The organism is Litoribacillus peritrichatus (genome assembly GCF_039537985.1).
In the GTDB taxonomy this organism is placed as follows: domain Bacteria; phylum Pseudomonadota; class Gammaproteobacteria; order Pseudomonadales; family Litoribrevibacteraceae; genus Litoribacillus; species Litoribacillus peritrichatus.
This window is the reverse complement of record NZ_BAABBN010000002.1, coordinates 57,672-155,410: the sequence shown is the minus strand read 5'-3', so window position 1 is coordinate 155,410 and position 97,739 is coordinate 57,672. Positions and strand designations below refer to the sequence as shown.

At 46.0% G+C, this 97,739-nt stretch carries 93 protein-coding genes and 1 tRNA gene; 42 read left to right on the top strand and 52 right to left on the bottom strand.

Going from position 1 to position 97,739, the window contains the following annotated elements; translation table 11 throughout:
- Nucleotides 1-459 precede the first annotated feature (459 nt).
- The 3 genes from ABD744_RS00765 to ABD744_RS00755 all read left to right on the top strand — a co-directional run bounded on the left by ABD744_RS00765 (nucleotide 460) and on the right by ABD744_RS00755 (nucleotide 5,100).
- Nucleotides 460-3,228 (top strand): response regulator, encoded by a 2,769-nt coding sequence (locus ABD744_RS00765; protein WP_344794437.1) that lies wholly within the window; start codon nucleotides 460-462, stop codon nucleotides 3,226-3,228.
- 137 nt (nucleotides 3,229-3,365) lie between these two features.
- Nucleotides 3,366-4,505, top strand: a complete 1,140-nt coding sequence (locus ABD744_RS00760) for a DnaT-like ssDNA-binding domain-containing protein (RefSeq protein WP_344794435.1) — start codon at nucleotides 3,366-3,368, stop codon at nucleotides 4,503-4,505.
- 40 nt (nucleotides 4,506-4,545) lie between these two features.
- Nucleotides 4,546-5,100: a replication protein P gene (locus ABD744_RS00755; protein ID WP_344794433.1), complete on the top strand. Its 555-nt coding sequence runs from the start codon at nucleotides 4,546-4,548 to the stop codon at nucleotides 5,098-5,100.
- A 15-nt stretch (nucleotides 5,101-5,115) separates the two neighbouring features.
- On the opposite strand, the gene ABD744_RS00750 is transcribed toward ABD744_RS00755, so the two are convergent.
- The 3 genes from ABD744_RS00750 to pomA all read right to left on the bottom strand — a co-directional run bounded on the left by ABD744_RS00750 (nucleotide 5,116) and on the right by pomA (nucleotide 7,563).
- A complete protein-coding gene (locus ABD744_RS00750) occupies nucleotides 5,116-5,748 on the bottom strand; it encodes a PilZ domain-containing protein (RefSeq protein ID WP_344794431.1) in 633 nt (210 codons plus the stop codon).
- Nucleotides 5,749-5,810: 62 nt separating this feature from the next.
- Entirely contained in the window at nucleotides 5,811-6,782 is a 972-nt protein-coding gene (locus ABD744_RS00745; protein WP_344794429.1) for a MotB family protein, read from the bottom strand.
- Between the two features lie 25 nt (nucleotides 6,783-6,807).
- Nucleotides 6,808-7,563 carry a flagellar motor protein PomA gene (gene pomA / locus ABD744_RS00740; protein WP_344794427.1) on the bottom strand — a complete coding sequence of 252 codons (756 nt, stop codon included), beginning with the start codon at nucleotides 7,561-7,563 and terminating at the stop codon, nucleotides 6,808-6,810.
- Nucleotides 7,564-7,799: 236 nt separating this feature from the next.
- Here pomA and ABD744_RS00735 point away from each other — a divergent pair, with 236 nt between their 5' ends.
- From ABD744_RS00735 to dxs, 3 genes are all read left to right on the top strand, one after another.
- On the top strand, nucleotides 7,800-8,036 hold the full coding sequence (locus tag ABD744_RS00735; protein ID WP_344794425.1) for an exodeoxyribonuclease VII small subunit: 237 nt from the start codon (nucleotides 7,800-7,802) through the stop codon (nucleotides 8,034-8,036).
- A gap of 22 nt (nucleotides 8,037-8,058) precedes the next feature.
- Nucleotides 8,059-8,922 carry a polyprenyl synthetase family protein gene (locus ABD744_RS00730; RefSeq protein WP_344794423.1) on the top strand — a complete coding sequence of 288 codons (864 nt, stop codon included), beginning with the start codon at nucleotides 8,059-8,061 and terminating at the stop codon, nucleotides 8,920-8,922.
- 82 nt (nucleotides 8,923-9,004) lie between these two features.
- Nucleotides 9,005-10,930, top strand: a complete 1,926-nt coding sequence (dxs, locus tag ABD744_RS00725) for a 1-deoxy-D-xylulose-5-phosphate synthase (RefSeq protein WP_344794421.1) — start codon at nucleotides 9,005-9,007, stop codon at nucleotides 10,928-10,930.
- Between the two features lie 90 nt (nucleotides 10,931-11,020).
- Here the strand turns inward: dxs and ABD744_RS00720 are convergent, their stop codons facing one another.
- The 11 genes from ABD744_RS00720 to ABD744_RS00670 all read right to left on the bottom strand — a co-directional run bounded on the left by ABD744_RS00720 (nucleotide 11,021) and on the right by ABD744_RS00670 (nucleotide 22,960).
- On the bottom strand, nucleotides 11,021-11,686 hold the full coding sequence (locus ABD744_RS00720; RefSeq protein ID WP_344794419.1) for a retropepsin-like aspartic protease family protein: 666 nt from the start codon (nucleotides 11,684-11,686) through the stop codon (nucleotides 11,021-11,023).
- 4 nt (nucleotides 11,687-11,690) lie between these two features.
- On the bottom strand, nucleotides 11,691-12,191 hold the full coding sequence (locus ABD744_RS00715; RefSeq protein WP_344794417.1) for a phosphatidylglycerophosphatase A family protein: 501 nt from the start codon (nucleotides 12,189-12,191) through the stop codon (nucleotides 11,691-11,693).
- Nucleotides 12,192-12,223: 32 nt separating this feature from the next.
- A complete protein-coding gene (gene thiL / locus ABD744_RS00710; RefSeq protein WP_344794415.1) occupies nucleotides 12,224-13,198 on the bottom strand; it encodes a thiamine-phosphate kinase in 975 nt (324 codons plus the stop codon).
- 17 nt (nucleotides 13,199-13,215) lie between these two features.
- The gene (nusB, locus tag ABD744_RS00705) at nucleotides 13,216-13,749 is read right to left on the bottom strand and encodes a transcription antitermination factor NusB (protein WP_344794413.1); all 534 of its coding nucleotides are present in this window, start codon (nucleotides 13,747-13,749) and stop codon (nucleotides 13,216-13,218) included.
- Nucleotides 13,749-14,222 carry a 6,7-dimethyl-8-ribityllumazine synthase gene (gene ribH, locus ABD744_RS00700; RefSeq protein ID WP_344794411.1) on the bottom strand — a complete coding sequence of 158 codons (474 nt, stop codon included), beginning with the start codon at nucleotides 14,220-14,222 and terminating at the stop codon, nucleotides 13,749-13,751. Before ribH ends, nusB begins: the two co-directional genes overlap by 1 nt.
- Before the next feature lie 116 nt (nucleotides 14,223-14,338).
- Nucleotides 14,339-15,460, bottom strand: coding sequence for a bifunctional 3,4-dihydroxy-2-butanone-4-phosphate synthase/GTP cyclohydrolase II (ribBA, locus tag ABD744_RS00695; RefSeq protein WP_344794409.1), 1,122 nt, complete (start codon nucleotides 15,458-15,460; stop codon nucleotides 14,339-14,341).
- 62 nt (nucleotides 15,461-15,522) lie between these two features.
- A complete protein-coding gene (locus ABD744_RS00690; protein WP_344794407.1) occupies nucleotides 15,523-16,197 on the bottom strand; it encodes a riboflavin synthase in 675 nt (224 codons plus the stop codon).
- Nucleotides 16,197-17,408 carry a bifunctional diaminohydroxyphosphoribosylaminopyrimidine deaminase/5-amino-6-(5-phosphoribosylamino)uracil reductase RibD gene (ribD, locus tag ABD744_RS00685; protein WP_344794405.1) on the bottom strand — a complete coding sequence of 404 codons (1,212 nt, stop codon included), beginning with the start codon at nucleotides 17,406-17,408 and terminating at the stop codon, nucleotides 16,197-16,199. The genes ABD744_RS00690 and ribD overlap by 1 nt, the downstream gene beginning before the upstream one ends.
- Nucleotides 17,409-17,411: 3 nt before the next feature.
- Nucleotides 17,412-17,879, bottom strand: a complete 468-nt coding sequence (nrdR, locus tag ABD744_RS00680) for a transcriptional regulator NrdR (protein ID WP_344794403.1) — start codon at nucleotides 17,877-17,879, stop codon at nucleotides 17,412-17,414.
- Nucleotides 17,880-18,031: 152 nt separating this feature from the next.
- Nucleotides 18,032-19,294: a serine hydroxymethyltransferase gene (gene glyA, locus ABD744_RS00675; protein ID WP_344794401.1), complete on the bottom strand. Its 1,263-nt coding sequence runs from the start codon at nucleotides 19,292-19,294 to the stop codon at nucleotides 18,032-18,034.
- A gap of 210 nt (nucleotides 19,295-19,504) precedes the next feature.
- Nucleotides 19,505-22,960: a diguanylate cyclase domain-containing protein gene (locus tag ABD744_RS00670; protein ID WP_344794399.1), complete on the bottom strand. Its 3,456-nt coding sequence runs from the start codon at nucleotides 22,958-22,960 to the stop codon at nucleotides 19,505-19,507.
- A gap of 295 nt (nucleotides 22,961-23,255) precedes the next feature.
- On the opposite strand from ABD744_RS00670, the gene ettA reads away from it, so the two are divergent.
- Nucleotides 23,256-24,920: an energy-dependent translational throttle protein EttA gene (ettA, locus tag ABD744_RS00665; protein ID WP_344794397.1), complete on the top strand. Its 1,665-nt coding sequence runs from the start codon at nucleotides 23,256-23,258 to the stop codon at nucleotides 24,918-24,920.
- An 84-nt stretch (nucleotides 24,921-25,004) separates the two neighbouring features.
- On the opposite strand, the gene ABD744_RS00660 is transcribed toward ettA, so the two are convergent.
- From ABD744_RS00660 to ABD744_RS00650, 3 genes are all read right to left on the bottom strand, one after another.
- On the bottom strand, nucleotides 25,005-25,469 hold the full coding sequence (locus ABD744_RS00660; protein WP_344794395.1) for a DUF4442 domain-containing protein: 465 nt from the start codon (nucleotides 25,467-25,469) through the stop codon (nucleotides 25,005-25,007).
- An 80-nt stretch (nucleotides 25,470-25,549) separates the two neighbouring features.
- Nucleotides 25,550-25,969, bottom strand: coding sequence for a VOC family protein (locus ABD744_RS00655; RefSeq protein WP_344794394.1), 420 nt, complete (start codon nucleotides 25,967-25,969; stop codon nucleotides 25,550-25,552).
- Nucleotides 25,969-26,388, bottom strand: a complete 420-nt coding sequence (locus ABD744_RS00650; RefSeq protein WP_344794392.1) for an OsmC family protein — start codon at nucleotides 26,386-26,388, stop codon at nucleotides 25,969-25,971. Before ABD744_RS00650 ends, ABD744_RS00655 begins: the two co-directional genes overlap by 1 nt.
- Nucleotides 26,389-26,697: 309 nt before the next feature.
- On the opposite strand from ABD744_RS00650, the gene crp reads away from it, so the two are divergent.
- Nucleotides 26,698-27,336 carry a cAMP-activated global transcriptional regulator CRP gene (gene crp, locus ABD744_RS00645; protein WP_344794390.1) on the top strand — a complete coding sequence of 213 codons (639 nt, stop codon included), beginning with the start codon at nucleotides 26,698-26,700 and terminating at the stop codon, nucleotides 27,334-27,336.
- Between the two features lie 86 nt (nucleotides 27,337-27,422).
- Here crp and trpC read toward each other — a convergent pair whose 3' ends face one another.
- Genes trpC through rpe form a run of 5 tightly spaced genes read right to left on the bottom strand, consistent with a single transcriptional unit; the run spans nucleotide 27,423 to nucleotide 31,340 of the window.
- Nucleotides 27,423-28,217, bottom strand: a complete 795-nt coding sequence (gene trpC, locus ABD744_RS00640; protein ID WP_344794388.1) for an indole-3-glycerol phosphate synthase TrpC — start codon at nucleotides 28,215-28,217, stop codon at nucleotides 27,423-27,425.
- A 45-nt stretch (nucleotides 28,218-28,262) separates the two neighbouring features.
- Entirely contained in the window at nucleotides 28,263-29,297 is a 1,035-nt protein-coding gene (gene trpD / locus ABD744_RS00635; RefSeq protein WP_344794386.1) for an anthranilate phosphoribosyltransferase, read from the bottom strand.
- Nucleotides 29,294-29,917 (bottom strand): aminodeoxychorismate/anthranilate synthase component II, encoded by a 624-nt coding sequence (locus ABD744_RS00630; RefSeq protein ID WP_344794384.1) that lies wholly within the window; start codon nucleotides 29,915-29,917, stop codon nucleotides 29,294-29,296. Before ABD744_RS00630 ends, trpD begins: the two co-directional genes overlap by 4 nt.
- A gap of 45 nt (nucleotides 29,918-29,962) precedes the next feature.
- Nucleotides 29,963-30,673: a phosphoglycolate phosphatase gene (locus ABD744_RS00625; protein WP_344794382.1), complete on the bottom strand. Its 711-nt coding sequence runs from the start codon at nucleotides 30,671-30,673 to the stop codon at nucleotides 29,963-29,965.
- Nucleotides 30,657-31,340: a ribulose-phosphate 3-epimerase gene (rpe, locus tag ABD744_RS00620; RefSeq protein ID WP_344794380.1), complete on the bottom strand. Its 684-nt coding sequence runs from the start codon at nucleotides 31,338-31,340 to the stop codon at nucleotides 30,657-30,659. Before rpe ends, ABD744_RS00625 begins: the two co-directional genes overlap by 17 nt.
- 153 nt (nucleotides 31,341-31,493) lie before the next feature.
- On the opposite strand from rpe, the gene ABD744_RS00615 reads away from it, so the two are divergent.
- Nucleotides 31,494-32,681: a DUF3530 family protein gene (locus tag ABD744_RS00615; protein WP_344794378.1), complete on the top strand. Its 1,188-nt coding sequence runs from the start codon at nucleotides 31,494-31,496 to the stop codon at nucleotides 32,679-32,681.
- 6 nt (nucleotides 32,682-32,687) lie between these two features.
- Here the strand turns inward: ABD744_RS00615 and djlA are convergent, their stop codons facing one another.
- From djlA to ABD744_RS00600, 3 genes are read right to left on the bottom strand one after another with little or no spacing between them, the layout of a single operon-like run.
- Nucleotides 32,688-33,488 carry a co-chaperone DjlA gene (gene djlA / locus ABD744_RS00610; RefSeq protein ID WP_344794376.1) on the bottom strand — a complete coding sequence of 267 codons (801 nt, stop codon included), beginning with the start codon at nucleotides 33,486-33,488 and terminating at the stop codon, nucleotides 32,688-32,690.
- A complete protein-coding gene (murU, locus tag ABD744_RS00605; protein WP_344794374.1) occupies nucleotides 33,489-34,223 on the bottom strand; it encodes an N-acetylmuramate alpha-1-phosphate uridylyltransferase MurU in 735 nt (244 codons plus the stop codon).
- Nucleotides 34,224-35,258, bottom strand: a complete 1,035-nt coding sequence (locus ABD744_RS00600; RefSeq protein ID WP_344794372.1) for an aminoglycoside phosphotransferase family protein — start codon at nucleotides 35,256-35,258, stop codon at nucleotides 34,224-34,226.
- Nucleotides 35,259-35,422: 164 nt separating this feature from the next.
- Between ABD744_RS00600 and ABD744_RS00595 the strand changes: the two genes are divergently transcribed.
- Genes ABD744_RS00595 through glpE form a run of 7 tightly spaced genes read left to right on the top strand, consistent with a single transcriptional unit; the run spans nucleotide 35,423 to nucleotide 42,647 of the window.
- Nucleotides 35,423-37,951, top strand: a complete 2,529-nt coding sequence (locus ABD744_RS00595) for an LPS-assembly protein LptD (RefSeq protein ID WP_344794370.1) — start codon at nucleotides 35,423-35,425, stop codon at nucleotides 37,949-37,951.
- The gene (locus ABD744_RS00590) at nucleotides 37,941-39,239 is read left to right on the top strand and encodes a peptidylprolyl isomerase (RefSeq protein WP_344794368.1); all 1,299 of its coding nucleotides are present in this window, start codon (nucleotides 37,941-37,943) and stop codon (nucleotides 39,237-39,239) included. The genes ABD744_RS00595 and ABD744_RS00590 overlap by 11 nt, the downstream gene beginning before the upstream one ends.
- A gap of 13 nt (nucleotides 39,240-39,252) precedes the next feature.
- A complete protein-coding gene (gene pdxA, locus ABD744_RS00585) occupies nucleotides 39,253-40,221 on the top strand; it encodes a 4-hydroxythreonine-4-phosphate dehydrogenase PdxA (RefSeq protein WP_344794366.1) in 969 nt (322 codons plus the stop codon).
- Between the two features lie 41 nt (nucleotides 40,222-40,262).
- On the top strand, nucleotides 40,263-41,051 hold the full coding sequence (rsmA, locus tag ABD744_RS00580) for a 16S rRNA (adenine(1518)-N(6)/adenine(1519)-N(6))-dimethyltransferase RsmA (protein ID WP_344794364.1): 789 nt from the start codon (nucleotides 40,263-40,265) through the stop codon (nucleotides 41,049-41,051).
- The gene (gene apaG, locus ABD744_RS00575; RefSeq protein ID WP_344794362.1) at nucleotides 41,048-41,461 is read left to right on the top strand and encodes a Co2+/Mg2+ efflux protein ApaG; all 414 of its coding nucleotides are present in this window, start codon (nucleotides 41,048-41,050) and stop codon (nucleotides 41,459-41,461) included. The genes rsmA and apaG overlap by 4 nt, the downstream gene beginning before the upstream one ends.
- 10 nt (nucleotides 41,462-41,471) lie before the next feature.
- Complete coding sequence (locus ABD744_RS00570; protein WP_344794360.1) at nucleotides 41,472-42,293, top strand: symmetrical bis(5'-nucleosyl)-tetraphosphatase; 822 nt, start codon at nucleotides 41,472-41,474, stop codon at nucleotides 42,291-42,293.
- A 33-nt stretch (nucleotides 42,294-42,326) separates the two neighbouring features.
- A complete protein-coding gene (gene glpE / locus ABD744_RS00565) occupies nucleotides 42,327-42,647 on the top strand; it encodes a thiosulfate sulfurtransferase GlpE (RefSeq protein ID WP_344794358.1) in 321 nt (106 codons plus the stop codon).
- 79 nt (nucleotides 42,648-42,726) lie between these two features.
- Here glpE and ABD744_RS00560 read toward each other — a convergent pair whose 3' ends face one another.
- A complete protein-coding gene (locus ABD744_RS00560) occupies nucleotides 42,727-44,370 on the bottom strand; it encodes an alpha-D-glucose phosphate-specific phosphoglucomutase (RefSeq protein ID WP_344794356.1) in 1,644 nt (547 codons plus the stop codon).
- Nucleotides 44,371-44,503: 133 nt separating this feature from the next.
- On the opposite strand from ABD744_RS00560, the gene ABD744_RS00555 reads away from it, so the two are divergent.
- Entirely contained in the window at nucleotides 44,504-45,037 is a 534-nt protein-coding gene (locus ABD744_RS00555; RefSeq protein WP_344794354.1) for a DUF4136 domain-containing protein, read from the top strand.
- Between the two features lie 68 nt (nucleotides 45,038-45,105).
- Here the strand turns inward: ABD744_RS00555 and ABD744_RS00550 are convergent, their stop codons facing one another.
- From ABD744_RS00550 to ABD744_RS00535, 4 genes are all read right to left on the bottom strand, one after another.
- Nucleotides 45,106-46,311: a flagellar assembly protein T N-terminal domain-containing protein gene (locus ABD744_RS00550; protein ID WP_344794352.1), complete on the bottom strand. Its 1,206-nt coding sequence runs from the start codon at nucleotides 46,309-46,311 to the stop codon at nucleotides 45,106-45,108.
- 83 nt (nucleotides 46,312-46,394) lie between these two features.
- Nucleotides 46,395-47,015: an LPP20 family lipoprotein gene (locus ABD744_RS00545; protein WP_344794350.1), complete on the bottom strand. Its 621-nt coding sequence runs from the start codon at nucleotides 47,013-47,015 to the stop codon at nucleotides 46,395-46,397.
- Nucleotides 47,016-47,160: 145 nt separating this feature from the next.
- Nucleotides 47,161-47,640: a hypothetical protein gene (locus tag ABD744_RS00540; protein ID WP_344794348.1), complete on the bottom strand. Its 480-nt coding sequence runs from the start codon at nucleotides 47,638-47,640 to the stop codon at nucleotides 47,161-47,163.
- A gap of 135 nt (nucleotides 47,641-47,775) precedes the next feature.
- A complete protein-coding gene (locus ABD744_RS00535) occupies nucleotides 47,776-47,967 on the bottom strand; it encodes a hypothetical protein (protein ID WP_344794346.1) in 192 nt (63 codons plus the stop codon).
- A gap of 55 nt (nucleotides 47,968-48,022) precedes the next feature.
- Between ABD744_RS00535 and ABD744_RS00530 the strand changes: the two genes are divergently transcribed.
- Nucleotides 48,023-49,264 carry a multifunctional CCA addition/repair protein gene (locus ABD744_RS00530; RefSeq protein WP_344794344.1) on the top strand — a complete coding sequence of 414 codons (1,242 nt, stop codon included), beginning with the start codon at nucleotides 48,023-48,025 and terminating at the stop codon, nucleotides 49,262-49,264.
- On the opposite strand, the gene ampD is transcribed toward ABD744_RS00530, so the two are convergent.
- Nucleotides 49,261-49,815, bottom strand: a complete 555-nt coding sequence (gene ampD, locus ABD744_RS00525; RefSeq protein WP_344794342.1) for a 1,6-anhydro-N-acetylmuramyl-L-alanine amidase AmpD — start codon at nucleotides 49,813-49,815, stop codon at nucleotides 49,261-49,263. The two genes, ABD744_RS00530 and ampD, sit on opposite strands and share 4 nt — an antisense overlap.
- 70 nt (nucleotides 49,816-49,885) lie before the next feature.
- Nucleotides 49,886-52,150 carry a DUF1631 domain-containing protein gene (locus tag ABD744_RS00520; protein ID WP_344794340.1) on the bottom strand — a complete coding sequence of 755 codons (2,265 nt, stop codon included), beginning with the start codon at nucleotides 52,148-52,150 and terminating at the stop codon, nucleotides 49,886-49,888.
- Nucleotides 52,151-52,362: 212 nt separating this feature from the next.
- On the opposite strand from ABD744_RS00520, the gene nadC reads away from it, so the two are divergent.
- Nucleotides 52,363-53,223, top strand: a complete 861-nt coding sequence (gene nadC, locus ABD744_RS00515; protein ID WP_344794338.1) for a carboxylating nicotinate-nucleotide diphosphorylase — start codon at nucleotides 52,363-52,365, stop codon at nucleotides 53,221-53,223.
- Here the strand turns inward: nadC and ABD744_RS00510 are convergent.
- Nucleotides 53,218-54,996 carry an O-antigen ligase family protein gene (locus tag ABD744_RS00510; protein WP_344794336.1) on the bottom strand — a complete coding sequence of 593 codons (1,779 nt, stop codon included), beginning with the start codon at nucleotides 54,994-54,996 and terminating at the stop codon, nucleotides 53,218-53,220. The two genes, nadC and ABD744_RS00510, sit on opposite strands and share 6 nt — an antisense overlap.
- A gap of 82 nt (nucleotides 54,997-55,078) precedes the next feature.
- Here ABD744_RS00510 and ABD744_RS00505 point away from each other — a divergent pair, with 82 nt between their 5' ends.
- The 6 genes from ABD744_RS00505 (at nucleotide 55,079) to ABD744_RS00480 (ending at nucleotide 60,818) form a co-directional block, all read left to right on the top strand.
- Nucleotides 55,079-55,822: a hypothetical protein gene (locus tag ABD744_RS00505; RefSeq protein WP_344794334.1), complete on the top strand. Its 744-nt coding sequence runs from the start codon at nucleotides 55,079-55,081 to the stop codon at nucleotides 55,820-55,822.
- A gap of 162 nt (nucleotides 55,823-55,984) precedes the next feature.
- Nucleotides 55,985-56,407 carry a pilin gene (locus ABD744_RS00500; protein ID WP_344794333.1) on the top strand — a complete coding sequence of 141 codons (423 nt, stop codon included), beginning with the start codon at nucleotides 55,985-55,987 and terminating at the stop codon, nucleotides 56,405-56,407.
- An 85-nt stretch (nucleotides 56,408-56,492) separates the two neighbouring features.
- Nucleotides 56,493-56,876 carry a type IV pilin protein gene (locus ABD744_RS00495; RefSeq protein ID WP_344794331.1) on the top strand — a complete coding sequence of 128 codons (384 nt, stop codon included), beginning with the start codon at nucleotides 56,493-56,495 and terminating at the stop codon, nucleotides 56,874-56,876.
- 106 nt (nucleotides 56,877-56,982) lie between these two features.
- Nucleotides 56,983-58,692 carry a type IV-A pilus assembly ATPase PilB gene (gene pilB, locus ABD744_RS00490; protein ID WP_344794329.1) on the top strand — a complete coding sequence of 570 codons (1,710 nt, stop codon included), beginning with the start codon at nucleotides 56,983-56,985 and terminating at the stop codon, nucleotides 58,690-58,692.
- 42 nt (nucleotides 58,693-58,734) lie between these two features.
- Entirely contained in the window at nucleotides 58,735-59,958 is a 1,224-nt protein-coding gene (locus ABD744_RS00485; protein ID WP_344794327.1) for a type II secretion system F family protein, read from the top strand.
- 11 nt (nucleotides 59,959-59,969) lie between these two features.
- Nucleotides 59,970-60,818 (top strand): prepilin peptidase, encoded by an 849-nt coding sequence (locus ABD744_RS00480; protein ID WP_344794325.1) that lies wholly within the window; start codon nucleotides 59,970-59,972, stop codon nucleotides 60,816-60,818.
- Between the two features lie 78 nt (nucleotides 60,819-60,896).
- Here ABD744_RS00480 and ABD744_RS00475 read toward each other — a convergent pair whose 3' ends face one another.
- The 3 genes from ABD744_RS00475 to aceE all read right to left on the bottom strand — a co-directional run bounded on the left by ABD744_RS00475 (nucleotide 60,897) and on the right by aceE (nucleotide 67,392).
- Entirely contained in the window at nucleotides 60,897-62,930 is a 2,034-nt protein-coding gene (locus ABD744_RS00475; RefSeq protein ID WP_344794323.1) for a methyl-accepting chemotaxis protein, read from the bottom strand.
- Between the two features lie 28 nt (nucleotides 62,931-62,958).
- Nucleotides 62,959-64,638, bottom strand: coding sequence for a dihydrolipoyllysine-residue acetyltransferase (locus ABD744_RS00470; protein ID WP_344794321.1), 1,680 nt, complete (start codon nucleotides 64,636-64,638; stop codon nucleotides 62,959-62,961).
- A 99-nt stretch (nucleotides 64,639-64,737) separates the two neighbouring features.
- On the bottom strand, nucleotides 64,738-67,392 hold the full coding sequence (aceE, locus tag ABD744_RS00465) for a pyruvate dehydrogenase (acetyl-transferring), homodimeric type (protein WP_344794319.1): 2,655 nt from the start codon (nucleotides 67,390-67,392) through the stop codon (nucleotides 64,738-64,740).
- 178 nt (nucleotides 67,393-67,570) lie between these two features.
- On the opposite strand from aceE, the gene ABD744_RS00460 reads away from it, so the two are divergent.
- Nucleotides 67,571-68,332, top strand: coding sequence for a pteridine reductase (locus ABD744_RS00460; protein WP_344794317.1), 762 nt, complete (start codon nucleotides 67,571-67,573; stop codon nucleotides 68,330-68,332).
- Between the two features lie 16 nt (nucleotides 68,333-68,348).
- On the opposite strand, the gene folK is transcribed toward ABD744_RS00460, so the two are convergent.
- Both folK and folB read right to left on the bottom strand, forming a co-directional pair.
- Nucleotides 68,349-68,861, bottom strand: a complete 513-nt coding sequence (gene folK, locus ABD744_RS00455; protein WP_344794315.1) for a 2-amino-4-hydroxy-6-hydroxymethyldihydropteridine diphosphokinase — start codon at nucleotides 68,859-68,861, stop codon at nucleotides 68,349-68,351.
- A 74-nt stretch (nucleotides 68,862-68,935) separates the two neighbouring features.
- On the bottom strand, nucleotides 68,936-69,286 hold the full coding sequence (gene folB, locus ABD744_RS00450; protein WP_344794312.1) for a dihydroneopterin aldolase: 351 nt from the start codon (nucleotides 69,284-69,286) through the stop codon (nucleotides 68,936-68,938).
- Nucleotides 69,287-69,382: 96 nt separating this feature from the next.
- On the opposite strand from folB, the gene plsY reads away from it, so the two are divergent.
- Complete coding sequence (gene plsY / locus ABD744_RS00445; protein ID WP_344794310.1) at nucleotides 69,383-69,997, top strand: glycerol-3-phosphate 1-O-acyltransferase PlsY; 615 nt, start codon at nucleotides 69,383-69,385, stop codon at nucleotides 69,995-69,997.
- A 50-nt stretch (nucleotides 69,998-70,047) separates the two neighbouring features.
- Here the strand turns inward: plsY and tsaD are convergent, their stop codons facing one another.
- Nucleotides 70,048-71,076 carry a tRNA (adenosine(37)-N6)-threonylcarbamoyltransferase complex transferase subunit TsaD gene (tsaD, locus tag ABD744_RS00440; RefSeq protein WP_344794308.1) on the bottom strand — a complete coding sequence of 343 codons (1,029 nt, stop codon included), beginning with the start codon at nucleotides 71,074-71,076 and terminating at the stop codon, nucleotides 70,048-70,050.
- Nucleotides 71,077-71,380: 304 nt separating this feature from the next.
- On the opposite strand from tsaD, the gene rpsU reads away from it, so the two are divergent.
- The 6 genes from rpsU to ABD744_RS00410 all read left to right on the top strand — a co-directional run bounded on the left by rpsU (nucleotide 71,381) and on the right by ABD744_RS00410 (nucleotide 77,096).
- Nucleotides 71,381-71,596 (top strand): 30S ribosomal protein S21, encoded by a 216-nt coding sequence (gene rpsU, locus ABD744_RS00435; protein ID WP_344794306.1) that lies wholly within the window; start codon nucleotides 71,381-71,383, stop codon nucleotides 71,594-71,596.
- A gap of 113 nt (nucleotides 71,597-71,709) precedes the next feature.
- On the top strand, nucleotides 71,710-72,174 hold the full coding sequence (locus ABD744_RS00430) for a GatB/YqeY domain-containing protein (RefSeq protein WP_344794304.1): 465 nt from the start codon (nucleotides 71,710-71,712) through the stop codon (nucleotides 72,172-72,174).
- A gap of 35 nt (nucleotides 72,175-72,209) precedes the next feature.
- Complete coding sequence (gene dnaG / locus ABD744_RS00425; protein WP_344794301.1) at nucleotides 72,210-74,135, top strand: DNA primase; 1,926 nt, start codon at nucleotides 72,210-72,212, stop codon at nucleotides 74,133-74,135.
- A gap of 258 nt (nucleotides 74,136-74,393) precedes the next feature.
- Nucleotides 74,394-76,235, top strand: coding sequence for an RNA polymerase sigma factor RpoD (gene rpoD, locus ABD744_RS00420; protein ID WP_344794299.1), 1,842 nt, complete (start codon nucleotides 74,394-74,396; stop codon nucleotides 76,233-76,235).
- A gap of 73 nt (nucleotides 76,236-76,308) precedes the next feature.
- Nucleotides 76,309-76,385, top strand: a tRNA-Ile gene (locus ABD744_RS00415).
- A 228-nt stretch (nucleotides 76,386-76,613) separates the two neighbouring features.
- A complete protein-coding gene (locus tag ABD744_RS00410; protein ID WP_344794297.1) occupies nucleotides 76,614-77,096 on the top strand; it encodes a DUF4468 domain-containing protein in 483 nt (160 codons plus the stop codon).
- 265 nt (nucleotides 77,097-77,361) lie between these two features.
- Here the strand turns inward: ABD744_RS00410 and ABD744_RS00405 are convergent, their stop codons facing one another.
- The 6 genes from ABD744_RS00405 to ABD744_RS00380 form a co-directional block, all read right to left on the bottom strand.
- A complete protein-coding gene (locus ABD744_RS00405; RefSeq protein WP_344794296.1) occupies nucleotides 77,362-78,696 on the bottom strand; it encodes a VapE domain-containing protein in 1,335 nt (444 codons plus the stop codon).
- Nucleotides 78,689-79,711, bottom strand: coding sequence for a hypothetical protein (locus tag ABD744_RS00400; protein WP_344794294.1), 1,023 nt, complete (start codon nucleotides 79,709-79,711; stop codon nucleotides 78,689-78,691). The genes ABD744_RS00405 and ABD744_RS00400 overlap by 8 nt, the downstream gene beginning before the upstream one ends.
- Nucleotides 79,712-79,785: 74 nt before the next feature.
- The gene (locus ABD744_RS00395) at nucleotides 79,786-80,103 is read right to left on the bottom strand and encodes a hypothetical protein (RefSeq protein ID WP_344794292.1); all 318 of its coding nucleotides are present in this window, start codon (nucleotides 80,101-80,103) and stop codon (nucleotides 79,786-79,788) included.
- Nucleotides 80,100-80,282 (bottom strand): helix-turn-helix transcriptional regulator, encoded by a 183-nt coding sequence (locus tag ABD744_RS00390; RefSeq protein WP_344794290.1) that lies wholly within the window; start codon nucleotides 80,280-80,282, stop codon nucleotides 80,100-80,102. The genes ABD744_RS00395 and ABD744_RS00390 overlap by 4 nt, the downstream gene beginning before the upstream one ends.
- A gap of 113 nt (nucleotides 80,283-80,395) precedes the next feature.
- Nucleotides 80,396-80,734: a hypothetical protein gene (locus tag ABD744_RS00385; protein ID WP_344794288.1), complete on the bottom strand. Its 339-nt coding sequence runs from the start codon at nucleotides 80,732-80,734 to the stop codon at nucleotides 80,396-80,398.
- 36 nt (nucleotides 80,735-80,770) lie between these two features.
- Complete coding sequence (locus ABD744_RS00380; protein WP_344794286.1) at nucleotides 80,771-82,036, bottom strand: tyrosine-type recombinase/integrase; 1,266 nt, start codon at nucleotides 82,034-82,036, stop codon at nucleotides 80,771-80,773.
- 470 nt (nucleotides 82,037-82,506) lie between these two features.
- Between ABD744_RS00380 and ABD744_RS00375 the strand changes: the two genes are divergently transcribed.
- Entirely contained in the window at nucleotides 82,507-82,695 is a 189-nt protein-coding gene (locus ABD744_RS00375; RefSeq protein ID WP_344794284.1) for a hypothetical protein, read from the top strand.
- A gap of 2 nt (nucleotides 82,696-82,697) precedes the next feature.
- Complete coding sequence (locus ABD744_RS00370; RefSeq protein WP_344794282.1) at nucleotides 82,698-83,006, top strand: type II toxin-antitoxin system RelE/ParE family toxin; 309 nt, start codon at nucleotides 82,698-82,700, stop codon at nucleotides 83,004-83,006.
- A gap of 99 nt (nucleotides 83,007-83,105) precedes the next feature.
- On the opposite strand, the gene ABD744_RS00365 is transcribed toward ABD744_RS00370, so the two are convergent.
- The 3 genes from ABD744_RS00365 to ABD744_RS00355 all read right to left on the bottom strand — a co-directional run bounded on the left by ABD744_RS00365 (nucleotide 83,106) and on the right by ABD744_RS00355 (nucleotide 85,588).
- On the bottom strand, nucleotides 83,106-83,609 hold the full coding sequence (locus ABD744_RS00365) for a hypothetical protein (RefSeq protein ID WP_344794280.1): 504 nt from the start codon (nucleotides 83,607-83,609) through the stop codon (nucleotides 83,106-83,108).
- 199 nt (nucleotides 83,610-83,808) lie between these two features.
- Nucleotides 83,809-84,654: a sulfurtransferase gene (locus ABD744_RS00360; protein ID WP_344794278.1), complete on the bottom strand. Its 846-nt coding sequence runs from the start codon at nucleotides 84,652-84,654 to the stop codon at nucleotides 83,809-83,811.
- 40 nt (nucleotides 84,655-84,694) lie between these two features.
- The gene (locus ABD744_RS00355; protein ID WP_344794276.1) at nucleotides 84,695-85,588 is read right to left on the bottom strand and encodes a LysR family transcriptional regulator; all 894 of its coding nucleotides are present in this window, start codon (nucleotides 85,586-85,588) and stop codon (nucleotides 84,695-84,697) included.
- 135 nt (nucleotides 85,589-85,723) lie between these two features.
- Between ABD744_RS00355 and ABD744_RS00350 the strand changes: the two genes are divergently transcribed.
- The 4 genes from ABD744_RS00350 (at nucleotide 85,724) to ABD744_RS00335 (ending at nucleotide 91,645) form a co-directional block, all read left to right on the top strand.
- Complete coding sequence (locus tag ABD744_RS00350) at nucleotides 85,724-86,452, top strand: SDR family NAD(P)-dependent oxidoreductase (protein ID WP_344794274.1); 729 nt, start codon at nucleotides 85,724-85,726, stop codon at nucleotides 86,450-86,452.
- Nucleotides 86,453-86,675: 223 nt separating this feature from the next.
- The gene (locus ABD744_RS00345) at nucleotides 86,676-87,230 is read left to right on the top strand and encodes a DUF4136 domain-containing protein (protein ID WP_344794272.1); all 555 of its coding nucleotides are present in this window, start codon (nucleotides 86,676-86,678) and stop codon (nucleotides 87,228-87,230) included.
- A 179-nt stretch (nucleotides 87,231-87,409) separates the two neighbouring features.
- The gene (locus ABD744_RS00340; RefSeq protein WP_344794270.1) at nucleotides 87,410-88,501 is read left to right on the top strand and encodes an efflux RND transporter periplasmic adaptor subunit; all 1,092 of its coding nucleotides are present in this window, start codon (nucleotides 87,410-87,412) and stop codon (nucleotides 88,499-88,501) included.
- A complete protein-coding gene (locus ABD744_RS00335; protein ID WP_344794268.1) occupies nucleotides 88,502-91,645 on the top strand; it encodes an efflux RND transporter permease subunit in 3,144 nt (1,047 codons plus the stop codon).
- 62 nt (nucleotides 91,646-91,707) lie between these two features.
- Here the strand turns inward: ABD744_RS00335 and ABD744_RS00330 are convergent, their stop codons facing one another.
- Nucleotides 91,708-92,088 carry a histidine triad nucleotide-binding protein gene (locus ABD744_RS00330; protein ID WP_344794267.1) on the bottom strand — a complete coding sequence of 127 codons (381 nt, stop codon included), beginning with the start codon at nucleotides 92,086-92,088 and terminating at the stop codon, nucleotides 91,708-91,710.
- Nucleotides 92,089-92,296: 208 nt separating this feature from the next.
- Here ABD744_RS00330 and ABD744_RS00325 point away from each other — a divergent pair, with 208 nt between their 5' ends.
- Nucleotides 92,297-92,536, top strand: coding sequence for a hypothetical protein (locus ABD744_RS00325; protein WP_344794265.1), 240 nt, complete (start codon nucleotides 92,297-92,299; stop codon nucleotides 92,534-92,536).
- A 7-nt stretch (nucleotides 92,537-92,543) separates the two neighbouring features.
- Here the strand turns inward: ABD744_RS00325 and ABD744_RS00320 are convergent, their stop codons facing one another.
- Nucleotides 92,544-93,338 (bottom strand): hypothetical protein, encoded by a 795-nt coding sequence (locus ABD744_RS00320; RefSeq protein ID WP_344794263.1) that lies wholly within the window; start codon nucleotides 93,336-93,338, stop codon nucleotides 92,544-92,546.
- Nucleotides 93,339-93,356: 18 nt separating this feature from the next.
- Complete coding sequence (gene hemH / locus ABD744_RS00315; RefSeq protein WP_344794261.1) at nucleotides 93,357-94,334, bottom strand: ferrochelatase; 978 nt, start codon at nucleotides 94,332-94,334, stop codon at nucleotides 93,357-93,359.
- Nucleotides 94,335-94,651: 317 nt separating this feature from the next.
- On the opposite strand from hemH, the gene ABD744_RS00310 reads away from it, so the two are divergent.
- Entirely contained in the window at nucleotides 94,652-95,632 is a 981-nt protein-coding gene (locus ABD744_RS00310) for a YbgA family protein (protein WP_344794259.1), read from the top strand.
- Between the two features lie 250 nt (nucleotides 95,633-95,882).
- On the opposite strand, the gene ABD744_RS00305 is transcribed toward ABD744_RS00310, so the two are convergent.
- Nucleotides 95,883-96,794, bottom strand: coding sequence for a LysR family transcriptional regulator (locus ABD744_RS00305; RefSeq protein ID WP_344794257.1), 912 nt, complete (start codon nucleotides 96,792-96,794; stop codon nucleotides 95,883-95,885).
- A 243-nt stretch (nucleotides 96,795-97,037) separates the two neighbouring features.
- On the opposite strand from ABD744_RS00305, the gene ABD744_RS00300 reads away from it, so the two are divergent.
- Complete coding sequence (locus tag ABD744_RS00300; protein ID WP_344794255.1) at nucleotides 97,038-97,523, top strand: DUF4442 domain-containing protein; 486 nt, start codon at nucleotides 97,038-97,040, stop codon at nucleotides 97,521-97,523.
- Nucleotides 97,524-97,739 lie beyond the last annotated feature (216 nt).

Here is a 97,739-nt window from a genome sequence, read left to right as displayed (position 1 = left end):
GAAATTCACGAGTCACTTACATATATATGTCCTTCAACACATCAGCAAGTGCCCACACGAATTATCTGAACAAATTCTTAAAGAGCTGTGAGACAACCAACTCAAGCAACCTGAGCCGCTTCTGTTATCTCGAAAGAGGACGCACATTCTAACGATTTAAATCTCTGTGTCAACCTTTTTCTTTCAACTTTCTGGAGAAGTGATTCAAACCTGAATCGCGAAATTTCCAACTAAACCGTAGTCTAACCAGCTTTCCCGCTTGCCCCTCTCAGAACGTGGAGCGCATTATAGGCATCCCCACACACAACACAACCCCTTTTTGAAAATATTTCTCTATATTTTATAAATAAGGCCATCATCTAAGATTTTATAACAGTATTTCACTGGAACGACCTGACTAAAACGTATTTCACGTGTTAGATTTTAAGAATCTCATTCATCTTTTAATAGAGCATCAACATGAAATCACTGTATCTGCTTTTTTCTCTTATGCTGTTTACAAGTTTTGCTATAGGAGAAACACGTCTGGATGCATCTCAACTCGACACAGGAACAAACATCACCGCTAAAATCGGGGTTATCAATGACGACATTAAAACCCTGCTTTCTTCCGACTTCTCCAAACAACAAGTGCTTAATCGCTTTTCACCTAACCATACACCTCACATCAACATCACTCAAAATGAAGGAATTTACTGGTTAAACCTTTCTTTGGCGAACCCAACCCGAAAAGACATTGTTGGCTTTTTAAAGATCAATAACCTAAGTCTGACGAACACGACCGTATTTCAGGCCATCGAAAATTCTCACGGCAGCAGACCTTTCGAATTCCAGCAAACATCAGGCAACATTTTTGTCAGCAATAACGCAACGTATGTTCGTGTTAACATTCCCAAAGAGTCACTCTCTTATAACCTAATCAAGCTTACCCCCCAATCAGACAACAGAATCCAAATTGCGTACCTGGATGAAGAGCACTATCAAAAAGACATATTAAAAAGTAATTGGCTCCAGGGCATTTTTATCGGCATTTTAATGACCTTCGTAACCACATTGCTTTACCTATATAAGACCAGCAAAGACAAAACGCCTTTAATCGGCGCTATCGTCATTACCTTCATGGGCTTTTTCCAGCTGGTTTACACCGGACAAAGCATCTCCATCTTTAGTCTTTCCATCCAACAGAATCTTATTATTTTTTACGGGACCTACTTTGCCGCTTTTTTATCTTACATTGCGTTAACTTTATACCTCTTTGAAAGACAGCGCATGATCAAGCAGGTACTGATTTCTGCCGTTCTCCTTGCCGTACCACTGATGTTTATTTCTTACCAGCTTCATGGCAACCATTTAACCACCGTCATTATCCCAACGCTCTTAGTCACATCCATATCCATTGGATTCGGCATTCAACAATGGACCAACAATGTCAGTATTGCCTCAAACTTAACGGTAACCAGCGCACTTGCCACCATTTTACTTTCTTCAAGTACACTCAACACGATCGGAATTACACCCGACCTTGTGACTTTTGGCTTTGAAGACACTTTAACACTGGTACTTCTGAGTGCATTTATCACAACCTCCATTGGCAAGTTATTGTTCATCCATGCTCAGATGAGCAACCGACAATACCGAGAAGACAAAGTAAAGAAAGAACTGATTTCAGCTAAAAATGCCTTCTTAGCACAATTCAGCCATGAAATGAGAACACCACTTAATGGCGTCGTCGGCATGACAGAGCTATTGAATGACACCCCGCTCAGTAATAACCAACGGGAATACGTAACCACCATTCAAGATTCGGGCATGCGACTGATGACCATGATCAATGACGTCATTGATTACACTCGCATTGAATCCGGTGAATTATCTCTGACAGAACGAACATTCGATCTGCCTGCTGTTGTTGTTCAGTGCCTTACCGAGTTTTCTCGTGAAGCAGAACAAAAACAAATTGAACTTATTACCGACATCTCCGGCGACATTCCACAGCTGGTTAAAGGCGACAACGAGAGACTTCGACAAATTCTGAACGGCCTTATCAGCCACCTTTTTGATTTAATCGAACACGGTGAGATCATCGTTACCGTTGAGAACAGCCAACTGAACAATCAGCTACGCTTTCAGATTCGAGATACAGGCATTGGTTTTAAGAAGAATCAAAACAGCAGCTTATTTGACGCTTACAAACAAAGTAAAAACCATTTGAAGAGTTCTGATCTAAGCCTCGACCTGAGCATGATCCAAGAACTTGTCCGTTTGATGGGCGGCGAACTTCACATGGCGTCAGAGTTTGGTAAAGGCAACATCATCTGGTTCACGGCCAACATGCCAGCGAGCGAGAAAGAACAAGAAGACTTATTTGATGATTCCGTACTTGAAGGGCTTCACTTACTGGCAGTAGACGATAACGTTTCGATCACCAAGGTCATTGCTCACCACGCCCACTCTTGGGGGATGGAGTCATCCATTGCCCATGGCGGTCCGGAAGCATTGGCCATATTAAGGAATAAAGCGAGCCTCAAGGAAAAAATTGACGTTGTGATTCTTGATTACAAAATGCCCATAATGAACGGCATTGAGCTCGCTGCCAAAATCAAAGAAGACAACTTAATCACCAATGATGTACTGGTCATCATGTTAACGGGACTCAACTTTACTCCGAATAACGCAACGCTGAAAAATGCCGGAATACGGCATATTCTCACTAAACCCGTCTCAGGCAGCTCTTTAAAGCAGGTTATTTTAAGAGGGTTAGGTCATATCACCCACTCCAATACAACCCCGGTGTTGAGCCATATTGACGACCTCAGTACCCACAAATCATTGAATGTGCTCATTGCAGAAGACAACCAGGTATCCACCAAAGTCATTTGCGGAATGTTAAGAAAGATTGGTATCAGCTACGAGGTGACTGCAAACGGGGAGCAGGCTTATAACACCTTCAGAAACGGTGACTTCAACATCGTTTTAATGGATTGCGAGATGCCCATCATGGACGGTTTTGAAGCAACCCAAGCCATCAGAGACTGGGAAAAGCGCAATAAGCGAACGGAAATCCCGATCATTGCTCTTTCTGCACACGTTATGCCTCAACAAAAAGCAATGTGCCTGGACTGCGGGATGAATGACTACATAGAAAAGCCGATTGAACTGAGCACCTTAAAAGCCAAACTGATTGATTGGGCGCCTGCCATTAAAGTCATTGAAAACGAAACGAACTAACCTCATAAAGAATACGGACACAGGTAAATTCCTTCGATCCGGGATTTACCTCAGCATCACTACTTTCCTGCCCAAATGGAGTAGAATGATGACACACTCAGAAATGATAACCTTAGAGCTTTTCAGGACAACCCTCTGTGCCAGGCGATTTAACCATTCACTTCTCTGCCGATTTAGCCCGAACCTATGGCCTAGATCAGGCAATTACACTGTCGGTAATGAAGCAGTTTTTCGAGTATCGACCCTCAGAAAATGGCTGGCTTGCCATTTCTGATCAAGAACTTTTAGAGAAGTTATCTTTTTGGCCAATAGAAACAATTCACAGAGCGCTTAATCAATTAAGCAACCAAGGGCTCATTAATATCCATCAGGCGGGGAATACTTTACACCCGCAACTGATGTATAAGCTGACACCCAATACAAGAACGCAAGGTCTGCCAATCGTTAACGCGCCGCCTAACCAAGTCACAACAAATCAATCTGCACCCCGGAGTCAAACCCAACAAAGCCTCAACCAATTTAACCGATCCAGTGCCATGACAGAAACCTGGCAACCGGATCGCTTTGTCATTCAACAATGCCTTCAGCTTGGCATCCCTGAGCCCTTTATTCTTGAAGCCATTCCTGAATTTGTCACCTATTGGCGTGAGCGAGGTATCAGTTCAACCAGCTGGGGAGCAAAATTCCAAAAACATGCGTTAAAACTTTGGCGGAACCACGAAACCAAAGTCGCAGCGAACAAAATACCGCAACCCATTACCAAAGACTGGAAGCCCAGCGAAGACACCGTTGAAATTCTGACCCGCGATAACGTAGACCCAGACTTCATTCAACACAGTATCGCCGAGTTTTTACTCTATTGGATGGAGCGCGGCTCCGCTGAGATCACCTGGAATACCAAATTTGTCAGCCACATCAGAAGGCAGTGGAAACAATTTTGTTCCTCCATCGAACACTCAACAGACCCGGTTCGCATTCCCAAGAACTGGGAACCAAGCCCTGAGTGCTACGAAATCGCCAGACTGGCTCAAATTGATATCCAGTTTGCCAAAGACCAAATCAAACCCTTCGTGCTATATTGGTCAGATACAAACCAGACATCCACGTCCTGGAATACCAAGTTTGTTCAGCACTTAAAGTGGAGCTGGGCAAAACGACATCAGTTAGACAATATTGGTCATCATGAAAAAAATCGAGCAAATCATTCATCCGGTCACTCAGCAAATCAATCATTCCTCGAGCGACACCAGGACACCAGTTGGGCAGACGAACTCTAATCATCACGATAGATCGACCAGCCAACCTCCGTCAACGGACATGGTTACAGCGATTACCTACCTTTTTGGCGCCTTTGAATTGGCTTATCACAACCAATTCAGACGCGCGTTTGGGGACATGGAAAGCCTGAACAGCGCCAAAAAACTTTGGGCCATGCAGCTGGCGCGCTTCAAACCAGAACAAATCAAACGAGCCACCGACCAACTGATACAAAGTAATAAATTTTTACCCACACTGCCTGAGATCATCCAAATCTGTGAACACGATTTATCCGAACATGGACTGCCTGATCCTTACTCGGCCTACGTGGAAGCATGCAGGGCATCAAGCCCAAAAGAAGCCTATCAATGGTCGCACCCGGGGGTTTATTGGGCTGGAAGAGCCACCGGCTGGTTTTTAATGCACAGTGAAGTAGAGCAGAAAGTTCTGCCTATTTTTAAGAAAAACTACGAACAAATTTGCTTGAAAGTTCGCTCAGGTGAAGACCTTTCCATTTCCAGACACGATGAATCCAAGCAAATTGAGCGCATCCCGCTACCAGCGGAAGAGCAGCTGAAAAACCTGGAAGCATTGAGAAAGAATACGGGCCTCTGATCCGGCCCGCACACACTACTCTGGCCGCAGGGCAACCAACTCTTTCTCTTCTTCGGCCAATCTTTGCGCAGCAAGAATTCGTCGCTGCTGTTGAAGTATGTACTGAATCAGTTCTTCACTTAAATTTTCTTCAACCCGTTCAAAGTTTACCCTCGACATATATTTATGACCGTGCGGCCCCGGAAAGGATAAAGTGTCGCAACCAATAACTCGCCCTGTGACCAGCACTCGTTTATTGTCTGTCGCCATCAAAATATCGACGAGAAGAATGACATCCGTATCAAGCGGTTCAGCCACCGGAAAACCAATTCCACACGCACTGAGGCTCACATTCATCGTCCGGTAATCGTGTTTGAAGCCTGCATCCAAACTGATCGACGCAGATTCTGACAACTGATCCAGTTTTTGATTCAGTAAACCGGCAATCGTTGATAATTCAGGGGAATACTGTTTAAGGCGTTCTAATTCGGTTGATATTTCCGCATTTAAAGCACGAGCTTCCTGGTCTGGCTCCAGATTAAGTTCATTCTCCAGCCACAATTGTTTTTCTGCCGACGTTAATGCACGAAATCTTAAGCTTACGGTGTCCGCGATCCGAAAAAACCTTCGACGATCGGCACCACTATCTGTAGGGACAGTCTGGTTCATAAATCCTCTATTTTTATTATTATTAATTTTCGGGTACTGATTTGTATTAATACTATAATACGTCAGAAAATCTCATCTGGCGACAATTCGTACAATTCATCACTCGGATCAAATTCACCATCGTAAGGATCAAACGTTTCAACCTGGTCTTCTTGTTCTTCAAAAGGGTCGTCCTTCAGGATAACAATCTCTACGCGTCTATTTTGTTGACGGCCTTCTGCAGTTTCATTCGATGCCAAAGGCTTGGTCGATCCCCAGCCCACAACCTTAAACCGCTTACGCCTGAACTCTTCAAACGCCAGCAGTTCATCAGCCAGAGCCTGAGCACGAGCAGAAGACAACGCATAGTTATTTGAAAAGACATTTGCACTTGGCAGAGGCACATCATCGGAATGCCCTTCAAACGATAAAGTACCTTCAACCATTAACAACATATCTTTCAGCTTCGCCAAAACCGGAAAGAACTTATCATCCAAAACGGCCGAACCCGACTTGAAAGAACCATTTTCCTGAATTCGTATGACAATTCTACGGCCTTTTGTCTCGACCTGAATAGAGCCTTTCCCCACCTCTTCCTGCATATGAGTGGCAATTTCAATGGCGTCTTTCTCTGCATCCGCTTTTGCCGCTTCCGCTTCGTCCTGTTTTTTCTTTTCTTCACGCAGTCGCTGATTATCTTCTGTCGCTATGTTCTGCGCTTCAGGGTCCTGACATTCCACATCCAGACTTTCTTTGGTGGTATCTGAGGTGTCCTGATAAATGACGTTTAACGGGGTTGGGTCTGGTCGGCCAGGACTGAACTCCTGAGCAATGATGCTGGTTCCCTTGGGAATCTCGGCGAGATTTTTTACATTTTGTACGCCGAACGCATTCAACAGAGACCCTGCCAATCGCTTAAATTGAATTGCATCAATCTCGGCAAAGGACAAAAGAAGCACGAAAAAGCACATCAGCAATGACATTAGATCTGCAAATGTCATTACCCACGGGGGAATACCTGCCTTCTCTTTTTTCTTTGGTTCGTCGTCGCTCATTATAAGTTATCGATTATCCTAAACATTAAACTTCTGGTGGGCGCTTACCTTCGGCCAGGTAGGTACGCAGCATAGACTCAATAACTTTCGGGTTTTGCCCGGCCTGAATGGCCAGAAGCGAATCAATCACCATGCGTTTTGACATGGCCTCCTGGCCCGCACGTAACAAGAGTTTATCCGCCACAGGCTGAGCAAACATGTTCGCAACCATCGCACCATACAGCGTGGTTAATAGCGCCACCGCCATCGCAGGCCCGATGGATTTAGGGTCATCCATATTGGCCAGCATCGCCACCAAACCAATCAAAGTACCGATCATCCCCATCGCTGGCGCCACCTCACCCAGCTGGGAAAAAATTGAAGCGCCTGAGTCGTGCCGCTCAACCGCCAGATTCATTTCTTTGGTTAGCAAAGTACGAACCACTTCCGGGTCGTGCCCGTCAACCAACAGCTGAATACCATTGGCCAAAAACTTATTCTCTGTTTCTTTTCCTTCCAAAGACAACAAGCCGCCCTTTCTTGCTTCAGCGGCCATGTCCACCACTTCAGCAATCAAATCTTCAGGGGCCTGAATTTTGAACATAAACGCTTTTACTGCAATTTTTCCTGCCGCCAAAAATTGGCCTAACTCGTATTTCATTAAAACCGCAAAAAGGGCACCACCAATTACAATAAGCAAAGACGGTACGTTAACAAACATTCCTGGTGAGCCACCAAGGAACATCGCCACGATCACAATAGCAAAAGCACCAACGATACCAATGAGTGTTGCTAAATCCACAAAGTTCCCTCTTTATTTAACTGGGATGAACTAAAACCTATAACCTGACACTGACAGAATTCACGTCCATGAACGTGTTGTAAGCCCCATAAACGTTAACTTCTATTGTTATCTTATTGATGTATCGACCAAAACAGAAGAATCTTAACAGGATTTTTCATTCTTGCTGATTACTTGAGTCACTTTAAGAATACTAGGATAATAGCGCAAGCTTTCCACTTGGTTTAAATTGATTTATGTCTAACTCAAAAAAAGAACTGAACTTTGAAGAGTCTCTGAGTTCATTAGAAACGCTGGTTCAATCACTTGAAAATGATAACCTGAGTCTTGACCAGGCACTGTCAGCCTTTGAAAAAGGCGTTAAGCTTTCCAGAAACTGCCAGGCAGCTTTGGAGCAAGCCGAACAGAAAGTTACGATATTGCTCGGCGACACAGAGCAACCTTTTGATACTCACACACTATCAGACGATTAATACTTTGAATATTACCTCCTTTATGCAGCACTGCAGTCAACGCTGCAACCAAACACTGGAAGGCAAAGTTGATTCCATCCCCAACGTCAGCAGTCTTCGGGAAGCCATGCTTTACAGCATCACCAACGGCGGAAAGCGATTCAGACCCACGCTGCTTTATGCAACGTTAGAAGCGCTTAACACCCCACTGGCAACAGGCGACGATCTGGCTTCGGCCGTTGAGTGCATTCATACCTACTCCCTGATTCATGACGATTTACCCGCTATGGACGACGACGCCCTTCGCCGAGGTAAACCGACCTGCCATGTCCAGTTTAACGAAGCGACCGCGATTCTGGCCGGGGACGCATTACAAACGCTGGCCTTTGATATCATTGCTGAATCCGAAGTACTGACTGACCAGCAAAAAGTATCTGCAATACAAGTACTTGCCAGGGCCTCAGGCCCCAGCGGCATGGTCGGTGGCCAATCCCATGATTTGGCCTCGGAAGGAAAAAACATCGATCAACAAGAGCTGGAATCCATACACCATAAAAAAACCGGCGTTTTGATTTCAGCCTGCACCGAAATGGCTGCTATAGCGGCTAATGCCAGCCCACAAACCCGATCAGCACTCCAAGAGTTCTCCTTAACTCTGGGGCTTGCGTTTCAAGTAGCCGACGATATCTTAGACATCACCAGTTCCACTGAAATGCTCGGCAAACAACAAGGCGCAGATCACGAGCTGGATAAGGCCACTTACCCTAAGTTTTTAGGACTGGAAGGCGCGCAGCAATATTTGGCGGATCTTCATCAAAAAGCGCTTTCCTTGCTGGATAAAGCCACTCTGGACAAAAAAGAGACGCTTGTGGAACTGACAAATTTTGTAGTTCACCGAAGATATTAGGGCTTACGGTATGTTTAGCCCTCTGCTTTGTAGTAGAATGCGCCGTTATTCAAATTAGCGTTGATCAGGTAATCGACATCTAATGATTTTTCATAAAATACCAGAAACTCGCCCAGAAACGCCCTTGCTTGATAGCGTGGACTGCCCGGCTCAGCTGCGACAGCTTTCTTCAGCTACCTTGCCTCAACTCGCCAAAGAGTTGCGGGAATATTTACTGTACTCCGTAGGCCAGTCCGGCGGGCATTTTGGTGCGGGACTCGGTGTCGTTGAACTTACAGTCGCGCTGCATTACGTTTTCAATACCCCGGAAGACCGCTTGGTATGGGACGTAGGCCATCAAGCCTACCCCCACAAAATTCTGACAGGCCGACGGGAACAAATGCCGTCCATTCGACAAAAAAACGGTTTGGCAGCTTTCCCCCGCCGCTCAGAAAGTGAGTTTGATACCTTCGGTGTCGGCCATTCCAGCACCTCCATAGGTGCTGCATTAGGCATGGCCATTGCGGCCAAACAAAAAGGCGAAGACCGCAAGTCCGTCGCTATCATTGGCGATGGCGCAATGACGGCAGGTATGGCATTCGAAGCCATGACTCATGCAGGGGATAACGGTGCCGACCTGTTAGTCATTCTGAACGACAACGACATGTCAATTTCAGAAAACGTCGGCGGTTTATCAAACTACTTAGCCCGACTGCTTTCTTCCAAGTCTTACAACAACTTGCGAGACAACAGCAAAAAAATTCTGCACGACATTCCGCCTGTGTACGAACTAGCCAAAAAAACCGAAGAACATTTACTTAAAGGCATGACCACACCAGGCACCATGTTTGAAGAGTTTGGTTTTAACTACATAGGCCCCATCGACGGTCACAATGTAGAACTACTGACTGAGACGCTTAACAACATGAAGTCGCTGTCCGGCCCTCAGTTTCTTCATATCGTAACCAAAAAAGGCAAAGGGTTTTCACCTGCGGAAGCCGATCCGATTGGTTATCACGCCATTAATAAACTGCCAGACCAGAGCGAACGAAAAAGCACCAAACCTAAGGTCAGCACGCCCAAATATTCCGCCGTGTTTGGTCAATGGCTTTGTGACATGGCAGAACAAGACAATAAGTTGGTTGGTATCACACCCGCCATGCGCGAAGGCTCTGACCTTATTGCCTTCAGTGAAAAATACCCTGAGCGCTACTTCGATGTGGCGATCGCCGAACAACACGCCGTTACTTTAGCAGCAGGCATGGCATGCGAAGGCTTAAAACCGGTGGTGGCGATTTACTCAACCTTCCTGCAAAGGGCTTACGACCAGCTTATTCACGATGTTGCCATTCAGGACCTGGATGTTTTATTCGCCATCGACCGTGCAGGCTTAGTCGGCGAAGACGGGCCAACCCATGCAGGAAGTTTCGACCTGGCATTCCTACGCTGCATTCCGGGCATGGTCATCATGGCCCCGTCCAACGAAGATGAAGCTCGAAGAATGCTGAGCACAGGCTACCTTCATAATGGGCCAGCCGCAGTCCGCTACCCAAGAGGCACCGGCTGTGGTGCCGATATCTCAACACACCTCGACCCGATTGAAATCGGTCGTGCTCAAAAACTGTGTGAAGGCTCGAAAGTCGCTATCCTGGCATACGGCAGTATGGTCGAACCAGCTAAGGCCATAGCAGAAGAACGCGGCTATACATTACTGGACATGAGATTCGTTAAGCCGTTGGACGAAGAGGCAATTCTCGACGTTCAAAAGAATCATGACTTGTTAGTCACCATTGAAGAGAATACCGTCATGGGTGGCGCTGGTTCAGCAGTTAATGAGTTTCTTAACAGTCAATACCTGAGCACCAACATCATCAACTTGGGCTTGCCTGACTATTATGTCGAGCATGGCAAACCGGCGGATATGTTAAAAGAATGCGGCTTGGATACAAACGGAATCAGAACCGCCATCGATAAAGCGCTCGTGGCATTCGGCAATCCTTCAAACCCGATCACCGCCGTCGCCAACTGATGCCATTTAAAAAATAAGTAAAAAGCCCGACAAAAGGGGCTTTTTACTTATTGAAGCAGCCTACTTATTTAAACAGTTCATGTATTTAAATTAGAAGTTCTGCTCAAGCACCAAAAAGCCTTTTTCATCACGCATCTTCACGTGCTTTAAAAAACTCATTCCTAACAGAATTTCACCATTGAAGCCTGACTCCAACACCACAGCATCCACATAACTGACTTTCAAACCACCGACCTTAACCTGGCTTAACACCACTTGATGGCCGACGACTCGACCGCCTGCTGTATTAACGTACACCGGATTACTTCGACTTAAATTCACCCCCAAACGCTGGGCGTCTTCCATCGACAACGTCACCGACGTTGCTCCGGTATCCACTAAAAACTGAGCAGGCCGACTGTTGATACTGCCTGAAGTGATGTACTGACCATGCACCGGTCTGATGCTGATGGATGCAGACTTAGGCGCTTGGTAGCTGCCTGAAATGTGGCCCGAGAGCGTCAGCGTTGTTTTTTTGCCTGCAATGAGGACTTCTGCTTGTTTGCTGTTAGAGCTTAATAATTTGATGCCTTCCGGTGAAGTTCGGCCTACATTAAGAATCCGCTGTTTACCGTTAACCTTGAGAATGGCCATATTATTCATCAGGCCTTCCACCTGAATTTCGAGGGCGTTCGCCCAAGAGTTAAATCCTACGCCCAAAAGGAAAAACGCAACTAACCATCTAAATTGATTTAACACACGTCGACCATTCACCATAACACTACAACCCCAGCCATCCCATGGCCAAAATAAACTGCAACACAACCAAAGCCATGATACCGGCCAGAATATCATCCAGCATGATTCCCAACCCACCTTCGACTTTTTGGTCTGCCCACTTAATGGGCCAAGGTTTCAATATATCAAAGAACCGAAACAGTAAAAAACCGACCAGAGCCACTAACCAATGTTTGGGAGCAAAAATAAAAGTTATCCACAACCCAGAGAATTCATCCCACACAATGCCCCCGTAATCATGCACCCCAAGCTTTCTGGCGCTTTCATGACACAGCCAAATGCCCACAGGGATACTGGCAACACATACTGCTATGTACCAATACGTGGAAAAATCAGCCAACAAGAACCAATAAATCACCAATGCCATCAGAGTGCCAAATGTCCCTGGCGCCACCGGGCTTAAGCCCGACCCCAAACCAAAGGCAAAAAAATGAATCGGATCTTTAATGATCTGCGCTGGTGACAAGTCGATTTTCTCAGCCATTCAATGTTCCTCTATACCCGTAAGTGACTAACTTAAAAATGATTATACCCACCCTGCTTCACGGCATAAGATTCAGGGAACAGCGACACTCGTCCAAAACGATCTGCTTCCGCCTTGTCATGCACACGGCCGATGAGCGTGACCGGAAGTCCGGTCTGTGCTGCAATATCTGCAATTTCCTGACGATACTTTTGAGGGGCGGTAAAAGCCAATTCGTAATCGTCCCCCCCCGTCAGCGCAAGCTTCAGTGCAGAATCCGCACCCACACACGTTACATTCTGATCCGACGGCGTGACCCAATCAACTTGCACTTGCAGATCCACATCACTGGCTTTCGCGATATGCCCTAAATCAGACACTAAACCATCCGACACATCGAGCATGGAGTTCAAATAAGGAGCAAGTTGTTGAGCAAGTTCCACTCGGGGCGTCGGTCGATGAAAACGGTCCACTAAATACGCTTCTGTTTCCGTTAGGTTCTGAGCCCGTTTATCAAGCCAGATTTTCAGCCCTGAAGCGGCATCCCCAGGAAACCCGGTCACATACACATCATCCCCAACACAGGCGCCTGATCGCTTAATCGGCTTCGGACAGTCACCATGCACTTGCACAGTAATGGTTAATGGCCCCCGAGTGGTGTCTCCACCAACCAAGGCGATACCATGATGTACAGCAAGCGTCTTCATCCCTTGGGCAAATTGCTCAAGCCAAACAGGGTTGGCTTCAGGTAAGGTAATCGCCAAGGTGAAAAAAGAAGGGGTGGCAGCCATCGCGGCAAGGTCGCTCAGGTTCACCGCAAGTACGCGATAACCTAAATCTTCAGGAGGAATGTCCGGCGTAAAATGCACGCCTTCAACAAGGGTATCAATAGAAAAGGCCAGGTTCCCCTGACCTTTCCAAACAGCAGCGTCATCGCCTATTTTAAGGATAAAATCCTCAGCAGACGAGTCATCGTCTTCCCCCTGTAAAGGGTGGAAGAACTTTTGTATCAGTGCAAATTCATCCATTGTTCGCACTCAAATACTTATCTGTTACGGTTGCGCTGCTTTTCTTCCATACGCGCCCGGCCTGCCAGTTTATCCAACACACCATTAACGTATTTATGACCATCTTCACCGCCAAAGTTTTTGGCAAGATCAATGGCCTCATTAATCACTACTCGATATGGAACATCCAAACGATGCAACAACTCATAGGCACCAATGCGCAAAATAGCACGCTCAATCGGGTCTACCTGGTCTTCCATCCGATCCAGATAAGGCGCATAAGCGGCATCCAACTCATTCAGCTTCTTAGGAATTTCATGGAATAACTCACTGAAATATGGCTGATCCACCTTTGACATATCATTATCAACGATGAACTGTGCTTCAATGGTGCTGATCGCATCTTTATTCATAACCCATTGGTACAAGGCCTGTACCAACAAACAACGTGACTCATGTCGAGCGGCTGCAGGCCCTCTTCGGCCCTTAGCAGACTTCCCTTTCTTTCCACCTTTTGAGCGACTTGCTGGGGAAGTCGGCTTACCTTGCTCGTTTGATTCGTTATTTGTCATTAGTTCACCTGCTTTAACAAGCTAACCATTTCAAAAGCACTCATCGCTGCTTCTTCGCCTTTGTTTCCAGCCTTGGTGCCTGCACGCTCAATCGCCTGCTCTATGCTGTCAACGGTCAATACGCCAAACGCAACCGGAATGCCGAACTGAAGTGCCAACTGACCCAGACCTTTGGTGCATTCGCCCGAAACATATTCAAAGTGTGGTGTACCACCCCGAATGACAGCACCCAAAGTGATGATGGCATCATACTTACCCGTTTCTGCGACTTTCTTCACGGTCAATGGAATTTCCATTGCACCCGGGCAACGAATAATCGTGATGTCTTCTTCCGGCACGCCATGGCGCTTCAAAGAATCCACAGCACCTTCCACCAGGCTTTCAACTACAAACGCATTCCAACGACCGACCACCAACGCATATTTGCCTTGATTCGGCGTCATATCACCTTCAATCACTTTAATTTGAGACATTTTCGTTACCGTTTCCAAGTATAAAAGGAGGCTTTAACATAAGAGTCAAAGCCACCCGTTTTGCTGAATTTAAAACATTCTTAGATTGAAAGACACGGGTTCAACCGTGTTTTCAATTAATCTTCTGCCACAGGTTCAATGAAGTTAACCAACTCCAAATCAAAACCAGAAAGTGCACTGAACTTCACAGGAGAACTCATCACACCCATACGGCGAACACCCAACTCCCTAAGAATCTGAGAGCCGGTGCCAATGGTTTGATACGCGCCTGAAATGCCTTGTGCGGCAGTGCGGTGTGTTTCTTCAGGAGATAAAACTTTATCCAGGCTGGAATCCACGTCCATTTGGCCATCCACGTCCAACAACACAATAACGCCCTGGTTTTTGTCGGCGATATACTGCATCACCGCATTGATCGACCAGGTAGTACGGCCTTTGGTGTTGGCTCTTAAAATATCGCGAATAGGGTCAAGCACATGCACTCGAACCGGTACCGCATCGTCCCCTGTCCATTCACCGCGCGTCATTGCCAAGTGCCTGTGGCCATTGATCGAGTCTTTAAACTCATGAAGCGTGAACACGCCAAACTCGGTATCGACAGAGTCTTTACGGATCAACTCAATGGTTTTTTCGTTCATCATCCGGTAATGAATCAAGTCTGCAATGGTACCAATCTTCAGGTCATGCAACTTGGCAAATTCTTCCAGATCAGGACGACGAGCCATAGTGCCATCATCATTCATGATCTCAACAATCGCCGCCGCAGGCTCTAAACCGGCCAAACGCGCCAAATCACAACCCGCTTCAGTATGACCTGCACGACTCATTACGCCACCCGGTTGAGCACGCAACGGGAAAATATGTCCAGGCTGGACAATAGCGCCTTTCGGCGACTGCGGGTCAACAGCAACACGAATAGTATGAGCGCGATCCGCCGCTGAGATACCAGTGGTCACACCTTCTCGTGCTTCAATTGATACCGTAAAAGGCGTACTGAACTGTGCACTGTTGTCATCCACCATCGGAGGCAAGCCAAGATAGTCACAACGCTCACCGCTCAGAGTCAAACAAATCAAGCCCCGAGCCTTGGAAGCCATAAAGTTAATATCTTCCGGACGAACTTTTTCCGCCGCGATGATCAAATCACCTTCGTTCTCACGATCCTCATCATCCATCAAAATAACCATTTTACCTTGACGAATATCTTCAATGATCTCTTCAATACTGTTTAGCGTCATTATTGAGCCTTTTTCAGCCGGTATAAAAATTCATTACTTGAAACGAAAGATCCTTTCAAAGGTCAACGTTTCGTTCTTCCCATAAAGCCATTTTCAGCAAGAAAACTCATTGAAATGGCAGATTCTTTTGATTCGGTTTGCGGACTCTCTTTCGATAAAAGCCGCTCAAGATAACGAGCCACCACATCCACTTCTAAATTTACCTGATCACCCTTTCGGTAAGTTGCGATGATCGTTTCCTGTTGCGTATGAGGGATGACATTCAACACAAAATCATCACCAATTAATTCATTCACCGTCAAGCTGCAACCATCAACCGTGATCGACCCTTTCTTCGCAATATAATGGGCGATTTCAGCAGCGGGGCGAACCACGATTCTGACCGAGCGAGCAGACTGTTCAAGAGATTCAATTTTACCCAAACCGTCCACATGTCCACTCACTATGTGTCCGCCAAACCGGGACGTAGGCAACATGGCCTTCTCCAGATTCACCGGCGCACCGATCGGCAAGTCATTCAACCCGGTCAAAGATAAGGACTCCAGCGACACATCCGCCGTGAAGCTGGTTGAGTCGAAATCGACCACTGTCAGGCAAACGCCATTCACTGCAATGCTGTCACCCAACTTAACGTCGGACATGTCCAGACGATTAACCGCAAACCGAAGAGCAACATCGCCACCCTTCAGTGTTTTAGCCGCGATGCTTCCCACCGCCTCAATGATTCCCGTAAACATTATTTACCTGCCGCTGTGTTATCAGCGTCTGATTTAACAGGACGAGCAATCAAGCGCAAATCACGCCCAAGCATCACTGCATCCTCAAATTCAAAATTCAACGCCTGGCTCATTGTAGAATAGCCAAGATCAACCAAAGGTCTTGCTTGCGCACCCATTAATTTAGGCGCCACATACACCCAATATTCATCAACCAAGTCCAACGCAAGGAACTGACCACACAAGGTTGCGCCAGCCTCAACCAACACATCACAAACTTCGTGCGTGTCGGCCAAAACCGTTAATAACCAGCCCAGATCAATACGGCCTTCAACCAACGGCGCTTTAATCACGGTAGCTTTTTCTGCCAAAAAGTTCGCTTTATGCTCCTGCTCGGCATTCAGGGCATTACTGCAGACAATGATGGTTTTTCCATCCAAGCCAAGAAGCTTAGCGGTTTCCGGAATGCTCAGGTGAGTATCCAAAACCACCCGAATGGGCTGCTTGGCCACAATGTCATTACTTAACGTATCCGCTAAACCTAATTCATCTTTGCGAACCGTTAATGATGAGTCGTCATGAATGACGGAGGCTACGCCCGTGATAATCGCGCCACTCTGTGCTCGCAAACGCTGAACATCAGAACGCGCATCGGCGCCTGTGATCCATTTGCTCTCGCCTGAGGCCATGGCCGTCCGACCATCCAAACTCATTGCCTGCTTAACCCGAACGTAAGGTAGTTTATGTTCCATACGCTTCAAAAAACCGGGGTTTAATGCTCTCGCTTCTGCTTCCAGCAACCCGGAAGCCACATCAATTCCCGCCGCCTGAATACGGGCCAAACCCTTACCTGCCACCTGAGGGTTAGGGTCCTCCATGGCTGCAACCACACGACTAACTCCGGCTGCGATCAAACCATCACAACACGGGGGGGTTCGCCCGAAGTGGCTACAGGGTTCCAGCGTCACATACGCCGTCGCGCCTTGGGCTTTTTCTCCGGCGTCACGTATGGCGTGCACCTCGGCGTGAGGTTCCCCCGCCCGATAATGAAAGCCTTCGCCGACCACTTCCTGATCTTTCACAATCACACACCCAACTCTTGGGTTTGGGTGTGTGGTATACCAACCTTCACGAGCCAGCTCTATCGCTCGTTGCATCCACTGTCGGTCTTCACTGGTGAATTTTAATTCACTGTTAAACTCAGAATCACTATTAAACTCAGAATGCGCCATCCGTTATTCAGACTCCACAGGTTTACAAGACAGCTTTTCAATTTCTGTGCGGAACTCTTCAATATCCTGAAAGCTACGATACACAGAAGCGAACCGAACATAAGCGACCTGATCCAGATCTCGCAGTGAATCCATTACTGCTTCGCCAACCAAAATAGAAGGCACTTCCCGCTCTCCGGTGGCACGCAGTCGGTGTTTGATTTTTAAGACGGCAGACTCGATGTCATCAAAACTGACCGGGCGCTTTTCCAAAGCCCGCTGAATGCCTGAAAGGAGTTTTTCTTCATTGAAAGGTTCACGGGTGCCATCTTGTTTAATCACCCGGGGCATCAGAAGTTCCGCCACTTCATAAGTGGTGAAGCGTTCACTGCATTGCATGCACTCTCTGCGGCGACGAATTTGTTCACCATCGCTGATCAGACGAGAGTCAATGACCTTGGTTTCTTTGTAGCCACAAAACGGACAATACATATGAACCTCTGAAGTTAAAGAGCTGTATGGAACAAATTAATGCTTAAAAAACTTGCCCAAATAAACAGTGCCGCCATTCTAATTCTACTGAGGCTAAAACGCAAAAAAGCCGTGACTGAAATATTCAATCACGGCTTTTTAAATACCAGCAATTACTTATAAACAGGCTTCTGCTTACAAATTGCCAATACTTTTTCTTTTACTTCTGCAATTGCAGCCGTTGCATCACCGGATTCAAGACCATCCAGTACATCACAAATCCAACCCGCCAGCTCAGCTGACTGTGCTTCATCGAAACCTCGGCTTGTGATGGCTGGTGTACCAATACGCAGGCCAGAAGTAACAAACGGTGAACGAGGGTCATTTGGCACCGCATTTTTGTTCACAGTAATGTTCGCTTCACCCAAAGCGGCGTCAGCGTCTTTACCTGTGTACTCTTTGCCGATCAGATCCACCAAGAACAGGTGATCGTCTGTACCACCAGAAACAACGTTAATGCCACGAGCAATGAATGTTTCCGCCATGGCTTGTGCATTCTTAACAACCTGCGCCTGATAAGACTTATACTCATCGGACATCGCTTCTTTGAAACACACCGCTTTGGCAGCGATAACGTGCATCAATGGGCCACCTTGCGACTCAGGGAAAACAGCGAAGTTAAGCTTTTTGTTCAGCTCTTCGTCTTCTTTCGCCAGAATCAAACCGCCACGAGGGCCACGTAACGTTTTATGCGTTGTTGTAGTTACAACGTCAGCAATGCCTACTGGCGTTGGATATACACCAGCGGCAATAAGACCCGCCACGTGTGCCATATCAACAAACAGGTAAGCACCCACTTTGTCCGCGATATCGCGGAAGCGCTGCCAATCCACTACACGAGAGTAAGCAGAGAAACCAGCAACCACCATTTTAGGCTTATGCTCAAGCGCCAAGCGCTCAACTTCATCGTAATCAATTTCGCCCGTTTCAGGGTTCAAGCCATATTGAACGGCTTCATAAATACGACCAGAGAAAGAAACCGTAGCACCATGAGTTAAGTGACCACCGTGCGCCAGGCTCATGCCCAACACTTTGTCACCAGGCTTACATAACGCCATGTAGACAGCAGCATTCGCTTGAGAACCGGAGTGAGGCTGTACGTTCGCATAGCCGGCACCAAACAATTCTTTCGCGCGGTCAATGGCCAATTGCTCAACCACATCCACGTGCTCACAGCCACCGTAGTAGCGCTTACCTGGATAACCTTCAGCATATTTGTTTGTAAGCTGAGAACCTTGCGCTTCCATAACACGAGGGCTCGTGTAATTTTCTGAAGCGATCAATTCAATGTGCTCTTCTTGGCGAACACGTTCGCTCTCCATTGCTGACCATACGTCTGGGTCAAAATCGGCAATATTCATATCACGGGTAAACATGCTCGTCCTCTGGTTCTATCAAGTGAGGTTGACCACTCAATCAGGAATTTATTGCATATCATCGAATAAACAACCTGATTAAAAGTGGAGCTGGAAAATTGGCGCGAATTATAACCGATTATTTAAAAGTCGCCTACCAGGGAAATTCATCACGCACATAAAAACAAACCACCAGGGCAGTTATCGCTTTAAAATCAATCAAATACAAAATCAGTCGGTTTCTTTTGTATAAAAGCTATACAAATCCCGGCCACTTTCTTTAGCCTTATACATGGCATGATCTGCGTTTCTTAATAGCGCAGAAGCATCCTCAGCATGCTTAGGATAAATAGCCACCCCAACACTGGCCGTCACAATAAATTCCTGACCATTAATCAATACCGGCTCTTGCAATGCCGAAACCACCTGGCCGGCCACATGCTCACCAAACGAACGGGCGGACGCTTCGGTGCTCTGCCCACCCAGGATGATGGTAAACTCATCGCCCCCCATACGGGCAACCGTATCCGAACCACGAACACAACTGCTCAAGCGCTGTGCTACCTCTTTTAACAGGATATCGCCTGCTTCATGGCCGAGCGTATCGTTTACCGGCTTAAAATTATCCAGATCAAGATAAAGCAACACCACCGCGCCTTCATTTTGATCGGCATGACGCATCTCCAACTGAAGCTGTTCCCGAAATAAACTTCGGTTTGCCAGGTCCGTCAAAGGATCGTAATAAGCCAGGCGGTGAATCCGCTCTTCAGCTTCTTTTCGCTCGCTCATATCCGAGAAAATAACAATGTAACTGTCCACCAGCTGGTCGTCATTTCTGATGGAAGACACACCCACCCAGGCCGGGTAAGGCTCTCCGGTCTTTTTACGATGCCAAACTTCACCCTGCCAATAACCAGAATCCGCCACCAACCCCAATAACGTATGATAAAACTGCTCGGTTTGTTGCTCGGTGCATAAGGTAGCTATGTTCTTTCCGATTAACTCCTTTGTGTTGTAGCCCGACACCTTTTGAAACGCATGATTAGAGCGAACAATGTCGCCGTCCATATCGGTGATCAGAATCGCTTCATTGCTGCTCTCAAATACTTCAGCCGCCAGCTTCAGTTCAGCCTGACTTTTTCGGCGCTGAGTGATATCTCGACAACTTCCAAGCAAACCTTCAAAGTTATGATTTTCATCCCAAAGAAGCGCGATTTTAATTTCCAGGGAAACATAATGCCCATCACTGTGCAGCGCCATAACATCAACGATGTGCTCACCGGTATCTTCACGATACTGTTTAGCGTCTACTTTTCCATCCATCACCGCCTGCAAGGGCACTGCGATTTCGCGTTCAATTCTGGCAAACTGATCGTCTGCTAAAAACGCCCGAATGCCTTGATTCAAAACCTCTTGTTGGGAGTACCCCAAAACCCGAATCACAGAAGGACTGATGTATTTAAAGTGGAACTTAGGGTCCATTACCCACACCAAGTCCCGAATGTTATCTGCCAGAATTTCCAGATATCGTGCCTGCTGACCCGCCTTAGACTGAGCCTGCAACAACTCAGTAATGTCTCGACCAACGCCGATATAACGCTCCACACTGCCATCCGGCTGACGCGTAAACGGCGTATCCGAAAACAAATAACTCCGCCAGTCCCCATTTTTGTGCTGCAACCTCAACACAGTTTCTTTGACTGCGCCGTTGGCCATTTGTCGCAGCTGAGGCATTTCATGCTTAAAAATGCGCTTATCGTCTGGATGCATTAGCTTTTTCCAGTAACTGTCACCCAGCTCAGCCACTTCTGCCGCAGAATACCCAAGTTGCTCACCAATCTCGTGGTTCACAAAGACATTCAAGCGAGTAGTCACATCGTTCACATAAACAATATCAGGCACCGTATGCACCACCTGCTGCCAAAACTTTTCTCGCAAGTCTGCGTATTCTTTCGCTTCTTTCAGGGCGGTAATATCCAATAAGCTCAATAAGAGATTCTTTGAAGACAAAGCATTGGCACGAGCAGCCTCAGAATGCCCCCCCTCTTCCAAAGCCAAGCCCTGGACGAAACTCACGTTTAGCTGAAGACAAAGCAACCGCCCTGTGACACTTTTGATTTCCATGACCGTTTCAGCACGGTCTTTCTTCGATAAAATCAGATTCAGTAAGACCGACCAAAGCTTACTTTCCGAGTGTAAAAGCGATTTCTTAAGGTGCTTAACAGCAGTCATGGAGTCAATTGTATCGAGCATACGGCAGGCAGACTCATTAATCTCAGTCAACAACACCCCATCCGCCATTGGCTGAAACTGCCAGTTATTTCGATCACGCCACTCATGAAACGCTTCGATTGATTTGATATTGCTGTTTTCCAACCAGTCACCCAACTCATTCAAATCCATCATGGCCAAAGCAACGCCGGCACCTTCAAAAGTCGACTTATAGTGGCTCTGACTGGTCGTCAGTTCATCATGAATCCGGTGTTGTTCGCTGACGTCTTTCAGCACCCAAACAACCACACGGCTTGAATCTTCCAAAGAAATAATCTGATAGGTGGGCTCCACAAATCGAGTCACCGCCAAATTATCAATAGAGATGACCTCGTCCGTTTCCGGCGTTTCTTGTTTTAATAACGCATCGGTCCACTGAATCAGTTTTTCAACGGCGGCCCACTCCCGATGGTCTTTGAGGTCTTCATTCACATCACGCTCTTTCGTTAACTTTAACAGCGAATAAAATGCATGATTAGCATAGTGGATGGTTTCATTTTGACCGATGACCAACACAGCGTCTGAAATCGAAGACAAAATCAAATCACCCCGCAAGGCAAGCTCGCGGTTTTTCTGCATCAAAGACTTATTTTCTTTCCTTGCTGTGGATAAGTACCAAATCAAACTCACCCCACCAAACAAATAGAAAAACGCAACCAGTGCCGACGGCGTCAACGTTGAAAAGTAATGACTGCTCATTGCCGCGTGGTTAATGTAGCCCGATAGTTCCAGCTCACTGCCAAGTAGACGCACAGACCACACATGATCCCGAGACTCTAACGCTTTATTGGCGACACTGCTGGAAACCCATAACTGCTTATCCGTCGAGGTATCCACCAATTCGTAAGCCGCCAGCGGGAACTCATTGGTCGCCAAAGATGTTTTAAAGCCCGCCAATGAAAAAACAATCACTAAAAAACCCTGATTATCTTTTCTCCGATGAAAGAGATAGCCTTGCTCCGTATTCAGCACCCTCAGTCCGGAAATCGGGCTGCGGGCATCAAAACGAAATTTAGTGACCGACGGCTCCCCAAGGTTGCGAGACAAAGGCACGCCTGAGTCTTTTAAAACGGTGGAATCCCCATCCACCAAAGCAACACTGGTGACCAAAGCCGAAGCGTCTACCGCTTTTAAATAAAAATCATCCACCTCAGCCAGGTCAGAAAATGGCTGAGCATAGTCATGAGCAAGCAACTGTTTTAACGGCTGTAACTGGGAGCGAAAATAATCATGAAACAACACCACCCGGTTTTTGATGGTGTTGGAACTTAATTGAATGTGGTATTGATGATCTTTCCAGACCTGCCAGGACATGACACCCACCAGATACAAAAAAGCCACCACGAATAAAATCACAGGATAAACAGGTACGGCTTTCGAACGATACAACCCCTGATAATCGGTATGTTTCTGCACAAATACCACTCAACTTAAAATTTGCTTAAACTATCCAAAACCCTGTGGACAATACGAATTTAGAATTATTCTGCTGTATATTAAAACATCAACAAGGACAGGCCAACCATAAAGAAAGGTATGCTGATCCACATCCACAAAAAAACCAGGAATCCCTGACCGAATCAGTACTTTCGCTTGCACCTGAAATTTGATGAATTATGATTAACGCACGGAAGGTTCTGTTACGCTTAATTTAGAAACGTCTCCCTTCACTAATCATTCCAACTTCACAAAATTATCAGGTCAATTATTTATGGCGCAATACGTCTATACGATGAACCGTGTGAGCAAGGTTGTACCACCGAAACGCGAAATCATTAAAGATATTTCACTGTCCTTTTTCCCCGGCGCAAAGATTGGCGTTCTAGGCCTTAACGGTGCAGGTAAATCCACAGTGCTTCGCATCATGGCTGGCGTTGACACCGAATTTGACGGTGAAGCTCGCCCAATGCCTGACATCAATGTTGGATACCTTCCTCAGGAACCCGAGCTGGACGACAGCAAAACCGTTCGTGAGTGCGTTGAAGAAGCGTTGGATCATATTAAGTCTGCACAAAACCGTCTGGATGAAGTTTATGCAGCCTACGCCGAGCCGGACGCCGACTTCGACGCCCTGGCGGCCGAACAAGCCAAACTGGAAAATATCATTCAGGCTTCCGATGCACACAACATGGAGCGCAAGCTGGAAGTCGCGGCAGACGCACTTCGCTTGCCAGAGTGGGATGCCCAAATTAAGAACTTGTCCGGTGGTGAAAAGCGCCGAGTGGCTCTTTGCCGCCTATTACTTTCAAGCCCGGACATGCTGCTTCTTGACGAACCGACCAACCACTTGGACGCAGAATCAGTGGCCTGGCTTGAACACTTCTTATGTGAATTCCAAGGCACTGTCGTGGCAGTAACCCACGATCGCTATTTCCTCGATAACGCAGCAGGCTGGATTCTGGAACTCGACCGTGGCCGAGGCATTCCGTTTGAAGGTAACTACTCCGCCTGGCTGGAAAGTAAAGAGCAGCGTTTGGCCGCAGAAGAAAAATCACAAGCTTCACGAGAGAAAGCCATCAAACACGAACTGGAGTGGGTTCGCTCTAATGCAAAAGGCCGCCAGTCAAAGAGCAAGGCACGTTTGGCACGCTTTGAAGAAATGAATTCCCAGGATTTCCAAAAGCGCAGTGAAACCAATGAAATCTACATTCCACCAGGGCCTCGCTTAGGTGACAAAGTCATCAACTTTAACAATGTAACCAAAGGCTTCGGGGATCGTATTCTGATTGATGACTTAAGTTTCAGCATCCCGCAAGGGGCCATCGTCGGTGTCATCGGCGGTAACGGCGCCGGTAAATCCACATTATTCAGAATGATCTCAGGCACTGAACAACCGGACAGCGGCGAAATCGAAATCGGCGAAACCGTTAAAATGGCTTTTGTTGATCAGAGCAGAGCAAACCTCGACGACAACAAAACCGTATGGGAAGAGTTGTCTGGTGGTTCTGATATCATCAACATTAACGGCTACGAAGTTCAGTCCCGCTCATACGTGGGTCGTTTCAACTTCAAAGGCTCCGACCAGCAAAAACGCGTAGGCGATTTATCAGGCGGGGAGCGTGGTCGCTTGCACCTGGCCAATACCTTAAAGCAAGGCGCGAACGTTTTGCTGCTGGATGAACCGTCGAACGATCTGGACGTGGAAACACTGCGTGCGCTGGAAGAAGCCTTATTAGACTTCCCTGGTTCCGCGATTGTGATTTCGCACGACCGCTGGTTCCTGGATCGCATCGCAACCCACATTCTGGCCTACGAAGACGAATCCAACATCACCTTCTTTGAAGGTAACTACACTGAATATGAGAAAGACTACAAAGACCGAGTGGGTGAAGAAGCCGCGACACCTAAGCGAGTGAGACATAAGAAACTGGCTTAATCGGCTTAACACCAATACAAAAAAGCCAGAGCGATTGCTCTGGCTTTTTTGATCTGCCGTAATTCTGTACTCAATATTGAAAACTTAATCACTTTTACGCTTAATATATAGCGTCTTCTTAACCGTTGCGACGACATCCCCCTCTTCGTCCATAATATCGACAGAGTAGACGGGTAAATACTTCTCACCATTAGCCGTCTTTTGGCGAATATCATCTAACATTTCATCCGTGACTTCGAAATGCGCTCTGACTGTGCCTCTGCCCGGCTTTTTAAACTCTATGTCGGCCGACTTATCCCAGACAATGTAACCTTTACCGATCCGATTCATAATCAGCAACATAAAGAACGGATCAGCCATGGAATACAAAGAACCACCGAAGTGAACACCAACGTAGTTTTTATTGGTCATCTTCAGCTTCATCGCCACCGTTGCAGACGTGAAGTCCGGCGCCACCTTTTCCAAATGAATGCCAGCACCAACAAAGGGTGGCCATACGTTCACAAACCGACGAAACCACTCTGGTTTTTTTGCCAACGTCTGAAACATGCTTACCTCAAAATATAGTTGATATATCAACTATATTAACAAAATGGCCGATGTAAGTCAGCCATCCTATGAAACAGAGATCAGTTTTTTGAAATCGGCGGGTGATAAATCATTTGCACGGTCACCCCGTCTGGATCGAGGCAATAAAAACTTCTGGCGCCGTCACGATGCGTTCTTGGCTGACTTTGCGTCTTTACGCCATTGGCCTGGAAGAATTCAAACCACTGATCCACGTCATCCATATCATCCAGAATAAAGCCGATATGATCCAACCGCTGGCCTGCCACCGAAGCACTTTCCTGAGCACGATGCAGGGCAAGATTGTCATTGCCTGAGCACAAATACACATTGTCCGGGTCCGGCTGCCACTCAATATTCATTCCCAGCAGTTCGGTATAAAATGCCAGACTTTCTTCAAAGTGATTGCTGAACAGAGCGACGTGCCTCAGCCCGGCATGGCGTTTTGGCCGCTCTATCGGCTTACGCTCTTCCGTCATCATTACGCCTCGACCATTTCATAACTGTGTGTAATTTCCACGCCCGCCTTACCCAACATAATAGACGCTGAACAATACTTTTCTGCGGATAATTCCACAGCACGCTTAACCTGGCTCTCTTTCAGGTTGTTGCCAGTGACTTTAAAATTCAAGTGGATCTTAGTGAACACAGCAGGTACTTCATCCGAACGTTCCGCTTCGATGTCAGCAACACAGTCGGTCACGTTCTGTCGAGACTTTTTCAAAATACTGATGACATCAAATGAAGCGCAGCCGCCCATTCCGATCAAGAGCGTTTCCATCGGACGCAAACCAACATTTCGGCCACCATGATCTTCCGGGCCATCCATAACGACGGTGTGCCCCGAACCGGATTCACCCATAAAACAGACATTTTCAACCCACTTAATTCGAGCTTTCATTTCAACACCTTTTTAATTTAGTTATGCCAACATTGTAACTGGATCACATTCTTTGCAAAACAATTCAAATTAATTTATAAATTTCTTTAATATCACGGGAGTAGCAACTTCATTGCATAAGAAGCTGGCATAAACCAGCCTAACAAATGGAAATTAGAGGAAAATATGATCGGATAGGTCTATCCTAAATAGCTGCGTGCCGTAATATCACACGCACTTTTATGACATAATCTATCATCTCGTCCTAGTTACATGTGTTAATTGAGTAGCAGTTTTTAAATTATCTAAGGGATTATTCGGGTTTTGCCTATGACAAGCATTATTAAGCCAGTGGAAACTAATAAGCATCTCGACGCATTCATTGCTCAATGCCACCGTAGAAAGTACCCAAGCAAGAGCACCATTATCTACGCTGGTGATGAATGTGATTCGCTTTATTACATAGTAAAAGGTTCCGTGGCTGTGATCATCGAAGACGATGATGGTCGCGAAATGATCATGGCTTATCTGAATGCAGGCGACTTCTTTGGTGAAATGGGGCTGTTCGATCAGGAAGAAACCCGAAGCGCTTGGATTAAGGCTAAAAATGAATGTGAAGTCGCTGAAATTGGATACAGCAAATTCAGAGAATTCACTCAAACCTCACCAGAAATCCTGTACATGCTTGGCACCCAAATGGCCAGCAGACTACGAGCAACAACACGTAAAGTCGGCGATCTGGCCTTCCTTGACGTTACAGGCCGTGTCGCAAGGACACTTTTGGAGCTGACCAAGGAGCCGGACGCAATGACTCACCCGGATGGCATGCAAATCAAAATCACCCGTCAGGAGATCGGTCGTATTGTGGGTTGTTCAAGGGAAATGGTGGGCCGAGTTCTCAAAACCCTGGAAGAGCAAGGCCTGGTTTCCGTAAAAGGTAAAACCATGGTGGTTTACGGTACACGCTAACGTTTGAATTGACGATCCCGTCAACCAAAACGAAAAAGGCGCTCAATATTCATTATTGAGCGCCTTTTTTATTTCAATGTCTTTATCTACGAAAACAGTTTTGCCAACTCATCGCCCGGATTCTCTGCTCTCATAAACGCCTCGCCAACCAGAAACGCATTGACCTGATGAGCACGCATATCAGCCACGTCCTGAGCAACCACAATGCCACTTTCTGTCACCACGATACGATCATCCGGAATTCGGTCCAGTAACTGATAGGTGTTCTCTAAGGACACTTCAAAGGTGTGCAGGTTACGGTTATTAATCCCGATCAGGGGGTTTTCGACCGTCAGAGCCACATCCAGCTCAGCCCCATCATGCACTTCAATCAAAACGTCCATCCCCAGCTCATGACTCAACCCGGTTAGATCCGCCAGTTGCTGCTGCGAAAGCGCCGCCACGATCAATAACACACAGTCGGCCCCAATCGCTTTCGCTTCGTAGATCTGATACTCATCCACCAGAAAGTCTTTTCGAATTGCCGGCAGTTGACACGCCGCCCGAGCCTGCTGAAGATAATCTTCGTGCCCCTGAAAGAAGTCTGCATCCGTCAACACCGACATACAAGCAGCACCTGCTTGCTCATAACTCAACGCGATTTCGGCCGGGTTAAAGTTTTCCCGGAGCACACCTTTGCTTGGCGATGCCTTTTTAATTTCAGCGATCACCGCAGACTGCCCTGCTGCTATCTTATTTTGAATCGCAGCCACAAACCCTCTGGCTGTTTCTCCTTCTTTGGCACGGCTTTTTAACTCCGCCAAAGACACCGAAACCGAGCGCTCAGCAATTTCTTCATGTTTTCGACTAATGATCTTAGTCAGAATCGTTGGTGTACTCATGACAAATCAATCTCTACTTCAATCAGTTCAGAACAAGCGACTCACTTAACCCGCAAGAGCTTCCGTAAAGCTCACCAGTTCATTAATCTTTTCTTTGGCCATTCCGCTATAAATTGCATCTTGAGCCATTTCCACACCCAGCGTTAAGTCCGTCGCTAAGTTGGCCGCATAAATCGCCGCCCCCGCATTCAAAGCAATGATGTCTGCTGCCTTGTTGCCCGCTTCGGTTTCTCTGGCACCTAAAGCATCTTTGATCAGCGATAGGCTTTGTTCAGCCGACTCAACCACCAGCCCTTCCAACGACTGACGTTGAACTCCGAAATCCTCTGGTTTGATAACGTATTCTTTAATCTCACCCTGGTGTAATTCAGCCACCGTAGTTTCTGCCGCAATGGATATTTCATCCAAACCGTCATTTGAATGAACGATCAACACATGCTCACTGCCCAGGTTTTTCAGCACTTCAGCAAGTGGTCGGCACAATCCCTTATTGAATACGCCTATCACCTGATTTTTAACGCCGGCAGGGTTGGTCAGTGGGCCTAACATATTGAAAATAGTTCGCATGGCCATTTCTTTACGAGGACCAATCGCATGCTTCATCGCACCATGATGCGCCGGGGCAAACATAAAACCAACCCCGATTTCTTCCACTGCACGACCCACTTGCTCAGGCGTCAATGTTAAATTCACACCCACAGCTTCCAGTACATCGGCGCTGCCGGTAGTACTGGAAACACTGCGATTACCATGTTTGGCCACCTGGCCGCCCGCTGCCGCAACCACAAACGCAGAGGCAGTTGAAACATTAAACAAATTAGAACCGTCACCGCCTGTGCCACAAGTATCCACCATATGGTCACCTGTAACCTGAACACCAGAAGCCAAATCACGCATGACCATCGCTGCACCCGTGATTTCTTCGATGGTTTCACCCTTCATTCGAAGTCCCATCAATAAAGCACCAATTTGTGCATCTGTGGCCTGACCGGTCATCACCTGAGTCATGACGGCTTTCATATCTTCGGTGGACAAATCCACACGCTCTGCAACTAAAGACAATGCTTGCTGTATGTTCATGTTGATCCCTTTATTTCACCCGAGACGAGCGAGTTATTCTTAGAATTAGACAAAAAGTTTTTAAGCATATCATGACCCTGTTGGGTCAAAATTGATTCAGGGTGAAACTGAACCCCTTCCACACTCAGTGTTTTATGTCGGACGCCCATAATTTCAGCCACTGAGCCATCATCATTGGCGGTCCAAGCCGTGACTTCCAAACAATCTGGCAACTGGTCTTGATCAATCACCAACGAATGATAGCGGGTCGCTTCGAAGGGCAAATTCAACCCCAAAAACACCCCCTCATTCTGATGGTAAATCATGGACGTTTTACCATGCATAACTTCCTTGGCCCGGACCACCTTACCGTCAAAAGCCTGAGCAATGCTCTGATGACCCAAACAAATACCAAGAATGGGCAATTTTCCTGCAAAATACCGTATGGCTTCCACGGATATGCCTGCTTCCTGGGGAGTACAGGGGCCAGGGGAAATCACCAAATATTCCGGATTGAGCTTTTCTATCTCAGAAACGGTAATTTCGTCATTACGATACACAGCCACTTCAACGCCAAGCTCACCAAAATACTGAACCACGTTGTAAGTAAACGAATCGTAATTATCAATCATAACCAACATGAGGCCGCTCCAACGCTGGTCGATGCCTTTAAGCCGTGCATCCAGTTACCCTTCAAGTGCGGCGCCTTGTTTTAACGGTTGCGACATCAATTGCTGCACTTCATTCAGCGAATCGCATAACAAATCCGGCAATTCTTCAGCAACCGGCCGACCGTGATTGTAGCCATAGCTCACGGCAACAGAGGTACAGCCTGCGTTTTTGGCCGCAGCCACATCAGACATAGAATCGCCAATCATCCAACAGTCCGCAGGGTTGACCTTCATTTTATCCGCCGCGTATCTCAACGGCAGTGCAGAAGGTTTTCGTTCTGGCAGGGTGTCCCCGCCCACAATCACCTTAAATTTGGACGTCAAAGCCAGCCCGTTCAAAATAAGACGGGTAAATGCTTCCGGTTTGTTGGTAATCAAAGCCAGAGGAATTTGTTGCATTGAGCAATACGCCAACAATTCCTCAGCACCCGGATATAAACCTTTGGCTTTTTGACAGCACGCACCGTAAACCCGGTCAAACACAGTTCGGGCCTGTGTATACTCCACCAACGCTTGTGACGTTGAAAGATCTGGCTGAGCAAAAATTAATGCCCGCTCAATCAGTTTCTGAGCGCCATTGCCAATCCAGCCTGAAACACGGTCAAAGCCTGCCACAGGCAAATTGAGTTCGATCAGCATTTGATCAACGGCCACAGTCAAATCGGCAGCACTGTCAATCAAAGTACCATCAAGATCAAAAAAAATGGCTTTAGGCAATGGTCGCATTGGCTTTCGCTAACTCTTCGCGCATGGTATCAATCACAAATTTGTATGAATCCGCACCAAAAATGGCAGAGCCCGCCACAAAAGTGTCTGCACCCGCTGCTGCGATTTCGCGGATATTCTTGGTGTTTACGCCACCATCAATTTCTAGGCGAATATCCAAGCCTGACTCATCAATCTTTTTACGTGCTTCTCTCAATTTATCCAGCGTCCCCGGAATGAACTTCTGCCCGCCAAACCCTGGGTTCACGGACATCAACAACACCATATCCAGTTTATCCATCACGTAATCCATGTGATGCAATGGGGTCGCAGGATTAAACACCAAACCGGCTTTACAGCCTGCGCTTTTAATCAACTGCAAAGAGCGATCAATGTGATCGGAGCCTTCCGGATGAAAAGTAATGTAGCTTGCACCAGCTTCCAGGAAGTCACCAATGATTCGATCCACCGGCTTCACCATTAAATGAACATCAATCGGTGCTGTCACCCCATAGTCACGAAGTGCCTTACAGACCATAGGACCGATCGTAAGATTCGGCACATAATGATTGTCCATCACATCGAAATGAACGATGTCTGCTCCCGCCTCCAAAACCGCATCAACGTCTGCGCCTAAACGTGCAAAATCCGCAGACAAAATGGATGGAGCAATCTTAAAAGACTTCATGACAAAACCTCATTGATAAATATTAGTGGCGCATTTTACCTCAGGCGATGTTTGCTTTCAGCTTTTAAAAAAACAATATTCAAACGAAGTCAATCAAAGCGGCCTGAATCTTGTATAAAAACTAATTTCCACCGATTCGTCAAAAAACAGACTATGAAATCAAACACATTAATCCATCGTATCGTTTTGTCCGTGCTCCTGGGGCTGTTCTCAATACATATTCCCTTTGCCCTCGCGGAAGAAGAAACACAGGAATCAGCACCAACCGAAAACAGCGAAAACTCACCAGAAACAGAAGAAGGCACCGAAGGCTCAGCGGAAGGAAACGAGGAAGCCGCACCAAAGATTTCACTCACCGCCAAAGAGTGGCTTGAATTGAAAAGGCCCAAGTCCCAAGCAGAAAGCAGCAGAATAAAATTACTGCTCACCGAAATCGATGAGCGGGAGCTCCTGAAACTGAACACCAGCGAAGAAGAGTTTATTGGTTTATTTTCAGAACAAAATACCGCCCAACCCCTCGGCGGCATTTTAATTTTGCACGATTCCGGCCTCCACCCAAACGAGCAGTCTTTCATCGCGCCGCTGAGGAAACGCCTGCCTGACTATGGCTGGAATACATTAGCCATCGCCATTCCAGACGCAGAAACCACGCCACTGCCAGATCGAAAGTGGCCGAGTTACCCGGCTGATTTCACCCTTAACCCGACAACAGAAGAGTTAGAATCCGGGCCTGAAGACGAAGACTCCGAACAAGCCACCGAAGGAGAGGACACAGCGACCAAGGAAACGCCTGAAGAAACAACAGAAGAAACAAACAAAACACAGGAAGCGTCATCAGAAACCAAAACCGGCGAGGACAGTGCCGAACAAGAGACAGCCGCGCCAGGCCAGACCCCGCAGGAGCGAACCATGGCCAGAATTGAAGCCGCCGTTCAAGAACTTAAAAATCGAGGTCAGTTGAACTTAGTGATCATCGGACAAGGTGTTGGCGCCAGTTGGGCCATCAGCTATTTAGACTCTTCATCCAGTCAGGAAATGTTCACTTTGGTGGTGGTTGACCCTGAACTTCCCCCGGTGGAAAACGATAAAAATTACATCAACGACCGACTGGCTAAGTTTGTGGAAATTCCCATCCTGGACATCGTCAGTGACGCCAGTGCATACGCCAAGCAACAAGCAAAAGAACGTAAAAACACGGCCCAACGAAAGTTACTGACAGCTTACCAACAGCTCTCTACCCGCGCTACGCTGGATTCCGACGTCCATCACCACCGGATCGTCAAACGTATTCGAGGTTGGCTGGCCCAAAATGCTCCGGGAGAAGAGCAACCCATTCAATAAATCGCCCTACTTGTGACTGCCGTTTCGCGAAGCCAATATGGTGTTGTAAGCTTCCTGAATAGTTTGTGACTGCGCTGTTGCAGCCTGAACCATCTCATCGGTAGCGCCCGCACTTTGTAACTTATCCGGGTGATGGGCCGACATGGCCCGTCGATAAGCCAGTTTGAGTTCTTGCTCTGTGCAGCCAGACGCGACACCTAAAATGGAATATTGCGTCTCCAGCGACTTAGCAACCTTGGTCGGTTGATACAGACTCGCTTTTACTTGCTTCAGAATAGTATTCGCAGCCCGCGCGGAAAACCCCAAACGTTTGGCAATATGAAGGAAAGCCTTCCCGGTACCCGATGCCAGGTTGCCATCTGCGATCACAATGCGGGCTTGAATTTCAAGAAAAATGCGAAGTAACCCTCGGTGTTTTTTCGCCACAGACGACAAGGGGTCCAATATCGCGTTCAACTGGAAATCGGGCTGTTTACCTTCACTGAATAAGCGAATGGCATCTTTACGCGCCCGTTCGTCGAGCCGAAACGAATCAAACACAGCTTCCGCCATGTCAATTTCCCGTTTGCTCACGGCACCGTCGGCTTTGGCCAGGTAGCCCATCATCAAAAAAGTCGATTGATGTAATAAATGCCGGAAGGCCTCATTGTCTCGCGCGAAATAACATCGGTATTTGGTCAGCGGATCTCGTGCCTTTTCCAACCAAACACCGAACACATAACCGAGCAACGACCCTATGATCAAAGCAACCACCCCGAAGGTGTTGCCCATCAGTCCCCCGATAATAAGACCGAACCACTTGATCATTTATGTCTCATCATTGACAAGCGAGCCAGCGATACGGTCCTCCAAGGCAATTAAACGCTCGGGTGTACCAACGTCCAACCAATAACCAGGATACACAGAAGCAGAAAGCAAGGATTGATTCGCCCAGGATCTGAGCATTGGGCCAAGTGCACCGCTGTCTCGGCTCAGGGATCGGAACAGTTGAGGTTTGAAGACACTTAAGCCACTGAAGGTGTAGTGATCATTGCTCTCTGACTTATTTCGCAATACAGAGGACTCCACTGCGAAGTCACCGGCCGGGTTGTGCACGGGATTATTGACCAGCACCAATTCGCCCAGCCGATCCGAAACGATAAGGGCCTCAGCAGCCTGCACCAGTAACCGATAATCAAAATCCGTCCAGACGTCACCATTCACAACAATAAAAGGCCGCTCTCCTAACTGCGGCAAAGCATTCACAATCCCCCCAGCCGTTTCCAACGGTTCTTGCCCTTCATTCACGCAGTAAATATCAAGGCCATCGTCCGGACGCTGATGAATATAGGCCTCCACTTTTTCAGCCAGATACGCGCAATTCACCACAACATGGGTCACACCCGCCCGTTTCAGTTTTCTCAAATGATGCTCAATCAAAGGCAAGCCAGCCACTTTCAATAAGGGCTTAGGACAGTCATCCGTTAACGGTCGCATTCGGGTGCCTTTGCCTGCGGCTAAAATCATGGCATAAACCGATGAATCAGAAGGTTGGTTTATCATCTAGTGGGACGTCTCACTTACTAATTTTGCTTTCAATGCCGGTTGGATCGTTTCATTCCACAATTCAACAACCCCCTCAGGCCACAGATCCAGATTATGAGCGATCACGTCATCCACATGTTTTATCACCAACGGTAAATCGGATAAATACTGCTGTTTGCCATCCCGAAGGGCCAACCGACAAAATATTCCCAGTATTTTTAAAAGCCGCTGCATCGCTGTCTGCGCCACCCAGGACTGAAACAACGTAACACCCACTTCGTCACCCAGAATCCCTGACTGCATCAGCTGCTGATAATAGTCGGAAATTAATGCAGCCTGCTGGTCATGTGGCAACTGCCAGTACGCGTCATATACGATCGAAATCAAATCATAACAAACTGGACCTTTGACCATGTCCTGAAAATCAATCATGGCAACATCGTCATCGGTCAGCATCAAGTTCCGGCAATGAAAATCCCGGTGTACCCAGACCTGAGGCTGACACTCAAACCCTTTAGCCAGCAAAGACGCCAGCGTCACCAAGACCTGCTGCTGTTCGCCTGAAAGTTCTAAGCCTAGGAATTGATCAAGACACCAGTGTTCAAACAAACCAAAATCACGCGCTAACAAAGCACCGTCGTAACTTCCGGTTAATGTCAAAAGTGGATCAGGAATCTGCGCCAAACGAATTAAGTCAGTTAATGCACGATGAATAATGGCCTTAGGTTGCCGGTGCACATTCATTTCATAAACGTCGCTGAGCAACGTATCCCCCATATCGGACATCAGCATGTAGCCACGTTCATCATCGAAAGCAAACACCAACGGCGCCATCACCCCAACCTGCTCCAAAGCGGCAGATACCTCTCTGAAGCGTTTGTTACTGTCTACGTCTGAACTCAGGCAAAAAATGAAACTGCGCTTGCCTAGGTGAACTCTGAAATAGGCCCGACTGCTGGCATCCCCCACAACGGAGTTCACTTCCGGCGCCCCTTGTACGGCCAGATACGCCAAACTCTGTTGCAGCCAATCCAAAGCTTCATTTGTCAACATCCAGATCAACCTCTAAATACCCATGGAAATAACGTTTTAAGTCACCTGCGGCAATAAATCCAAAATAATCCGCTCTGCGAATTGGAGCCTGCCGTAATTCAGTATAGAATCTCTGACCAAACAATTTCCAAGCTGGCCATCAAAAGCACTTTATCATCCTTTATATGAAGATTCGAACGAACCATACTCAACCTAGCAAACGTAAGCCAGCACACCCGTGGACTAAGAAGTTTTCTGCTCTGTTTTTATCCGGCTGTGCCACCACCTTCAGTCTTCCGTCCCATGCTCAGGATGATGGGTTTTGTTCGCCCAATCAAACGCTCACACCCAGAGAATTTAACGACATTCTGGCTTATGCTGATCAACTGGGTTGGGTAAAAAAAGAAGATCTGCCCGAAGCATTAAAAGCCAAAGCATCCGACCGGTGCGACGGGTTTTATGTGGGTCGGGGTCTTCAGCAAACACTGAAAAAAGACGCGCCCATTGCCATTGAGGCCGACGCAGCCAAAGGCTCTACACAAGCCAACACCAGCCAGTTTGACGGCAATGTCACCATCACTCAGGAAGGCAATCAAACAACATCAGACTTTGCGTGTTACAACAAAAACACCAACCAGGCATCGTTATTCGGCAACGTCTTAATTGATAACTCGGGCTTAAAACTGCTGGGCGATCAAGCGGAAGTTAACCTGGTGGAAGAAAGCGGATCGGTGTCCAATGCATTATTTGCGGTAGCCGATGCGCACCTCCGGGGCCAATCCAACCACATGGATTTCGATTTCCTGGATGACAGCCAATACGTCGAACTCGACAGCGGCTACATAACGTTTTGCGAGCCCAACAGCAACGCCTGGAAAATGGAAGCCGAAGACATCGAGCTGGACTTCACCGAAGGTTGGGGGGAAGCATCGCACATCAAGCTAAAAGTACAGGATGTACCGGTGCTCTATATTCCCTGGATGAACTTCCCGCTCGATGACCGCAGAAAAACCGGTTTCTTAAGACCTTCTTTCGAGCTTAGCCAAGGTGAAAGTTCGTTAAGTACCCCCTTCTATCTTAACCTGGCTCCGAATTACGACGCGACCATTACGCCAAGGTACTTTGAAAACCGGGGCGCCATGCTGGAAGCGGAATTCCGCTATATGAATGCGTGGAGTGAAAACCGGCTCAACGGTGGTTTTCTTAACGATGACAAAGATTATCCGGAAGAAGACATCCGGGAAATTACCGGTGAATCCACAGGCGAAGACCGCTGGTCGGTGCACTTTGATCACTTAGGCAAAATCAACGACTGGAAAACCGAAGTGGATTTCAACCGGGTCAGCGACGATGACTACAAAGGAGACTTCGATGGCATTTTGACTCGATCCGTTGAAGGTACCGTCGATCAAATCGTGAAAACCAGCTGGGCCGGTGAAAACCTGGCCTTTTCCGGACAATTCCGCAGTTATCAGATCACCGACGAAGACGAAATTTCATCCAATCAGTACAAACAAATGCCGGATTTATTTCTTACCGGCAACTGGTATGAGTTCGGTCCTTGGCAGCCATCGTTTACAGTGAACGCCACCTATTTTGACCGAGCCGCCTCCAATGAAAGCTTATCAGCCGCCGAGCAATCGGTGACCGTCAGCTCGGCGTTTCGAACCAGCTCAGAAATGACTTTAAACTACAATAAACGAAAGTCTTGGGGGTATTTAACGCCCGGCGTCACGGTTTACAACAAGCAATACAAACTTAACGGCTTTGACGAAAACAGCTTTGATTCCGAAAAAGACCTAACCTTACCGGCGGCGCATTTAAGCGGCGGTTTGTTCCTGGAGCGGCCTTTTGAGTTCTTCGGCAATTCATTAACACAAACCCTGGAACCGCAAGTAATGTACAGCTACATCCCGTATCAGGATCAAGGGGACATCCCTGTATTTGATGCGGCCAGGGCGGACTTAACGTTCAACCAACTGTTTGAACCAAATCGCTTTACCGGCGGTGACCGGATTGGCGACACCTCTCAAGTCAGTATGGGTCTGACATCGCGCTTCATCGACAACAACGGCACTCAGTCACTGGTGGCTCGTGCCGGTACCATTCTTTATCTGAAAGACCGGAAAATAGATCTGACCTACAATCACGACGATGTCAAAAGCAACACCGACAACGACTACGACATGTCAAATTACATAGCTGAAATTCGATACAACCCGTTCAAAGCCTGGACGTATCAGTTCGACTTTGAATGGAGTGACCGGCTTGACCAAACAGAGCGCAGCAGTCACGCGCTATTATGGCGTCCAGGGAACGAACACGTAGCCACCGTGCGATACAACGAGAAAAAAGATGGTCTGGCCCCGCGCGAAGAGTTTTTGGAATTTTCCGGCGTTTGGCAAGTCTCACCCTTTTGGAGACTGTTACACCGCTGGGAGTATGACCTCACTTTGGACCGTACTTCGGACGTCCTGAACGGCTTTGAATACAACAGCTGTTGCTGGAGAACCTCTCTGGTCTATCGCCGTTTCTACACGGGCGACGCCGAGGATCGTATTTCAAACGGCATTACTGAACAACGAGATGAGTTTGACAGCGGTATTTTCTTAATGATTGAACTGAAAGGACTGTCTGGCTTCGGCGGATCAAACGATGATCTCCTGACTGAACTCATTGAAGGCATTAACCAACGGACACTTTATGATTACTAAGCTATTTACTTCGCCCATCAAACAGGGACTTATCGCTTCCGTATTATTATGTGGCTTAACGTCTGCTCCCTCCTGGGCGGCAAAGCAATCACTGGATCGAGTGGCAGCCCAGATTAACAATGACATCATCATGGAGAGTGAAGTAAAAGAACGCATTGACGTGGTCAAGCTACAGATTCTTGACGCCGGCAGGCCTTTGCCTCCCGAGCACGTCTTAACCCAGCAAATCATTGAGCAATTAGTCCTTGAAGAACTTCAGCTTCAGTTAGCACAGCGGGCCGGGATTCGAATCAGTGACCAGGAACTCAACCAGTCCGTTGCGAACATCGCTCAGAAAAGTGGCATGACCATAGAGCAATTCAAAACCGCTCTGGAAGAAGAAGGCACCAACTACGCCAGCGCTCGTGCTCAAATCAAGCGTGAAATGATCATTTCCCGCGTTCGCCAAAACCAGGTTAACCGTCGAATTAAAATTACCGATCAGGAAGTAAAAGCCTTTTTGGAGTCCGACGAAGGCAAAGAAAAGATTTCACCCGAGTACCAGATCGCGCACATCACAATCCCTGTTTCAGCAAGCGCTGCTCCGGAAGTGGTTGCAGAAAAGCGTAAAGAAGCCATTAAAGTAATGAACTTCTGGAAAAAAGAAGGCAACAGCTTTGAAACTGCAACCAAAAAGTTTAGCCAGTATCAGGCAGGCCGATCCGATTGGGCAAAAATTCAAAACATCCCGAGTTTGTTTGATGAACCTTTATCCAATCTGGAAAAAGGTGAATTCAGTCAGCTGATCAAAAGTGACATTGGCTTTCACGTTTTAAAGTTACTTGATAAGCGCGGCGGAGATAACTTCATCATCAATAAAACCCATGTGCGTCATATTCTGATCAAACCCAACATCATTCGTGACACCAACCAGGCAAGGTTGATCGCGGAAGATCTTTACCAGCAGATTATGGACGGCGCCGATTTTGCCAATTTAGCCCGCTCTAAGACTGACGATACGGGTTCGGCCGTGAACGGTGGCGACTTAGGCTGGATGAGCGGTGAAGAACTGGTGCCAAGCTTCGCAAAAACCATGAACAACACGGCCATTGATGAAGTCAGTAAACCTTTTGAAAGCCAATTCGGCTGGCACATACTCCAAGTCTTAGGCCGGAAGGACGAAAACATGGCGTCTCAGTACCAAAAAGCCATTGCTAAAAACTACCTCCGTAAACGAAAGTTTCAGGACGAATTGCAAAACTGGCTGCAAGAACTGAAAGACGACGCCTACACAGAAATAAAACTTTAAGGAGCCCTTGCGGATGATCAACTTAGCCATTACCACCGGTGAACCGGCAGGCATCGGACCTGAATTATCCGCTCAGCTCCCTTTTGACGCTTTGTTTGACAAATATCCTGAATTATCACTGACTTTGGTGGGTGATCAGGACTGGTTATTAAATCAGGCAAACATAGACACTGAGCACTACTCTGGCCGCTTGAAGTTCCACCATATCGGGTTGAATACCAAGGCCGAATACGGCGTGCTCAATTCAGCCAATGCCCAGTATGTATTGGACACACTAACCCACGCTGCCAACCTCTGCCTCTCTGGTGAGTACGACGGAATGGTCACAGCGCCTGTTCAAAAAAGCGTGATCAACGATGCTGGCATTGCCTTTTCCGGTCACACCGAGTTTCTTGAAGCGCTGACCAAAAGCAAGAAAGTGGTCATGATGCTCGCAACGGAAGGATTGAAAGTCACTTTAGCAACCACCCACGTGCCGTTGAGAGACGTAGCCGATCAGATCACACCCGAGCTGCTGACCGAAATCATCTCAATCACCAATCAGGATTTAAAACAGTTCTTTGGCATTGAACAACCACACATCTACGTCTGTGGTTTGAACCCACACGCCGGTGAAAGCGGTCACATGGGGCGTGAAGAAATCGAAATCATCGAGCCAACGTTAGAACAGCTCAGACAAGCCGGCATTCGCTTAACCGGACCGTTACCCGCCGATACATTGTTTACCGATAAGTATCTAAAAAATGCCGATGCGGTTCTGGCGATGTATCACGATCAGGGCCTTCCTGTGTTAAAGTACAAAGGTTTCGGGAACGCTGCGAATATTACCCTGGGTTTGCCTATCATTCGAACTTCAGTGGATCACGGTACTGCTCTGGATTTAGCAGGCAAAGGCCTGGCCGATAACGGCAGCCTGCTGACCGCCATTGATTACGGTTATAAAATGGCCATGGCCCGCAGACACACAAAAGCCTCTGCATAGACTCCCGGCTCAACTTTTTTCTTGGTATTTAGGATTTTTACATGTCGTCAGATCATCAGCATCGCGCTCGAAAGCGCTTTGGCCAAAACTTTCTTCATGACCACCACGTGATTGATAACATTCTGGCCGCCGTCGCAGCAAAACCTGGTGATAACGTGGTTGAAATTGGCCCCGGACAAGGCGCCATTACCGAAGGCGTACTAAAAGCCACTGAAGGCAAACTGAACGTGGTCGAGCTGGATCGGGATCTGATTCCAATATTAGAATCCAAATTTAATCATTATCCGGATTTCAAGATACACCAAGGCGATGCACTGCAATACGACTTTGGCGAGCTGGTAAAAGGCACGCCGTTAAAAGTCGTTGGCAACTTGCCTTACAACATTTCAACACCACTGATTTTCCATTTGCTCAGCTACCACGAACACATCAAAGATATGCACTTCATGCTGCAAAAAGAGGTCGTCAACCGCCTTGGCGCAGGCCCGAGAGACAGCAACTATGGCCGCCTCAGCATCATGGTTCAGTATTACTGTCAGGTTCAGCCGCTGTTTGTGGTCAAACCCGGCTCTTTCCACCCGGTCCCCAAAGTAGACTCTGCGGTGGTCAGAATGGTGCCCTATCAAACGCTGCCTTTTCCGGCCAAAAACATTAAAACACTGGAGAAAGTGGTTCGACAAGCTTTCAGCATGCGCCGTAAAACACTCCGAAACACGCTGAAAGGAACTGTCACCAGCGAGCAACTTGAAGCGCTGGGAATCGACCCGTCTGCCCGCCCGGAAACCCTGACGGTTGAACAATACGTAAAGATCAGTGACGCTGTCTCATGAGCAACTTCAATCAAAAGCCCCAGGCAAATAACGTTCACACAGAAAGCGGCATTGAGATCTGGGTGGATACCGAATACCTTCCGGAACGCTCTGAGCCTCAGAAAGAACGCTACATTTTTTCTTACACTGTGACCATTAAAAACAAAGGGACGCAAACCACCCAGTTACTCTCCCGTTATTGGCACATCATGGACGCCAATGAACAGATACACGAAGTAGAAGGCGTCGGTGTGGTTGGCAAACAACCCACCCTGGCGCCCGGCCAGCATTTCTCTTACACCAGCGGAACCTCATTAGCGACACCTGTGGGGAGTATGCAAGGCCACTATGTTATGAAGAGTGCTGACGGCGATGAATTTAACGTCACCATCGCCCCCTTCCGTTTGTCCAACCCTTCATTAATTCACTAATAAATTTGCTATGAGCACTTACGCCATTGGGGATATTCAGGGCTGTTACGACGAACTTCAAAGCCTACTGGAGTTAATTGCCTTTGATCCGGCATCAGACACACTCTGGCTGGCCGGTGACTTAGTGAACCGGGGGCCCAAGTCTCTTGAAACACTGAGATTTATTAAGTCACTTGGTTCGTCAGCAATCACGGTGTTGGGCAATCACGATTTACACCTGGCCGCGTGTGCCCATGGCATCAAAAAAGCGAAAGGCTCCATTGTTGACATCCTGAATGCCCATGACTGTGACGAACTGATCGATTGGCTTTGCCATCAGCCACTTGTTCACCATTGTAAACAACTCAAGTTCACTATGGTTCACGCTGGTATTCCGCCTATTTGGTCACTCAAAAAAGCACTCAAGTACAGCCGAGAAGTCGAAGACGTTTTACAAAGCGATCAACGACAAACTTTTTTCGACCACATGTATGGCGACACACCCGACCAATGGAGCAAAGAACTGGAAGGTCCGGATCGTTGGCGGCTGATCACCAATTACCTGACTCGCATGCGATTTTGTACCGCTGACGGCACCTTAGAACTAAAAACCAAAGAAACTGCCGACAACTGGCCCGATGGTTTCCAGCCCTGGTTCAGCTTTGAAGAGCGAAAGATGAAAGATAAAAGAATTGTCTTTGGCCATTGGGCAGCCCTTCAGGGCAACACTCAATCCAAGCGAGTTTTTGGCCTAGACACCGGCTGCGTTTGGGGCGGCGCCTTGACAGCAATGCGACTGGAAGACCAACAAATTTTCAGTTTAAGCTGTGCAACCCATAAAACCATCAGCTAAGTTATTACTTAAACACACAGAAAGAGATGATTCATGTTCGAGCGAATTTCCCCTGAAGCTGCAAAAAACCTGTTGGAAAACGAGGAAGCTCGTATTGTCGATATTCGTGACCCTGGCAGCTTTCAACTCTCACACATCCCAGAAGCCACGTTGCTCGATAACAGCAATATTCAAGAACTGATCAGCGCAGCGGACATGTCTAAACCCCTGATTGTTTATTGCTACCACGGCAACTCCAGCCAACCAGCCGCTGCCTACCTTCATGAACAAGGGTTTGAGCGCTGCTACAGCATGGACGGAGGCTTCGAACATTGGCGAGTACTTTATCCGGAGCACACTACCAACAATCAGTAATCCATTAGAAAAAGACAAAAGATTGAAATACAAAAAAGGCAGCGATGAAGCTGCCTTTTTAATGTCAGTAAAACAGTATTTAAGTAATCACGTCAGGTTCACTGCGCCCCGTTAATTCCTCTACCTTGGCAATGATCAGGGCCACTTCCGCCAAAGACTTCGTCACTGACGCTGCATCCCCGGTCAGGTCACCATCGGCGGCCGTATATTGCTCCAGATAGACCCGAAGCGTTGCCCCGACCGTCCCAGTGCCCGATAAACGGTACACGACTCTTGAGCCATCGGTAAAATACACCCGAACACCTTGATTCGCACTTACACTGCCATCCACCGGGTCCGAATATGAGAAATTATCAGCCCGCTCAACCCGATACTGCCCAAAATCCTGACCGGCTAAAGAAGTCAGACTTTCATTCAACGCCGCCATCAAATGATTCGCACTGTCACTGTTGATGCCTTCAAAGTCGTATCGACAATAGTAAGACCGACCATAACGGGCCCAGTGATTGGCCATAATCTCAGAAACAGGTAATTTCAAACTGTTTACAATGGTCAACCAAGCCAATACGGCCCACAAACCATCTTTTTCTCGGACGTGATCCGAACCGGTGCCGAAAGACTCTTCTCCGCAGAGCTGAATGCGTTCATCATCGAGCAAGTTACCAAAGAACTTCCAACCCGTCGGGGTTTCATAACAATCAATGCCAAAAGAGGCTGCGACCCTGTCCACTGCGGTACTGGTAGGCATAGAACGAGCGACGCCGGAAATACCCTCTGCAAACTGAGGCAACAAACGATGGTGCTCCAGAATGACAGCCAAGCTGTCGCTCGGCGAGACAAACTGATTTTTACCCAGAATGATGTTTCGATCACCATCGCCGTCCGAAGCGGCACCTAACACTGGCGCCTCGTCCTCTGACATTTTGGCCACCAATTCAGCCGCATGCACAAGATTAGGGTCTGGGTGACCGCCACCAAAATCAAACTTTGGATAGGCATTAAACACCGATGTTTTATCCGCCCCCAACACATCCACCAGCAATTGACGTGCATATGGGCCTGTCACGGCATGCATCGCATCAAACAATATCGACAACGTTCCGGACTCAAACCCTTGCATTAACGATTCAAAATTAAACAAACTGGCCATGTGGTGAACATAGTCCACCACGCCATCACGAATGATTAATTCCGTTTTGTTGAGGTAAATATCTTGAATTTCATTTAAATCAATCTCACCCACATCAGCAGTTTGATAAGCAGAAATCTGTGTTGATTCTTCGTAGACGGCTGCAGTCAGTGATTCCGGAGCTGGCGCACCGTTTGCGCCATTGAATTTAATGCCAAAGTCACCATCCTCACCAGCTGGGTTGTGACTGGCAGAAAGTATGATGCCTGCATCCGCCTGATACTTACGAATCCAATGCGACGCCGCCGGCGTTGACAAAATACCGCCTTTCGCGATCAACAATTGCGGAATTTCATTGGCAACCGCAATCCGGATAATGGTTTGTATTGCCTCCAGATTAAAATAACGGCCGTCCCCACCCACAACAAGCAAGTGAGGCTTATCTTTCTTAATGACATTCAAAAAGCTTTGTACAAAATTAGCCAGATAATTTTCTTGCTTAAATACGTCCACTTTTTTTCTTAAGCCCGACGTTCCTGGCTTTTGATCTGTATAAGGAACGGTAGAATATTCCTTCACTCCATAATCATGCATGTCAAAAATCCGTCAAAATAATAAAATTAGTGGTAGTCTATCATAGTTATTTGATTCTTAATTATTCTGACGTTTTGTGCGTCAGACAAACTGCAACCACCATACACGTATAAAAATAAACAGGGAGCTCATTTTGGCTAACTTTTTTCACTCAATTGCACTGGGTACGAGCATTATTATAGCGGCTGGTTGCGCATCTCAACCGAGTAATTACAAAACTTACCTGGAAGCCGACCAAAGTTATGCGTATCAAGAGCTAACACATTTTTCCATCGAACCAAAACAATTCGTAGGTAACGCCAGCGATGCTGAGCCAGACATTTACGACGCAGTGCAAAGCGAACTAAAGGCAAAAGGTTATCAATTTACGCAAACCGGTGGCGACTTTGCCGTTGAATTCTATGCTCGTCGTCAGGAAGAGAAGAAAATGGTGGTGCGCCCCGTTCACTCTCCGGTCGGCGATTTTACCGAATACCGTATGGAAGACTTCCTGAAAGGGGCACTGGTAATCCACTTACGGGATTTGAAAACCAACAAAGTGTTTTGGAAAAATACTTACTCAGCTCAATCACAAAAGAAGCTGGAAGGCGCGGCCCTTAAAGAGAAAATCCAACAAGCGGTAAAAAAATTATTTACGCCGTTTCCTCACAAAAACAAGCGTAAATAATTCCTAAAAAGCAGGTAATCTTCTCATGGAGATTTACCTGTTTAATCCAGCGCGCAACAAGTACGCCGTTACCAAGCCACCACCATATCGCGCATCTGAATTTGCATCACAGGAATGGAGCTGGTGATTTCTGCAAATGCAAAATGTGGCTGCACCTGGCTGATTTTGACGGTGGTTTGCACCCGGTTCATTGACGCATCGATACGAACAGGGTGCTCGTAATGCTCTTTAGTGCGATACACAGTAAGCGTGTCCCCAGGCCGTAAACCATCCAGAGCGCCGGCATTAATTCTCAACTGCTGACCTTCCGCTTGAAGAATTTCCGCCATAAACGGCTGGCAGTTCATCAGCATCGACATGTCTTCACTGATGTTGGCAATCACACGCTCCACGGCAAAACCGTAATCAGTCTTCCAAAAATTCTGACTGCCAAATCCGGCCTTTGAAAATTCACTTTCCGTCCAGTCACCCTCGTCTGAATAAGACGTTCGATGCACCAAAGCCCCACTGTACGCCTCATAAACATAAACATCGACCGACATTCGCCTTGTCAGTGGCTCCGGCTCTACGAACCAATTCAGAAGCGGTTGAATCAACAACTCCTCCCGTTTGTAGTCCCCCCGATTACTCATATCCCGAATGACACCAGAAATCACATACTGCACCCCCAAGTCTCGTCCAATGCGTGATAACTCAGCAACGGTATAGTCCGGCATACTGCGGCTAGGGGCATTCGTCACATCCGGATACAAGCCTATATGAGTGGCAGGCTGAACCCGTAATCCGCCATACGAGCTCATTGTCAGCGCAACCCGCTGGGGTAACTCCCGTTCGATGGCGTCTAAGCCACCCAGCGTGGCGTGATCAATTTTCTCACGGCTAAACCCAAGTACGGCCACCCGCTTATTATAGTTTTGCGATTTGCTTGGCGTGCACATAGGGGCCTGAGCCACTTCTGCCCGAACTTTTAACGTCAGCACATTGCCGTCAATGGATTCGGTTAAGATTTCTACCTGGCCAAACTCAGCCGCCGACTCCATGCGAATGTTGTCATGGGAAATATAACCGTTGTTCGCAATTTCAGTACTGGTAACACGCACATTGGCTTGCAAAGATGCATCTCGCAGCGCTCTTCGGTAAGCCAGATCTCGTGCGTTTTCGACATCGCTGCCAATTTGCGCATGCCCTTCACCCGTCACAGTTTTCGACCAAGCTACGGAAGTACAAACCATCAGCATGGACAGCGACACCCAACGAAGTATTAGCTTTAACACCCGCATACCCTCACTTACCACTGCTCTGTGGCATAAGAATCTTGATTTCAAACCATTGAGATCTCTAACTGAACCATCAACATTCAATCTAAGAAGTAACTGCGCTTATGGCCGGCACGAATATGCTTACTTTGCTCATAGTAGTTGGAACGACCTTGAGTTTGTGGCGGCAGAGGCGAACGGCAGTCGGTATTGGCGGTGAGATAATTCACATCCGACAAACAAACAAAAAATTCCTTATCCAGAGTCATCTCAAGAACGGTTTCGTAGATGCCGTCTTTTTTCTTCTCGCTGGTCACCACCTTGGCCCCATGAACGAAGGCATCCACATACGTTTTAAAACGATCATCTTGCATGATCAGGTTTTCAATACTGGAGCCACCTTCCAACGCCGTACCATAAACCCGTTCAGCCATTGCCCGATAGGCATCCAGCTTAGAAGCTCGCATGCCCATAAGGTGCTGCTGAGCCTTATTCAGGTTTTTCTTGGTCTGAATCGTCCCATAACCTTTCACCCGAATCACTTGAGGCTGAGAATTCGCCGGGCGATCCATGTACTGAACCACAGGTTGAATCTGAGTTTCTGTTTTCGGAGCATTATTTGCCGAACCATTACCTTGTAAAAAGTGATGATTCGAACAGGCAGAAATAGACAAGGCCACTACGGCCACAGACACGCTTTGAGCGAGAGATAGAATCTTCATGACAAACCTCCGACAATTTATTGCCGCTTTTATGACTTTGCCAAGAGATTGATCAAATAGTATGCCAAGTTAATTTTCAGCCCGAAGTGCAATGCCTGAAACACATTCAGAACCTTATCAAGTCAACGGCTAACTGCCTAATTCATCAGTATTGATAGACCACGCCACCAGCGGGCTGGAACAGATACGTCCTGATGTTACCGTCACTTTGCTTGGCAGAGTTTGACGACATCTGGATAGGCATCACCGGCTGCTGGACCGGTTGAACAGGCGGCTGATAATACGGGGAATAAGACATAGGGGCCTGCGCCGGAGCCTGTTGTCCTTGAACTTTATTGGGATCAACCGGGGTCAATTTATAATATTCAGGCATCTGCACCTGAGGCGGCGCCTGTTGCACCATAGGTTGGCCATAAGGGAGTATCGGCTGATAAATGGGCGGCAACACCTTTACGTTTTCACCGTAGCCATGAGGCAAACTCTGACCGCTTTGAGTATAGCCTGCTGCACTCGGTTTATTGCAATTACACCCCGCCAGGTCATCTTCATTAAAATGATGAATATGATGAACTTCGCATCCTGCCAGTCCAATGGAGGCAGCAATCAATAACATGTGCAGTTTCATGAGCTTCGGCCTTGAAAACGTTAGTATCTAATCAAAGTATCGACAACGCATGGTGATTCTTGAGTTCTTTTTTGATAGAGGATTGTTAACCTCCGTAACCCAACCCCGTCTACCCGACCAAATACTGGCGGAAACTTAGTGATAATTGGCACACGGCTGTATAATGCAAACAGGCTGAGTCTTTGGCGCCGCAAGCGGGTAATCATCAACGTCCGGGAATTCATACGGGTTTTCCAGTACTCGGCCAGCCAAAGCGCAGGCAGACAACCCAAACACAATGCAGCCAATCATCGACCAACGCAGTAAAATCGAAATACGCTTGTTCATAAAACACCTCCTTTCGATTACTATCGGCAAGTACCCATTATTTTAGAGGCAAGATTTGAAAACCTATTTAGTCGGCGGCGCAGTTCGAGATAAATTACTCAATATTCCCAGTTATGACCGAGACTGGGTGGTCGTAGGATCAACGCCCGAGCAAATGGAGCAACTCGGCTACCGATCCGTCGGCAAAGACTTCCCGGTATTTCTGCACCCAGAGACACAGGAAGAACACGCCTTAGCCCGCATGGAAAAGAAGCAAGGGCACGGCTATCAAGGGTTTGAATGCCAGTTTTCACCGGATGTCACCTTAGAGGAAGATCTCTTACGAAGAGACCTGACCATTAATGCAATGGCGCTCGATGAAAAAGGGAACCTCGTCGATCCGTACAATGGTCAACAGGACATTAACAACAAGCAATTACGACACGTCTCCGAAGCCTTCATAGAAGACCCACTAAGAGTCCTCCGTGTGGCTCGGTTTGCTGCTCGATTTCATCACCTTGGTTTTACCGTTGCACCAGAAACCTTGCAACTGATGACATCCCTTTCCCGTTCTGGCGAGCTCAACTACTTAACCGCTGAACGAGTTTGGAAAGAAACCGAAAGAGCATTAAGTGAGCGCTCTCCTCAGGTGTATTTTGAAACACTTAGAGCCTGCAACGCCCTTCAAGTCATCTTTCCTGAAATTGACAATTTGTTTGGTGTACCGCAACGAAAAGAATACCACCCGGAAGTCGACACCGGCATTCACACCATGATGGTGCTTGAACAAGCGGCAGGTCTTTCCGAGTCGCTGGAAGTGCGTTTTTCAGCCCTGACCCACGACCTCGGCAAGGCCGTCACCCCAAAACACGTTTTGCCGAAACACATTGGCCACGAAAAAGAAGGCCTTCCGCTCATCAAACAGCTGTGTGAGCGATTGAAAGTTCCCAACAAACCGAAAGAACTCGCCCTACTCGTCGGAGAGTTACACACCAAGTGCCACACCGTGTTTGAACTGAAACCGTCCACACTTTTAAAGCTGCTAAATCAATTGGATTGTTGGCGAAAGCCGGAACGGTTTAATCAATTTCTGACCAGTTGTGAAGCCGATGCACGCGGCAGAACCGGCTTTGAAAACAGAGCGTACCCCCAGGCCAATTACCTTCAGGGCGCCTACCAAGCCTGCCTACAAGTAAATGCCGGTAACCTGGCCAAATCCGGTTTGAAAGGCGTGGCCATACGCGACGAGCTGACAAGGCAACGTGTCGACCTTCTGCGTCAATACAAACAAGCTAACGTCAAACCCGACCGTATTTAGAGTTCATTCTTAATCAAGGCCGACCTATATTCAGCCCAACTGAACGCGGGACCTGGGTCGGTTTTACGATCAGGCGCAATATCGCTGTGGCCTGCAATACGCTCTGTAGTAATGAGCGGGTAAGCCGCCATCAGCGCCTTCGTCAATTTCGTCAAAGATTGGTATTGGGCGGGTTCATAAGGGTCTGTGTCTGTCCCCTCCAACTCAATGCCCAACGAAAAATCATTGCAGTTATCCTCCCCCTGAAACTCAGAAACACCAGCATGCCAGGCTCGCTCATCGGTGGAAACAAACTGAACAATGTCGCCGTTTCTTCGAATAAAGAAGTGGGACGAGACCTGTAACGCTTTAATTTCTTCAAAAAAAGGATGTTCGGTACTGTCTAATGAGTTTTGAAAAAAGCGCTCAACGTAGCCACCGCCATATTGACCGGGAGGCAAGCTAATATTATGGATAACAAGCAATGAAGGACTGCGATGCGCAGGACGCTCGTTAAAATTAGGAGAAGGGATTCGCTCGGCAGACGTCAGCCAACCTTCGATGATGTGCATAAGTAATTAATCTCAAGCCTGTTTTCACAAACTTGAGATTAACATGCCATGGCCAAAAATGCTGAAACAACTAGGCTGGTTTGCGAAGCGTTTGCACCACCGCCTTTAATGCGCGATCGAACACAGCACCGTTATCAATCAAACTGATCTGCCCGGACTGCAACATTTTGGCAAACTCAACACGGCAACATTCATGCGCCTTAATGCCGGCATGATTAACGAAAATGTATTTATTCAGTTTCGGCAGCGCTGCCGCCAGTTTGCAACGAATTTCCGTTTCTTCTTTGGTCAGTTTAAACCAGCTGCCATTGCCAAAATCATCCACTTTAGCCAGATACTCATTTAATGAGTCATCATCCACGTCCTGATTCTGCTGAGTCAGCACCTGGTCGATAGCAACCATGGTTTCATTCGGAGACAAATCTTCTTCGGTATCACGCAGCTTTTCTGCCGCCGTATAGGTTTTGACTAACCAGTTTTTAGACTGCTCTGCCTGTTCAAGTGTGCCTTCTTTGGTGCTTGCTTCTTTCAGCATGTTAATTTGAAGCGTTTCAAGCTCTTTCAATAAACGGCTGCTGTCATAAGGATTAAAAGATACGTCAGTTAATCCCTTACGTATCTTCTTCTGCACCATAGGAATGACTTTCAACAAAACAGGTCGGGTGCTTCTGGAATGCTCTCCGGCCACCGACCACAGCATTTGCTCAATCGCAAACACCGCATTATTCCAATCTTCGCTGTCGTGACCCGATTTCAGCGCATGTAGGAACAACACTTTACTCCAGGCCTCAGACAACAAAGTATCCAAAAACTCCGGCAGAGGTCGGTACGGCTCCGTCACTGAGTGCAGTGCCGTTTTTACCCACTCTCTGGCATTCTCGGTTTTGGCTTTGCCTTCTTCTGCGTCTTGTAAACGTTGAGTCACCAACTCAACACGGCGACTCTCTTTTTCCTGAAAGACCTGAAAATCGGCATTTAATAATTCGAACAAGTCGACATTATTCTCAAATTCATTACAAACCCGGGTAACCACCTCTTCAATCTTGAACTTCAATCGCTCCTGAAAACGATCGGTCTGGGTGTTGAAGCCAACGGCGGCTGAGGCTAAAGAATTCAATAAACTTCTGGCCGGATGCGTCTTCTGGTCAAAGAAACGCTGATCCTGCAACGCCAATTTCACCAACGGCAACTGCAAGCGAGCCAAAAGTGCGCGAATACCTGGAATGATGTTTCTGTCTTCCAGAATGAATTCAAACAACATCGCCACCAAATTAATGGCGTCGTTGTCTTTACGGCTCATTGGTAGCGGTCGACCGGCCGGAGCGGATTCCTGCAAGGCACCGCGCACATGGTTTCGAATATCAAACTGCAACCAAGCCTGCAGCTCATTACCTTCCGCTTCCGAAGGCATTGGGATGGTAGACAAAGTCTGGCACAGTTGAGCCGTTGGCTGAGTCGGCCCTTGATACGAAGGCGCCGCAACCAGAACGTCGCTGTTCACCCCCTGAACCTGAGTCAACAACTTCTGCAAAGACCGGAAGATGGGCTTTAAATCGTTTTGAGTGACATTACCGCCACCTGAAGCTTGAGCACCAGTGTCACCGGCATCCCCGTTCTGCTGATCGAAATTTGATTTAACTTTTGCCGGTTGTTTTCGGCCTAAATCCGGTAATGCACCATGAGTCACCAACAATTTATCAATCTCTTCGTATAGACCAGACAATTTGGCCAACACAAACTGGTCAAACAATTTATAAACTAACAGCCGTGCTTCAATATCCAAATCCAGCAGTTCAAGGGATTCACTGAAATAATCACACAAATTAATTGGAGCAACCGGGTTGTCAGCATCACTTAAATCTTCTTTCGCCAATAAATAGGCCAAACGCTGATTCAAATAACTGAGCGATGTTTTGTTCGCGGTCGTGGTTTTATTGGACATAGTTTCAAGCGCAACGCGCTCTTCAAGCTCATCGTTCTGAACCAACGACAAACTGTCCATCGAGACTTTATCATCCTGGCGAGACGATATCGCAACGCCGGAGGACATCTCCTTCACCGAATTTTTAAATCCTTCAAAAAACTTAGCTTCCATTTGGCGGCGCTGCAGACGAACGGCTCTCATCGCATTAAAATAACGCTCTTGCTGTTCGTTCGAAGATGCCTTATCGGACAACTTGAATAAAGTATCATCCGCACTATCAAACATCGCACGAAGAAGCATCTTTAATTCTTTCTCTGAAAGATCACAAAATGCCTTAACCGGAACCGACAACCCCTTTACTTGGGTCTGTCCTCCAGAATTAATTGAAACCACTTTCTTTTGAGGGCTCATTGACATTTCTCCGATGAGTTCCAAGTGCTATAGATAAAACTAAAGTACTGTTTTTATATAAATCATAGTTTAATACGAAGATACCCGAAATATGCGGATTTACGTCACGTTTTTACGTATCTTTACGATATTAAATTGACGGTTACGAGCAGCTTCCAAACCTATTACAATAACGCCAGTCAAATTACCAAAATGTAACGAGTTACTTTCTTATGACCACGATCTCCAATGTCCTACTCAACAACATTCAGCAAAGTGTACAACAAGCCCTTCAGGAAGATGTAGGCGATGGAGATATTACCGCTTTACTGATCCCCGAAAACAAACTTGGCCACGCCCGAATCATCACCCGAGAACCTGGGATTTTATGCGGCCAGGCCTGGGTCAATGAAGTATTCAAACAGTTCGACGCCAACGTTGAAGTCATCTGGCATAAAAGCGACGGAGATGTACTTGAAGCCAATGACGTTTTATTCGAACTAAAAGGCTCTGCCCGCTCCCTTTTGACCGGAGAACGCTGTGCCTTAAACTTCCTTCAAACTTTATCTGCGACCGCGACCCTGGCAAATCAATACACCAAACTGGTCGAAGGCACGTCCGTCACACTGCTCGACACCAGAAAAACACTACCCGGCATGCGTCTTGCTCAAAAGTACGCCGTTAAAACCGGTGGCTGTGACAACCATCGCATAGGCTTGTTCGATGCGTTTTTAATCAAAGAAAACCACATCAGCGCAGCAGGCGGGATTGAACAAGCGGTGACTCAAGCGCAGAAAATTGCCCCAGGCAAGCCCGTTGAAGTGGAAGTGGAAAACTTTGAAGAGTTGGATCAGGCACTCAAATCCGGCGCGGATATCATCATGCTGGACAACTTCAGCAATGAAGACCTGGTTAAGGCAGTAACCATCAACAAAGAACAGTTTCAAGGCAAAGCCAAACTCGAAGCGTCTGGCGGCATCACCCAACAAACCCTCCGAGCAAAAGCTGAAACCGGCGTGGACTACATCTCCATCGGTGCATTGACAAAAGACGTGAAGGCATTAGATTTATCGATGCGTTTTGTAGAGTTATGAGCCTGGGAATAACTCCTGTGTAACCGAATCAACCATCTTCAATTTATTGCCTGATGCTCTAGCCGCTTTCAGATAAACTAGGGCATCCTCTGGTGACTCTTCTTTCATCGAAATTTTTGCCAACAGCAACCAGGGTTCCACCAACTCTTGGTGATGCTCCACCATAGGAATCAACCTTAACTTTGCTGTATTTAAATCACCTAACTGAAATTCAATATTTGCAAGATAGAGGCCGCCACGAATAAACGTTGGATCTTTAGCAAATAAGTTTTTTACAGTTTGGTAACTCTCATTTGTCACATAGTTACAACGATTCAGCACTGAAACGTAAGTAACTTTTGCCGTATATTCGTTCAACCAAAATTCGCTTTTATTTCGCTCATAGTCGGCTAACTGTTCACAATTTACGCCCTTCATCCCCGAATGGTAGACCTTACCAAGCTCGCTACCATGTTTTAAATGGCTATAACCAACTGCCCCTACACCACTAAAAACAAAAAGAACCAGAAAGCCATAGATGTATTTCACTGCCTTCGGTACATCACTAGCTATTAGCGCTTCCTTTCGAGAGGTCACCCCAAGGTAAAGCCCTACAATCAGCGCCCACATTATGGCAGTACCACCATAACGCAAAGGAAAAGAGAAAAAGCCGTGAATCAAAGACACTAAAATACCAACCAATAGGAAAAGCGCCAACTCAGAATAACTACGCTTTATTTGTTTAATTAAAAAATAAATAAATACAATAAGCAGCCCTAGTCCAATAAAACCAAGCTCGACCCACAGCTCAATATACTCATTATGAGCATGAAGCATTTGCCTATCTTCAGAGACCGCATTTCTTAGTGTTGTACCCTGTAAATTTTGATACAAAACAGATCGAAATTGCCCAAGACCATGCCCTATTATTGGTTTGTCTATAATACCGCCGGCACTACTCCCCCACGCATCAAGCCGATACTGAATACTGTTATCAACCGTTGCAACTTTAACAACCTCTTTTTGAGCAGGACTTAATATCCAGCACCCAATGAAAGCCGAAAGCACCAAGAACACTCGAAAGGGTAAATAAAACCCATTCCAGTTAAGTTTCCGCCCATGAACCCACTTTGCAACACACATACAGAATGCAGCGCCAAGAATTAAAGCCAGTAACACGCCTCTTGTTTTGGTCAAAGACAAAAATGCAAATAAACTCGCTAACACCATTGTGTAAATTAAAATTTGAGTTATGGTTCCTTTTCGAAAAAAAGCCAACCAAGTACAAACAGGAATCACCAAAGCTATAGCATTAGAAGCAAAGTTTCTGTTTGAAAAAGTTGATCCTGGAGCGGCCTGACTGCGATAAATCAAATCCACAGAACTAAACGACTCTAAAAAGCCAATAAAAACAACCAACCCCGCAACAAAAATCAAGATATTCATTAGCGGAACAAAAAATGACTCCTCACTTTCATCTCGAACAACTAAGTAGGCAGCCACCATAACCATCATGATCGAACAAAGCTGAATAAAAGAAAGAAGACTATCTGAGTTTACGCCATTGAAAAAAAGAGAAGCTGCCCCAAAAAGCAGTAAAAGTAATAAAAAAACTGTGAGTGAGCTTGATTGAAGCCTAGAAGTAAACGCAATTAAGAACAAAGAAGCGATACCAAAAGATAATAAGAACCTGAGACCAGAGGTTTGATAAAAGTTTTGAGGTAAAATTGCAAAACTTGCAACCATACAAATCAACAAAACATACAAAAATGCGCGAGACTTAAGAAAAATCATTCAAACCCTATATTTATCACTTTATTTTAATCCAGTTAGCTTACCGCTATTACAACAGTAAACACAAAGGACTTTAAATTTTATGAAACATATCAACGCAAAGTTTAAAGCAACACTCGTTCATACTCTATTGAGCCTAACAGCATTTTCTATTGTGCTCTATTATATGTTGACTCAGTGGTTCCCTAACCCATTCTTTGCTGCAGAAGGTGGTTGGCAAGCCTTAAAAATTGTTTTATTTGTTGATATTGTTCTCGGTCCGTTTCTCACTTTCCTAGTCTTTTCTCCTCTAAAATCAAAAAAAGCCATCTGTTTTGATTTAACCTGCATTGCGATCGTTCAGGTCATTGCTTTTAGCTGGGGTGTAAAGCAGGCGTATAACGCACAAGTCATAGGTATCAGCTACCTAGTACACAATAAAACGTTTTACCCCATCAAACTTATTGATGCGAAAAAACAAGATCTGAATCCAGACGTTTTCTTTGACTTAGATAAGCAAAACACCCCCTCAGTACTTTACAGCACCAGGCCTCCAGAAGGGGATTACGACGCCTATACAGAGTCCATTATCGCTACTTATCATGGCATTCAAGAGCACACACAACTAAAGCTGTTGAGCAGTTTTCAACAAGCTCCCATAGACATTGACAACCTAGCCATTAACGGCACCCCCCAAGAAAAAGAAGCTATTAAAATTTGGAATCAAAAGACTACAGATAAGTTTATTTTTGCTCGATACAAAGGAAGTTTTTCCATAGGAATTCTTGTTTTCAATGAAAACCTAAAACCAGTCGACTTTATAGAACTAAAAAACAACCAAAAGTGACGTTTTTTGTCATAACAATCTATACCAAAAAGAAACTCTGCGGCAAAAAAACAACCTAACGCATTGATTAAAATAAGATTTATAAAAATTGGCACCAGTATAGCTTAAACAACAACATCCAAAACGGTATTAATTTTTAGTCAAACCCAAAGGGGAATCAGAATGAAACAAGTACAAAAAGGTTTTACATTAATCGAACTAATGATCGTTGTTGCAATCATCGGCATCCTTGCTGCTGTAGCAATCCCAGCATACAACGGCTACATCACATCTTCTCGCTTAGAAGCAGTAGAAGGCAACATGGAAGTAGCAATGCGTTTGGTTAAAAACGAATCCGCTAAAGTTGCTGGTGGTGGAACAAGCGTAAACATTGTTGCTACACTTAACGAAGGCAACAAAAAAGCTGTAGCGAATCCATCCCTAGATGCATTTAAAGGTTCTGCGGTAGTTGCGGCAGACACAGGACAGGTTGGTATCGTTGGTCTAACTGGTGGCCTTGCTACACTTGGTGCAGCTATGTCAATCTCTGGAACCGATGCAGATGGCAACGTACTGACACCAATTACATTTACAACTGTAAATTAAGCGTAAGCTAATTAAGAGTTGGCTCACAAGAAACTCCGTTTGGAGTTTCTTGCGTTTTACTTGAATAAAACATTGAGGTGTGCACATGATAAAAACAAAAGGGTTTACCCTGATTGAGCTGATGGTTACTGTTGCTATTATCGGAATTCTTGTTTCTGTCGCACTCCCCGCTTACAACAGCTATGTTCGTTCAGGTCAAACAAAAGTCGCTTCAAATAACTTAGAAACACTTAAGTTATTTGAAGAAGCTTATTATTTAAATAATAACACTTATGTAGCAGGTACTATGACTGGCGGTAGCGGTGGTCCACTTGAAACTACTCTGGGCTTCAAGCCTGAAGGCAATAATGCCGGTGCCTACACTTATACGGTAGCAGCCTGTTCTGGTGGAAATATCACTGACTGTTATAAAATCACAGTAACGCTTGCTTCAGATACCAGTGTTGTCGAAACCTACGAAAAGAACTAATTTCTGAAACTAATACCTAAGTCATAAAATTGACAAGTATTACACTGACTTAACGTCTATTCTTGTGCTATAAATTCCTAATAGCAAATTTATATTGGGGATCAAAATGAATAACGAAACAAGGCTGTCAGGCTTAGCTAGACGACTCGCTGATGATGGTATAATTTCAGAAGAAATAGCCATAGAAGCCAGCAAATCAGCAACAAGTCAAGGAGTTTCGTTAATCAGCTACCTTTGCCAAAATAAGCTTGCAAAGTCGAATGACATTACTGTTGCAGCAGGTGAAGAATTTGGCTTACCCATCATGGACTTTTCAGCTTATAACCCTGAGCACATTCCAAAAGACATCATTAAACCTGAACTCATTCAAAAGAACTTAATTCTTCCCTTAATGAAGCGAGGAAAAACACTGTTTGTCGGTGTATCTGACCCGACCAACATACACTCTATTGATGAAATAAAATTCAGCTCAGGATTAAACATTGATCCAATTTTAGTCGAACCAGAGTCTCTCAAAAAAGCGATTGAAAATTTTTTAAACGCTACAGACACTACCAGCTTTTCTATTGGCGATGATGACGAAGAATTTGGCGACTTAGAGATTGCTGAAGACGAAGAAGAACAAGATGTAACACAGTCTGAAGCCGATGATGCACCCGTCGTGAAATACATTAATAAAATGTTGTTAACTGCAATCAAAACAGGAGCGTCTGATTTACACTTTGAACCCTACGAAAAGCGTTATCGAGTTCGGTTCAGAACCGACGGGGTGCTTCATGAAGTTTCTTCGCCACCGAATCAAATAGCAGCTAAAATATCCGCACGATTAAAAGTTATGTCCAAAATGGATATTGCTGAAAGGCGTGTACCACAGGATGGGCGTATCAAGTTAAAAATTTCAAAAACCAAGTCCATTGATTTTCGGGTAAATACACTACCTTGTTTATTCGGAGAAAAGCTGGTTCTACGAATTTTAGACGCAAGCTCCGCCCAAATGGGCATCGATGCTCTTGGCTACGAAGAAGAACAAAAAGACATGTATATGTCTGCATTAGAACAGCCTCAAGGAATGATTCTGGTAACTGGCCCTACTGGCTCTGGAAAAACAGTTTCCCTCTACACTGGTTTAAATATTTTAAACACTCCAGAAAGAAATATTTCAACCGCTGAAGACCCTGTAGAGATTAATTTGGAAGGGATTAACCAGTGTAATGTAAATAACAAGGTTGGATTAACTTTTGCCGAAGCTTTGCGTTCGTTCCTGAGACAAGATCCCGACATCATCATGGTTGGTGAAATCCGAGATCTGGAAACGGCAGAAATATCCATCAAAGCGGCGCAAACGGGTCACATGGTAATGTCTACCCTGCATACTAACAGCGCACCTGAGACACTAACGCGCATGATTAACATGGGGGTGCCAGCATTCAACCTGGCAACATCAGTCAATCTAATCATTGCACAAAGACTGGGTCGACGACTTTGCTCAAACTGTAAAGCAATCATTGAAGTGCCTAAAGAAACATTGCTCGCAGAAGGCTTCACTGAAAATGACTTATCTCAACCATTTGATATTTATCGCCCTGTAGGCTGCGATAGCTGCAACAAAGGATACAAAGGAAGAGTTGGCATCTATGAAGTCGTAAAAATCACTTCACCTATTTCAAAAATCATTATGGAAGGCGGTAACTCCATAGAAATTGCAGAAGCTTGTAAAAGAGAAGGTTTTGATGACTTGAGGCGATCAAGTCTAAAGAAAGTCATGCAGGGAGTCACCAGCCTTGAAGAAGCCAATCGAGTAACTTCATCACATTAATTATTACCATTAATCGTTATATTCGGTTAAAAGAGATCCAATATGGCTCAGAAGCAGCAAGAAAAGAAAAAATTCATTTGGGAAGGAAAAGACCGGTCCGGCAAAATCAAAAAAGGAGATATGTCCGCACTCTCAAGTGCTCTGGTTAAAACTCAATTGCGCTCTCAAGGTATTAGCCCAACTAAAGTAGTTCAAGAAAGAAAGTCTTTACTTGGAGGCAAAGGGAAGTCCATTAAACCAATGGACATATCCATCTTCACCAGGCAACTGGCAGTCATGATGAAAGCAGGGGTTCCACTTGTTCAATCATTTGATATTGTTTCCGAGGGACTTGCTAACGAGTCCATGAAAGAACTAGTCCTGAAAATAAAAACTGAAGTAGAAGGCGGTAGTAGTTTTGCGTATGCAATCAAACAACACCCCTTATATTTTGATGACTTATTCTGCAGCTTAGTTGAGTCAGGAGAGCAGTCCGGTGCTCTAGAAACCATGCTCGACCGAATTGCAACCTACAAAGAAAAGACAGAAGCTTTAAAAGCCAAGCTAAAAAAAGCACTCAACTACCCTATTGCCGTATTGGTTATTGCTGCTGTTGTAACAGGCATCCTTCTTATTAAAGTTGTACCTCAATTTGAGTCTGTTTTTGCTGGGTTTGGAGCTGAGCTACCAGCGTTTACACAAATGGTCATCAATTTATCTGAATTCATGCAGGCCTGGTGGTTTATTATTCTTATAAGCATCATTGCTATCGGGTATTCCTTTTCCCAAGTTCTAAAACGATCAGAAAAAGCCCGAAACCAGCTTGATAGAATATTACTTAAAGCTCCGGTTGTTGGAAAAATCACTTACGATTCATCCGTTGCACGATACTGCAGAACATTATCAACCACATTTGCCGCAGGTGTCCCACTCGTTGAAGCACTTGACTCTGTGTCTGGCGCTGCAGGTAATGTGGTCTTTACAAATGCGATTAACAAAATCAAAGAAGACGTTTCCTCCGGCACCCAACTTAACCACTCAATGAAACAGTCAGGTCTTTTCCCACCCATGTGCCTTCAAATGGTCGCTATTGGTGAAGAATCTGGAGCTCTAGATGAAATGCTGGATAAAGTAGCGACTCACTTCGAAGCCGAGGTAGATAATGCCGTTGACGGCCTAACCAGCCTTATGGAGCCGATCATTATGTCTGTTCTAGGGGTTCTCGTTGGTGGCTTGATTATCGCTATGTATCTACCTATCTTCCAGCTCGGAAAGACAATCGGCTAATAAGGTAACTTATGGAATTAAATTATTCAGGCGAGCAACTGCTCGCCTTTTCTGTGATCTTAGGTTTATTAGTAGGAAGCTTTTTAAACGTCGTGATTTACCGGGTGCCGGTGATGTTAAAGCGTCAATGGAAAGAAGAGTGCCACGATTTTCTTGAGCTAGACAAAGAGAAGTTAGAGCAAGAGAGCTTTAACCTAGTGACACCAGCATCAACCTGCCCCAAGTGCCAGCATAAAATTCGCCCTTGGGAGAATATTCCAGTAATCAGCTACCTCTTTTTAAGAGGTAAGTGCAGCAACTGTAAAGCGCACATATCGCTGCGATATCCATCCATTGAAGCATTAACAGGTCTTCTTTCAGGGGTCATGATTTACCATTTCCAGCCCACACTTGCCGGGGCAATGGCCATGGTATTCATCTGGCTGTTGATCGCTCTGTTTTTCATTGACCTGGATGAGCAATTATTACCCGATAACATTACCTTGCCCTTGTTATGGCTTGGCTTAATTGCAAATTCAATGAACCTCTATACCGATCTCACCAGTGCACTTTTTGGTGCAGTTTTTGGTTATCTGATCCTATGGTCGATTTTTTGGCTATTTAAACTCACCACAGGCAAAGAAGGCATGGGTTACGGCGATTTCAAGTTATTAGCCGCACTTGGCGCTTGGTGTGGCTGGATGATGCTTCCACAAATATTGATCATATCTTCGGTGATCGGACTTGTTTTTGGGCTGAGTCAAATGTTCAAATCAGGTGAGAGTCGGCCTTTCCCATTTGGCCCAAGTTTGGCCATTGCCGGCGTCATTGCGTTTCTTTACGGAGCAGAGGTAAATCACTGGTATTTATCGACGCTTTAAATTCAACTCATTGAATAGCCGAGCATAAAAAAACGCCAGATTATCTGGCGTTTTTTTAAGATACTCGCATTAGTTTTTTCAGACTTTAAAAGCACTGATCAGCTCTTGCAACGAATGCGTTAATTGAGCCATTTCCCCACTGGCTCTGGCCGTACTTTCAGCATCTCCCGATGTCTGTTGGCTCAAATCTGAAATAGAGTTAATGTTCCGATCAATCTCCACCACCACATTGGTTTGTTCGCTGCAAGCCAACGCTATTTGCTGGTTCATCGCGGTAATGGATTCAATCAAGGCACTGATGTTAGCCAATACTTCGCCTACTTTACCTGACTCATCAACCGTTTGAGAGGCTCGATCGTGACTGACCTCCATCGCCTTAACGGCGTCTTTCACACCCGACTGTAAACGCGAAATCATTTCTTCAATTTCTTCCGTAGAAGACTGTGTTCTTTGAGCCAGTGTACGAACTTCATCTGCCACCACCGCAAATCCACGGCCCTGCTCACCCGCACGAGCAGCTTCGATAGCAGCATTCAATGCCAATAAGTTAGTCTGTTCGGCAATGCCTTTAATCACGTCCAGAACCTGAGAAATATTGGCACTGTCTTTTGCGACTCGATTAATCACTGACACCGAATTTTCTATTTCCGACGCTAACACATCGATATTCTTGAGCGCAGCGTCTACCTGTTGTGTCCCCACTGAGGCTTCTTGTTTCGCCTTCTCAGCTTCTCGCGTAGCATGTGTTGCATTCTCTTCCACCTGCTGAACCTGGGCCGTCATTTCATTCACAGCCACAGTAACCTGTTCAGTTTCCTGCATCTGGCGATCTACTGAGTCTCGGCTTTTGGAAGAAATCGATTCAAGTTTACTGGACTGCGTGTCCACCTCCACTGCAGTCATACTGACTGCCTGAATCAGGTCGTGAATACGCTGAACCATGGTATTAAATTCAGTGGTTAATTCACCCATCTCATCGCGAGTGTGCAAGCTCATTCGAACTTTCATATCACCGTTAGAAACTTTTTTAGCGGAATTCCGGAAGCTGGCAATGGTGTCATTCACAGACACATAAAAACCCAAGAACATTAACAGAATAATGACCAACAACACCGTAATTGAAATCAAAAAGATTCGAAGGGTCGAACTCTGCTCTTCAAGGCGATTTTCAAGAATCCGGGTCATGAGCGGAGTAACCGTCACTCCCATAATATTAAACAACTCATTAACGTAATCAGAACTGTCGACGTAATACTTATCCCAAGTAGACTCAAGCTGAATAGCCGAAATCAGGTTATCGTCCAAATACGCCATCATGTCATTCATTCTGCCCACTAAACCGCTGACAGGCTCTTCAAGTGCACGCATCAACCTTGGGTCTTCTTCCATCAGCTCATTCATGTCTTTCTCAAAACGCGCCAGGGAATCAATAAAGCCATCGTAAGCGTCATTCAAAGAATCAGATGTACCGGAATCCATAAAGCCGGCATTAAAAGCCACCATCCCCGTAGCTCGTAACTTAGCGACCAAAGGCGAGAATTCCGGATACAGCCGAACCAACAACTCTTGCAAACTTAAGATGGCCCCATCGTGCGCCTGAGCCAGGCCCGAGGCCCGTGTGGTGGTTTTTAACATGCGGATAAGCGGTTTCAGTAAGTCCTGGTAACGCTTTACCTGCTCATCCACGTAATAGTCACGAACATTGTCGGTTTTAAGCTTTTCCCAGCTTTCAAACGCCAATGTCATTTGCGCCGTCAACCGATCTTCTTTGTCCCACTTGGGTTTCCAACCCGCCAGTTTGGCCAAGGCTTCTTCCACATTCCCTTCAGACTGGGCAATGCGGCTGCGCATTTCTTCATTGCCTTTGTAGATATAAGTAGCTTTTAAATCCCGGTACTCGGCAGCAAACTGAAGGGCTAACAAGGTGTCTTTGACGATTTCAACACCCTCAATCTGACTTTCGGTGATTTCAATATCAGACTGAAGCTCTTCAACCAAACCGTAACTTAAAGCCAACAATGGGAGCAGGAACATCACGTTGATCAAACTGAATTTGTACGCGTAATTCAGTTGATTCATCAACTTGACGAAAGGACGAATTATCAGCTTCATATATACACCAACTTCTTAACAGGAAACCTTATAAAAGCAAATGACGGCTATCTTCCAATACTTGCTTTAATCTCGTTGTGAACTTTGCAGCCAATACGCCATCAATAACCCTATGATCATAAGATAAAGCGATTGGTAATATTAATCTCGGTTGCCATCCCTCGTCCGCCCAAACGGGTTTGATCGACGCTTTAGACACCCCTAATATCGCCACTTCAGGTGCATTTACAATCGGAGTAAACTGCGTTCCTCCAATGCCACCCAAGCTGGATATTGAAAAACAACTTCCCTGCAATGCATCAGGTTTAAGCTTTCCTTCTCTCGCCTGTTGAGCATAATGCATACAATCACTGGCAATGTTCAAGATACTTTTTGTATCCACATTTTTAACGACAGGCACCATCAGACCTTGATTTGTATCCACTGCAACACCAATGTGATAGTACTCTTTAATTATTATTTCATCGCCTTCAGGCGCCAGTGAGGCATTGAAGCGCGGCATTTCAGAAAGCACTTTTTGCACGGCTTTGACCAAAAAAGGAACCAACGTAAGTTTTACGTCGTAGATCCCATCCTGATTCACTTTCTTTCTGAAGCTTTCCAGTTCAGTAATATCAATTTCATCAAATTGCGTAACGTGAGGAACGTTCAGCCAGCAACGGTGTAAATGCTGAGCACTGATCTTTTGAATTCGGGACAGTGCTTCTCGTCTTACCGAACCAAATCGGCTGAAATCCACCGCTGGAATAGGCTCTATGCCCGCTCCGGAAGGTTGCGTGTCGTTCGATTCACCCAAACGCTTTTTCACATAACCCTGTATATCTTCTTGTAATACTCGGCCTTTCGGGCCGGACGCGCCAATTAACTGGAGAACATCCTTCAACGAAACACCAAACTCTCTGGCCAACTTTCTGACCGCAGGCCCGGCGTAAATGCTTGAACTGGTTGAAAGTGTTTTACCCTCGTCGGCCAAAGCCTGGCTTTGGTGATTCGAGCCGTCTTTATTGCTATCGGCGCCAACTGATTGAACTTTAACCTTTTCTTCAGCTTCATCCGATTTATCTTCGGCTGAATTAGCGGCCTGATGAAGAGAGCTTTCCTTACCCTCAACCAAAACCACTGCAATGAGGTCACCTTCATTCACTTTATCGCCGACTTTAATAGCCAACGTCTGAACCACCCCCGCCACCGAAGAAGGCACTTCCATGGTCGCTTTATCCGTCTCCAAAACAATCAAGGATTCTTCCGCATCAATCGACTGACCTTCCGATACCGATACCTCAATCACCGATACATCGGAAGCACCGCCAATGTCAGGCACCACAATAGATTGTTCATAACTTACGTTATCGGATGCAGCCTGCTGAACCGCCTCACCAGAGTGCGCACTCGACGAATCAACTTGCTGCGGTGATGAAGCGGCGTCACCTGCCACCGTACTGCTCTCCATTTCTTCTGCCGAATCTTGTGCTTGCCCTTGAATCTCCATTGACGCAAAGACATCACCCTCATTCACTTTATCCCCGACTTTAACGTTAAAGCGCTTAATTACTCCGGCTGAAGGCGCGGGAACCTCCATCGTCGCCTTATCAGTTTCTAACACCAACAAAGCTTCGTCCTGCTCTACGGCATCACCTTCAGCAACCGGCATTTCAATAATTTCGATGTCTTGGAAACCACCCAAATCAGGTATTTTGATTTCGTCCATCACAATCCTTTCCTCTGATATAAAGCGTCTTTCTGCTGCTCTTAACCCAACAATGCGTTGATCTCGAACGCCCCCTCTCAAACCATCAATCTCGAACAACTAAAGCAACATGGGGTCTATCTTATCTGCATCGATACTGAACTCCTGCTGAGCCTCCCGTACCACGGACGCTTTAACCAATCCTTGCTGAGACAAAGCATGTAAAACCGCAATGCAAATATAGAAACGGTCCACCTCAAAGAAGTGACGCAATTTATTTCGGGTATCGCTTCGACCAAAACCGTCTGTCCCCAGCACGGTATAAGCCATTGGTACATCTTTTCGAATCTGATCGGCATAAGCCTTCATGTAATCCGTAGCTGCAACCGCGACCTGTCCCCGGTTCTGCAAACATTCGCGCGCATAAGACAGCTTTGGTTTTTCATCGGCGTGCAGCATGTTCCAACGATCCACAGATTGAACATCTCGACCCAATTCATTAAAGCTGGTGACACTCCAGACATCACAAGCGATATCAAACTGCTCGGACAGAATCTCTGCTGCAGCCTCAACCTCCCGTAAAATCGTACCACTGCCTAATAACTGAGCCCTCGATTTTCTGTTGGAGGTATCTTCCTTCAACAGGTACATGCCTTTAATGATGCCCTCTTCAATGCCCTCTGGCATATCGGGGTGAACGTAATTTTCATTCATCAACGTCAGGTAGTAATACACATTCTTCTGATCGGTATACATCTCCTGCAGGCCGTGCTGAATGATGGTGGTTAGTTCATAATTGTAGGTTGGATCGTAAGCTCGACAATTCGGGATCGTCGATGCCAAAATATGGGAGTGGCCGTCCTGATGCTGCAACCCTTCACCGTTGAGAGTCGTTCGCCCTGCCGTCCCGCCCAATAAGAAACCACGGGCCTGAATATCACCCGCCGCCCAAGCCAGGTCACCAATCCGCTGAAAACCAAACATGGAGTAATAAATATAAAACGGAATCATCGGAAAACCGTTGTTGCTGTACGACGTTGCTGCCGCAATCCACGCCGCCATCGCCCCGGCTTCGTTAATCCCTTCTTCCAATATCCGGCCTTTGATGTCTTCTTTGTAGTACATCAGTTGGCCTGAGTCATGTGGTTCATACAACTGACCCACCGACGAATATATACCCAGCTGACGAAACATCCCTTCCATCCCGAAGGTTCTGGCTTCGTCCGGCACAATCGGCACCACTCGCTCACCAATGGACTTATCTTTCACCAAGGTTGATAACAACCTTACAAAAGCCATGGTCGTGGATATTTCTCGGGTTCCAGAGCCTTTCAGGTTATTGGCCAGTGATTCCAGCGTCGGCACAGCCAAACTTTCCGAAGACGTACGGCGCACAGGGTAAGGCCCACCCAATTTTTCCCGTCGCTCTCTCATGTATCGCATCTCAGCTGAATCCGGAGCCGGGCGATAATAAGGCAATGACTCTATCTGACTGTCTGATACAGGAATGTCAAATTTATCCCGAAAGCCCTTCAGTGATTCCAACTCCAACTTCTTCACGGAGTGTGTCTGATTTTGAGCTTCACCGGCCTGCCCCATGCCGTACCCTTTCACAGTCTTTGCCAAAATAATGGTGGGCTGCCCCTTATGCGAAGCTGCGGCGGCGTAAGCGGCGTAAACTTTATACGGGTCGTGACCGCCCCGGTTTAGCTGATACAACTGCTCATCACTGTAATCTTTTACCAATTCCAGCAACTCTGGGTAAGCACCAAAGAAGTGTTCTCTCGTGTAAGCACCGCCTTTGGTTTTATAGTTCTGGTATTCGCCATCAACCACTTCCGCCATTCGCTGTTCAAGAATACCGTCCTCGTCTTTGGCTAACAGCGGGTCCCAGTGGCGCCCCCACACGACTTTAATCACATTCCAACCCGCACCCCGGAACTGGCCTTCCAGTTCCTGAATGATTTTACCGTTCCCTCGCACCGGGCCATCCAACCGCTGCAAATTACAATTCACCACAAAGACTAAATTATCGAGTTTTTCCCGACCCGCCAGAGCAATGGCACCCAGCGTTTCCGGCTCATCGGTTTCTCCGTCGCCAATGTAAGCCCAGACCTTGCGATCCTGCACATCCACCAGCCCCCGGTTTCCGAGGTATTTCATGAAGTGCGCCTGATAAATCGCCTGTAAAGGTCCCAGCCCCATAGAAACCGTCGGAAACTGCCAGTAGTCCGGCATGAGCCAAGGATGTGGGTACGATGAAAGACCGTCACCATCCACTTCCCGTCGGAAGTTATTCAAACGATCTTCCGAAAAGCGCCCCTCTAAAAATGAGCGGGCGTAAACTCCGGGCGAGCTGTGCCCCTGAATGTAGACCAAATCCCCGCCATGCTCTTCGGTGGGCGAACGAAAGAAATGATTAAAACCCACATCGTACAAGGTCGCGCTTGAAGAAAAGCTGGCGATATGGCCGCCAATATCTGAAGACTCCTTATTAGCCCGCATCACCATCGCCAATGCATTCCAGCGAATGATTGAGCGAATCCGGCGCTCCATGAAAACATCCCCTGGATAAGGGGCTTCAGCTTCCTTAGGTATTGAATTTCGATAAGGAGTCGTGAGTGCGTATGGGGTCATGGCCCCTAGTTGACCAGCTTTATTTACCAGCCTATCCAGTAAAAACTGCGCTCTTTGCTTGCCTCTGTGTTGAATGACTGACTGAAAAGCTGCTAACCATTCCTCGGTTTCCGTAGGGTCAATATCATGCTGACTCATTCTGTCTCCGTCTCAATCCTGTGAATTCTTATGTGAATACAGTTCACGATTACAAACCAGTGCCTTCAAGTATAGACAACCATATGAATTTGAAAGGTATTTAAGAACAACTTTACTTAAATTATTGTAAACAGGAGAATTGCAGTCAGACTTGGACTCAATCTATAAAGTGGATCAAATGGCAAGACAAAACGAAAAGACCGTACTGATAACAGGAGCCGCTCAGCGCTTGGGGGCAGCCATGGCCAAAACGTTCCATAAGGCGGGTTATCGGGTGATTATTCACTACTTTGGGTCTGAAGCAGCCGCGCACAAGCTCTGTGCGGAATTCAATCAAGTTCGCCCTGAGTCAGCCTTTACCTGCCATGGTAGCCTGTCCCAGCCGGAAGCCATTACCAAACAAGTCTGCGAAATAACCGACGCCTTGGCTGTTTTGATTAATAACGCTTCCAGCTTTTACCCCACCTCCATCGGCACGATTACGGAGCAAGACTGGGATGATTTATTTGAAAGCAACGCAAAGGCGCCTTTGTTTCTAACTCAAAGCCTTGTCCCACTGCTTCTCAAACACTCCACCGAGTCCCCCGAACACACAAGCAGCGTCATCAATTTGGTGGACATTCATGCTCAAAAACCGCTCAAAGACCATACGGTATACAGCATGGCCAAAGCAGCGAATCAAATGCTGACCCTGAGCCTGGCCAAAGAATTAGCGCCAAACATTCGAGTCAACGGCATCGCCCCCGGCGCCATTCTTTGGCCTGATCAAGAAGACGAAGTGAATGAGGAATACAAACAAGAAACGCTGAATAAAATACCGGCACAAACGCTCGGCGACCCACAACACATTGCAGACACCGCTTTATTTCTGGCTGACGGCCCCAGTTACATCACCGGCCAAATACTGTCTGTGGATGGAGGAAGAACGCTTTTTAGTTAACAAGATCTCCAGCATCTTATGATCTGGAGATTTTTTTGCCTTGCCACTCAAAATCGACTGACCACAACTTTTGTGCTTTCTTATCATAGCCTGACCACATTTCTGAATAACAGGCCGCGTAAGCAGGATGTTGTTCTTCGCCCGCTATTTCAGACAACGGCAACAACACAAAAGCATTCTTTGAAATTTCATCACGAGGCAGCTCGACGCCATCCACCAGCCCAATCACATGATCGTACGTCAAAATATCAATGTCGAGCGTTCGGGCACTGAATTTCTCAACATTTCGGCAACGCCCGTATTCATCTTCCAGCGCTTTAAGCCATTTGGATAACTCGCCTATCGTTTTATTCGTATCAAAACGCGCCACTAAGTTTAAAAAATGATCACCATCGAAACCCACCGCTTCACTTTCATACACCTGCGATACATCCAATGGGCCAAAAGCCTCGTACAAACGATCCAAAGCAGCGGTCACATGAAAATAGCGACGAATGTTTGTTCCGATACTGACAAAGACCGATGTCATATCTTTTCCTTACTACTGAAGTTGCTAACAGATTAATGGTGCTTTCGAGAAAGAGCTATTGTTTAAGAAACAAGCTATTTTGAGCGGGTAATCTCTACACCGACACAATTGGCGGCAGCCACAGCCTCCGGCTTCGAAATTTTCACCGTGACGTCTTGCGGCTGGTATTTTTGCAGAATCATAGCCGCAACTTCCTCCGCCAAACGCTCAATCAGCAAAGGTTTCGAGTTTTTTGCCAACAACACCACATCCTCACTGACTGCCGCATAATTAATGGCATCGTTTAAGTCATCACTTTGACCGGCAGGTTTTAAATCGGACGTCATCACAATATCAAATATCAACGGTTGTGAGTGCAATCGTTCAAACTCATAAACACCGATTACCGCCTGTACCTTCAGGCCGTTTATAAACACCTTATCCATATCACTACTCGTTCATCGTTCACATTAATTGTTCAAACAGAGAGTCCGGCTAACCCCAAAGACCATCCAGTCAAGACGTCAGCCACCAAACTCGCTATGATAGTAGCTCATTCAATCACGCTTGATACGATGATGAACAACGACCTCACGCTGTTACTCTCTGCGGCTTTTATCGCCTATCTTGTTGGCTCTTTGCCAACCGCGATGATCATCAGCAAATTTCAACACTATTCAGACCCGAGACAATCCGGTTCAGGCAATGCAGGCGCAACCAACATGATGCGCCTTCACGGCTGGAAAAGCGCCCTAATAACACTCATAGGGGATGTCCTGAAGGGCTTTCTCGTCGTAAAACTGTACCAACAGGTCGGTAACAACAGCCTGACCCACCTTGGTGTCGTTGCCAGTGCTGTTATTATCGGCCACATTTACCCACTGTTCTTTCGTTTTAAAGGAGGTAAAGGCGTTGCCACCATACTAGGCACCATGATCGCCATTTCACCGATATTATCAGCAATCACCCTCGGCTTATGGCTCACAGCCCTATTGATTACCCGGATATCAGCTTACGCAGCCTTGATATGCGCGTTAGTGTCTCCGATCGTTGTCTACTTCATCGACAACCACGTACTGGCCTTTTGGTGCACCTGCAGCGCCATCCTGCTATTTTCCCATCGGGAAAACATTCAGCAACTGCTCAGCCCTAAATAACTGCTCAGTCCTAAATAGCCACTCAGGCCTCAATCAAACACTCAAACGAACTAAATAGCCGGCAGTTCGGTTAGCGGCCATCTCGCGACAGGTTTCACCGCCAAATCATCTTGCTGCCCTGCCTTTAACCGCTGACAACCAGCAAAGGCGATCATTGCGCCATTATCGGTACAAAATTCGGGCCGAGCATAAAAAACCTTACCGCCAACTTTCGCCAATGCATCTTCGAGTTTTTCTCGTAACCGCGTATTCGCCGAAACACCACCGGCCATCACCAATTGTTTCATACCCGTTTGTTCCAGCGCCCGTCGGCATTTAATGGCCAACGTTTCCACCACAGCTTCCTGGAATGCGTGCGCGATGTCTGCCTTATCTTGCTCTTCCAGCTCACCTTGCGCTTTTTCAATCGCCAATACAGTATTTAATGTATAAGTTTTCAGTCCGCTGAAACTGAACTCCAACCCGGGACGATCGACCATAGGTCGCGGAAATTTAAACCGCCCCGCCGTACCTTGCTCAGCAAGGCGAGCAATATGTGGCCCTCCCGGATAAGGCAACTTCATCATTTTCGCGGCTTTATCGAACGCTTCGCCCGCAGCATCATCCAGAGACTCACCCAACAAGGCATATTGACCAATGCCATCGACCTGTACTAACTGGGTATGGCCACCGGACACCAATAAAGCAACAAAAGGAAACTCCGGCGGCGTCTCTTCCAGCATCGGCGCCAATAAATGGCCTTCCATGTGATGCACCCCCAAAGCAGGTACGCCCCAGGCAAAGGCAATCGCTCTGGCCGTCATGGTACCGACCATGAGCGCCCCCACCAAACCCGGCCCTTTAGTGTAGGCAACGGCATCAACCTCTTTATTGGTGATGCCCGCCTGATCCAACACACTCTGTATTAAAGGCAGCAGCTTTTTAACGTGATCTCGTGATGCCAGCTCAGGCACAACACCGCCATATTCATTATGCATCTCAATCTGACTATAAAGAGCATCCGCAATTAACCCCTTTTGAGAGCAATACAAGGCAACACCGGTCTCATCGCAAGAGGTTTCAATCCCCAGAACTAACATATCCACTCCAAAGTCAATCAGGATGCCCTGCATTTACGCTATATTTAAATAACCACGATTCAAATAAAGAAGATCACATGCAATGGCGGGTCGAAAAAGGGAGCTAGTTTAATGTGAAAAACGTTCATTGGACAGCTTCGTCAAACACTGTTTGATAAACGCATTCATCCCTCAATTGGATAGCAAATAAAATATTTACTTTTGATTCGAACGGATTTAGAATGTGCGGCCTTACGAATAGACACTACTTATTTTTTGATTAAGTAAGGTCTTAAACTGGTCACATGACAATAGGTAATTATTGATGCCAGCGGTAAAAGTAAAAGAAAACGAACCATTTGATATCGCACTACGTCGTTTTAAGCGTTCTTGCGAGAAAGCAGGCGTTCTTTCTGAAGTACGTCGTCGCGAATATTATGAAAAGCCTACAGCAGTTCGCAAGCGCAAACTAGCTGCAGCAGTTAAGCGTCACGCGAAAAAAGTTCAGCGCGAAACAAAACGTTTCGAGCGTCTCTACTAAGAGCGATCTTGTCGAAGTGACCAGTACAAAAGAAGCCTACGGCTTCTTTTGTTGTTTCTGGGCTATTAAATTTGTTAAAACATAGCCAACACCAACACCGAAAGGAGATCATCATGTCAAGCGAACTACTGGAAGACCAACTGAAAAGCGCCGTCAAAGAAGCAATGCGCAGCAAAGACAAACCTCGTCTGACCGTTCTACGAACTGCCCAGGCAGCACTCAAACAAATCCGAGTGGACGAAGGCATGGAACGCGATGCAGTGATTGATGATACCCGAGTAATCGCCACCATCGACAAGATGATCAAACAACGTAAAGACGCAGCAAGCCAATACAAAGACGCCGATCGCCAAGACCTTTACGACCAGGAAGTTCTGGAAGTTGGTATCTTGTCTGAATTCTTGCCTGCTCAATTATCTGAAGATGAAATCAAAGACATTATCAGTGCAGCCAAAGAACAGACTGGCGCAGCAGGCATGCAAGACATGGGCAAACTGATGGGTGTCATTAAACCACAAGTGGTTGGCAAGGCCGACATGGGCCAGGTAAGCCAACTTGTGAAAGCAGCACTTCAGTAATCGTTAGTCTCTAAGCACTGACTGGATAATACAACATGGCCGGACGAATACCCGATCTATTTATTGACGACGTGGTCGCTAAAACAGATTTGGTGGAGCTGATTGGTAACCGCATCAAGCTCAAGAAGTCCGGCAGCAATCACATGGGCTTATGCCCGTTTCACAATGAAAAAAGCCCTTCTTTCAGCGTCAGCGACAGCAAACAGCTTTATCACTGCTTTGGCTGTGGTGCCAGCGGCAACGCCCTCACGTTTCTGATTGAACACGACCGACTCGACTTTGTTGAAGCCATCGAAACACTGGCCTCGTCACTAGGCATTGAGGTGCCTCGTGAAGAAAATCACCAACACAAAGAAGAGTACCAGCAAAAAAAACAAGAAGAGCAGAAGCTGTTCGAACTGATGGAAAAGGCCAGCCATTTCTTTCAACAACAACTTCGCCACCACCCCAGCAAAGACAAAGCAGTTCAATACCTGAAAGGCCGAGGCATGACCGGCCACACCGCCAAAGCATTTGGCATTGGCTATATTCCGGTAGGCTGGGACAACCTGCTTAAAACGCTCGGCACCGATTCAGAATCCAGACAACTGCTCCATAAAGTCGGGATGCTGATCGAAAAAGAACAAGGTAAAGATCAATATTACGATCGCTTTCGTGACCGCATCATGTTCCCCATTCTGGATACCCGAGGCCGCACAGTGGCTTTTGGCGGACGAGTATTGGGAGACGATAAACCCAAATACCTAAACTCCCCTGAAACGCCGATTTTCCATAAAAGTAACATCCTGTACGGGCTTTATCAGGCACGAAAAGCCAATCGCCACCCAGCTCAACTGATTGTTGTTGAAGGCTATATGGATGTCATTGCGCTTGCTCAATACGGCTTCAACAACGCCGTTGCCAGCCTGGGCACCGCACTGACCGAAGAGCACGTAAAATTGCTGTTCAAACAAACGTCCCAGCTGGTTTTTTGCTTTGATGGCGACACCGCCGGCCAAAAAGCAGCTAAGAAAGCACTGGAACTCTCCCTGTCACAACTCATTGACGGCCGCGAAGTAAAGTTTCTGTTTTTGGACGAAGGCGAAGACCCGGATACGGTTGTCTCAAAAGGCGGTAAAGAAGCCTTTGAAACAACGCTTAACCAAGCTCTGACCATTGACCAGTACTTATTCAGTCTTTACGAATCAGCTAACGCCAGCCTTGAAGGCAAAGCCAAGCTGGCGAAAGAACTTACACCCTTAATTCAACAAGTACCCGGTGAGTTTTTACGCAACCTGCTAACGAAAGAACTGGCACGTAAAACCGGTCTGAATGAAGACACCCTGCTCAAGCAGCAAAAGCCAGAAAAAGCCAGAGCTTTCAGCGGTCAAAAAAGCCAAACACCCAACCGTGAACGTACTTCAAAACCTCAAAGTGAAAGCACCTTCACACCGCCTTCTAGCTATGATTACCCCGATTATCAGGACATTTCCTCTCAGGACAGCGGCCCTTACCTGGAGCACTACTACGAAGAACCCGCTTTCGTCGAGCCTGCCAAACAAGAAAGCAATAAGCTCACTCTGGAAGCCATCCGTATTTTACTGCACCAACCCACACTCATCAGCGAGCTATCAAAAGAATTACTCAAGCTGGACACCGATAACATCTACGAAGCCAAGTTATTAGCGGTTATCAACCATCTGAAATCCTCTTCTGAGACGAAAAGCACCGCCCAACTGCTTGGCTACTTTCAAGACGTCGAACACTTCGATATTCTGCAACAAGCCATGTCGACCCCCCCGCTACTGGATGAAATTCATCTTTCCGGCCAGCTCAACGACATCATTAATCACCTGAACAAAATTCAGCTGGACAAACAAATTCTTGAGTTGAAAGAAAAAATTACAAATAAAACAGCCACAGAAGACGAAAAACGACTATTCTTCCAAAGACAACAAGAACGAAAAAACATAGGCAAATAGTGAACCAAACCGCCGCTTAAAGAGTCCATGAATATACAGTTTCATAACTTACCAAAGAAATTAAATAGAGTTTCTTAAATAAGAAACTAAGCTAGTAACCCACGGCCTGACACTTTGGTAGCAAAAAAAAGAATAGAACAGAAAATACACAGAATATATTGGCGATATGACGTTACTTTATGGAACAAACGTAATTTTAATGCTATAATTTAATGCTTTCGTGTTCTCCACCTTCATCGGTTTTTTTACAGGCAGGATATGTCCGACAAAGCCCAATCATCGAGTTTAAAAGAACTAATTACACGCGGTAAAGAGCAAGGTTACTTAACTTATGCAGAAGTTAATGACCACTTGCCAGAAGATATTTCTGATCCGGATCAGGTCGAAGATATCATCCGTATGATCAACGACATGGGTATCAACGTTGTTGAGACCGCACCCGATGCCGACACCCTAATGATGGGTGATGCATCACCTGATGACGCTGCCGCTGAAGAAGCCGCTGCTGCGTTAGCCGCCGTAGAAAGTGATGGCACACGCACCACGGACCCGGTTCGCATGTACATGCGGGAAATGGGAACAGTAGAGCTGTTAACCCGTGAAGGCGAAATCGTTATTGCAAAGCGAATTGAAGAAGGTTTACGTGAAACCATGTCTTCAATTGCTTACTTCCCTGGCATCGTTCAAACCGTTTTAAGTGACTTCAATGAAGCACTAGAAAGCGAAGAAGGTCGCATCAGCGACATCTTCAGTGGTTATATTGACCCTGCAAATGATGACGAGCCTGTTGCGGTTGCAAGTAACAGTCCTGAAGCAGAAGCCTCTGACGACGACATCGAAGATACTGATGACAGTGACGACGATGATGATGACGAAGGCGTAAAAGGGCCAGACCCTGAAGAAGCCAAGCAACGCTTCGGCGAAATAGAAACCGCCTGGAACAAATACCTTGAGCTTTGCGAGAAGAAAGGCAGAGAATCAAAAGACGCCAGCGAAGCACTGCATGAAACCAGCGTCCTGTTTGCACCCATCAAGTTGACGCCAAAGTACTACGAGTTCGGTATAGACACCGTTCGTGGCACACTGGACAACATCCGCAGACAAGAAAAAGCGATCATGGAACTTTGTATCCGTCGCGCTAAGATGCCAAGAAAAACCTTTATTAAGGAATTCCCTGGCAACGAAGTAAACCTTGACTGGATTCAGAGCCACATTGACTCTGGTGAAGCTTATTCTCAGATGCTCGAAGCGTACCGAATTGAAATCGTTCGGGCACAACGCAAACTGAAAGAACTGGAAGAAAAGACAGGTCTTTCCATTCCGGAAATCAAGGAAATCAACCGTCGCATGTCCATCGGTGAAGCCAAAGCTCGCCGTGCGAAGAAAGAAATGGTTGAAGCCAACCTGCGTTTGGTGATCTCAATTGCGAAGAAGTACACCAACCGTGGCCTTCAATTCCTGGATCTGATTCAGGAAGGCAACATCGGCCTGATGAAGGCTGTGGATAAGTTCGAATATCGCCGTGGTTATAAGTTCTCCACGTATGCAACCTGGTGGATTCGTCAGGCCATTACTCGCTCAATTGCAGACCAGGCACGTACTATTCGTATCCCGGTGCACATGATCGAAACCATCAACAAACTGAACCGCATTTCTCGTCAAATGCTTCAGGAGATGGGCCGAGAAGCGACGCCTGAAGAACTTGCTGAACGCATGGAAATGCCGGAAGACAAAATCCGCAAAGTGCTTAAGATTGCCAAAGAGCCAATCTCAATGGAAACCCCGGTTGGCGATGATGAAGATTCCCACTTGGGCGACTTCATTGAAGACGTAAACATTCACTCGCCGGTAGATTCGGCAACGGGTGAAGGTCTTTCTGAAGCAACCAAAGAAGTACTTGCTGGCCTGACCGCCAGAGAAGCGAAGGTTCTGCGTATGCGTTTCGGTATCAACATGAACACCGACCATACGTTAGAAGAAGTGGGTAAGCAGTTTGACGTAACACGTGAGCGTATTCGTCAGATTGAAGCCAAAGCACTTCGCAAGCTTCGTCATCCAAGTCGTTCTGAACACCTACGCGGTTTCATCGACGAGCAATAATTTAGTAAAAAAACTGGCGCGTATTATTCCTTATCGGTATAATGCGCCCAGTTTGATTCCCTCCAAGGAAGAAGGGCCTGTAGCTCAGCTGGTTAGAGCACTCGACTCATAATCGATAGGTCCACGGTTCAAGTCCGTGCAGGCCCACCATTTTCTTCCTAGCCTTCCAAGTAAGCATCCATTTACAAAAACACTTCTCCCCATCAATTAACTGTAGTTATAACTGTATTAGCACTTTTTTGCTCGCCACTACAAACTTTACTCAGTGACAGACATTCTGTACTTTACATCATAGATATTCTCGCCCACTTCACATAACATTCAAAATAGTATCTTTCTCAGAAATCAATACAGTTAAGAAGTTTAAAGGATCTAAACATGAGCCCAATCAAACCAGTATTTCTCTTGTGGCTAAGCTTTCTTTTGGCCGCATGTGCTGCCCAGCCTTTCAGAGAGCCAATATCGGCGACTACTATAATTGAAATCCCCAATGCTAAAAAAGAAGCTTTGTTTCAGAGAACAGAAATCTGGATGAAAGAGAATTTTAAGATAGGTGATTCTGAAGTCGTCATGACAGAACCAAAGCAAGCTAGAATAATTGGTAAAAATAAATCAATGCTTTGGAGAGAAGTGGGGTTGGTTTTCTATGTCTGGTACTCACTTAAAGTTGAAACAAAAGACGGTAAAATTAGGGTAACCTCTACAATCACTGATACAACATTCGTCACAACTAATGACATGAACAGCCATCATAGTTATATGGACGATAAGATTATTAAAAGCGCTAATCAGCATATCCAGAACACAATTAATCAACTAGTAAATAATCTTAAACAACCAACGTTAAAAAGTGATTGGTAAGGGATTGCCCTAAAAACAGATTCATCGTAAATTCAAGGAAGGCGCGGATAGAGCGAAAATACGTTTTTAGATAAATCAGCCCCCCATCCTATTGAGGGTGAGCTGATGAATGATGAAAGCCTGTTCTGAATCTCCGTCAAACAGCTTGGTCAATCCTACAATCAGAATTAGTTGCTAAACTCTGTTTCATCATTCACCAAAATAGCCAAGAACCAAAAATGACGGGGTAGATAGAGGGTGAAACGCCTCACCCTCTAATTCATCATCACGGCTTTGGAGTTGAAGGTGGTGGGAATTTTGGAACAGGTATCGGTATGAGATAGCGCTTCACCCTGCTCCTTTCCTCCCTGAACAGGATAAGACCATCCTCAGCCAACTGAGTTAGAGCCTTACCAACCTGACGACTATTAACACCATTCATTTGCCGATCTTTATCAATTAGCTCAGCAGCCGTTAGCCATTGGGAATTCATAGCTGACGCAGTAACGTACTTCTCAAGAATATATTGATACCAATTACCCTTATCGGCGAATGGCTTGTTATTTAGTTGCGCCTTTGAAATCAGAGAGTCAGGTAACATCCAGCTACAACCATCCAAATATAGCTGCTTTACCTCCAGCCAAAATTGCTTCAACAGCTCAGGCTTCTCAAGTTCAACTCTGCCAGAGTTTGAATACGACCAACCAAGGGTTTCGTTTAACGCATCCATATCCACAGGCTCTAACATTTCAACAACCACAAAACGACTAGAACCAGTTTCATCTTTTAGGAAATCACGACCATTCACGGTAGCAAAGAAATGGGTTTGTCTCGGCTTCTTTATATCGCCCCTAGCGTATGGAGGCCTGACAGTATCACAATCTCTTGTAATAAATGCTTTTAGGCTTCCCTGACTGTTTCTGCTGGTCCGCTCAAGCTCTCCCAACTCAACAATCCATGAACGGATACACGACAAAAGCGAATCCTTATTATCAGGATTCAATTCCGCGCCTTCTAAAAATGAAAAAGGACACACCTTTGCAATACGCTCAATAAATGCCGTTTTCCTAAAGCTTTGAGGGCCTTGTAAAACAGGGACAAGTTTACTCTTGAAAGAGGGTTCATACAGAGAAGCAACACATCCAACCAGCCAATGCTTAAATGCCTGCTGAGTAAGATGGTCATCTTTAGTCTTGAGAACAGCCAATACTTTATCCAATCTGGGTTTCCCATCCCAAGTTTCTGAATCTAACCAACGCACAACAGGATGATATGTATTCCTTTCACAGATAGCTTTTAAGTGATCATCAACAGTTTTCGCTGGTAATCCATGAATATTACACATACTCACCAACATACTATGGATTTGATCTGATGTTTGAGCGACTGTATTAGCCGTTTTATTAGACAACACTTCTGGCTCATACGTCATTGAGTTCAAGCGAAACTCAAGATTATAAAAATCACCAAGAGCTAACAGGTTGTCATAAGTATTAATTGGTTTTAACTCACCTCTAGAACTTACATTTAAATGAACAAACGCTGGTTTATCCCTTTCGGTTAACTCTTGCTCTGGAATATCAACCTTCTTGGTTGGAGGGGGTACTTTACAATTACTCATAACCACCACTCCAAACCTGTTTTGCCTGAAGGTTCTTTTGTGTCCTATACCACTCTTTTTTATTGAACTTGTTTATATCAGGAAAGTGGTTCTCCGCAAGAGACTTCAGTGCCATGAGAGCATCCCCTGAATAACTCCGAACTACTATCAAGTCAAACTTATCTAGACACCTCCCTATACAACATGGATCACTCTCATGATGAGAATAATAGCGATCCTTGCCATCACTCCCCCTAAGGATATAAACACCCGCTTTCATGCTTTGAGATTCAGGAGGAAGGTATGCTTTACCTTGTCGCCTATAGCCGTATGAAGACAGCAGTTCATCCCAATCATAAGACTGATTAACAAGATCTATAATGGAAACTTGTCTCCCAACCAGCTTAGTTTTTGGTTGCGTTACGACATCAATATTTAAACCCTCCGCTGCCTTGATTGAGTCCTCCTGATCACAATTAAACTCAACAGCCCAGAACCATAACTTCGAATGTAATTCTTTCAAATCAAGGGCTCTTCCTACTCCTATAGAAAATTCATAGCCTGTAGACCAAAACGGTAAGAACATCATTTGTTGAGGTCTAGAGCTACAATCATCCGCACCAAAGTAATAAGCCAAATACGTTTGAACCATCTGCCAGTGCTCATAACTCAAAGACTCGACAAGCTCAATATACAAGCGGTATCGATTATTAACATTGGGGGTATGATTAGCAGTTGAATGGATTATGTAGCTTTCAATCCCCAACTCTTTTAACTGCCGCTCCAGAACATGCTTACCATAGGGATAATCATCTAAATCCAACCTTAACAGCGTAAAATTATTATGTTTAAGCGCGGCTTGTTTGGTTTTGAATACCGCATCATGAGCCGCAATTAGGGGGCTAGAATTTTTAGCCTCTTCTGTTGTTAAACCCTCTATCTTTCTTGGCTCACGAATAACTTCCACAAGCCAAGGCCATGTAACATACGAGAACTCGGATACCTGCCGATAGTTTTCAGCATATAAATATTTCATTTGTTATAATTCCTTAAATGCTGGTGGAAGAGTTTGGCGACCATGCCACCAGCAGTAATAGATATGCGCCTTGCTTATGGCTTGGCGCGTTCTTTCTGATGAGCTAGGTACTCATTCCGCTGCTTCTCGGTCATATAAATCACGTTGACCGGTCTACCAGAAACTTCCCCAGATTCAGGACACTGAACAACTAAATGGTGATGTTCAAAAGGCACCCTTCGTCTCTTTAGTTTTGGTATGACCGAATGAAGGTTATAAATACCAATAAAGCGCGCTTTTCTGGTATCTACAAGCAAACCTGTTAGTAAGCACCGCAATACATAGCCAGTCTGGTTCTCGAAACTTTGGGGTTCAGGGAATCCAAGTCTCAAGCAACGTTCCTTGTTCATCATGAAGCCCCCTCATTCTTAGTGAGCCATTGCTCGATAACTTCTGGTCGCCAACCAATTGCTTGACCTTGAACCATCACAGGGGAAGGAAGGATTTTCTCTTTAGCCCACCAGCGCCAGATTGTTACAGGTGAACGATTTAGCTTTTCTTGAAGCTGTTTAGGTGTAATTAGTTGAGTCATTTTCATACCTCATGATTCTGTTTGAAATGAATCATCAATGTATGAAATTTAATAAGCCGAAGGGAGGTGACAGGAAGGTGACAGGGGGGAGACACCCCCGATTTAAAATCAAGTTAATTGATCAAAACTATCTTGGCAATTTCATCGCAAACCTTTTGACTAAAACCATCTTTTTCATCCTGTTGATCTTGTGTTCTACTTACAATACCTTGTGACTCCGATACACCTTTTACCCATTCTGATATTTCCTTTTTAGTAGGTGTAAATTCATTCTCTATATAAAAGTAACTATATGCTTCCAGCGCCACCCTTAGCCTGTCTGACTTTATACTATTTGGTTCTTTCTCTGTTTCATTCATTCTTAGACCTACAAAATTACTTTTATAGATAGCTACCATTTGATCCTGAGCAGTCTGATCTACAGCTTTTAATCTCTCACTTAATTTCTTCATAATTTCCACTCCCTTATTCTCACATACAGCTTAATTCTAATGGGATAGACAAGATTCCCAAGATTCCAGAGCGTGACGCTTTTCTGGAAGATAATCATATCGGTCATAGTGTTTTGAACTTACATCATTCAGGGCATGATTCTGAATACGGTCTCTAAGTTCTTTACTGATACCTAGCTCACCCATAAGCGTTTTACAGGTACGTCTAATATCTCTAGCAACGAACTGGTTGAAATCAGGCTTATAATCACGGTAACGAGATATGGCTTTACTAAGACTATCTGTTCTCAAGTGCTCTTCAGGGTTATTCGATTTAGGAAATATATATTCGCTTTCGCCTGCTAAATCGCGTAGTTCGTCTAATACGCCTAGAGCCGACTTTGTTAGAGGCAATAAATGCGGGGTTTTGTTCTTAGATATTTCAGGAGGGATCAAAAGAGTTTGGTTTTCGTAGTCCACACTAGACCACTTTGACGAAATCAACTCATAAGGCCTTTGACCACCCGTAAAGACACATAGCTTTAAAAGAAGATGTGGAAGTACACCCACTCTCGGAGTTTGAGAAAAATCCTCTACAATTTCCTTTAGCTCAACTAACGAAAGATAATTATTCCCAACCCTCTCTGCCGCTTTTTGCTTTGGTATATTAGACACTGGGTTAAATTTAAGAGCAAAGACAGCTTTAGCATTTATAGTCGCGGGGTTGTTATCGTGTTGAAGCCCATAATTAAAAGCAGCCATCAAATACGATCTAACTCTATTTGACTGGGTAGCAGCACCTCTGGAAATGATCTTCGCCAGAACTTCAACCAAACTTTGCGTGTCTACATCAGCAGCTTTGGTTTCTGGTTTAATATGAGGATAAATTTCTTTCTCTAAAGCAGCTAATACTGCCTGATGAGTTCTTTTACCATCTATTCGCATTTGCTCTGTATACGCTTCAAATAACTGTTTAATAGTTCCCCGCTGCTCTTTTAATCTATGTTCTTCCTGTTTGACCCTCTCAAGGGCAGCAAGCTCTTCTTTGGGGTTCTGCCCCCGAAGAAGCATATCGCTCAATTTATCCGCTTCTTTTTGAGCAGCATTCATTGTCATACCATCCGACACACGGCCTAAATTAACGAATAGTCGCTTACCACTGAAGAAGAAACGATAGATCCAGACCTTCAAGCCTTTAGGATTTACCCGCACACCTAAACGGCCCTCACCTCTCTTTCCTGTATCCCTGTAAGCCTCATATTGCTTACCAGTAATAGGAAGCCTTATCACTTGGTCATGTGTACGAAAACTGAACTTTGCCATTATGCCAACCTTACTACAGTTACCAACGTAAAACTGTAGTTATAACTGTAGTTATGAAGAAAAGAAATTTAGCTTCGTGAAAGCATACGACGCAGATTTAACACACAACCCCATAGAAATAAAAGACTTGAAATTTAGTGAAATGAAAAGAATTTAAATAGAATTTAAAAATTAATGACTCATAATCGATAGGTCCACGGTTCAAGTCCGTGCAGGCCCACCATTTTCCTTTAACTTCTTTCTTTTCGAACACTCATATCTAGTTTCTACCTCAATTTTCCCTAAATCAATTGGGGTCAAATCAGCTCAGACACAGCACTCATTCACTCCGATCCCATTGATTAGCTGACAAGCCCCAGCATCCAAGTTAACATTAATTTACTCTGCTCCCCATTGATCACTAGATTCACTTCGTCAAATCAGCTAATTTATTCCTAAGCACTTTGTTGAAAACCAATAGAGGATTCCCCATGTCACTGAGCGCCAAAGAAGAAGCTAAGCGTCTGATTGATCACTTGCCCGATCAGGCCACTTTAAATGACATTATGTATGAGCTTTATGTAAAGCAAAAAGTTGAAATGGGAATTAAAGCCACAGAAGAAGGTCGAACCACCCCCCATGATCAAGTTAAAGCACGGATTATGGCAAAATATAAATAATTATGATCATTGAGTGGTCAGAACCCGCTGAACTGGACTTAGGCGATATCTATGCACATATTGCCCGTGACGTACCCTCCTATGCAGAACAGTTTATTGACCGGATTATTGATGCCGTCAGTCTTCTTACGGATCAACCATTAATGGGTCGTGAAGTTCCTGAAGCAGAACGAAAAGATGTACGAGAGCTTATTTTTCAAAATTACCGGATTCTCTATCTGATAAAAGCAGATCACCTTTACATAATCGCTGTAATTCATGGCAGCCGAGATTTAGCCAAGATGGAACATAAACCCTGGGAGATTATCTAAACCAACGGTGATCAAAACCATCAATAAATCCAGGCCACCTTAAATAATGAATGATGACCTGCCATTGATATCAAAATACCTTAAACACGTATACAGCCGCTAGCTCGCAACGCTAAGAAAGTTATATTCAAAATAATGATCTGTGTCTCTCACCTGAATCACTTGATCCAGCCGTGCCGGATCATCCGGGCACTTTCCGTTCATCACCTCTGCAAGTGCAGACATCACCAGAGGTCGTCGGAATGCTGCGGCCAAACAAGAGTGAGTCCATTCCATAACCGCCTGAATACTGTCACCTTCATGTTCCTCTTCATTTAATGCATCCAGTGATGCGCACAACTGTTCCACCGGTGGTAATTCATCGAAATCCGATAAAATAATAAATTCTTGGCTGTCGCAGTCGTCTTCTTCCCACTCCTCAAATTCCGAGTCGGATTTTTCACATAGATTCCAGTAAAGGTCAGCATGCCAGTGAGCGACTGACAGCACCATGTGAGAGAAAGCGTCTTGTTGGGTGTAATGCTGAATAGCTTCTTTGCGCGAAGAAAGAAGAGACAGAAGCGCGGCTTCCATTTGATCGACTAATTGAATGTCCTTTTCCATAAAACTCTCTTGGATAGTTGGAGTTCAAAGTGACAGGCTTGAGTGCGCCTGCATGTGAAGTGGCACTGGTAGGTACCAAGACGCCATCCTAATCACAGAGAAAAGTACCTTCAAGAATAGAAATTAAACAAATGGCATCGATGAATAATTAAGGACCATTAACGTATTAATCACTGAGCCATTTCAAAGCGAATTTTAATTAAACCTCAATCGGCAACGACCTATCCGCGCCCCATTCTGCCCATGATCCATCATACAAACAGACGTTTTCATAACCTGCAAGTATGGCCGCCACCAACATGATACAGGCCGTCATGCCTGAACCGCAGGAGAAAATATAAGAAGCCGTCGGATTAAAGTTTTCTGCTTCAAACAACACCTTTAACTCATTCGGTGACTTAAAGGTCAAGCCGTCCGAAGTTAATACTTTCAGGAACGGAAGATTGGATGACTTAGGAATATGACCGCTTCGGACACCCGGTCTTGGCTCCGGTACACGACCAAAAAAGCGATCAGCAGCCCGTACATCCACCACCGTTGAAGCTTCTGTTTCAATATTAACCAAAAGGTCAGTCGCTGTTTTCACCGCAGATAAGTCCAATTTGAAGTCTTCGCTTACGATATTCCCGGAAGGTACAAGATGCACCATATCCGTCATCCGCCCCTCGGCGCGCCACTTTGGTAAACCTCCGTCAAGAATAAATACGTGTTCAAAGCCAAACGATTTAAAAATCCACCAGGCACGCGGCGACGAATAAATACCCTGATCATCATACAAAACCAAGGTACTTTGCGTATTGAAGCCGATGTTGTTGGCCACGCTCTGAATTTGTTTTTCAGTAGGAAAAACATGAACACCAACCGCTTCAGTGTTTGATAGGTCACGATCAACGGACACTTTATAACTGTTTGGAATCGTAATAAGTTGGTCATAAGAGATCGGCGTTTTGCCGACCACGTTCGCCACACTCACATCCAGCAGAAAGATGCCAGACAGGTCAGTTTGGCTTGCTAACCATTCGGTCGTAACCAATGGGCTATTCATTATCATCTCCTTTTCACAGCTATTCTCTACGGCTTAAAAACTACTGAGGCACAAACTGCGCCCACTCTTCCAGCAAGAACTGCCAAACAGCCTCGACAGCTCGGGTTCGCTGCCCCACACAGACCAGATTAATCGGACTGCTTTCAGGATGCACCCAGCTCGTCAATATGGGTTTGAGCAACCCTGCCTGACGTTCTTTGGCAATGAACTTAGGGTCAACCATGATGATCCCCAACCCTTCACAAGCCATGTCCACCAATGCCCTGCTGTTATCGGTTTTAATGGCTGGGGATACTTCTATGGTTTCCGTGTCGCCTTGTTTGTTTTGAAACGGCCAAAAGGTCATTGAGCCAAAGACCAGGCAATCATGCTCAGTCAAGGCTTGAGGCGTTTTCGGTTCACCTTGTTCGGCCAGATAACGCTCCGAAGCAAACCACCCCCAACACTTTTCACCAATTTGACGGGCAATTAATGACGAACCCGGCAATTGCCCGATGCGAACCGCAATATCAACATGCTCTGCCAATAAATCGACGTAACGATCATCCAAACTTAATTCAAGTTCAATTTCCGGGTAAGTGCTCCGCAACTTCTTCATCATAGGCACTAAATAACGCTGCCCCATCAGGATATTCGCACTGAGTTTCACCGAGCCTTTCGGTAAAGCTTGAATGTCATCCATCAGCCCACTCAAGTTCGTCAGTACCGACTGCAGCTCACCCGTTTCTGACAACAGGTTTCGACCAACATCCGTTAAATGAAGCTGTCTGGTAGAACGTTGTAATAAAGGCTGCCCGACGTACCCCTCAAGCTGACGTATTTTCTTGCTGACCGAAGAACGCGGTAAATTCAGTTCGTTTGCAGCCGCTTGGAAACTGCCACGTTCAACCACCAAATGAAACACATGCAAGAGCGGAAGATTGAGATACGACATATAGCCTTACCTTTTTGTTTCTATAAAAGAACCAGTAAGTTTATATATTGGTATCTTATTGGCAACAGTACAAGCTGATACGCTCTCTTAAATTCAACAAATAAATTCAACAAACCCACATAAGAGAGTATCAACATGAACGGAAAAACCATTCTTGTCACTGGCGGCACCGCTGGAATCGGCCGAGCTCTGGCTGAACGATTGATTCACACAGGCCATCAAGTGATTATTACGGGCCGAAATCAAACTAAGATAGACGAAACCGTAAAAACACTCGGATGCGCAGGGTACTTAGCAGACAATGCAAACACAGCACAAATAAAACAACTCGCTGCGGCACTGCAAAAAGACAAAGTGCAGCTGGATGGCTTAGTTCTGAATGCAGGGGTCTTTTATCCTAAATCTTTCACAGACACGACAGAAGACGATTTTGACCTCACCATGAACATCAACACCAAAGGCCCGATGATCGCACTTCAATCTTTACTGCCGGTTCTGAGCAACCCATCCAGCGTGGTGTTTGTTTCCAGCATCGCGGTCACCAAAGCTTTCCCCAACGCCGCCATTTATTCCGCCAGTAAAGCGGCTTTCGAAGCCATCGCTCGCGTTGCCAATTTGGAACTGGCTTCACAAGGTATCCGAATCAACTCGGTACGGCCTGGGGTGACAGCCACCGAAATCCAGGGGAAAGCAGGGATGAGTGAAGACCAGCAAACCGAGTTATTCGAGACGTTGAACAGTACACCTCTGGGGAGAGTACTCATCCCAGAAGACCAAATAGGTGCGATAGAGTTCTTACTATCAGATCAATCACAAGCCATGCGTAACGCCGTTTTAGAAGTCGACGGCGGTTTTTTACTGTAAATTGAAAACAAATCTAATCCGAACAAGAAAAGGCCAAAATCCTTCAGCAATTTGGCCTTTTTCTTTCAGCTTAGGGATTTCTGTAAAAAGTACATTCGCTTCCACACTGAACAGAACATAACTTCAACACTCACTGCATGGATCTAGTAATTTAACCTATTCGATCAAACCTTCTATCTGTAGAATACTTCTCAAGAAAAATACAAACAGGGAATATTTCTTCATGCCGAAGCTTCGAATCGTCTTTTTAACACTGTCTCTACTCAGCATTACCGGCTGTGCCATTTTGGGGTTAAACCCAGATCTACTGGATCGTAATGCGTTTGTTAAAGCTAAAACGTATTCCTGGAAATCACCAGAGATTAAAAAGAAATCCGGCGTATTCGATAAACAATACCAGTTGGATCAAAAGATCAGGGCTGACGTAAACAAACTCATGAACTTAAAGGGTTATCAATTATCTGAGCCACCAACCGATCTTTACACGGATTATGATTATAAAATCATTCCGGTGAACGTTGCCCAGCAAGCGGAAAACGCAGAGGCCTCCATCAGTTTTTCAAAATCCAGCGGGATCAACACCTCCAGAGTCAATGAAGGTTCAAGCAGTATTTCTTTATCCGCCGAGTTATCCATTCTGATATATGACCGCACTAAAAAGAAATTAGCTTACTCTTCTAAAGCATCTAATCTGGACGTTGAACAACAAGAAATGACAGGCGCCATTCAAAGCCTGATCCGCAAAGCACAGCGCTCCATTCCTAAAGTGCCTGAGTAAGAAAATAGACACAGGACATTAACTAAGCGGAGTTCACACCTGTAACTCCGTTTATTTCTAGTGAAATAACTAATCAATGTTTATCTCCTGAACACTTAGAAACCTGTTGAAAATATTCAGTTATCCTCTTGGTTGATCTATAGTTTCTCTACCTGAGAAAACAGATTATAGAGAAGCCCATGATACCCAACTCGCTCAAATTCGTATGCTTTCTGACCGCCCTGATTATGCTCGGTGGCTGTGAACAAGAAATCCCACAACATAAAGAGATTGTCCGACCCGCCAAGTTGCTGCTGCTTGGCGAAGCAAACACCTCTTCCATCCGAAACTTTCCAGCAACCATCGAAGCGAGCGATCAATCCATTCTCGGTTTCAGAGTGGCAGGCAAGCTGGTCAAGCTTCCGGTCAAAGCAGGACAGAAAGTAGAAAAGGGCCAGTTATTAGCGCAACTCGACACAACCGACTTCCAGTTGCAAGTGGATGACCGAAAAGCCAAGTTCGACCTGGCAAAAATTGACTACCTTCGATTTAAAAAAATGTTAGAAAAGAAGGTCATCGCGGTATCCACGGTCGACCAAAAGAAAGCGAGTTACCTGTCAGCCAAATCCGCGCTCGATTTAGCCAAACAAGACCTGGCTTATACCAAACTGGTCGCTCCATTTTCAGGGATTGTCTCCAAAACCTTGGTTGAAAATCATGAGAACGTACAAGCCAAACAAGTCATTTTGCATTTGCAGTCGGACAACACCATCACCATCAGTTTCCAACTCCCCGAGTCTGTCCTTGCCCAATTAAATACCAACGCCAAAGATTACCAACCCACCATTACTTTCGATTCTAATCCGGGTAAAAGCTACCTTGCTTACTACAAAGAACACAGCACAGAAGCAGACCCTCAAACCCTGAGCTACGAAGTTAAACTGGAAATGGACATGCCGGCCGACTTTAACGTATTACCCGGCATGACAGCCAACGTTGCGATGGATATGAGAATCATGTCGACAGCGGCCTCACCAGACTACCAAATTCCGGTCAGTGCCGTATTTTCAAGCGACAATCAAGATTCAGACAGTAAAGTTCGTAACGTATGGAAAATAGACCCTGAAACCTATACCGCTCATCTGGCTGAAATTAAGATCGGTCAGTTATCCAGCGCAGGCATTGAAGTTTATGGCGGCTTATCACCCGGAGACATCATAGTCACTGCAGGCGTAACCAATCTACGCGAAGGCATGAAAGTTCGTGCCTGGGAAAGAGAGCGGGGTCTGTAAATGAACACTGCTGGCTATTTTATTAACAACCGAGTGACCAGTTGGCTGGTCGTTCTTATTCTGCTCATTGGCGGCATTATCTCCTTTCAGGAATTAGGCCGGTTGGAAGACCCTGAATTTACCATTAAGGATGCGGTCGTTGTCACCCGTTATTCCGGGGCCTCACCACAACAGGTGGAAGAAGAAGTCACTTACGTTTTAGAGAATGCCATTCAACAGCTGTCCTACGTTGATGAAATCTCATCCATCTCAACCCCCGGTTTATCTCAGATAACCGTCACCATCAAAAATAAATACGACGCGTCCACTCTTCCTCAAATTTGGGATGAGCTAAGGCGTAAAGTACAGGACAACAAAAACAAGTTACCGCCAGGTGCGGGCACACCGCAAGTCAACGACGACTTCGGGGACGTTTTCGGCATCATGTTTAATGTCACAGGCGACGGCTACAGCCACAAAGAATTGCTCGATTACGTTGACTTCCTGAAGCGAGAGTTAGTACTCATTAACGGGGTGGGTAAAGTATCCACAGCCGGAGAGTTACAAGAAAAAGTATTTGTTAATATTGATAAAAACAAACTTGCTGCACTCGGCATTTCCTTAGATCGTATTTATGAAATCATTGGTCACCAGAATACCGTGTCCAATGCCGGATCCATTCACGTAGGTCAGGAAAACATACGTTTGCATCCAACGGGTGAATTCGAAAGTGTCAAACAGCTTGAAAATCTGTTGATCAGCGAACGGGGTGCCCAAAAGCTGATTTACCTGGGGGATGTTGCGAACGTTGAGCGAGGCTTTGATGAAATCCCCACCAACCTGGTGCGCTTTAATGGCAAGCCCGCTATTAACGTAGGAATTTCCTTTGCCAAAGGCGTGAACGTAGTGAACATCGGCGAGAACATTCGTAGCCGCCTGGATGAACTTGAAGAATACCGGCCCATAGGTATTGAACTGGACACCATGTATTTCCAGCCGGACGAAGTGTCTGCCTCGGTCAGTAATTTCGTGATTAACCTCGCGGAAGCCGTCATCATCGTGATTTTTGTTCTGTTGATTTTCATGGGATTCAAGAGTGGCTTGCTGATTGGTACGGTACTGTTCTTAACCGTGCTGGGGACTTTTTTGTTCATGAAAGTCTTTGCCATTGATCTTCAGCGTATCTCTCTGGGCGCACTGATCATTGCACTTGGGATGTTGGTGGATAACGCCATTGTGGTCACCGAAGGCATTCTCATTGGCCGACAAAAAGGCCAGTCAACATTGAAAGCGGCTCAAGCCATTGTTAAACAAACCATCTGGCCACTGCTGGGTGCCACCGTCATTGCCATCATGGCATTTGCCCCCATAGGTACATCACAAGATGCCACCGGCGAATTTTGTCGGACCTTGTTTTATGTCTTGATGATTTCGCTGTTTCTAAGCTGGGTAACCGCAATTACCATCACCCCGTTTCTGGCCGATTTCCTGTTTAAGAATACTCAGCCGGATGAGAACGCAGGCGACAAAGGTCAAGATGTCGCCGACTCCGTTCAGAGCGAGCCCATTCAGGCCGACTCCGTTCAGAGCGACCCTATTCAGGGTGACCCTTATCAAGGGGCTTTTTTCCGAATCTACAAGTCTCTGCTTGATTTCACCATGCGGTTCCGTGCGTTAACCATTCTTGTTTTGGTGGCGGCATTAGCAGGTTCCATTTACGGTTTCAGCACTGTGAAACAGGCATTTTTTCCTCCGTCAACCACCCCAATTTTCTTAATTGATTACTGGAAACCGCAAGGCACAGACATCAGAGATACCCACTTCGATCTGGAGCAAATAGAAAAACACGTACTCGATCACGACTTTGTTGAACATGTAACGACCACCGTAGGCAAAGGCGTACAGCGTTTTATTCTTACCTATTCACCAGAGAAGCAATACAGCAATTACGGTCAGTTACTCATTCGAACCAAAGAGCTGGAAGACATCCAACCCTTCATTGCGCAATTGACCGATTATCTCGAAGACAACTACCCTGATGCCAAAGTGAAATTCAAGCGCATCATGTTAGGCCCTTCTGACGATGCAAAAATTGAAGCTCGCCTGACAGGCCCAGACCCGGACAAACTTCGAGAACTGGCTCTGCAAGTGGAAGAGGCGATGTTACAAGATCCGGGGGCCAGCTATATCCGTCATGATTGGCGTAACCGGGCCAAAGTCATTCGACCGGTGTTTGCAGAGGCTCGTGCCAGAAAGCTCGGCATCAGTAAATCGGATTTAGACAAAATCCTTTTAATGAGCTTCCGGGGCGTTCAACTGGGATTGTACCGTGACGGCACCACCCTACTGCCGATCGAAGGGCGTCTACCGGATTATCAGCGACAAACTGTGGACAGTCTGCCTAACCTTCAAGTGTGGAGTCCAACCACCAGCAGCTACGTCCCTATCTCCCAGGTGGTAACCGACTTTAAAACCGAATGGGAAGATCAGGTAATACACAGACAAGATCGCAAACGAACCTTGACCGTGCAGGCCGATCCCAACATTCTTGGCGATGAAACCGCAGCTCAGGTGTTCAGCCGCATCCGACCAAAAGTCGAAGCCATTGAGTTACCTTCGGGGTACCATCTTTCCTGGGGTGGTGAACATGAAAGCTCCGGTGATGCAAAAGCTTCATTGTTCGGTGCTTTGCCAATGGGTTACTTGTTGATGTTTATCATTACCGTGCTGTTATTTAATGCGGTGAAAACACCACTGGTTATCTGGGCTTGCGTGCCTCTCGCCATCATCGGCATATTCATCGGTTTTGTCGTGACAGGTAAGTCTTTTGGCTTTATGGCATTACTGGGCATGCTGAGCTTATCAGGCATGATTGTGAAAAACGGCATCGTCTTAGTGGATCAAATCAACACGGAACTGGCAGAAGGCACAGAAGCCTATAAGGCCGTGTTTATGTCGGCGGTGAGTCGTGTCCGGCCGGTCAGCATGGCAGCGATTACAACCATGCTGGGTATGATTCCACTGCTCTTTGATGCCTTCTTCGAGAGTATGGCGGTGGTTATTATCTTCGGACTTGGTTTTGCAACGATCTTAACGTTAATCGTTATCCCGTTGCTTTATACCCTATTCTACGGAGTGAAATACAAGCCATTGAATCAACTGTAGCGAACGACAATATAAAACAGGCAATGTCTTTGCATTGCCTGTTTTATAATCGCGTTAAAGAATCAGGCTTCTTTTAACTTTTCAGTGTAAGGAGGCCATCCCATGGGTTTACCCGCCAATACATGCAAATGGATATGGTAAACCGTTTGGCCGCCATGGCTATTGCAGTTCATTACAGCCCGATAACCGTCCTCTGCGTAACCCTGCTCTTTGGCCAACTTAGCCGCCACCATATATAAGTGCCCGACAATCACCCGGTCTGCTTCTTCAATATCATTGATCGTCGCGATTGGCTTTTTTGGTATCACTAAAAAATGAACCGGCGCCTGAGGATTAATATCTTTAAAGGCTAACGACAGCTCGTCCTCATAAATGATGTCTGCCGGTATCTCGCGGTTGATGATTTTTGTAAAAATAGTTTCAGTTGTATTCACTTGTGACATAGTGTTTTCCAATAGCTGAACAGTTAAAAACAGCAAATAATTTAATACGTTATGCGTTAATCAGGGTTTAATTTTTCTTCAAAAGTACCGATAACATAGCATGCCTATAAATAGCCGACTAGATTTTAAGAGCTGGGAAATCACAAAAAGTGTTGGTCTTCAGTCTCGCCAAACCGTTAACTTCTTACTCTCTTGGCTGGGTGGAATCATGATTAAATCGGTACTAATGCTAACGTTTATGATTAGAAACTATCTGCTTGATGCTGAATGGGAACCTGTGGCTTATGGCAACAAGCGGGTGATGATCAGGCGAAAAAGAGAAAGCCGGGTGCGCGCACTCTGGTTATTCACCGCCGCCGCAATGATGTCGGTTCCGACACTTGGGTTTGTCATCACCATAGCATTGGCGTCTTTGTTCCTGACGTTTGCTATTCTGGATGGGGTGTAACAGCCACTCAAAACCGAAACGGCGGGTATGCCTTAAACCACTGATAGTGAATATCCGCCGTGTACTGATCCCCCTTCTCATCCCTCAGATTCGTCAACCCTTGATAACGCATAAGTTGCTTAGAGCTGCATTGATAAGAGAGCTTTACAGGGTCGATCAGCAGGTCAATTGGCCACCAGTCCAAAGACATTTCCAATTCGCAAATGTCTTTATTCTCAGATACTTTTTTAAGAGAAAAGTCATATTGAGTTAATTTGAGTGGAGCCAGGAATTCAAACGAGACAGTATCGCCTTCAGTGAGTTTCGGCCAAACCTTTTGAATGTAGGCATCAAACCCGGCATCTATCACTGTATTCGGCATAAGCCGCGCACTGGCTTGTTCTTTGGCTTCTTGCGCAACCTTTGAATACATCAACCCCAGACGTTGTTGGTTGCCCCTGTTCGACGTGACATCGTTCCGCGTGACATCAACACCGACCTGATAATCCAACTCCAGGTCACGATAGTGGAACTTCGGTGTCCAAGGGGTTCCCGGACGATACTCTATCTGCTTGACGCTTTTTAATTCACCGTCAGGATGACGGTATTCAACATATCGTTGTTTGACGTAGCCTTCATCGTCCAAGTCAAACCGATGATATTCATAAAATAAAACCTCGCGTGTACCTGGCTGGTAGCCGACGCCAGCCATGACCCAAGGCTGATCATCAAGATGAGGAATAGCAACCGGAGATGCACCCGAAAAACTGGAGTGCCCCCCCAAGATCAAAACCCATAACCCGGTACGCAGGAATGAATTCATCGTTTACATCACCCGTTACTAGCGAATATCAGGCAGGTATTGCTCCACAAGCGTTTTGAGAAATTCGATGTTCTTAGCGTTAGCATTAAGCGCCGGAATGTAATGGTACTCCTGCCCACCCGCCTCGACGTAAATTTCTTTGTTTTGAATTTGAATTTCTTCCAGCGTCTCAAGACAATCCACTGAAAAGCTCGGCGCAATCACATCCACCCGACCAAACTTTTGCTGCCCCCAGCTTTCCAACGTTGCATCGGTGTAGGGTTTGACCCACTCTTCCCGACCAAAACGAGACTGAAACGCTGCCAGCCACTCGCCTTCTTTCAAACCAAGCTTATCAGCAACCATTTGAGCCGTTATACGGCACTGACGAGCGTAAGGATCACCTAAGCCTTCCAATCGCTCCGGGACACCATGAAAGGACATCAACAAGCGCTCTCCCCGGCCAAATTCCGCCCAGTATTCCGTCACTGAAGCCGCCAAGGCATCGATAAAACCGGGATGGTCATGATAATCACTCACCCAGGTAATGCCTGGAACATGAGGGCATTGTTTTAAGCTACGGGCAAGGCTATCAAATGCAGCTCCGGTTGAGGTTTTCGAGTTCTGAGGAAACAAGGGCAATACAACGATGTGGTTTACCCCCTGTTTAGCCAAAGATTGTCCGGCGTCTGCCATGGAAGGCTTGCCGTAGGTCATAGCCAGTTCCACTGGGATATTTTGATCTGCCAAGGCTTCCGACAACGCTTTCTGCTGTTGACGGCTGTAATGCATCAAAGGTGAACCATCTTCAAACCAAATACTTTGGTACAGCTTTGCCACTTTCCTAGGGCGTATACGCAAGATGACACCATGCAGGATCACCAACCAAATAAACCTGGGGATATCAACCACTCTCGGGTCGGACAAAAACTCCGCCAAAAATTTACGGACAGACTGAGTGGTAGGCTGCTCTGGCGTTCCTAAATTAACTAATAACACGCCCACTTTCTTAGACATAACGTTGATATTCCTAACAAATTAAACTCGTAATGATTCTTGAAACTGGGCCAAATACTACCGGATAAATCGGAGGAACGCAGTCATTATGTCAGGATAATGCAAATGTAAAGCCCACCGACTCAAGACGATATCAATTTTTTACAACGTCAAAGGCACACCTGCAACATTCCCGTTTACGAGCCAAGGTTCAAGTCTTCAGATATTCCAAAATACCAGTGATCCGTTTGGCAATCCGTACCGTATACCTTATCAGTACACATATTTTAGAGTGGTGGCGTCGAAGCCCCTAAACAACACTCGAAGAGGAAACGACCATGCACAACCCTTATCAAGCAAGTTCAGATTTATCAGAACATAAAATCAATGTCGGCATCAGTCAGTGTTTACTTGGCGAGAGTGTCAGATTTGATGGCGGTCATAAACACTCTAAGTTATGCACTCAACAACTGGGGCAGTATTTTAACTTCGTCGCCAGCTGCCCTGAAATGGGTGCGGGGTTAGGCGTACCAAGAAAAACCTTAAGATTGGTCGGCAATGAAAAAACACAAAGAGTGGTCGAAAGTCAGAACAACCAGATTGATGTCACCGACGCCTTAGCCAGCTACAGCCAACAACGGGTTTCTGAACTGGGCCACCTAAGCGGTTATATTTTCATGCAAAAGTCGCCCAGCTGTGGGGTGTTCAGGGTTAAAGTGTATGCGGACAATGGCTACGCGCAAAACAGTGGCCCGGGCATTTTCGCCAAAGCGTTCAAAGAGGCCCACCCGCTGATTCCTGTTGAAGAAGAAGGTAGGTTGAATGATCCTGTGTTACTGGAAAACTTTTTGGTGCGGGTTGTGGTTTACCATCATTGGCAAACAATGAATGAGCAAGGATTGACGGCCACCTCGCTGATCAACTTTCATCAAAAAATTAAGTACCAGCTTATGGCCCACTCCATTAAAGGTTATAAGCAATTAGGCCAACTGCTTGCTAACTTAAAGAACAAACCTTTAGCTGACACCGCTGAGCTGTATATTGCCGGAGCAATGAACTATTTAGAAAAAAAAGCCACACGAAAGTCCCACACCAATGTGCTTGAGCATATCCGAGGATACTTCAAAGGGAAGTTAAGCAGAGTAGAGCAAACCGAGTTAGGCCAAATTATTAAAGATTACCGCCAAGGCATTGTGCCTTTGATCGTACCAATGACGTTAATACAACATTACACAAAAACACGTGGCAGCGAGTACATCGAGCAACAAATGTATCTCCAGCCATATCCTCACACCTTGGGTCTGCGAAACGGTATTTAGATAGGGCAAATGTAGCAGGCAAAAAAAAGCCCTAAACTTACTGTTTAGGGCCAACAACGACAGACATGTTCCGTGTCTGGTACTGCCTAACAAAAGGATTGAATAGCCTAGCCTATCACCCGGATGCTTCAGAAGCATCGCGAAACAGACTAGTTACTACTATAGCCAGCGCCAGATTATTTAAAAGAGCGCAAATTCGAATTCATCGTTCCAACTTATGAAACATTTTGTAACAAAACATTAAGTATCGTTAAGAGGTTGATTCTATTGCCTCAAATGCTGCCATTGCCAGGTTTTCTTTCAGGTGATTAATAAATGCCGTGATCTTTGGCGGCACATATCGACGCGATAAGTAAACCGCGTGTAACGTGGAAGGCGGAACCGTATACGCATCCAGAACACTCACCAAACGACCGTCTTGCACCGCTTTAGTACTGATATCCACAGGTAACAAGCCAACGCCCAAACCACCGATGACAGCATCACGAATAAAAGTGATGTTATTCGCCACCATGCTGCCCTTCACCCTAAGCTGAATAGGTTCACCATCAGGGCTGATGATACTCCAGGGTAAGTGCTGGCTTTGATGCATCACAATGCAGTTGGATTCCATCAGTTTTTCATGGGTATCAATCGGGCCATGTTTTTCGATGTACTCCGGACTGGCATAAATACCACGTGATAAAACGCCCAGGCGCGTCGCAACAAAATTAGAGTCCGGCAGATCGCCGATTTTCAAAGCTATATCAATGTCGTTCTCTAATAAATCCGTTGCCCGACCGGATAAGTCCACACGGCATTGGATTTCAGGGTACTCTTCCATAAAAGAAGACACCAACCCACCCATGTAGTACATACCAAACTCAACCGGCGTCGAAATGTTCAAACGACCTTGCGGCTTTTTCTGCAAATCGGAAAGGCTGGCTTCTGCCTCTTCGATCTCCTTCAGTATTCGCTGACAATGCTCATAATAGCGCTGCCCGATTTCCGTCAATTTAAGGTGACGTGTTGTTCGGTCCAAAAGGCGAACCGAAAGACGCTCCTCCAGTTGGGTAATACGACGACTGATTGTTGATTTCGGCATATTAAGTTCTCGACCCGCCGCAGTTAAACTACCGCAATCGACAACTCGGGTAAAAATTAAAAAATCATTGAGATCCATCTTCTATGGTTCCACATTATCAGGGCATTGTTGTTATTATCTGCCAACAGTATTCATAAATATTTAGGCACACTCTAGCACAACTTTTTAGCCAAAAATTGTTATTAATTCTCTAACTATAGACTTATCGACTGATTTTATGGAGTTTTAATCGCAATCTTTCTGTTTTGGTGACATATCAACCTTTTTCAGAGAGCTAAAATCGGTTTAAAATGCGCCAACATCAAAACAGGAATCTCGTTCATGAGCCAATTATTCAACATCGTTTCAAACATCAATAAACTGCCAACTCCCTTGAAAGTACGTACTCTGTCTATGTTTTTTGGCCGAGTGATTCCTTTTGCCGGCACATCCAATGTACAGATCGAAGAACTCAACCAAGAAAGAAGCGTTCTGATCATCAAGAACAAGAAAAAAGTACAAAATCATATTAAAGGTGTACACGCAGCGGCGATGGCATTATTGGCCGAATCAGCCACTGGCTTTTTGTGCGGCATGAACTGCCCGGACGATAAACTGCTATTGATCAAATCCATGAATCTGAACTACGTACGTCGTGCCAAAGGAGACCTGAAAGCCGTAGCAGAATTAACCGATGAACAGCGTCAGCAAATGATCAACAATGATAAAGGCGATATCAGCGTCAAAATCACTGTGACCGATGAAGACAACCAAGAGCCTTTGACGTGTGAAATGATTTGGGCCTGGGTGCCTAAAAAACGTAAATAGGGTCGAAAGTGCCTCATGTTAATGGCCAAACAGTATAAATTTGTTTGGCCATCCACCAAACTCGCTGGGTAATTCAGCGAAACTGGTACTATAGAGGTATGAAATGTCTGTTTCAAACAAACGTATGACACAAAGCCTTAAATCTGTCAAATAATTGTCTTTAACATCTTTAAATTACTTCCCAGACTGTTACACTGTTCTCAATTTAAAAAAATA

What these genes read in the sequence shown, in the direction of transcription:
- ABD744_RS00595 (WP_344794370.1), top strand. Translation starts at nt 35,423, where the DNA reads ATGAAGATTCGAACGAACCATACTCAACCTAGCAAACGTAAGCCAGCA.
- ribBA (WP_344794409.1), bottom strand. Translation starts at nt 15,460, where the DNA reads ATGACGCTAAACAGTATTGAAGAGATCATTGAAGATATTCGTCAAGGT.
- folB (WP_344794312.1), bottom strand. Translation starts at nt 69,286, where the DNA reads ATGGATAAGGTGTTTATAAACGGCCTGAAGGTACAGGCGGTAATCGGT.
- thiL (WP_344794415.1), bottom strand. Translation starts at nt 13,198, where the DNA reads ATGGATGAATTTGCACTGATACAAAAGTTCTTCCACCCTTTACAGGGG.
- ABD744_RS00365 (WP_344794280.1), bottom strand. Translation starts at nt 83,609, where the DNA reads ATGGAAAAGGACATTCAATTAGTCGATCAAATGGAAGCCGCGCTTCTG.
- djlA (WP_344794376.1), bottom strand. Translation starts at nt 33,488, where the DNA reads ATGATCAAGTGGTTCGGTCTTATTATCGGGGGACTGATGGGCAACACC.
- ABD744_RS00590 (WP_344794368.1), top strand. Translation starts at nt 37,941, where the DNA reads ATGATTACTAAGCTATTTACTTCGCCCATCAAACAGGGACTTATCGCT.
- ABD744_RS00545 (WP_344794350.1), bottom strand. Translation starts at nt 47,015, where the DNA reads ATGAAGATTCTATCTCTCGCTCAAAGCGTGTCTGTGGCCGTAGTGGCC.
- folK (WP_344794315.1), bottom strand. Translation starts at nt 68,861, where the DNA reads ATGACATCGGTCTTTGTCAGTATCGGAACAAACATTCGTCGCTATTTT.
- ABD744_RS00750 (WP_344794431.1), bottom strand. Translation starts at nt 5,748, where the DNA reads ATGAACCAGACTGTCCCTACAGATAGTGGTGCCGATCGTCGAAGGTTT.
- ettA (WP_344794397.1), top strand. Translation starts at nt 23,256, where the DNA reads ATGGCGCAATACGTCTATACGATGAACCGTGTGAGCAAGGTTGTACCA.
- ABD744_RS00510 (WP_344794336.1), bottom strand. Translation starts at nt 54,996, where the DNA reads ATGATTTTTCTTAAGTCTCGCGCATTTTTGTATGTTTTGTTGATTTGT.
- dxs (WP_344794421.1), top strand. Translation starts at nt 9,005, where the DNA reads ATGATTTTTCATAAAATACCAGAAACTCGCCCAGAAACGCCCTTGCTT.
- ABD744_RS00630 (WP_344794384.1), bottom strand. Translation starts at nt 29,917, where the DNA reads ATGTTGGTTATGATTGATAATTACGATTCGTTTACTTACAACGTGGTT.
- hemH (WP_344794261.1), bottom strand. Translation starts at nt 94,334, where the DNA reads ATGTCTAAGAAAGTGGGCGTGTTATTAGTTAATTTAGGAACGCCAGAG.
- ABD744_RS00755 (WP_344794433.1), top strand. Translation starts at nt 4,546, where the DNA reads ATGGTTACAGCGATTACCTACCTTTTTGGCGCCTTTGAATTGGCTTAT.
- ABD744_RS00745 (WP_344794429.1), bottom strand. Translation starts at nt 6,782, where the DNA reads ATGAGCGACGACGAACCAAAGAAAAAAGAGAAGGCAGGTATTCCCCCG.
- trpC (WP_344794388.1), bottom strand. Translation starts at nt 28,217, where the DNA reads ATGAGTACACCAACGATTCTGACTAAGATCATTAGTCGAAAACATGAA.
- ABD744_RS00660 (WP_344794395.1), bottom strand. Translation starts at nt 25,469, where the DNA reads ATGTTTCAGACGTTGGCAAAAAAACCAGAGTGGTTTCGTCGGTTTGTG.
- ABD744_RS00600 (WP_344794372.1), bottom strand. Translation starts at nt 35,258, where the DNA reads ATGTTGACAAATGAAGCTTTGGATTGGCTGCAACAGAGTTTGGCGTAT.
- ABD744_RS00730 (WP_344794423.1), top strand. Translation starts at nt 8,059, where the DNA reads ATGCAGCACTGCAGTCAACGCTGCAACCAAACACTGGAAGGCAAAGTT.
- ABD744_RS00690 (WP_344794407.1), bottom strand. Translation starts at nt 16,197, where the DNA reads ATGTTTACGGGAATCATTGAGGCGGTGGGAAGCATCGCGGCTAAAACA.
- ABD744_RS00625 (WP_344794382.1), bottom strand. Translation starts at nt 30,673, where the DNA reads ATGCGACCATTGCCTAAAGCCATTTTTTTTGATCTTGATGGTACTTTG.
- aceE (WP_344794319.1), bottom strand. Translation starts at nt 67,392, where the DNA reads ATGAGTCAGCATGATATTGACCCTACGGAAACCGAGGAATGGTTAGCA.
- ABD744_RS00655 (WP_344794394.1), bottom strand. Translation starts at nt 25,969, where the DNA reads ATGATGACGGAAGAGCGTAAGCCGATAGAGCGGCCAAAACGCCATGCC.
- ABD744_RS00470 (WP_344794321.1), bottom strand. Translation starts at nt 64,638, where the DNA reads ATGGACGAAATCAAAATACCTGATTTGGGTGGTTTCCAAGACATCGAA.
- ABD744_RS00540 (WP_344794348.1), bottom strand. Translation starts at nt 47,640, where the DNA reads ATGAAACTGCACATGTTATTGATTGCTGCCTCCATTGGACTGGCAGGA.
- ABD744_RS00320 (WP_344794263.1), bottom strand. Translation starts at nt 93,338, where the DNA reads ATGAATTCATTCCTGCGTACCGGGTTATGGGTTTTGATCTTGGGGGGG.
- ABD744_RS00560 (WP_344794356.1), bottom strand. Translation starts at nt 44,370, where the DNA reads ATGCATGATTATGGAGTGAAGGAATATTCTACCGTTCCTTATACAGAT.
- ABD744_RS00460 (WP_344794317.1), top strand. Translation starts at nt 67,571, where the DNA reads ATGGCAAGACAAAACGAAAAGACCGTACTGATAACAGGAGCCGCTCAG.
- ABD744_RS00715 (WP_344794417.1), bottom strand. Translation starts at nt 12,191, where the DNA reads ATGGCTGAGAAAATCGACTTGTCACCAGCGCAGATCATTAAAGATCCG.
- ABD744_RS00310 (WP_344794259.1), top strand. Translation starts at nt 94,652, where the DNA reads ATGCACAACCCTTATCAAGCAAGTTCAGATTTATCAGAACATAAAATC.
- pilB (WP_344794329.1), top strand. Translation starts at nt 56,983, where the DNA reads ATGAATAACGAAACAAGGCTGTCAGGCTTAGCTAGACGACTCGCTGAT.
- rpoD (WP_344794299.1), top strand. Translation starts at nt 74,394, where the DNA reads ATGTCCGACAAAGCCCAATCATCGAGTTTAAAAGAACTAATTACACGC.
- rsmA (WP_344794364.1), top strand. Translation starts at nt 40,263, where the DNA reads ATGTCGTCAGATCATCAGCATCGCGCTCGAAAGCGCTTTGGCCAAAAC.
- ribH (WP_344794411.1), bottom strand. Translation starts at nt 14,222, where the DNA reads ATGTCTCAAATTAAAGTGATTGAAGGTGATATGACGCCGAATCAAGGC.
- ABD744_RS00735 (WP_344794425.1), top strand. Translation starts at nt 7,800, where the DNA reads ATGTCTAACTCAAAAAAAGAACTGAACTTTGAAGAGTCTCTGAGTTCA.
- ABD744_RS00375 (WP_344794284.1), top strand. Translation starts at nt 82,507, where the DNA reads ATGTCACTGAGCGCCAAAGAAGAAGCTAAGCGTCTGATTGATCACTTG.
- ABD744_RS00385 (WP_344794288.1), bottom strand. Translation starts at nt 80,734, where the DNA reads ATGAAGAAATTAAGTGAGAGATTAAAAGCTGTAGATCAGACTGCTCAG.
- pdxA (WP_344794366.1), top strand. Translation starts at nt 39,253, where the DNA reads ATGATCAACTTAGCCATTACCACCGGTGAACCGGCAGGCATCGGACCT.
- dnaG (WP_344794301.1), top strand. Translation starts at nt 72,210, where the DNA reads ATGGCCGGACGAATACCCGATCTATTTATTGACGACGTGGTCGCTAAA.
- ABD744_RS00300 (WP_344794255.1), top strand. Translation starts at nt 97,038, where the DNA reads ATGAGCCAATTATTCAACATCGTTTCAAACATCAATAAACTGCCAACT.
- apaG (WP_344794362.1), top strand. Translation starts at nt 41,048, where the DNA reads ATGAGCAACTTCAATCAAAAGCCCCAGGCAAATAACGTTCACACAGAA.
- ribD (WP_344794405.1), bottom strand. Translation starts at nt 17,408, where the DNA reads ATGGCGCATTCTGAGTTTAATAGTGATTCTGAGTTTAACAGTGAATTA.
- trpD (WP_344794386.1), bottom strand. Translation starts at nt 29,297, where the DNA reads ATGAACATACAGCAAGCATTGTCTTTAGTTGCAGAGCGTGTGGATTTG.
- ABD744_RS00390 (WP_344794290.1), bottom strand. Translation starts at nt 80,282, where the DNA reads ATGACTCAACTAATTACACCTAAACAGCTTCAAGAAAAGCTAAATCGT.
- glyA (WP_344794401.1), bottom strand. Translation starts at nt 19,294, where the DNA reads ATGTTTACCCGTGATATGAATATTGCCGATTTTGACCCAGACGTATGG.
- ABD744_RS00520 (WP_344794340.1), bottom strand. Translation starts at nt 52,150, where the DNA reads ATGAGCCCTCAAAAGAAAGTGGTTTCAATTAATTCTGGAGGACAGACC.
- ABD744_RS00340 (WP_344794270.1), top strand. Translation starts at nt 87,410, where the DNA reads ATGATACCCAACTCGCTCAAATTCGTATGCTTTCTGACCGCCCTGATT.
- ABD744_RS00395 (WP_344794292.1), bottom strand. Translation starts at nt 80,103, where the DNA reads ATGATGAACAAGGAACGTTGCTTGAGACTTGGATTCCCTGAACCCCAA.
- nrdR (WP_344794403.1), bottom strand. Translation starts at nt 17,879, where the DNA reads ATGTATTGTCCGTTTTGTGGCTACAAAGAAACCAAGGTCATTGACTCT.
- ABD744_RS00570 (WP_344794360.1), top strand. Translation starts at nt 41,472, where the DNA reads ATGAGCACTTACGCCATTGGGGATATTCAGGGCTGTTACGACGAACTT.
- ABD744_RS00350 (WP_344794274.1), top strand. Translation starts at nt 85,724, where the DNA reads ATGAACGGAAAAACCATTCTTGTCACTGGCGGCACCGCTGGAATCGGC.
- ABD744_RS00480 (WP_344794325.1), top strand. Translation starts at nt 59,970, where the DNA reads ATGGAATTAAATTATTCAGGCGAGCAACTGCTCGCCTTTTCTGTGATC.
- ABD744_RS00400 (WP_344794294.1), bottom strand. Translation starts at nt 79,711, where the DNA reads ATGAAATATTTATATGCTGAAAACTATCGGCAGGTATCCGAGTTCTCG.
- ABD744_RS00500 (WP_344794333.1), top strand. Translation starts at nt 55,985, where the DNA reads ATGAAACAAGTACAAAAAGGTTTTACATTAATCGAACTAATGATCGTT.
- crp (WP_344794390.1), top strand. Translation starts at nt 26,698, where the DNA reads ATGACAAGCATTATTAAGCCAGTGGAAACTAATAAGCATCTCGACGCA.
- ABD744_RS00380 (WP_344794286.1), bottom strand. Translation starts at nt 82,036, where the DNA reads ATGGCAAAGTTCAGTTTTCGTACACATGACCAAGTGATAAGGCTTCCT.
- ABD744_RS00720 (WP_344794419.1), bottom strand. Translation starts at nt 11,686, where the DNA reads ATGGTGAATGGTCGACGTGTGTTAAATCAATTTAGATGGTTAGTTGCG.
- ABD744_RS00430 (WP_344794304.1), top strand. Translation starts at nt 71,710, where the DNA reads ATGTCAAGCGAACTACTGGAAGACCAACTGAAAAGCGCCGTCAAAGAA.
- nadC (WP_344794338.1), top strand. Translation starts at nt 52,363, where the DNA reads ATGACCACGATCTCCAATGTCCTACTCAACAACATTCAGCAAAGTGTA.
- tsaD (WP_344794308.1), bottom strand. Translation starts at nt 71,076, where the DNA reads ATGTTAGTTCTGGGGATTGAAACCTCTTGCGATGAGACCGGTGTTGCC.
- ABD744_RS00355 (WP_344794276.1), bottom strand. Translation starts at nt 85,588, where the DNA reads ATGTCGTATCTCAATCTTCCGCTCTTGCATGTGTTTCATTTGGTGGTT.
- plsY (WP_344794310.1), top strand. Translation starts at nt 69,383, where the DNA reads ATGATAGTAGCTCATTCAATCACGCTTGATACGATGATGAACAACGAC.
- ABD744_RS00370 (WP_344794282.1), top strand. Translation starts at nt 82,698, where the DNA reads ATGATCATTGAGTGGTCAGAACCCGCTGAACTGGACTTAGGCGATATC.
- ABD744_RS00345 (WP_344794272.1), top strand. Translation starts at nt 86,676, where the DNA reads ATGCCGAAGCTTCGAATCGTCTTTTTAACACTGTCTCTACTCAGCATT.
- ABD744_RS00650 (WP_344794392.1), bottom strand. Translation starts at nt 26,388, where the DNA reads ATGAAAGCTCGAATTAAGTGGGTTGAAAATGTCTGTTTTATGGGTGAA.
- ampD (WP_344794342.1), bottom strand. Translation starts at nt 49,815, where the DNA reads ATGCACATCATCGAAGGTTGGCTGACGTCTGCCGAGCGAATCCCTTCT.
- glpE (WP_344794358.1), top strand. Translation starts at nt 42,327, where the DNA reads ATGTTCGAGCGAATTTCCCCTGAAGCTGCAAAAAACCTGTTGGAAAAC.
- ABD744_RS00410 (WP_344794297.1), top strand. Translation starts at nt 76,614, where the DNA reads ATGAGCCCAATCAAACCAGTATTTCTCTTGTGGCTAAGCTTTCTTTTG.
- ABD744_RS00325 (WP_344794265.1), top strand. Translation starts at nt 92,297, where the DNA reads ATGATTAAATCGGTACTAATGCTAACGTTTATGATTAGAAACTATCTG.
- nusB (WP_344794413.1), bottom strand. Translation starts at nt 13,749, where the DNA reads ATGACAAATAACGAATCAAACGAGCAAGGTAAGCCGACTTCCCCAGCA.
- ABD744_RS00405 (WP_344794296.1), bottom strand. Translation starts at nt 78,696, where the DNA reads ATGAGTAATTGTAAAGTACCCCCTCCAACCAAGAAGGTTGATATTCCA.
- ABD744_RS00305 (WP_344794257.1), bottom strand. Translation starts at nt 96,794, where the DNA reads ATGGATCTCAATGATTTTTTAATTTTTACCCGAGTTGTCGATTGCGGT.
- rpe (WP_344794380.1), bottom strand. Translation starts at nt 31,340, where the DNA reads ATGAAGTCTTTTAAGATTGCTCCATCCATTTTGTCTGCGGATTTTGCA.
- ABD744_RS00485 (WP_344794327.1), top strand. Translation starts at nt 58,735, where the DNA reads ATGGCTCAGAAGCAGCAAGAAAAGAAAAAATTCATTTGGGAAGGAAAA.
- ABD744_RS00535 (WP_344794346.1), bottom strand. Translation starts at nt 47,967, where the DNA reads ATGAACAAGCGTATTTCGATTTTACTGCGTTGGTCGATGATTGGCTGC.
- murU (WP_344794374.1), bottom strand. Translation starts at nt 34,223, where the DNA reads ATGATAAACCAACCTTCTGATTCATCGGTTTATGCCATGATTTTAGCC.
- ABD744_RS00495 (WP_344794331.1), top strand. Translation starts at nt 56,493, where the DNA reads ATGATAAAAACAAAAGGGTTTACCCTGATTGAGCTGATGGTTACTGTT.
- ABD744_RS00335 (WP_344794268.1), top strand. Translation starts at nt 88,502, where the DNA reads ATGAACACTGCTGGCTATTTTATTAACAACCGAGTGACCAGTTGGCTG.
- ABD744_RS00360 (WP_344794278.1), bottom strand. Translation starts at nt 84,654, where the DNA reads ATGAATAGCCCATTGGTTACGACCGAATGGTTAGCAAGCCAAACTGAC.
- ABD744_RS00505 (WP_344794334.1), top strand. Translation starts at nt 55,079, where the DNA reads ATGAAACATATCAACGCAAAGTTTAAAGCAACACTCGTTCATACTCTA.
- ABD744_RS00615 (WP_344794378.1), top strand. Translation starts at nt 31,494, where the DNA reads ATGAAATCAAACACATTAATCCATCGTATCGTTTTGTCCGTGCTCCTG.
- ABD744_RS00330 (WP_344794267.1), bottom strand. Translation starts at nt 92,088, where the DNA reads ATGTCACAAGTGAATACAACTGAAACTATTTTTACAAAAATCATCAAC.
- rpsU (WP_344794306.1), top strand. Translation starts at nt 71,381, where the DNA reads ATGCCAGCGGTAAAAGTAAAAGAAAACGAACCATTTGATATCGCACTA.
- ABD744_RS00475 (WP_344794323.1), bottom strand. Translation starts at nt 62,930, where the DNA reads ATGAAGCTGATAATTCGTCCTTTCGTCAAGTTGATGAATCAACTGAAT.
- ABD744_RS00765 (WP_344794437.1), top strand. Translation starts at nt 460, where the DNA reads ATGAAATCACTGTATCTGCTTTTTTCTCTTATGCTGTTTACAAGTTTT.